Below are 113,862 nucleotides of genomic sequence, written 5' to 3' on the forward strand. Positions count from 1 at the left end.
GGCGGCGACCAGTACGGTCGCCGCCCCGCCGCCGTTCCCGCCCCCGCTCCGCCCTCGATCGACCCGGGTGCACCCGGACGCGGGTGGGCCGGGGGCGGCGGCTATCTTGATGGGTCACGGACATCGGGAGGGAGTGGGCGATGGGGATGGGGATGGCTGGTCGGAGGGTGGCTGCCGCAGTGGCGGCCGGGGCGTTGGTGGGAGTGCTGGCCGGGTGCTCGGCGGGTTCTGCGGGGAGTTCCGCCGCGGGCTCGGACGCGGCCAAGGGCGCGGCGGGGACGGCGAGTGCGGTGGCGAGCGCGTCGGGTCCGGCGGGCGGTGAGAGCGGTGCAGGGGCTTCGGTCCCGGCGTCGGCTTCGGCGCCGGCGTCCGCGCCCGCTGCCGCGACGGGGGCGGGTGCGGCCTCGGCGTCGGCGGCCGGAGGCGGTGGGGCCGGGGCGTCCGCTCCGCCGGCCGGTGCGGCGACGCCCGGGGCGGACCTGGACGCGGTGCTGCTGGACGACAAGCTCGTCGGGCAGGTGCTGCCGGACGCGAAGGCGATGGCGGGCTGGGAGGAGGAGAAGCGCAAGGTCGACACCATCGACCACGCCACCACCTGCACCGCGTCGGTGCCGTGCACCGGCAAGCCGCTCAGCGGCTCCGTCCGGTTCTCCTCGGGGGACGTGGTCGCCCGCTTCATCGTCGAGACGCTGCCGAACCGCGACGCCGCCAAGGGCAAGCTCAAGGAGTCCTACGCCTCCTACGGGGCCGGGCCGTTCCGCAAGGTCGACTCCCCGGTGCTGGGCAGCGAGAGCCAGGCCTTCCAGGGCCAGCTGGGCGAGAGCGAGGGCATCGGCATCGTGCTGCGCTCGGGCACCGTCGTCGCCAGCGTGACCACCGAGGGCGGGCCGGCCGACGTGGCTGCCGCCCGGCGGTTCGGGGCGATGCTGGTCAAGCGGATCGAGCAGGCCCAGGCGGGCAGGACCCCGGACGCCGGGCTCGGACTGGCCTGACGGCCGCCGCGTACGCGGAGCGAAGCGAAGCCCCGGGCCGAGGAGGCGCCGGGGCCGTTTGCGCTCGGCATCGGACCGGACGGTGCCGGATCGGACTGCGTCGGAGCGGACGGCGCCGCCGCCCTCGACGTGCCCGCACCCCGTTCGACGTGTCCTCACCTCAGCCTTCGGTACCGGCCGTCCGCCCCGGTCGGCGGGCCGTGGGGCGGTCCCCGCGCGTGCCGGACCGGGACCGCCCCTGGGCTGGGCAAACGGATGTCGGTCGGCCGTGATATCTACTCATCTGGGGTGGCCGTCGTGCGGCCATGCGAAAGATGCCGATGATGTTCGAGGGGGCCACACATGCCGCTGTTCCGACGCCGCTCCGGCGAGGAGGCCGCGCAGGGCGGGGCGGGCTGGCGCGGGAGGGTGCGACGGGCCGTCGGGTCCGCGCCCGTGGTGGCCGTTGCGGCGCCGCGGCTGGATCCGGCGCTCGGGGACGAGTCGCTGCGCCTGATGCTCGCCCAGGCCGCCGCCGGTGACTGGGTGGCCCTGGGCCCCGCGCTGGCCGCCGTCGGGGACGGCGCCGACCTGACCGGGCGGGTCGGTGCGATCGCCGACGTGCCCCGGGTCGAGGAGTGGACGGCCCGGGCCCTCGCCGACCGGCCCGAGGACACGATGGCGCTGCTGCTGTCCGGCGCCCGGCACGTCACCTGGGCCTGGGAGGCCCGCACCGGCGCCCGGGCGAAGCACGTGTCCGAGCAGCAGTGGAAGGTGTTCCACGAGCGGCTGGACGCCGCCGAGGAGCAACTGCTGGAGGTCGCCGAGCGCGAGCCGTCCTGGCTCGCCCCCTGGTACTTCCTGCAGATCAGCGCCCGCGGCGCCTCGCTCCCGGCGGAGGTCGCGACCTGCCGCTTCGAGGCCGCCGTGCGCCGTGCTCCCGGGCATCCGGCCTCGCACCGCCAGCGCCTCCAGCAGCTGTGCGCCAAGTGGGGCGGCTCGCACGAGGAGATGCACGCCTTCGCCCGCGCCTCGATGCTCGCGGCGCCGGAGGGCAGCCAGCTCGGCGAGCTGGTCGTGCTGGCGCACCTGGAGCGCTGGCTGGACCTCCCGGACGGCGAGGACCGCGCCTACCTGGCCAGTGCGGAGGTGGTGGCCGACTTGCAGGAGGCGGCCTTCCGTTCCGTGCTGCACCCGGACTTCACGCCGGTCCGCGGCTGGCAGGGTTCCTTCAACGCCTTCGCGATGGCCTTCTCGCTGGCCGGCCAGCGCAAGACCGCGCGCCTGCTGTTCGAGGCCCTGGACGGCGCCGTCACCGAGTCGCCCTGGCACTTCCTGTCCGGTGATCCGCTCAAGGCGTTCGCCTCCCACCGGGACCGCTGCGCGTACTGACGCCCCGGCCCGCCCAGAACCTCCGTCACCCGCCCCGCGATCGAAAGAGCCCCCGGTGTCCCCATCCGAGAACCCGACGCCCGACAACGCGGCGAGCGCGCACACCTTCCAGGTGGACCTGCGCGGCCTGGTGGACCTGCTCTCCCACCACCTCTACTCCAGCCCGCGGGTGTACCTGCGCGAGCTGCTGCAGAACGCGGTGGACGCGATCTCCGCCCGCCGCGCCCTCGACCCGCAGGCGCCGGCCCGGATCGTCGTGCGCGCCGACGACGAGCTGAGCGTCACCGACACCGGCGTCGGCCTGACCGAGGCGGACGTCCACACCTTCCTCGCCACCATCGGCCGCAGTTCGAAGCGCGACGCCGACGGCCGGCTGGACGGCGCCGGGCTGGCCCGGGCCCGCGGCGACTTCATCGGCCAGTTCGGCATCGGCCTGCTGGCCTGCTTCGTGGTCGCCGACGAGATCACCGTGGTGACCCGCTCCGCCGCCACCCCGGACGCGCCGGTGATCGAGTGGCGCGGCGGCTCCGACGGCCGTTACACGATCCGCACCCTGCCCGCCGCGGCCAAGCCGGAGCCGGGCACCACCGTGACGCTGGTCCCGCGCGCCGACGCCGCCGAGTGGACGCGGTCGGGCCGTGTCCTCGCGCTGGCCCGGGACTTCGGCAGCCTGCTGCGCCACGACGTCACGGTGGTGGACGCGAACGGCACCGAGCACCGGGTGAACCGCACCCCGCCGTGGGCCGAGCGGCACGGCTCGCCGCTGGCCCGCCGCGACGCGCTGACCGAGTACTGCCGCGCCGCCTTCGACTTCACCCCGCTCGACACCATCGATCTGGACCTGCCGCTGGTCGGCCTGCGCGGCGTCGCCTACGTGCTGCCGGACGCGGCCCCGCCGTCCCGCCGTTCGGGCCACCGGGTGCACCTCAAGGGCATGCTGCTGTCCGACCAGGCCGCCGAACTGCTGCCGGACTGGGCGTTCTTCGTCCGCTGCGTGGTGGACACCGACGGCCTGCGCCCGACCGCCTCCCGCGAGGGCCTGTACGCGGACGAGACGCTGGCCGCCGTCCGCGACGCGCTGGGCGTCCGGATCCGCGACTGGCTGACCGGCCTGTCCGCGAGCGATCCGGCGCTGCTGCACCGCTTCCTGTCCGTGCACCACCTGGCCGTCAAGGAACTCGCCCGTTACGACGACGAGTTGCTGCGGATGATGCTGCCGTGGCTGCCGTTCGAGACCACCGACGGCAACGTCACCCTGGACGAGTTCACCCGCAGCCACCCGGTGGTGCTGGTGACCCGCACCGTCGAGGAGTTCCGCCAGGTCGCCCCGATCGCCGGCGCCGCCGGCCTCGGCGTGGTCAACGGCGGCTACACCTACGACCGCGACCTGGTGCACCGGCTGCCCGAGATCCGCCCCGGCGTCTCGGTCTCCGACCTCGACCCGGGCACCGTCACCGCGCACCTGGACACCGTCGACCCGGCCGCCGAGCTCGCCGCGAACGCCTTCCTCGCCGTCGCCCGCGAGGTGGTCGGCCGCTTCGACTGCGACGTCGCCCTGCGCAGCTTCCACCCGACCAACGCGCCCGCCCTGCTGCTGGACAACCGGGAGGCCCGGCACGAGCGCAGCCGCGCCCAGCTCGCCGAGGAGGCCGACGGCCTGTGGGCGGACATCCTGGGCTCGCTGCGCGCCGAGGCGCCCCGCGCCCAGCTGGTGCTCAACCACCTCAACCCGCTGGTGCGCCGCGCCGCGACGGTCACCGACCGCGAGCTGGCCGTCACCGCCGTCGAGGCGCTGTACGGGCAGGCCGTGCTGATGACCCGCCGCCCGCTCAAGGCCAGCGAGAGCGCCCTGCTCAACCGCTCCTTCATCAGCCTGCTCGACCACGCCATGCTCGGCCACGAGTCGGCCGGCCCGGACCGCACCGACCCGAAGGAGGCCTGATGCTGGACACCCCCGATGCGGTGATGGCCGCGCTGCGCGAGAACGACGCCCGCCCGTACGGCCGCCAGCGGACCGTCGCGGCCGAGGAACTCGTCGACGCCGCCGAGCAGTTCGACGACACCGGGGCGCGCTCGATGGCCCTGCTGGAGCTGATGGAGGCGTACGAGTACGACGGCGAGCGCAGCAAGAGCCCGGTCGTCTTCGCCCGCCTCCTCAAGCTGTGGGACGCCGACCCGGACGGCTTCGGCGAGTGGGCCCGCCAGCAGGTGTTCTGGCGCTTCAAGTGGGTGGCCGGCGCGCTCCTGGGCAACCCGGACGTGCCGCTGCCGGCCCTGCGGCGCTGGCACACCGAACTGCGCGACCGCTACCGGGCGGCCGGCTTCGACCTCCAGCCCTACTACGCCCAGCGCTACCACCTGGCCGCGCAGACCGGCAGCGGCCGCCAGGACGCCTACGAGCTGTGGACGGCCCGCCCGCGCTCCGAACTGAGCGACTGCCACGCCTGCGAGACCCGGGCGCGCGCCGAGCACTTCGTGGACGCCGGCGACGACGCCCGGGCGCTGGACGTCCTGCAGCCGGTCCTCGACGGCCGGAGCAGCTGCGAGCAGGAGCCCGCCCTCAGCCAGGCCGCCGCCCTGCTCCCGCTGCTGCGCCGGGGCCGGCTGGACGAGGCCCGCTCCAGCCACCTGACCGGCTACCGCGCCGCGCGCGGCAAGGCCTCGATGGCGCACGCCGTCGGCCGGCACGTCGAGTTCTGCGCGCTGTCCGGCAACGAGCCGCGCGGCCTGGAACTGCTCGCCGAGAACCGCGACCTGTTCGCGGTGGCCGGCGAGCCGTCCGCGCTGCTGTCCTTCCTCACCGGCGTCGAGGTGCTGCTCGCCGTCCTGGCCCGGGGCGGCCACGGCGGGCTCGCCGTCAGCGGCCCGCCCGGCACCTCCTGGACGGCGGACACCCTGCTCGCCCACGTGCGCGCCGAGGCCGACGCGCTCGCCGCCCGCTTCGACGCCCGCAACGGCACCGACGCGGTCGGCGCCGACCGGCGCGCCCGGCTGGCCCGCGAGCCGCTGCTGGCCGAGCCGCTGGCCCTCGGCGTGCGCGCCGCCGCCGCGCCCGAGCTGGCCGCCGCCCCGGCCCTCGCGCCCGCACCGCGCCGGGCCGTCGAGCCGGAGCCGGAGGACTTCACCGCCCTGGTGGTCCGGGCCCGCGAGCTGGAGCTCGTCGGCCACCCGGACGCCGACCGGCTCTGGCGGCGGATCGCCGAACGCGCCGCCGCCGACGGCTTCGCCCACCCCGAGGGCACCGCGGTCGGCAGCCCCGAGCGGCTGCGCGCCGAACTCGCCGAGCAGCGGGCCCACCAGGCGCTGGAGCGGGACGAGCACGCCGCCGGCCGGGCCGGGCTGCTGGCCGCCGCCGAGCTATTCGAGCAGGCCGGGCTGCCCGGCCAGGCCCTGATGGTCCGGGCCCGTGCGTTGATCGTGGAACTCGGCGACGTCGAGGGCGCGGTGGCCGACTGGTCGGCGCTGGACGAGGCGCTGCGCCGGGCCGAGGAGCTGCGGGCCGCCGGCGCGATGGCCGACGACGACCACCTGATCGTGTGGCAGGTCCGGGCCTACGCCGCGCACCACGACCTGGTCGAGGCGTTGCCCGAGCCGCCCGCCGAGGCCGTCGAGCGCTTCGAGGCGGCGGCCGGCGGCTACCACCGCACCGCCGTGGAGCTGGGCTCCGCCCGCCGCGCCGCCACCTCCCGCCAGTACCTGGCCGACGCGGCCGCCCGGCAGGGCCGGCTGGCCGAGGCCGGCGCCGAACTGCGCGAGGTGCTCGGTGAGTTGGACGCGGCCGAACTGCCCTGGCACACCCCGCGGGTGCTCGGCCTGCTGGGCCAGGTGCTGCTGCAGGGCGGCGAGTCCGCCGAGGCCGTCGAGGTGTTCCACCGGGCGCTCGCCGAGGCCGCCCGCTGGGGCGACGACTCCTACCCGTACGCGCCCACCTACCTGATGCTCGGCCACGCGGCCATGGGGGCCGACGACCGCGGCGGCGCGGTCCGGGCGCTCACCGAGGCGGCCGCGCGCTTCGACCGCAAGGGCCGGGAGGGGGCCGAGGACGCCGCCCGGGCCCGCCTCCAGCTGGCCGACGTGCTGCGCGCCGCCGACCGTACGGCCGACGCCGTCGCGGTGCTGGAGTCGGTGCTGCTGGACGCCGCCGCGTCGGAGCTGGACGTACGGATGCTCGCGCAGGCCCGGCTGGACCTCGCCCGGGGCCTCACCGAACTGGACGAGCACCGGGACGCCGCCGAGGAGTACCTGCGGCTGGCCGACGTCGTCGCCGGCTGGGAGGAGCAGGACACCCACACCATGGTCGCCTGCGAGGCGGCGCTGGCGCTGGCCCGGGCGGACCGCTGGGAGGCCGCGAAGGCCGCCCTCGACCGCGCCCTCGCGGCCCATGCCCAGGCCCCCCAGGTCGACCAACTGGCCGCGACGCTGCGCGAGTTCGCCCGGCTGACGATGCACGCCGAGGGTCCGGAGGGGCTGGCGTCGGCGCTGGCCCGGCTGGCCGAGGCGGACGCCGTCGGGGAGCACGCCGGGCAGGCCGGTCAGGAGCACAACCCCTGGTACCTGCGCGGCGGTTCGCACTACGAGCGGGCGCGCTGCCTGGCCATGGCCGAGCGCCACGAGGAGGCGCTGGCCGAGGTCGAGCGGGCGATCGCGGTCTACGAGGGCGGCGACGAGCGGGCCGGGACGTCCCGGGCCGAGGCCGTCCGGCTGGCCGCGCTGATCGAGGGCGCCGACCTCGGCCGCACCGGGGCGGCCGTCGCCAGGCTGACCGCGGGCATCGCCCGCTGCGAGGCCGCCGGGCTCCCGGAGGCGGCGCAGGTGCTGGCCGACCTGCGGGAGCGGTTCACGGCCGCGAACTGACCACGGCCGCGAACTGACCTGCCAGGGGCCCGGGGTGCGCAGATCCCCGGGCCCCTGGCGTCGGCCCGTCGGCCCGTCAGCCTGTCGGCCCGTGTCAGCAGGGGCCGTCGTCGCCCCAGACGCCCCACTGGCCGCTGGCGCTCGGCACCTCGTTCAGCGTCCACCACTTGGCGTGGTACTTGTGGCCGCCGTACGAGACCTTGCTGCCGCTGGTGTACGTGGTGTTCGCGCTCCACGCCGGGTCGGTGCAGGCCCCGGGGGTGGTCGGGGGAGTCGTCGGCGGCGTGGTGGGCGGGGTCGTCGGAGGCGTGGTCGGCGGGGTGGTGGGCGGCGTGGTGGGGGGCGTCGCCCCGGCGAACTTCACGGTGTACTTGGTGAAGTCCCAGTCGTTCTGCGCCACGCTGGAGCAGGAGCCGGACAGCCCCGGGTCCACCGGGCCCGTGCACTGCCGGTCCCGGTTGACCGACCAGTAGGTGTACCGGGCCAGGTTGTGCGCGGTGGCGAAGTCCAGCACGGCCTGGAAGTCCGCCTGCCGGAAGTACTCGGCGGCATCGGTGCGGCCGTTCATCATCGACACGCCCTCGTGGGCGTAGGCCGTCGCCTCGGACCAGCCGAAGGTGGTCTGGAGGATCTGGTTGAACTTCACCAGCGCGTCGGTCTGCGCGGCCGCGCCGTTGAACCCGCCGTCGAACGGCATGATCGAGTAGTTGTTCGGCGTGAAGCCCTGCGACTTGGCCTCGTTCAGCATCTGCGTGCCGAACCAGCCCGTCCCCGCGTTGGTCCCGGCGGTGGTGATCGAGATGTAGAGGCCGGGGTTGTTCTGCTGGAGGATCCGGGCGGCGCCGATCTCGTTGTGGATCGCCGCGGTGTTCTCGTACTCCGGCTCCTCCAGGTCGAAGTCGATCGCCTTCAACTGGTACTTGGTGATCACCTTCTGGTACCCGGCGGCGGTCGCCTCCGGCGTGCCGCAGACCTGGCCGAGCTTGGTGCCGCCGTACCCGCCGACCGACACCGAGACGTCCCCGCCCTTGCCGCGGATCGTCTGGATGACGCCGGGCATGGTGGTGTCGGTGTCGATCGAGGAGGTGCCGCCCCAGGACGGCGTACAACTGCTGCCCTGGGCCAGGATGAACGCCAGCTGGAAGGCCTTCTGTCCGGTGGCGTCCATCACCGCCGCGGCGTCCGGCGGGCTGTTGTCCTCGGGCATCAGGTAGGGCGCCGAGGCGTACCAGTTGCTGCCGAGGCCGGTCGTGGTGTCGGCGGCGGCGGAGCCGGTGTTCGCGAGCGCGGCGACGCCGCCGGCGACCAGGCCGAGCACCCCGGCCACGGCGGCGGCGACCCGGCGCGGGCGGCGGCGCGAGGTCCGAGGGGCGGGGTGTGGGGGAAGAACGCGTTCCATCGAGGGCCTTTCCAGGCGGGACGGCAGTGGGGGAGGGGCTGCTCACGCCGGAGGTGGGGGTGGCGCGCAGACCGAACGGGCCTCCGGCAGGGGGTAGTTGCCGAAGGCTGTCACTGGTATAGACCTGTCGAGGAAGGGCGGTCAACCCCGAAATGGTCAAGCCGGGGCACGGCGCCGGCGGTGGACCGGGTGCCGAACGGACTTCCCGTCAGGCGCGCGCCGCCACGCGGACCCCGGCCCTCGTTCCCTGCCCGGCGTCACCGGCTCCCTGCGCGGCGCCCACCGCTCCGTGTGCGGCGCTACCGGCTCCCTGCGCGGCGCCCACCGCCGCCAGCAGCCCGCCGACCGCCGGCGACCACGGCCGGCTGGTCGGCCCGGTGAGCGTGAGCGTGCGGTGGACGGCCGGCCGGATCGGGACGAGCACGCAGTCGACCGGGAGCATGGTCAGCGCCAGCGCGGGCATCACCGAGACCCCGACGCCCGCGTGCACCATGCCGATGAGCGTGTTGAGGTCGCGGATGCGGTGCCGGGGGGAGAAGCGGGTGCCGGCCCGGCGGAAGGCCTCGCGGATGTGGCGTTCGCAGCCGCCCTCGGAGAGCAGGAAGTCGTCGTCCTCCAGGTCGGCGACGTGGATGGCCTCCTGCCCGGCGAGCGGGTGGTCGCGGCGCAGCAACGCGTGCATGGAGTCGGCCCCGAGCGCGACCGCCCCGGGCGGGAGCGGCCCGGGGTCGACCAGGACGGCGGCGTCGACGGTGCCCGCCTCCAGCCAGGTGGCGAGCTCGTCGTCCTCGCCCTCGAAGACCCGGACGGTGACCTGCGGGTAGGCGGCCTTCCAGTCCCGGAGCAGCCCGGGCAGCAGCGCCTGGCAGACGGTGGTGGGCGCGGCGAGCCGCACGGTCCCGACGGGGCCGCCGGAGTGCCGGGTGGCGATGGCGCGCACGGCGGCGGCGGAGGCGACGGCGGTGCGGGCGTGCGGGAGGATCTGCTCGCCCAGGGGGGTGGGCCGGGCCGGGGTGCCGCGCAGCAGGACGGGCGCGCCGAGGGTCCGCTCCAGCGCGGCGACGGCGTGCGAGACGGCGGACTGGCTGATGCCCAGCTCGTCGGCGGCCGCGCCGAACCCGCCGGTGTCGGCGACCGCGACCAGGGCCCTCAGCTGGGCCAGGTTGACCTCCGAGGCCATGAGACTTCCTCATCCATCCGGCACTGCCACTTGTTGGACTCATGCTCTGCCGCCGGGCCACCCTCTGTCCAGACGGGACCCGAGGCGGGACTCCGGGCGGGACTCCGGGCGGGACCCGAAGCGGGACCCGAGACTGGACCCTGGACGGAACCCGACACGGAACCAACAGGACCAACGGGACGAAGATGGAGGTGGTCCGGGTGCGGCGCTGGTTGCCGGGCTTCGTGGCGCTGTCGGCGATCTGGGGCGCGAGCTTCGCTCTGATCAAGGTGGCGGTGGAGGCGGGGGTGCCGCCGCTGTGGGTGGCGCTGTGGCGCTGCGCCCTCGGGGCGGTCACGCTGTGGGCGATCCTCGTGCTGCGCCGCGAGCGCGTCCCCCGCGACCGAGCGCTCTGGGGGCACTCCGCCGTGGTCGCGGTGCTCCTCAACACCGTGCCGTTCACGCTGTTCTCGTTCGGCGAGACCCGGGTCAGCTCCGTCCTCGCCGGGGTGATGAACGCGACCACCCCGCTGTTCACCCTGCTGTTCGCCGTCCTCGTCGTCGCCGAGGAGCGTCGCCCCGGCGCCCGCCGGCTCTCCGGACTCGCCCTCGGCTTCGTCGGCGTGCTCACCGTGCTCGGGGTCTGGCGCGGCATCGGCTCCGGCGAGGCCGCCGGCGGCCTCGCCTGCCTGGCCGCCGCCTGCTGCTACGGCGCGGGCTTCACCTACCTGCGCCGCTTCCTCTCCGGCCGGCCGGAGTCGGTGGTCACCCTCTCGGCCGTCCAGATCGCCTGCGCCACCGCCGAGCTGGCCGTCATCGCGCCGTTCGCCGCGGGCGCCCCGCACTGGCCGGGGGCGGGCGCGGCCGGCGCCCTGCTGGTGCTGGGCGCGGTCGGCACCGGCCTCGCGTACCTGCTCAACCTCGGGCTGGTCCGCACGGCCGGCACCGCGGTGGCCTCCGCCGTCACCTACGTCATGCCGCTGTGGTCCACGGCCCTCGGCGCGGCCTTCCTCGCCGAGCCCGTCGGCTGGAACGCCCTGGCCGGGGGCGTCCTGGTGATCGCCGCCGTCGCCCTGACCCGCCCCCGGCCCGCACCCCGCCCGGTCGGCTCCGCCGCCTCCGCGCCCGACGCCCCGAGGCCTGGTCAGAGGGTTCGTTAGAGTGATCGGGTGAACGAGGAGGAGCAGCAGCCGACGGCCGTCTGGGCCGCGCTGCGGGCCCACCCGCTGCGCTTCCCCGTCACCCCGTGGGTGCCGCGCTGCTGGGCCTACCTGCTCGGCGGCGCGCTGCTCGGCCCGCTGCTGCTGGCCGCCCTGACGGTGCTGCTGGTGCTCGGTCTGGGCCTGTCCGTGGTCGGGGTCGGACTGCTGGTCCTCCTCGCCCTGGCCCTCGCGGGCATCCCCGTCGCCGCCCTCGAACGCCGACGGCTGCGGCTGGTCGAGCCGGTACCGCTGCCCGACCCGCACCGCCCGCTGCCCGGCGCCGGCCGCCGTGCCCGGCTGCGGACCCGCCTGCGCGAGCGCGCCACCTGGCGCGAACTGGCCCACACCGCGCTCACCGCCACGGCCCTCGCCGCCGCCGCGCTCGGCTTCGGCGCCGCGCTGCTGTTCTCCGGCGCCCTGGTCGCCTCCCCGGTGATCGTCTGGGCGCTGGCTCCCGAGACCGTCATGATCATTCCCGGCCGGGCGGTGCCCGGGCCGCTCGCCGCCCTGCCGTTCAGCGCCGCCGGGCTCGCCGGACTCCTCCTCTGCGCCTACGCCGGGGCCCTGCTGACCGCCGCCCAGGTGGCCCTCGCCCGTCTCCTGCTCGGGCCCCGCGAGGAGGACACCGGCCGACAGGTCCTCGAACTCACCCGCTCCCGGGCCCGGCTCGCCGACGCCTTCGAAGCCGAACGCCGCCGCATCGAACGCGACCTGCACGACGGCGCCCAACAGCAGCTCGTCGCCCTCAGCATGACCCTCGGCCTCGCCGACCACGCGCTGCGCGACGGCAGCGCCGAGTCCGGCGACCGGGCCACCGCCCTGGTCGCCCGGGCCCGCGGCGAAGCCCGGCAGGCCCTGGAACAGCTGCGCGGCCTGGTCCGCGGCATCCACCCCCAGGTGCTCACCGACCACGGCCTCGCCGCCGCCGTCGCCGAGGTCGCGCTGCGCCACCCCATCCCGGTCCGGTCCGACTTCGACCTCCCCGGCCGGCTGCCCGCCCCCGTCGAGACCACCGCCTACTTCACCGTCACCGAAGCGCTCACCAACGCCGCCAAGCACAGCGGCGCCGCCGGCATCACCGTCAGCGGGCGCGTCGCCGACGGCCGGCTGGTGCTCCAGGTGACCGACGACGGCCGTGGCGGGGCGGACCCGGCCGCCGGGGCCGGACTGCGCGGACTCGCCGACCGGGTGGCACTCCTGAAAGGACGGCTCATGGTGACCAGCCCGACGGGCGGCCCGACCACGCTGCGGCTGGAGGTCCCGTGCTCCGGATCGTGATCGCCGAGGACGCCGTCCTGCTGCGCGCCGGACTCGTCGAACTCCTCACCCTCGGCGGCCACCGGGTGACCGCCGCCGTCGGCGACGCCCGTGCCCTCGCCGCCGCCGTCGACACCGAACGGCCCGACGCCGTCGTCACCGACGTCCGGATGCCGCCCGACTTCTCCGACGAGGGCCTGCGCGCCGCCCTCGACCTGCGCGAACGCCACCCGGGCCTGCCCGTCCTGGTGCTCTCCCAGTACGTCGCCACCCCGTACGCGACCCGTCTGCTCGCCGCCGCCGGCGCCCAACCCGCCGGCCTCGGCTACCTCCTGAAGGACCGCGTCGGCGACGTCGCCGACTTCCTCGACGCCCTGCGCCGGGTCGTCGCCGGCGAGACCGTCATCGACCCCGACGTGGTCCGCGTCCTGCTGCGCCAGCAGTCCGCCGACCGCCCCCTCGCCCGCCTGACCCCCCGCGAACGCGAAGTCCTCGCCCTCATGGCCGAGGGCCTCAACAACCAGGCCATCGCCACCCGGCTCACCATCACCGAGGCCTCGGTGGTCAAGCACTGCGGCAACATCTTCATGAAGCTCGACCTCGACCCCACCGAAGGCAACCGCCGCGTCCTCGCCGTCCTGGCCCACCTCCGGGAGGCGTAGGGCGCGCTCTGCACCGGGCGGGGAGTCAGCGCAGACCGAGACAGGGCAGCCAGGCCCGTGAGGCGCCGTGGCCCGCGGTGAGCAGGGCGCACAGCGGGCCGGCCGCGCCCCCGAGCAGGCCCATCCCCTCCGCGCCCAGGGCCTCCACCTCGGGCAGGCGGGCCCTCAGATGGGCGAGCAGACGGGCCTTCAGCGCGGCCGCGGCGGGCAGGCCGGCGTGGTGGGCGAAGGCGTCGGCCACGGCCAGCACGCCCGAGGCGCCGTGGCACAGGGCCAGCAGGTCGCTCGGGCGGTCGCCGAAGAGGTGGAACCGCTCGTCGTACCGTTCGGCGAGCGTGCCGAAGGCCGCTGCGGCCCAGGCGGCCGCCTCCCGGTCGCCCGTCGCGTCGGCCGCGTCCCACAGCGCCCAGGACACTCCGGGGGTGCCGTAGCACCAGGCCTGGCGGGCGCGCGCTCCGGCGGGCGGCGGGCCGTCGAGCCCGGCGCCGTCCCAGGTGCGGATGGAGCGGGCGTCGTCGAAGGACTGCCGCCTCAGCCACCCGGTCGCGCGGCGCAGGGCGGGGGTCAGGTCGGGGTGCGGTCCGAGGTGGCGTACGGCTGCGGTGAGTGCGACGACGACTCCCGCGGCGCCGTGGCCCGTGCCGGTGTTGATCCGGCCGTCGAGCCAGCCGAGGTACGGGTGGCCGGCGTACTGCCCCGTCCGCAGCCGGGGCAGCTCGTCGGCGTCGCACAACCGGGCCAGGTGCTCGGCGTACGGGCCGAGTTGGGCCGGTGTCGGGCGGGTGCCCGTGCTCAGGGCGAGCAGGGTGCCGGAGGGGCCGACGATGAGGTCGTAGTCCGGGAAGGCGACCTGCTCGCAGCGCCAGTCGAGGGCCGGCGCGGTGCGGACCAGGTGGTCGCGGAGCCGGTCGGCGGCCCGGTGCAGGTCCGGGTGGACCAGGGCCCCCAGCCGCAGGCCCGCCAGCGTTCCGGCCAGCCCGCCGTCGTACAGCCCGCAGTGGCCCGGCCCCTGGCCGGCGGTGCGGGCCCACACCGCCACGGCGCGGGCCGCGGACCGTTCGGCCTCCGGCCCTCCGGCGGCGTGCAGCAGGGCGGCCAGGACGGGGACGCCCGGATCGGAGGGGTGCTCGGCGACCGCCGGGCTCTCGCGCGGCCGGGCGGACCAGACGTCGAGGAGCCGGGCGGCGAGTCCGGTGACGGCGGTGCCGGCGGTGTCGGTGTTCTCGGCGTTCTCGGTGTGCTGCGGCACGGTGGCTCCTCGGGAACGACGGGTCGGCACTCCGCCCGGCCTGGAGGGGCCGGGCGGAGCGCCGGTGGTGGCGGCCGTCAGGGGCCGCTGTCCGGGTGGCCGTCCGAGGGCGTGCCCTCGGACGGCCTGACGGGAGATCAGCAGAACACGCCGCTACAGAGCAGCACCGTGTCGCAGATCAGGACGGTGCAGACGCCGCTGCAGCCGCCGCTGCTGGCCTCGGGGGTCGGCAGGGTGGTCTCGGTGATGCGCGCGTCCAGGTCGCCGATGAGGGCGTCGAGGTCGGTGAGCGCCGTGATGTCGGGCATGGTTGTCCTCCTTCAGGAGCGGTGATGGGTGGAGACCGCCCCGGTGGCCCGCCCGCGAGGGGCGGGCGCACCGGGGACGTCGGGTTCGCCGCGCAGTGCGGCGGCGGCGGGCTCCGCGAGTTCCTCGGCGCCCTGGTCGAACGGAAGTCTGAGCAGCAGTTGGGCGGCGACGGCGGCGCCGCTGTGCACGGGGTCGCGGAGCAGCAGGCCGCCCGGGTCGGGGAGCATCTCCTCGACCAGCAGGTCCGCACCGGGGTGGCGCGCGCAGATCCGCTCCAGCAGGGCGACGGCGGTCAGCGCCGCGAAGTCCACGGGCACCGGTTTCGGCTGGGGCACGGCCCGGACGAACGCGAAGCGCGGCAGTCCGGCGCTGCGCCCGAGGGCGGCGAGGGCGCGCACCTTGGTCAGGTCGCCGTCGCCGGGCCGCCACAGCTGGGCCTGCGGCACGCGCCAGACCGCGGGGCTGATGACCAGGGCGCCGCCGCCGACGGTCACCCGGGGCAGCCGGTCCGTGTCGGGGAAGGCCTCGGCCAGGCCGTCCAGGCGGATCAGGCGCGAGCCCGCCGGGTGGCCGGCGGCCAGCAGCAGCCGGACCAGGACGTCGTACGGGGGCAGGGGCGTACGGGTGGCGTGGTGGACGGGCAGCAGCCGGCACCCGTCGGCCTCGGCGATGATCCGCGGGCCGACCCGTCGCAGGGTGATGCGCTCCAGCGGCAGGTAGCGGGCCGTCAGGCCGTCCGCTCCCTGGTACGGCAGGGGATCGGGATCGCCCGTCCACCAGCCGGTGAGGACCGGCCGCCGTACGGCGTTGGCGGCGCGTCCGGCCAGCGGCGGCACCAGCAGTTCGACGAAGCGGGCCCCGGACAGCCGCTCGACGGAGGCGAGGAAGGCCCGGTAGCTCCGGAGGTTGTCGTAGCCGCCGTGCAGGGTGTGGAGCGCGTCGGCGAACCGGGCGTCCAGCACGCCCGCCGGTGAGGCGGTCTCCAGTACCGCGACCGGACCGGGGCCCGGCAGCGGACGCAGCAGGCAGTCCAGGGGCCAGGGCGGCAGCGCGGTCGTGGCCGGGGGCGCCCCGAGGGTGTCCAGCAGGTCGTCGTCCAGGTCCACCGGTCCGCTGCCGGCCCGGGCGGACAGGTGGGCCAGCAGCCCGGCGTAGCCGGAGCCGGGGGTCCCGGCGGGGTGCCAGCCGGTGTACCGGCGCGGGGGCGGAGGCGGCGGCGGGCAGCTGCCGTCGGGCAGGTGGCGCGCGAGGATCTCGCCGAGCGGGCACGGCCGTTCGGTGAGTTCCGCGAGCTCGGCCGGCAGCCGGTGCGGGTCCGGCCCCGCGAGCCGGTCGGCTTCCCGCAGCCAGGCCACGCGGGCGGCGGTGCCGAGGCCCTGCTGCACCTGGCGGGCGGCCGCTCCGGAGACGGCCGAGGCCGTGGCGCGGTAGGAGTCGGTGAACCACGGCCGGGAGTCGTCGGCGGGGGCGGCGGAGCCGGTGGTGCGGAGCGCCGACGCGGGTGCGGGTGCGGGTATGGGCGAGGGTATGGGCCCGGATATGGGTGCGGGTGCGGCGGAATCGGCGCTCGGTGCGGGTGCCGGAGGGGGCACCGGTTGCGGAAGGGTGCCGCGCGCGCGGACGTCCTCGGCGGCGAGCCAGCCCGTGGTGCGGCGGCGCGGGGCCGCGCAGGCCTGGAGCACGCCGAGTCCGAGCAGGTGCGCGAGGAAGCCGCGCAGCACCGCGGGAGCGGAAACCGCCGTCCCGGCCGCCGCTGCGCCGGTCGCCGCCGTGCCCAGCAGAGCCGCTTCGAGGTCGCCCAACGGGCGGGGGCCGCCGGCCAGTCGAGCCAGCACGTGATCGAGGGGGAGGGAGCGCCGCAGGTCGACCTGCCGCAACCGGCCCCGGTCGTGCGGGTCGGTCACCCAGCAGCGCAGGACACCGGTGCCCGGTGCGGCGCCCGCCGGCTGGGGGAAGTGCAGCGGAGCCAGGGCCAGCACCGTGGCCGGGTCCGCCGCCCGCAGGTCGAGGGCGCCGAGCCGGGCCCGCACCCCGTGGACGTTCTCCACGGCCTGGGCCGCCACCTCGCCGAGGACGGCGCCGGGCGGGACGAGCCGCAGCAGGGCGCCGTCGGCCGCGCCGCCGTGACCGTCACCGTTCGCGTCACCGTTCCCGCCGCCGTTCGCGTCCGCCGGGGTGACCGGCAGCAGGGTGACCTGGCCGACCCAGCCGCGCGGGGTGGTCTTCGCCGCGGCCCGACCGAGCGCCCGCCACACGTACGCCGCCCGTTTGCGCAGCCGCTTCCCGCTCCAGGACTCGCCCGCGGCCAGCCGGCCGGCCACGTCCGCGGCCGCTCCGGGTTCCACCTCGTCCAGGAAGGCCCGCATGACGGGCGACGCGCACACCAGGGACCAGCCCAGGGCGCCCACGCGTTCGCGCTCGGCCGCCACCGCGGCCTCCAGCCGCCGCAGGGCGACGGTCGCCGACTCGGCTTCGCCGGACAGCCGTGCGGCGTCCGCGGCGAGGCCGGCGGCGGCGGGCAGTCGCCCCAGCAGCCCGCAGTCGGCCGGGCCCGGTGCGGCGCCGGAGTGCAGCCGACGGCGCACGGCCAGTACGGCGCGGCGGTCGGCGGCGGTGAGGGCGGGGTGCGGCACGACCACGCTGCCCAACTGCTCGGCCAGTCGGCGGGCGTGCTCCGCCCGCCGTTCGTCCCGCCGGGCGTGGTCGGCGACCTGTGCGAACAGCTCCGGGTTGCCCGCCGCCGCCCACGCCGCCAACGGCATGCCGGCCACGCGGAGCAGTGCCGCGGCGCCCAGTTCCCGGTCCTCGTCCACGTCAGGACCTCCCGTCACCGGTGAGCGCGTGGGTCAGCAGGCTCTGCCGGGCCAGGGAGAACCGCCCCCGGTTCCAGTGGAAGACGACGTAGTGGGCGGCGGCGCGGCGCGGGCCGATCACCGCTTCACCGGACTCGAAGTAGCCGGTGCGCCAGCGCTCGGCGGCCCGGCGCACGGCGTCCCCGTGCACCTCGACCGCCGCCCGCCGTCGCGGCGGCAGCGGAGCGAGCAGGCTCCGTCCGCCGGCCCGCCAGGCCGCGAGGATGCCCGCGGCGGCGCGCCGGGTGTCCTCGTCGGGCTCGGTGCCCAGCCTGCGGCCGGCGTCGTCCTGGAGCACCTGCCAGACCCCGCGGTGCTCCCAGCCGACGATGCCGAGGCCGTCGAGGAGTTCGCCGAGGAGGTAGAGGGACAACCGCCAGTCCGCGACCGCCTCCGACCGGCCCGCTGCCGCGACGGTGTCGTGGTGATCGAGCCAGGCCAGGGAGTCCACCGTGAACAGGTCGTGGACGTGCCGCATCGATCGCGGGCCGCCGAAGAGGTAGGTCTCCGGCTCGTACCGCCCGCACAGCGGCGGTTGCGGCTGTCCGTCCACCGCGCGGAAGCGGCGCGTCAGTTCCTCGCGCAGTGCCCCGACCTCGGACCGGCCCGCCTCGAACCGGACCCGCAGCCCGGGCGGTTTGTGCATGAAGAAGAAGGAGCGCGCCGCGCCGGCGGAGATCAGGTCGCGGGCCGTGTCCGCGACGGCGCGGTACGTCCGGTGCCAAGTGGCCGGGCCCGGCGCGAGGTTGATCTGCACCCAGCCGTCCTCGGGCCTGTCGTCGCGCAGCGCGGACAGGCCGGCCGTCAGGAACGCGCGGCGCGCGGCCTCGTACTCGGGGCCCGCGGAATCGACCGGTACCGTTCCCCACGGAATGTCGCGAGCGTCCCGGAGGCAGTCGGCCAGCAATCGTTCGACCTCCACCATGGTGCCCACCTCCTCGTGATTTCGGCTCTACTCCTGGGTTTCCACCATTCGGTCGGATTGAAAAACGGAAGGCAAATATTCATATGATGAAAAAGGGTGCGCCCGCTGCGCGTAAGGGACTTCGCGCGCTGAAGGCGCATCCTGCGGGCGGATTCCGAAGCCTTCGCCCCCCCTGACTCGATGATCGCCCCTCTGCTGGTGAGTTGGTGTCACTTCTGCTCGAACTCCCATTGAGCAAAACGGCGTTGGCGAGCCCAAAAGTGTCAGGAGAGCTCGGCTGGAGCGCCGGTGACGGACCGGGCGGGGTCGAGCAGATGGGCGAGGCGGTGGGCGGAGGCGGTCCAGGACCAGTGGGTGGCGGCCCAGTCGCGGCCGGCGGCGCCCATCCGGGCGCGGTCCGCCGGCGGGGCGAGGAGGATGCGGGTGAGGGCGGCGGCCACGTCGGCCGGGTCGCGCCCGTCGACGACGGTGCCGGTGACGCCGTCGAGGACGGTGTCGGGGGCGCCGCCGGAGCGGCCGACGACGACGGGCAGGGCGGCGGCGGCCGCTTCGAGGTAGACGATGCCGAGGCCTTCGGCTTCGAGGCCGGCCCGGCGGGTGCGGCACGGCATGGCGAAGACGTCGGCCTCGGCGTAGTGGGCGGCGGTGGCCGCGTGGTCGAGCCCGCCGGCGAATTCGACGCTGCCGGGCTCGGTGCACCGGTGGGCGAGCGCGCGCAGGCGGTCCTCGTACGGGCCCTGGCCGACGAGGACGAGGACGGCGCCGGGGACGGCCCGGCGGATCGCCGGCAGGGCCCGGATCAGGACGTCCTGCCCCTTGCGCGGGACGAGCCGGGCGACGCAGAGGATCACCGGCCCGGTGCGGGCCCGCGGGGCGCCCTCGGCGCCGGGCCGGAAGCTGTCCGGGTCCACGCCGGGGACGAGGCGCGCCAGCCGGGCGTCCGGGCCGAGGGCGGGGGCGATCCGGGCGCGGGTGTACTCGCCGAGGTAGGTGACGACGTCGACGCTGCGGCCTATCCGGCGCAGCAGGCGGCGGGCGCCGGGGGTGCGGGCCCACCAGATCTCGTGGCCGTGGGTGGTGGCGACGGTGCGGCGGATGCCGTCGGCCTGGCGGAGCAGGCCGGGAGTCATCGCGGCGAGCGGGGCGGCGGCGCCGAACCAGACCCGGTCGCAGCCGTGGGCGCGGGCGATCTCGGCGGCGCGGCGGGTGGCCCGGGCGGTGGGCAGCAGGGTGCGGGCCCGGTCGCGGATCACCGGGAAGGGGAGAGCGGCGTCGTGCCGATCGGCGCCCGGTTCGGCGGAGGTGTAGACCACGACGTCGGAGTGGGGCAGCCGGGTGGCCAGGGCGTGGACGAAGGTTTCGATGCCGCCTTGGCGGGGCGGGAAGTCGTTGGTGACGATGAGTGTGCTGCCCATGGGCGGGTGGGACCTCGGTTCGGTGTCGGAGAAGGGGCCGGAGAGGCGGCCGGGGAAGGGATCGGAGAAGGGCTCGGAGCGGGGAAAGCGGCGGAGGCGGGGAGGGCCGTGGGCGGGAGCACCCGGGCGAGCAGGACGAGGAGGACCGGCAGCGCGAGGTAGCCGAACCGCCCGGCGGGAGCGAGCAGGAAGGCCAGGGCGAGTCCGAGGGCGAGTCGGTCGGAGGCGGCCGCCGGGTGCCGGGGCGGGTGGGTGAGCAGGGAGACCGCGAGGGCGGCTGCGGCGAGCAGCAGCAGGCCGACGGCCGCGTACCAGCCGGGCGGGCCGAGGTCGGCGAGCAGCCGTCCGGGCAGCGGGCTGGCGGCGGGGGTGGGCAGGTCGCCGCGGCCGGTGGGGAAGGCGAACACCTGGTGGAGCATCGGCCCGGGTGAGCGCAGGGCGCCGGGCAGGACGAGCAGGGCCGTGCCGCCCACCGCGACGGCGGCGGCGCGCAGGGCCGGGCGCCGTCCGGCGGTGGCGGCGAGCAGTGCGGTGACCACGGCGACGGCCGGCCACGCCGTCCACTTGAGCGAGCAGGCGGCGGCGAGGGCCAGTCCGGCGAGGGCGGGGCGCCGGCGGGCGGCGAGGGTGAGGGCGAGCCAGCAGAGGCCGGTCATCGGCAGGTCGACGCCGCTGACGCAGAGCGGCAGCGCGACGACGGGCGAGGCGGTCAGCGCGGCGAGGGCGGTCCGCGGGTCGAGGGGCGGGGTGGTGGGCGCGGCGAGGGCGGTCCGCCGCCCGGCGGGCGCGGAGCGCAGCAGGCAGGCGAGGAACGCGGCCGCGCACCAGAGCCGCGCGTCGCCCGCAACCCGGGCGAACGGCAGACCACCGAGTGACAGGCCGCCGAGCGGCAGCCCGTCGAGCAGGGCCCGGGGCAGCCCGAGGAGCGCCATCCCGGGCAGGTACGGGGTGTACTCGGCCACCGTCCGGGGCTCGGCGAGGTACGGCGTCCCGGTGTGCAGCAGCAGGGCCCCGGAGCGTTCGATCACTCCGACCTCGCTCTGCCCCCGGCCGGTCAGCACGAGGGCGAGCAGCGGTACGGCGACGGCCCCGGTGAGTGCGAGGGCGATGGACAGCGGCCGGCCCCGGCGCGTCGGCAGGAGGGTGGCGAGCGCCGCGAGCAGGTAGCCGACGGCGGCGCAGGTGCCCCAGGTGCGGTGCGGGCCGAGGCCGGAGAGCAGCGGGAAGGCCCCGGCCCATCCGGCCGCGAGGAGCCATCCGCCGCACCACGCGGCGGTGTGTCGCCGGTCTGGGGAGTCGTGCCGATTCATCACCCGTTCATTGCATCGCCGCAGGTCAGCCTGGTCATCACGGTCAGGTCGAGTCCTCTGGTCGGGTTTCCCCTACCATCCGTCGGAGCCGTCGCCCGGTGGGCTTCGCATCCGATCTGACGTTCGGTGTTCGTCGGATTACGGAAAGTGCCCGCGCTCCCGCTATCGTGTCGGCGTGGTGAGGTCGTGGGATGCGGCAGTGGAGCGGGCGCAGGACCGGCTGGCGGCGGGGCCGCGGCTGCGGGCGGTCGCCGAGGGGGACGAACGGCGTTTCGCCCTCTGGGACTTGGCGTCCCTGGTGGAGGGCGAGCTGGGGGAGCTGGTGGCCCCGGACGAGCTGACGCCGGAGGCCGAGCGCCGGTGGCGCGAGCGGCTGGGGGAGAGCGGCCGGGAGTGGCCCGGCGGCGAGCTGTACCGGCGCCGCTACTGGGTGCTGGACGAGGACGGCGCCGCGGCCGGCACGGTGGCGGTGGACAACTGGACCAAGGGGCCCGGCCAACTCGCCGTCTCCTCCCTCTACTTGATTCCGAAGGCGCGCGGCCGTGGGCTGGCCGCCGGGGCGCTGGACGAGGTGTACGCGGCGGCCGCCGCGGAGGGCCTGCCCGGCTTCCGGCTGGAGGCGCACTGGACCTGGCAGCACGCCGTCCGCTACTACCTGCGCCGCGGCCTCTGGGTGGTCGGCTGGAAGCGTTCGCTGGCCCTGGCCCGGATGCCGCAGCTCCCGCCGTACCGGGTGTGCGAGGAGGGCGACTGGCTGCACCTGCTGGTCGCGGACCGGGGGTGGGGCTGGGTGCCGATGCTCGCCGCCGGCTGCGAGGGCCGCTGGCTGCGGCTGGACGAGACGCCCGACTACCGGGCGGCCGACGGCTGGGTGCACGAGTACGCGCGCTCGACCCTGGCGCTGCACCTGGCGCTCGCGGGCCGGCCGCTGGTGCGCGGCCCGCAGTGGTGGGCGGAGGCGTGGCGGTGGTCGGACGCCGGGGAGCCGGAGGGCCTGGCCTACAAGATCGAGCACTTCGAGCAGCTGGCCCTGGCGGCGGGCCGCCAGGTGGTCAGCCCGTACCACCCGGCGGTGGCGACCTCTGAAACCCCGACCCCGCCCCCGGCGCCGAGGGCGGAGGCCCCGGTGGCGGCGGCGCCGGGGCTGGCAGACTCGGGGGATGGCTGAGATCGAGATCGACGGCGCGCCGGCCGACCCGGCGCGGCTGGCCGCACTGGGGCTGCTGAACTACGGGCACTTCACCACCCTGCGCGCCGAGGCGGGCCGGGTCCGGGGCCTGGCGCTGCACCTGGACCGGCTGGTCCGGGACTGCCGGGTGCTGTTCGCCGCCGAGTTGGACCGGGCGGCGGTGCGGGAGCGGATCCGCGCGGTGCTGCCCGCCGACGGCGCGCCGGTGATCGTCCGGGTGACGGTGTACGACCCGGAGCTCGGCCTGGAGCGCCCCGGCGCCCCGGCGGTGCCCCGGCTGCTGCTGACCACCCGCCCGGCGGCGGTGGCGGCGCCGGGCCCGCTGCGGGTGCGCACGGTCGGGTACCGGCGGGAGCTGCCGGAGGTGAAGCACGTCGGCCTGTTCGGCCTGGTCCACCACCGCAGGCGGGCCCAACTCGACGGCTACGACGACGTGTTGCTGGTGGATCCGGACGGCGGCGGGGTGGTCGAGGGCGCCACCTGGAACGTCGGTTTCCTCGACGGCCGCCGACTGGTCTGGCCGGACGGCCCGAGCCTGCCCGGGGTGACCGCCGCGCTGCTGGCCGACGCGTACGGCGGGCCGCAGTCGCGCGAGCGGGTGGACGCCTCCGGGCTGGGCCGCTTCACGGCGGCGTTCGCGGTGAACGCGGGCGTCGGCGTCCGGCCGCTGGCCGCGGTCGACGGTACGGCCTTCGACCCGGCGCACCCCGTGCTCGCCGAACTCGCCGCCGCCTACGGGGAGATCGCCGCCGACGCGGTGTGAGCCCGCCCGGCGCCGGCCCGCAGCCCCCCGGAGGGGGGTGGGGATATCCCCACCCCCGGTCCGCCAGCGGCCTCCATGGTTCGCCGGCCTGGCCTTTTCTAACGTGGAACCCGTCGACGACCACCGACGATCCCCGAGGGAAGGCCCACCCATGGCACGCCGCCACGACCGCCCATCGACCGAGCCGTACGCCGCCGGCCCGTACGCGACGGGGGCGCACGGCAGCGGCCCGTACCCCGAGCAGGGCGCCCGCCCGGCGATCGAGCTGCGCGGGGTGCGCCGCACCTACGGCCGCGGCAGCGAGACCGTGTACGCGCTGCGCGGGATCGACCTGGCGCTGGCCCGGGGCAGCTTCACCGCCGTGATGGGCCCGTCCGGCTCCGGCAAGTCGACCTTCCTGCAGTGCGCGGCGGGCCTGGACAAGCCCGACCAGGGGGAGATCCGCCTCGGCGGCGAGGACATCACCCGGCTGAGCGAGGACCGGCTCACCAAGCTGCGCCGCAGCCGGATCGGCTTCATCTTCCAGTCCTTCAACCTGCTGCCCTCGCTGACGGTGGAGCAGAACGTGCTGCTCCCGCAGCGGCTGGCGGGCGAGCGCCAGGACCGCGCCCGGGCCCGGGAGCTGCTGGCCCAGGTCGGCCTCGGCGAGCACGCCAAGCGGCGGCCCGGCCAGCTCTCCGGCGGCCAGCAGCAGCGGGTGGCGATCGCCCGCGCGCTGATCACCGACCCGGACGTGGTGTTCGCCGACGAGCCGACCGGCGCGCTGGACACCCGTACCGCGCACGAGGTGCTGGGCCTGCTGCGGCGCGCCGTGGACGACCTGGGCGCGACGGTGGTCATGGTGACCCACGACCCGGTGGCGGCCTCGTTCGCCGACCGGGCGCTGTTCCTGGCCGGCGGCGCGCTCGTCGACGAGCTGTACCACCCGCAGGCGCAGGCCGTCGCCGACCGGATGGTCTCGCTCACCGCCCGCCCGGTGGGGGTCGCGGCGTGAACGGGTGGCGTGGACCGATCGACGAGTGGAACGGGGCAGGGGCATGAGCAACGGACTGGCACGCGCCTCGGTGCGCTTTCGACCCGCCTCCTTCGTGGGCACCCTGGTCGCCCTGCTGCTGGGCGCCGCCGTGGTGGTGGCCTGCGGCGTGCTGCTGCAGACCGGTGTGACCGCGAGCGTCGCACCGCAGCGGTACGCGGGCGCCCCGGTGGTGGTCGCGGCCGATCCGGTGGTGCGGATCACCGCCAAGGTCGGCCGCGACACCGAGACCAGGGAGCAGACCACCCCCGAGCGGGCCCGGACGGACGCCGCCCTGGTGGGCCGGGTCGCCGCACTGCCCGGGGTCGCCGCCGCCCGACCGGACAGCGCCTTCCCGCTGCCGGCCGGCGCCGGCACCCCCGCCCTGACCGGCCGGGGCTTCGCCGCGCTCGGCATCGCCGGCCCCGCCGACCAGCTGGTCGAGGGCCGTGCGCCCGGCGCCGACGAGGTGGTGCTGGACGCCGACACGGCGCGCGCCGCCCACCTCGTGCCCGGCGCGAAGCTCACCCTGACCGCCCCCGGCGGCACCGGCGACTACCGGGTCTCCGGCCTGGCCGCCGCCCAGTCGGCCGGCCCCACCGCCTGGTTCGCCGACGCCACCGCCGACCGCCTCTCCGGCCACCCCGGCCGGATCGACGCGATCGCCGTCCAGCCGCGCGAGGGCGTGGACCGCGCCGCGCTGGTCGCGCAGGTCCGCCAGGCCCTCGACGCCCAGGCCCCCGCCACCAAGGCCGCAGGCACCCAGGCGGCGGACGCCAAGGCCATCGGCACCCCGGCCATCGGCCTTGAGACCAAGGCCGAGAGCGGCGGCGCCAAGGTCTTCACCGGCGACGGCCGCGGCACCGTCGAACAGCCCGCCATCGGCGAGGCCCGCACCCTGCTGATCGGGCTGGGCGGCAGCTTCGGCGGCTACGCCACCATGACCGCGATCTTCGTCGTGATGAGCACCGTCGCCCTGGCCACCGGCCAGCGCGCCCGCGAGTTCGCCCTGCTGCGCGCCATCGGCGCCACCCCGCGGCAGATCCGCCGCACCATCGCCACCGAGGCGATGCTGGTCGCGCCGGTCGCCGGGGCGCTCGGCATCCTGCCCGGACTGGCCCTGGCCCGCTGGTGGTTCGACGAACTGACCGTGCGCGGCGCCGTGCCGCAGGGCGTGCAACTGGACGTCGGCCCGCTGCCGATGCTCGCCGCCGTCCTCATCTGCACCCTCGCCGCGCTGACCGCCGGCTTCCTGGCCGCCCGCCGCCCCGCCAAGCTGCGCCCCGGTCAGGCGCTCGGCGCGGCCGCCGTCGAACCGGGCCACCCCGGCGTGGTGCGGACCGTCTTCGGGCTGCTCTTCGCCGTCGGCGGCGTGGTGGCCGCCGCCTTCGCGGCCGCCCTGGACGGCATCAACGCCGCCAACACCGCGCTCGGCGTGGTCATGTGCTTCATGGTGGCCGTCGCACTGCTCGGCCCCTGGGTGGCACGGGTCGCCGCCACGGTGTTCGGCGCCCCGCTGCGGGCCGGCGGCGCCCCCGGCTCGCTGGCCGCCGACAACACCCGCGCCAACGCCCGCCGGCTGGCCTCCGCGATCACCCCGATCGTGCTGGTCACCGCCTTCTGCGGCACCCTGCTGTTCCTCCAGAGCACCATCAGCCACACCACCGGCGCGAACGTGCGGGACGGCATCGTCGCCGACCACGTGATCGGCTCCACCGGCCCCGGCCTGCCCGCGGGCACCGCCGACCGGGCCGCCAAGGTGCCCGGTGTGGACGCCGCGGTCGGCGTGCTGCGCACCGGCGTCGTGTACACCCACGACATGCAGCTCGGCTCCGCGACGGCGCTCGGCGTCAGCGGCGACCCGGCCCGGCTGTCCCGGGTGCTCGACCTGGGCGTGCGCAGCGGTTCGCTCGCCGACCTGGGCCGCGCCGCCGACACCGTCGCCCTGGACGCCACACTGGCCGACGCCCTGGACGTCAAGGTCGGCGACCGGGTGCCGCTGCGGCTCGGCGACGGCACCCCGGTGCAGCCCGCCGTGGTCGCCGTCTACGGCCGCGGGCTCGGCTTCGGCCAGGTGCTGCTGCCCCGTACGGTCGTCGCCGGGCACGTCACCGCCGGGTACGACAGCCAGGTGCTGGTCGCCGACGCGCCGGGCGCCGACCGCACGGCGGTGGCGGCCGCGCTGGCGGGCCTCGCGGGCCCCGGCGGGGCGACCGTGACCGACCGGGCCGGATTCGTCGCCCAGTCCGACAAGATGATGGAGCTGAACGCCTGGGCCAACACCGTGATGGCCGGTGTGCTCGGCGGGTTCGCCGCCGTCACCGCCGTCAACACCCTGGTGATGACCGTCCTCGACCGGCGCCGCGAGGTCGCCCTGCTCCGACTGGCCGGCACCACCCGGCGCCAGGTGCGCGGCATGATGCGCTGGGAGGCGCTGCTGGTCGCCGCGACCGGCCTGGTGATCGGCGGGGGGATCGCCTGGACCGCCCTCGTCCCGATCGCCCGGGGCGTCGCCAACTCCTCCCCGTACATCCCGCCGGCGCTCGCCCTGCCGCTGGCCGCCGGAGCCGTCCTGCTCTGCCTCGGCGCGACCGGGCTGCCCGCCCGGGCCCTGCTGCGCACCCGCCCGGTGGCGCTGGGCGCCGCCCGGCAGTAGCCCAGGCCCGTGAAAGCCCGAAGGGCCCCGTCCGGTACCGCCGGACGGGGCCCTTCGGGCATCCGCGGCACCTGCTCGAGGATCGCTGGACGGGCACACCAGAGCCTCGCTCGTACGGGTGACAAAAGCCGGGCCGAGTAGGCGCAATGGGGTAGCCGGGAAAGTCCGAACCCCTTTGTCGGAGCTGATCGTGATGTCGGATCAGCTACGCTCTCGCCCGCCCCGACCGACCCGCCGAAGCAGAGAGTAGCCCGACATGAGCAGTCCTCCCGCGGCCGCCGCGCCCCGCTGGCCGCTGATCCTGCTGCGCACCACCGCGACCAGCCTGGCGGTCCTGGCCCTGCTCCAGGTCATGCTGGCCGGCAGCTTCCTCAACGGCACCTACGAGTCCCTCAAGGACCACGAGGGCAACGCGATGACGCTGGCCACCGTGGTCCTCTGCCAACTGGTGGTGGCCGCGCTGGTGCGCCGGCCCGGCCGCGGCCCGCTCTGGCCGCTGTGGTCCACCGGCGTGCTGACCGTCGCCGTCGTCGGCCAGATCGCGGCCGGCTACGCGCGGTCGATCAGCGTGCACGTCACCCTCGGGGTGCTGCTGGTCAGCGGGGTCCTGTTCGGGCTGGTCGGTGCCTGGCGGCTGCCGCTGCCCGCCCGCGCGGACCAGCTGCCCGAGTCGGACGGCAGCGGACGCCTGCCGCGCCCCGGCGGGCCGTTGGAGGTGTCCAAGTGAAACGTCGCCGGTTCCTGGGCGTCGGCGCCTCCGTCCTCGGTGCGGGCGCGCTGGCCGCCGTCGCCGGCCCCGCCGCCGCCCGGCTGTTCGCCGAGGGCCACCCCGGCCGGCTGCTCAGCAGCGGCCTCGACCTGCCCGAGCCGTTCCAGGTCCCGCTGCCGGTGCCCACGGTGCTCCAGCCGGTGCGCACCGACGCGACGACCGACTACTACGAGATCACCCAGCGGGTCGCCGGGCTGGAGATCCTGCCCGGCGTCAGGACCGAGGCCTGGACGTACGGCGGCACCTTCCCCGGGCCGACGGTGGTCACCCGGTCCGGCCGGGCGGCGGTGGTCAAGCACCGCAACGAACTGCCGGTGCCGTCCGTGGTCCACCTGCACGGCGGCCACACCCCGGCCGACAGCGACGGCTACCCCGTCGACCTGCTGCTGCCGGTCGGCTACTCCGGCGCGGGCCGGGGGGCGCCGGGCATGCAAGGGATGTCCGACATGCCCGGCATGGAGGGGATGGGCCACGAGGCGGGGCGCACCGCCGAGGGCGAGCGCACCCACACCTACCCGGGCAAGCAGCGCGCCGCCACCCTCTGGTACCACGACCACCGGATGGGCTTCACCGGCCCCGGCGTCTGGCGCGGCCTGGCCGGCTTCCACCTCGTCCACGACGACGAGGAGAACGCCCTGCCGCTGCCGCGCGGCGACCGCGACCTCCCGCTGATGCTCGCCGACCGCTCCTTCGCCGGGGACGGCTCCTTCCGCTACCCCGCCGTCGACGAGGACCTCGCCTCGCCCGGCGTCACCGACGCCTACATGAACGGCGTCCTCGGCGACGTCATCCTCGTCAACGGCGCCCCCTGGCCCCGCCTCGACGTCGACCGCGCCCGCTACCGGCTGCGTCTGCTCAACGCCTCCAACGCCCGCCCCTACCGGCTCCGGCTCGACCCGCAGCCCTCCGGCGGCGACGCCCTCGTCCAGATCGGCTCCGACGGCGGCCTGCTCGCCGCCCCGGTCGCCCACGACGTGCTGGAGATCGCCCCGGCCGAGCGCTTCGACATCGTCGTCGACTTCTCCCGCTACGCCCCGGGCACCTCGGTGCGGCTGCTCAACCTCTTCGGCAGCGGGCGCACGGCGGAGGTGATGCGCTTCGACGTCTCCGGCAGGAAGGTCGGCGACGACTCGACCGTGCCCGACAAGCTGTCCACGATCGAGGACCTGGACGCCTCCGCCGTCGACGTCACCCGCAAGTTCGTCTTCCGGCGCAGCGGCAGCTACGGCTGGACCGTCAACGGCGACCTGTACCGGCCCGGCCGCGACCTCGCCCGGCCCGCCCTCGGCAGCACCGAGCGGTGGCGCTTCACCTCCGACCTGCACCACCCCGTCCACGTCCACCTCAACCAGTTCCAGGTGCTCAGCCGCAACGGTCGCGACCCGGGCCCGTACGACGGCGGCTGGAAGGACACCGTCGACCTGCGCCCGGCCGAGGCGGTCGAGGTCCTGGTGCGCTTCACCGACTACCGGGGGACGTACATGATGCACTGCCACAACCTGGAGCACGAGGACATGGCGATGATGGCGGACTTCACCGTGCGGTGAGCGGGGAGCCGGGGGTTTCGTCCGGCCGGCTTCATCCGGTCGGCCGAGTGCCGGAGGGCGCGCGGTGCGCGTTCCGGCCACTCGTGGCCTAGCGTCGCGGGGAGACGCACCCCGCACCCCGCACCCCGCCCGCCGTTTCGCCCTCCCGCCGTCCCTGCCGTCCCGCCGACCGAGGAGCCGCGTATGACCACCCCCGCCGAACGCCGCCGGCACGGCCGGGCCGCCCGCGACCGCGTCTCCCGCTCCGCCCACGGGCGGTGGATCCCCGCCGCCGACCGGCCCGACCCGGTCGAGGTGCTGGTGCGCCAGGGCGAGGACCGGGTCGCCCGGCTGCTGCCGATCCGCTACGGGCGGATGGCCGACACCCCCTTCGCCTACCTGCGCGGCGCCGCCGCCGTCATGGCCGCCGACCTCGGCGCCGTCCCCGACACCGGCCTCACCGTCCAACTCTGCGGCGACGCGCACCTGGTGAACTTCGGTCTGTTCGCCTCGCCGGAACGCGCCCTGCTCTTCGACGTCAACGACTTCGACGAGACCCACCCCGGCCCCTTCGAGTGGGACGTCAAACGGCTGGCCGCCAGCATCGCCGTCGCCGCCCGCGACCACGGACAGGACGAGGACCGCGCCCACCGCGCCGCCCGCACCGCCGTCCAGGGCTACGCCGCCGCCATGCGCCGCCTCGCCGGGCTCGGCGAACTCGACGTCTGGTACTCCCGGATCGACACCGGCGACCTGCTGGCGCTGTTCCGCAAACCCCGGCAGCGCAAGGGTGTCGAGGCCGACCTCGCCCAGGCCCGCCGCCGCACCAGCCTGCACGCCTTCGGCAAGCTCACCGAGGAACGCGACGGGCAGCGGCGCATGATCAGCGCGCCACCGCTCGTCGAACCGCTGAAGAAGAACGAACTGCGCGACATCGGCAAGGTGTTCAGTGACTACCGGGCCACCCTCGCCGAGGACCGTCGTGTCCTCGTCGACCGCTACCGCTTCGTCGACGCGGCGATGAAGGTCGTCGGTGTCGGCAGCGTCGGCACCCGCTGCTACATCGTCCTGCTGGAGGGCCGGGACACCCGCGACCCGCTGTTCCTCCAGCTCAAGGAGGCCGGACGGTCCGTCCTGGAGGACCACCTGCCGGCCACCCGGGTCGACGCCGAGGTCTCCGTCCACCACGGCGGGCGCCGCGTCGTCACCGGCCAGCACCTCATGCAGGCAGCCAGCGACATCTTCCTCGGCTGGACCACCGGCCCGGCCGGGCGCCACTTCTACGGCCGCCAACTGCGCGACATGAAGGGCTCGGTCGAGGTCGCCGACCTCACCCCGTCCGGCCTGCGCGCCTACGCCGACCTGTGCGGCCGCACCCTCGCCCGCGCCCACGCGCGCACCGGCGACCGCCTCGCCATCGCCGGCTACCTGGGCGGCGCGGACGCCTTCGCCGAGGCGATCGCCGACTTCTCCGTCCGGTACGCCGACCAGACGGCGCTCGACCACGCCGAACTGGTCGCCGCGATCGCCGCCGGCCGGATCACCGCGACCCCGGGCGTCTGAGCACGGCGCGCCCCCCGGGGTGCAGGGGTACGGGGAGACGGAAAACGGGTTGCCCCGGCGGGCGCGGTCGGCGTTGGCTGGCCCGCATGACCGAACTGCGTACCGACCGCCTGCTCCTGCGCCCCTGGCGGGACACCGACCTCGCACCCTGGGCCGCGATGAACGCCGACCCCGAAGTCCGCGAGCACCTCGGTGACGTCCTCACCCGCGAGCAGTGCGACGCCTCGGTGGCGCGCTTCGAGGCCGAGCGCGCGGCCCGCGGATACGGCTGGCTGGCCGTCGAGGTGCGCGCCACCGGCGAGTTCGTCGGCCTGGCCGGCCTCGACGAGGTCGACGAGGGCCTGCCCTTCACCGGCGTCGAGATCGGCTGGCGCCTCGCCCGCGCCGCCTGGGGCCACGGCTACGCCACCGAGGCGGCCCGCGCCGTCCTCGCCCACGGCTTCGACAGCCTCGGCCTCCCCGAGATCCTCGCCGTCACCACCGCGACCAACCACCGCTCCCAGGCCGTCATGCGCCGCCTCGGCATGACGTCCGACCCCGCCGACGACTTCGAGGACCCGACCGCCCCCGAGGGCCCGCTGCGGCCCAACGTGCTGTTCCGCCTCCGCCGCGAGCAGCGGGCGGCCTGACGGCGGCTGACGGCGGCCTGACGGCGGGCCGGGAGCGGGCTGGCGGCGGGCGCGTCCCGCCGCTCGGCGCCGTTGTCAGTGGCGTGTGGTTGGGTGATCCACATGCTGGCGATCGGGGTGCAGGAGAACGACGGGACGCGCCACCTCCGGGTGGAGGCGGCCGAGTTGGCGCGGCTGGTGCGGCGGATCGGCGCGAAGGGGGACCGCTTCCTGGTCGCCCAGCGGATACCGGACCTGCCGGACGTCTTCATCCAGGTGTGGCACGCCGCAGGCGGCGAGTACACGCTCGAACACCGCGACGGCTCCGCCGCCCGGCACTTCGAGGTGCGTACCGACGGGCCCGAGGCGGTCATCGCGGCGATGACGGGCTGGGCGCGGCACGAGCCGGGCTGGGGCGACGGCCTGGACTGGCAGCCGCTCGACCTGGGCCCGCAGCCCGAGCCCGCCCCGCCGCTCGACCTGCCCGCCGACGACCTGCGGCAGCTGCACGACCGGCTGCGCCTCACCCTGGCCGGCGGCTACACCACCCGTGCCGAGCTCGCCGAACTCGCCGAGGAGCACCTGGTCTCCGGCGACCACCGCCCGCTCTCCCGCGACCAGGCCGAGCAACTGGCCGACCGGCTCTGGCTGGAGCGCGTCGGCGAGCAGACCGGCTGGATCGGCGAGACCGACCCGGAGCGCCTCACCCGGGCCTTCGCCGCCCTGGAGGAGGCCGGCATCACCGCCCGGGAACACTTCAGCTGCTGCGGTTCCTGCGGCGACGCCGAGATCGCCGCCGCCGGGGCGCCGGACGCCCGCGGCTACGTCTACTTCCACACCCAGTCCACCGACTCCGCCGCCGCCGGCCACGGCCTCACCCTCCGCTACGGCGGCTTCGACGCCTCCCCGCTGACCACCACCGCCATCGGCCACGAGGTGGCCGCCGCCCTCACCGACGTAGGCCTGCCCGTCAGCTGGAACGCCGACCCGTCCCGCGCGATGGAGATCCGCCCCCTCCTCTGGCGCCGCCGCCTGGCCGGGTGAGGCCCGTGGCTCCGACGGGGAGGCGGGTGGGTCACGGCACCAGGAGGTGGAGGGCGCCGGGCGCGGCGCTCACGTCGACGGGGAGGGCCGCGATGAACTCGCCGTCGGCGTAGGCGGTGATGGCGGGGGAGTCGATCCGCAGGGATGCGGTGCGGTGGGTGGTGACTTCGGGGTGGGCGGTGTGGGTGCCCTTGAAGAGGGTGGGGAAGAAGCGGGCGATGTGCAGACGGGGCATGGCGGCGACGAGGGTGAGGTCGAGGAGGCCGTCGTCGGGGAGGGCGTCGGGGCAGATGAGCATGCCGCCGCCGTAGCTGCGGGTGTTGCCGACGGCGGCCAGGGTGAGGTCGCGTTCGATGACGGTGCCGTCGGCGAGGGTGATGCGGAAGGGCAGCGGGCGCAGGTTGGCGAACTCGGCGAGGATGGCCAGGTTGTAGCGCATCCGGCCGCGGGGCCAGCGCAGGCGGTTGGCGCGGTCGCTGACCAGCGAGTCGAAGCCGGTGGCGAGGACGGAGCCGTACCAGCGGGTGGTGCCGTCGGCGGCGGTGACCAGGCCGAGGTCGACGGTCCTGGTGCGTCCGGCGGCGACGACGTCGGCGGCGGCTTCGGGGCCGGCGAGCGGGAGGCCGTACGCGCGGGCGTGGTCGTTGCCGGTGCCGGCGGGTATCACGCCGAGCGGGACGGCGGTGCCGGCGACGGCCTGGAGCGCGAGGTTGACCATGCCGTCGCCGCCGACGGCCACCACGGCGTCGACGCCGTCCGCCACGGCCCGGCGGGCGAGGCGGACGGCGTCCTCGGGGTCGCGGCCGGCGTGCCGGTCGACCTGGAGGCCGAGCGCGTGCAGCCGGGCGACGGCCCGGTGGGCGGCGGGTTCGGCGTGGCCGGCGCCCGCCGCCGGGTTGCTGAGGACGGCCACTCGCCTGATGGCTCGCGGACCGCCGGTCACGGGATCAGCTTGCCGGGGTTGAGGATGCCCGCCGGGTCCAGTTCGGCCTTGACGGCGCGCAGGATGCGCACGCCGAGCTCGCCGATCTCGTCGCTCATCCAGGGCCGGTGGTCGGCGCCGACGGCGTGGTGGTGGGTGATGGTGCCGCCGGCGGTGACGATGGCGTCGCCGGCGGCGCGCTTGGCGGCGGCCCACCGGGCGAGCGGGTCCTCGCCGAGGGCGGCGACGACGGTGAAGTAGAGCGAGGCGCCGGTCGGGTAGACGTGCGAGACGTGGCAGAGGACGAGGGCGCCGGGCAGGGCGGTGGTGAGGGCCTCGGTGACGGCGGTCCGCAGCTGCGGGAGGCGGCTCCAACTGGCCGCGGTCTCCAGGGTTTCGCAGAGGGCGCCGGCGCTGAGCAGGGAGTCCCGCAGGTAGGGGGCGTTGAAGCGGCCGTGTTCCCAGGCCCGGGCCGGGGCTTCGCCGAGGGAGGTGGCGCCGGCGGCGAGCAGGGTGTCGCGGGTGAGCCGGTGGCGGGTGGCGACCTGCTCGGCGGTGCCTTCGAAGACGGTGACGGCGAGGCAGCCGGTGACGGCGGGGGCGCCGCCGATCTGCTCGGTCATGGCGAGGTTGACCATCGTCTCGGCCTCGTCGGAGAGCCGGATGACGGTGGGGCCGGTGCCGCCCTGCTCGACGGCGCGCAGGGCGGCGCTGCCGGTGGCGAAGTCGGGCAGGCTCCAGGCCTCGTAGGCCTTGACGGCGGGCAGCGGGTGGACGCGGAGCCGGACGGCGGTGATGACGCCGAGGGTGCCTTCGGAGCCGAGGAAGAGCTCGCGCAGGTCGGGGCCGGCGGCGGAGGCGGGGGCGCGGCCGAGGTCGAGCACGCCGGCGGGGGTGACGACGCGCAGGCCGCGGACCATCTCGTCGAAGCGCCCGTGGCCGGCCGAGTCCTGGCCGGAGGAGCGGGTGGCGGCGAAGCCGCCGAGGGTGGCGTAGCGGAAGCTCTGCGGGTAGTGGCCGAGTTCGTAGCCGCGCTCGGCGAGCAGGGCCTCGGCGGCCGGGCCGGTGAGGCCGGCGCCGAGGACGGCCTCGCCGGAGGTCTCGTCGAGGTCGTGGAGCCGGTCGAGGCGGCGCAGGTCGAGCGAGACGACGGCGGTGAGGCCGCCGCGCTCGGGGTCGAGGCCGCCGACGACGCTGGTGCCGCCGCCGAACGGGACGACGGCGATGCGGCGTTCGGCGCAGAGCGCGAGGACGGCGGCGATCTCCTGCTCGTCGCCGGGCAGCACGACGGCGTCGGGCGCGTCCTGGGGGGCGCGGCTGCGGCGGCGCAGCAGGTCGGGGGTGGACTTGCCGCCGGCGCGGGGGAGCCGGTCGGCGTCGGCGGCGCTGACGTTGGTCTCGCCGACGGCGGCGGCGAGGGCCTTGAGGTCGTCGGCGGCGATCCGCGAGGGGTGCAGGAGGACCTCGTCGGCGGACGGTCCGGGGGTGGCGTCGCCGGTGACGCCGAGGGCGGCGGCGAGCAGCCCCTTGATGTCCGCGGACAGCTCCTTGGCGAGGGCCGGGTCGCCCCAGGCGTCCCACTTCATCGGGGGGAGCGGCAGCGCGGCGCCGGCCGGTCCCGCTTGCGTCTCAGGTGCCATGCGTTACAGTTTCACACATCATGTCAAGTAGTAACGCCGAGCCCCCCGGCAGTCCCGCGCGCAGCACCGACGACGCGATCCTGGACGCCGCCGCCGACCTGATCGTCCATCTCGGCGTGCGCCGAACGCAGTTGGCGGAGATCGCCCGCCGCGCCGGGGTCAGCCGGCCGACCGTCTACCGGCGCTGGCCGGACGTCCGGGCGGTGATCGGCGCCCTGCTCACCCGGGAGATCCGGGCCACCCGGGAGGGCGTCGCCCTGACCCTCGGGGGCGACGGCGCCCCGATCGGCCGGGAGGCCTTCGTCGACGGGGTCGTCGAGGTGGCCGTCCGGCTGCGGGACCACCCGGTGCTCGGCGCGCTGCTGCGCTCCTCCGACTCCGACCTGCTGCTGGAGTACGTCGTCGAGCGGCTCGGCACCAGCCAGCGCGGCCTGCTGGAGGCGCTGCGGGCCGGCATCGAGCAGGGGCAGGCGCACGGCTCGATCCGGGCCGGGGAGCCGGTCGAACTGGCCGCCATGGTCCTGCTGATCGCCCAGTCCACCGTCCAGTCGCACCGCATGGTCGCCTCCCTGCTGCCGGAGGCCGCCTGGCGGCGCGAACTGACCAGAGCACTGAACGGATACCTCGCGCCATGACCTCGACGCCCGCCGGATCCTCCGCCGCTCACTCCGCCGCTCCCTTCGCCGGCTCCAGCCGACTCGACGCCGGCCGGCGCCGGGCGGAACTCGAAGCGCTGGGGGACAACCCGCGGGTCGACCTGCTGGTGATCGGCGGCGGCGTCACCGGCGCCGGGGCGGCCCTGGACGCCGCCTCGCGCGGGCTGCGCACGGTGCTGGTCGAGTCCCGCGACCTGGCGTTCGGCACCAGCCGCTGGAGCTCCAAGCTGGTGCACGGCGGCCTGCGCTACCTCGCCTCCGGGCGGATCGGGGTGGCCCGGGAGAGCGCGATCGAGCGCGGCGTGCTGATGACCCGCACCGCCCCGCACCTGATCCGCGCGCTGCCCCAACTGGTGCCGCTGCTCCCGGGGTTGCTGCGCCCCGGGCAGGCCTCGCTGATCCGGGTGGGCTTCCACGCCGGGGACGCGCTGCGGCTGAGCGCCGGGACGCCGGGCGCGCTGCTGCCCCGGGTGCGCCGGATCGGCGCCGCGCGGACCCGGCAGCTGGTGCCGGGCGTGCGGACCGCCGGACTGTCCGGCGCGCTGGTCGCGCACGACGGCCAACTCGTCGACGACGCCCGGCTGGTGGTGGCGCTGGCGCGGACCGCGGCGCAGTACGGCGCCACCGTGCTGACCAGGGTGCGGGCGGAGTCCGTGACCGGCACGTGCGCCCGGCTCACCGACGCCGTCACCGGGCAGTCGCTGACCGTCGAGGCCGGCGCGGTGGTCAACGCGACCGGCGTCTGGGCGGGTGAGGTGGACCCGTCGATCAGGCTGCGTCCCAGCCGGGGCACCCACCTCCTGGTGGACGCCGCCGCGCTCGGCCACCCGACCGCGGCGCTCACCGTGCCGGTGCCCGGTTCGACCAGCCGCTTCGTCTTCGCGCTGCCCCAGCAGCTCGGCCGGGTGGCGATCGGGCTGACCGACGAGGACGCGCCCGGTCCGATCCCGGACGAGCCGCAGCCCGCCGAGGGGGAGCTCGCCTTCCTGCTCGACACCGTCAACGCCGCCCTGAGCACCGCGCTGACCAGGGCGGACGTGCGCGGCGCGTACGCCGGGCTGCGACCGCTGATCGACACCGGGGGCGGCAGCACCGCCGACATCTCCCGGGAGCACGCGGTGCTGGAGTCGCCGTCCGGGCTGGTCACGGTGGTCGGCGGCAAACTCACCACCTACCGGCGGATGGCCGAGGACGCGGTGGACGCCGCCGTCCGGCTGCGCGGCCTGCCGGCCCGGGCCTGCTGGACGGCCCGCCTGCCGCTGGTCGGCGCCCCGGCCCACCGGGACAGCCGCCCGCTCCCGGCGGGCGCCGTGCCCGGCTCGCTGCTCGCCCGCCACGGCGGATCGTCCCAGGAGGTGATGGCCGCCGGGGAGTTGACGCCGATCGCGGAAGGCCTGGACGTGACGCGCGCCGAGGTCGCCTACGCCGTCACGCACGAGGGCGCGTTGGACGTCGCCGACGTGCTCGACCGCCGGACCAGGATCGGCCTGGTCGCCGAGGACGCCGAGCGCGCCCGGAAGGCGGTCGAGGAGATCGTGGCGCAGCGCCTGTAGCGGGCAGGTCACCCGGGAGACGGCGCTCAGCGCTCAGCGCGCGGCGCGCTCCGGCATCGGGTGCTCGGCTCCCGCGACCTCCAGGACACAGGAGTACGGGTGCTCGGCCGCGCCCGTGCGGTCCAGCCGCACCGAGAGCGGCAGCGGCGGCTCCTCGGCGAGCTGGGCGGCGAGCGTCAGCGGGTAGACGCCGTGCCCGTGGACGCGGTGGAAGGCGCACTCCTTGCCGTCCACCAGCAGCTCGGTCTCGGTGATCCAGCCGGAGCGGACGTTGACGGTGACCGAGTGCCCGGCCTGGTCGAAGTGGAAGCTGTACCGCTGGCGCATGGGGAACCTCCCGCGCGGGGGCCGCCGGTCGGGGCGGACCAGGGGATCCACCGCCAGTCTAGGGCGGCCACCCCGCCCCGGCGCCCCGGCGGGTACGGTGGTCGGCGTGCGAAGCGGGACGCGTGGGGTGAGGGAGTACTGGCAGGGCGACGAACTGTCGGACGACGAGTACGTCCTGGTGCTGTACCGGGTGGCGGTCAAGGCGCGCACCGGCCGGACGGCCGGCCCGGCGCCGCGGCCGGGGCCGCTGGAGTCGTACGCGGACGACGGCGCGCTGGACGCGGCCGTCCGGCGCCTGGGCCCGCGGGCCCTGCCGGTCCTGGCGCGCTTCGACCCGGACACCGAGGATGGTTCGGTGGTCAGGGGGCCGTCGACGGCGGCGATGGTCCGCGAGATCGAGCAGGTCGACCTCGAGCGCCTGCCCGAGCCCGAGCGCGCGGTGCTGCGGCTGCTGCTGGACTGGGGGCGCCGGGCGTCGGCCGCCGCCGGCGCGCTGCGGATCGGTATCAGCGGGCCGGGATGACGGGTGGTTCCCGGTGGAGCCCCTGAGAAATCCCCGGGGTGGGGCCCGACCGCAGGTGGATTCCCGTGATCTCTACAGTGTTGTAGATTCGTCCGCAGGGAGAGATCGAGGAGGGCATTGTGGGAGTTTCACTGGCCAAGGGCGGCAACGTCTCGCTGAGCAAGGAGGCGCCCGGTCTGAGCGCCGTGATCGTGGGTCTCGGCTGGGACGTGCGCACCACCACCGGCGCCGATTACGACCTGGACGCCAGTGCGCTGCTCTGCAACGCGCTCGGCAAGGTGGTCTCGGACCAGCACTTCGTCTTCTTCAACAACCTGCGCAGCCCCGACGGTTCGGTCGAGCACAGCGGCGACAACCTGACCGGTGGCGGCGACGGCGACGACGAGCAGATCAAGGTCGACCTGGCGCGGGTGCCGGCCGACGTGGCGAAGGTCGTCTTCCCGGTGTCGATCTACGACGCCGACGCCCGGCTGCAGAACTTCGGGCAGGTCCGCAACGCGTTCATCCGGGTGCTGAACCAGGCCAACGGCCAGGAGATCGCCCGTTACGACCTCAGCGAGGACGCGTCCACCGAGACCGCGATGGTCTTCGGTGAGCTGTACCGCAACGGCGCGGAGTGGAAGTTCCGCGCGATAGGGCAGGGTTACGCCTCCGGTCTGCGCGGCATCGCGACCGACTACGGCGTCAACGTCTGATCGCCGCAGGCGAATCGCAGCAGGTGATCTGACGGGGTTTCGGCGGCCGCCGGCCTGTGCGGCCCACGCTCACTCGGGACGCCCGAGGGCGTGGCCGCCGAAACCCCCACTGCCGGTGATCTGACGGCGCCACCAGGCGTCCATCCCCGGTTCGTCCATGGCCGACCAGTCCGGTGCGGCGGCGACCTGCTCCCGGCCGAGCCGTCGGCCCAGTTCCACCAGCTCCCGCCCGACCACGCCCCGCTCCTGGTCGTACGCGGCCAGCAGGGCCGGCCAGGACCCGCCGTCCGCGGCGGCGGCCCGCCCGGCCCGCTCGAAGGCGTGCGCGTCCTGCAGGGCCTTCACCGCGCCGCTGGTGTTGTGCGGGCGGACGACGGTGGCCGCGTCCCCTCCGAGGAGCAGCCGGCCGGCCGTGCGGCGCGGGGTCTCCAGGTCGTAGACGGGCTGGAGGAAGGTCCGCTCGCGCGGGGTGAGGGTGACCAGGGCGGACCAGTACGGCGGCAGGTGCCGTTCGGCGAGCAGGCGCAGGTCGTCCAGCTGCCCGTCGGTGAGGGTGCCCGCCGGGATGCTGGTCGGGCCGTCGAGGCCTAGCCAGGCGGGGGTGGGCGCGTAGAAGACCCAGTTCACCTGGGTGGTGCCGGGGGTGAGCCCGGGGATGCGGTAGATCACGACCTGGCCGCCGGGGTAGCAGACGGTGGCGCACTCGTCCTCCGGCCAGGCCGCGGCCCCGCCGGGCAGCTCCGCCAGCAGCGCGGCGTCGTAGCTGCCGCGCCAGCACACGTACCCGGCGTACGCGGGCCGGGCCTGCGGGCAGACCGCCGCGCGGACCACCGAGCGGTAGCCGTCGGCGCCGATCACCAGGTCGTACGGTTCGCGGGTGCCGTCGGGGCCGGCCGTCCAGGCGCCGTCCTGGTCGGTGCCGGCCGCGGTGACGGTGTGGCCTTGCCGGAACTCGACCCGGTCGGGGGTGCGTTCGCGCAGGGCCTGCCAGAGGACGGCCCAGTGGTGGGAGTGGAAGGCGAACGACTGGTTCCAGAGCACCCGCCCGCGCCCGTCCGGTCCGTCGTCGGTGCGGTTCCCGGCCGTCTCCCGGGTGACCCAGCGGCGGGCGGTGAGGCGGTGGCGGCGGATGCCGTCGTGGAGGTGGCCGGCGCGGACCAGTTCGTCGAAGCGGTCGTCGTTGATGCAGATCCCGACGCCGCGGTCCTCCAGCTGGCCCTCGCTGCGTTCCAGGACGACGATCCGGTCCGCTCCCAGCCGGGCGGCGGCCCCGGCGAAGGCGCTTCCGGCGATGCTGCCGCCGATCACGGCTATCGAGCTATCCCGCATGGCGGTCCTCTCCCGGCTGCCCACACTACCGATCTGACGATACGCGGATGATGTCCGCGAGTTGACGGGAACCGGTAGAGCGCGGGGGCCCGGCCCGCGACCCCATTATGCAACTAGTTGCACATCGAGCCGCCGTCCCCTACTCTGCGGTAACACCGACCCCCGCCGCCCCCAGGAGACGTCGATGAGCGCGTCGATGAGCACCACCCCCGGCAGCAGCCGCTACCCGCACCTGCTCAGCCCGCTCGACCTCGGCTTCACCACCCTGCCCAACCGCGTCGTCATGGGCTCCATGCACGTCGGCCTGGAGGAGGCCCCCGACGGCTACCGGCGGATGGCCGAGTTCTACGCCGAGCGGGCCCGCGGCGGCGTCGGCCTCATCGTCACCGGCGGCATCGCCCCCAACGAGGCCGGGCGCCCCTGGGAGGGCGGCGCGATGCTCACCACCGGGGCCGAAGCCGACCGCCACCGCGTCGTCACCGACGCCGTGCACGCCGTCGGCGGGAAGATCGCCCTGCAGATCCTGCACTTCGGCCGCTACGCCTACCACCGCGACCTGGTCGCCCCCAGCGCCCTCCAGGCCCCGATCAGCCCCTTCGTCCCGCACGAGCTCACCGCCGCACAGGTCGAGCAGACCATCGAGGACTTCGTCCGCTGCGCCGAACTCGCCCGCCGCGCCGGGTACGACGGCGTCGAGATCATGGGCTCCGAGGGCTACCTGATCAACGAGTTCGTCGTCGCCGCCACCAACCGGCGCGAGGACGAGTGGGGCGGCCCGTACGAGCGCCGGATGCGCTTCCCGGTGGAGATCGTCCGCCGGGTCCGCGAGCGGGTCGGCGAGGACTTCATCATCGTCTACCGCCTCTCCATGCTCGACCTGGTGCCCGGCGGCTCCACCCTCGACGAGGTCGTCCGCCTCGCCCAGGCCGTCGAGGCCGCCGGGGCGACCATCATCAACACCGGCATCGGCTGGCACGAGGCCCGCATCCCCACCATCGCCACCTCCGTGCCGCGCGGCGCCTTCGCCTGGGCGACCAGGAAGGTGATGGGCACCGTCGGCATCCCGCTGGTCACCACCAACCGCATCAACACCCCTGAGATCGCCGAGCAGTTGCTCGCCGACGGCTGCGCCGACCTGGTCTCGCTGGCCCGCCCGCTGCTCGCCGACGCCGACTTCGTCGCCAAGGCGGAGGACGGCCGCACCGACGCCATCAACACCTGCATCGGCTGCAACCAGGCCTGCCTCGACCACACCTTCAGCGGCCTGATCACCTCCTGCCTGGTCAACCCGCGCGCCTGCCACGAGACCGAACTCGTGCTCGCGCCCACCAGGCTGCGCAAGCGCATCGGCGTCGTCGGAGCAGGCCCCGCCGGGCTCGCGTTCGCCGTCTCCGCCGCCGAACGCGGCCACGACGTCACCCTGTTCGACGCCGCCGCGGCGATCGGCGGGCAGCTGAACACCGCCCGGCTCGTGCCCGGCAAGGAGGAGTTCGACGAGACGCTGCGCTACTACCGCACCCGGCTCGCCGAGTTGGCCGTCACCCAGCGCCTCGGCACCACCGCCACCGCCGACCGGCTCGCCGCCGAGGACTTCGACGAACTCGTCCTCGCCACCGGCGTCACCCCGCGAACCCCCGCCGACCTGCCGGGAGTCGACCACCCCAGCGTCGTCGGCTACCTCGACGTCCTGCGCGACGGCGCCCCCGTCGGCGAGCGGGTCGCCATCCTCGGCGCGGGCGGCATCGGCTTCGACGTCGCAGGCTTCCTCACCGACCCGGGCGACGCGGCCAGCCTCGACCCGGCCGTGTTCCAGGCCAAGTGGGGCATCGACCCGGAGTACCGCGAGCGCGGCGGACTGCGCCGCCCCGAGCGGCCCGCACCGCCGCGCGCCGTCCACCTGCTCCAGCGCAAGACCAGCAAGGTCGGTGCCGGGCTCGGCAGGACCACCGGCTGGATCCACCGCACCGAACTCCGGCACCGCGGCGTCACCATGGTCGCCGGCGCGACGTACGACCTGATCGACGACGCAGGCCTGCACTTCACCGTCGACGGCGAGCGCCAACTGCTGCCCGTGGACACCGTGGTGCTCTGCACCGGCCAGGAGCCGCGCCGCGACCTCTACGAGGCGCTGCGCGAGCGCGGCCTGGAGGCCCACCTGATCGGCGGCGCCGACGTCGCCGCCGAACTCGACGCCAAGCGGGCCATCAAGCAGGGCACCGAACTGGCCGCCGCGATCTGACCCTTCCGTGCGCGCGCCAGACGTGTCCTGGGTGCTTACTCGGCACGCCCTAGGATCGACGGCATGTCGCTGCCGCACGCCATCCTCACCGCCCTGCTGGAGAAACCGTCCTCGGGCCTGGAGCTGACACGGCGCTTCGACAAGTCGATCGGCTTCTTCTGGCCCGCCACCCACCAGCAGATCTACCGCGAGTTGGGCCGGCTGGAGGCCTCCGGACAGATCCGGGCCCTCCCGCCGTCCGGCCCCGTCCGCGGGCAGAAGAAGGAGTACGAGGTCCTGCCCGAGGGCCGCGCCGAACTCGCCCGCTGGACGGCCGAGGGCGCCGAGCCGCGCGCCGTCCGCGAACCGCTGCTGCTACGGCTGCGCGCCGCCGCGGTGGTCGGCACGGACGGCCTGGCGGACGAGGTACGGCGGCACCTGGCGCTGCACCGTGCGCAGTTGGACGACTACCGGGAGATCGAGCGGCACGACTTCCCCGCCGAGGCGACGGCAGGGGCGACAGCCGGGGAGACGGCCGGGGTGACGGCCGGGGCGACAGCCGGGGAGAACCGCCTCCAGCACGCCGTGCTGCGGGCGGGCATCGGGCTGGAGGCCTTCTGGGTGCAGTGGCTCGCCGAAACCCTTGAAACCCTTGAAACCCTCGAAGCGCTCGAAGCGTGCGAAACCCTCGAAGCGCCCCCGGCGGACCAGCCGGACCAGCCGGACCAGGGGGTCTGACCTGCGGCGATCCGCGCCCGCGAGCCCCCTGTCAGGCCCGGTGGGACACTGGTGCCTGTCCCTGCCCGCACCCTCGACCGGGGGGCCCGCATGTCCCACCCGAAGCCGCTGCACGCCCTCGCCGCCGCCGCCCTCGCCGCGGCGGTCGTCTTGGGCCCGGCCCACCTCGCCGCGGCCGCGACGCCCGGCCAGCCCGCCCCGGGCCTGCCCACCTCCGACCAACTCACCGCGGCCCTGCTCACCGTCGACGACGTCGGCCCAGGCTTCACCCAGGTCCCCGGCACGGCCAGCCCCAGCCCCAGCGCCGGCCCCAGCACGATGCCGTCCCCGGCCAACGGCTGCGACGCCCTCAGCGACCTGATCAACATGCACACCGGCATTCCCGGCCCCGAGACCCCGCACGCCGAGGCCGAACTGGACGGCCCGGGCGGCAACCCGATGCTGACCGAGTCCCTCACCGCCGAGGACGCGGGAAAGCTCACCACCGACCTCGACGCCGCCACCACGGCCCTCAAGAGCTGCCACACCATCACCTTCAAGGCCGGCGCCAACGACTCGGTGACCTTCACCGTCACCCCGGTCACCCTCGGCGACCGCCAGGACGCGCCCGCCGTCCGCCTCGACGGCACCCTGGCCGGCGTCCAGCTGAACGCCTTCGTCGGCGTCGAGCGCTTCGGCACCGTCGGCATGGCCTTCGGCTTCTTCCAGCGCGGCGGCGACTCCCCCCAACTGGCCTCCTTCCAGTACCGCGCCGCCGTCGCCAAGGTCCAGCGCGCCCTCGGCGCCACCGCCGGCAGCACCACCCCGCCCACCGCCACGGCCCCCGCCACCCAGGGCACCTCGGTCTGAGCCGCGCATCGCGACGGCCCCGCCGAGCATGGAGCTCGACGGGGCCGCGGCGTGCCGTTCGCCCCGTTCGCCCCGTTCGTCCGGCAGTAGGTCGGTTCGATCGCTGCCCCGTCGACTGCTGGGCGGGTTCCGGGGGTCGTCGCACCACGTGGCCGGTTGACGAGGCCGCGAGCAGTTCACGCAGGCGCCCGGCCGGGGTTTCCCGGCCGGGCGTCTTGCGTGGGCGGGCGGCCGTCTCGCGGCATGAGCTCCAGGTGGACGTGTCGTTCTCGGTCGGTGGCCCGGGTTGGTGGCTCAGGCCGTGCCGAAGGGGTTGTCGAGGAGGTAGCGCCAGTGGCCGTCGGGGCCGCGGCGGGCGACGTCGGTGGCGGTGCCGGCGAGGTCGACGGGGGTGCCGTCGGCGGCGGTGCCGGTGATGGTCCAGTCGACGATGAGGAGGGCGATGTCGCCCGCGACGTAGGTGTGGCGGGTCCGGACGGTGATGGGGAGGCCGAGGGCGAGGAACTCGGCGTTGGCGCGCAGGAGGTCGGGACCGGTGGCGGTGCTGCCGGGGGCGGGGACGAAGACGGCGCCGGGTTCGTAGGCCTGGGCGAGGACGGCGGGGTCGCCGGTGTTGAAGGCGGCGGCGAAGACGGCCGGGTGTTGTGCGGGGTCGGTGGTGAGGGGGAGGCTGGCGGGGTGAGTCATGCGAGCAGTGAAATCGGCCCCGGCGTGGGTCACCAAACGGGAAGTGACGCGGGCGGCGGCCGACTCGGCTGGGACGTCGAGCTGGTGCCGGACGAGCGCGGGCGGACGGCGCGGCCGGAGGCCGACTGCCCGGTGGAGGTGGCGCTGGCGGCGCTGTCGGGGCGCTGGACGACGCTGGTGCTGCGCGAGTTGATGCACGGCGCGGCCTCGTACGGACGCTTGCGGGAGCGGCTGCCGGAGATCAGTCCGAAGGTGCTCGCGGAACGCCTGCGGGCCCTGGAGGATCGGGAGTTGGTGCTGCGTGAGCGGCTGGTGGGGTTCCCGGTGCGGACGTCGTACCGGTTGACGACGGCCGGGGAGGCGCTGCGGCCGCTGCTGGTGGAGCTGTACCGGACGGGTGCGGAGCTGGCGGCGCTGACCGCTCCTGAGGTCCGCGCCTGAGGCTCGGGCATCGGGCCGGTCAGGCGCCGATGCGCTGCCGGTCCCGCACGGGGGCGGGGGGCGGTGCCTGGGCCGGGGGCTGGGTGCGGCCGGCGAGGCGGCAGCCGAGGCAGTGGGGGTGGCCTCCGCGGCCGGCGGGGTCGGGGGTGCGCCAGTGCCGGTGGGCGGGCGGGCGCGGGCCGGTGGGTTTGCCCCAGCCGGCGAGGTGGAGCAGCCAGCTGGCGAGCGCGCCGAGGGCGGTGAGGGTCCCACCGGCCCAGAGCCCGGCGGCCGAGCCGAGGACGAGGGCCGCGCCCGCGACGGTGAAGCCGAGGATCGCGATGACGGAGCCGGTCCAGCCGGCGATGGTGTGCCCCATGTCGTGGTCGCCGTGTGCGCTCATTGCTCCTCGTTTGGTGTGATGGGCGGGTCGGGATGGACGGGTCGGACCGTTTATCTCACGAGCTAAGTAACTTAGATGCTAAGGAGATATCGAGTGAAGGGCAAGCCGCGCCCCCGGGCGACGCCCGAGCAGGCGCTCTACGCGATGGACCGGATGATCGCGCTGGCGCAGTTCGGCCAGCAGGACATCGCCGCCCGGCTCGGCCTCAACGTCACCGACCTGACCTGCCTGGGCTTCGTCATCGAGGCCGCGATGGCCGGGGAGCCGCTGGCCGCCGGCGACCTCGCCGAGCGCGCGCAGCTGACCACCGGCGCCGTGACCGGCGTGCTCAACCGGCTGGAGAGGACCGGCTACGCCCGCCGCGAGGCCGACCCGGCCGACCGCCGGCGCGTCCGCGTGGTGATGGCGGAGGACGCGCAGCAGCGCATCCTCCAGGTCTACGGCCCGTTCTACGAGCGGATCGGCGCGCTGTTCGCCGACTACACGCCGGACGAGATCGCGGTGATCGCCGACTGGTTCACCCGGGCCAAGGGGGTGCTGGGGGAGTCGCTGGACGAGATCCGGGCCGAAACGCCATAGCGGCCGGCCCCGGGGAGGGGCCGGCCGCCAGGGCCGCGGCGCAGCGTCTCAGGTCGACGTCTCAGGGCAGGTACGTCACCTCGGGGAAGGCCGTGGACGGCCCGTCGAGGAGGCGGCCGGCGCGGTGCCGCAGGTGCAGGTCGAAGAAGGCCACCGGGTACGCCTGCTGGATCTTCACCGCGCGGGCCGGGTCGAGGGTGCCGATCATGCCCCGGACCTGCTCGTCGGTCAGGCCGAGGAGCTTGGCGGCCTGCGGGATCAGCACCTGGTTGTCGCCGTACGAGACGTGCACGGCGCCCTGGGCCTGGACGTCGAGCCGCCAGCCGCGCAGGTGCGGCCAGAACTCGGCGACGGCCGGCTGGCCGGCCCGGGTGAACTCGGCGGTCATCATCATGAACGGCCGGTCCAGGTCGGTGGTGATGGTCGGCTGCATCGGGCCGTCCAGGCTCAGCCCGGCGCGGACGCGCCGGTCGGTGAGCATGGTGTAGACGGTGGCCGTACCGCCCTTGGACCAGCCGAACATGCCGATCCGGTCCGGGTCGAGGGCGTGCAGCAGGCCGTCGGGCAGCGGCCTGCCGTCGGCGTCGGGGTTGCGCCCGGCGGCGAGGGCCTCGACCTGGTCGAGGAGGAAGCGGATGTCCGCGGCGAAGTCCTTCGGCCCCATCGGGACGCTCCGGTCCGGGGTGAGGACCAGGCCGTCGGGGAACTCGGTGATCGCGTCGCGGGTGTGGTCGACGGTGACCACCACGTAGCCGTGGCTGGCGAGTTCCTGGACCATCACGGTGTGGTCGGCGCGATGGCTGTGCGCGCCGTGCGAGTAGACGACGACGGGCAGGCGGCGGCCCGCGCGGTGGACCGGGGCGCCCACGCGGCCGGAGGTGAGCGGGGCGAGGGCGGGGTCGATGGCGAAGCCCGTGTCCGCGAGGAACGCCCGCAGTGCGCCGTCGGCCATCCAGGGCGCGAGCGGGTACGCCCCGGCCTCGCGGGCGGGGTACCAGACGCTCGCCATCAGCTCGCGGAACCGGCCCGGGCCGGCCAGCGGGTCCGGGCGGGAGGCGTCGAGCAGGTGCAGCGGGACGGTGCCCACGGGATGCGGCCCGGTGGGCTCGGGCAGGGTGAGCCGCGCCGGGCCGCCGGTGGCGGTGGGCGTGGTGGCCCCGGGGGTGGTGGCCCCGCCCGCCGCCCATGCGGGGCGGGCGAGGGCGAGCGGTGCGGCGGCCCCGGCGGCCCCGGCAGCCAGTGCGGCCCCCAGCAGACGGCGGCGCGTCATGGCGTGTCGGCTCGTGAACGGCGTGGTGGTCATGGGCCCTCCCTGGGTGTGCTGGACAGAACCGGGCCGAGGCGCGCGGTCTTCGCAGGTGCGGCCGTCGTTCGACACCGGACCACGGGGGAGTCACCCCTGACGGACCGTCCGATGGATCTCCGTGCACCTGATCGGAAGGCTGTCATCGCGGCGCACCCGGCCACATCCGACCACCGGATGACGGTGCGGCCGTGCGCATTGGCCCGGGGGTTTACATCCGTGGGCTGATGCGACGGCGCGCCGGGGCGGGGCGGCGCATAGCGTTCACGCTCAATCCAATGCAACGAGTGGCGCGACTGACGTTGCGTTAAATCTGTGACTGTTGCAACGATAATGTGGCTCTGGCCTGCAATGATGCTGATTGTGCGCAACATAGCTGTTGCCATGCATCGTGAAGGCAACGTAGCGTTTCCGGTGTCAGAAACAATGAGCCACAGGAGAGCATCATGCAGAAGTTCGCCACCCCCGCCCCGGTCTCCGCCGTCCTCGACATCCCCGCCGGACGCATCCGGTTCATCGCCGCCGACCGGGCCGACACCACGGTCGAGGTCCTGCCCGCCGACGCCTCGAAGAGCCGCGACGTGAAGGCGGCGGAGCGGACCACCGTCGAATACGCCGACGGCGTCCTGCGGATCGAGGCGGCGGCGGCCGAGAGCCGGATCCTCGGCCAGTCCGGCACCGTCGAGGTGACCGTCCAACTGCCCGCCGGCTCCCGCATCCAGGCGAAGACGGCCAGCGCCGAACTCCGGGGCGTCGGCCGCCTCGGCGACGTCACCTTCGAAGGCGCGCAGGCCTCGGTCAAGCTCGACGAGACCGCCGGCGCCCGCCTCGCCGTCCTCGCCGGCGACATCTCCGTCGGCCGCCTCAACGGCCCCGCCGAGATCACCACCGCCAAGGGCGACATCCACATCACCGAAGCCGTACACGGCACGGTCACGCTGCGCACCGAGGCCGGCGACGTGTCCGTCGGCGCCGCCCGCGGCGTCTCCGCCTCCCTGGACGCCGGCACCACCTACGGCCGGATCCACAACGCGCTCAAGAACACCGACGGTGCCGCTGGCCTGAGCATCCACGCGACCACCGCCTACGGCGACATCACCGCCCGCAGCCTCTGAAGCCCCAGCCCCAGCCCGCACCCGCACACTCCGATCGCGAGACAAGGAACAACCATGAGTGAATCCCGCTACGCCACCGAGATCGCCGCCAAGGACGTCGTCGAGGACACCGCCGGGCAGGACCGCCCGGAGCTCCAGCAAGCCATCCAGGAGTTCGTCGACGCCGGTTTCGCCGGGATACAACTGCGCGTGCACGACGAACACGGCGAGTGGGTCGGCAGCGCCGGGGTGCGCAAGCTGGGCGAGGCCGCAAAGCCGCCGGTGGACGGGAAGTTCTGGGTGGGCAGCACCACCAAGACCTTCGTCGCGACCCTGGTGCTGCACCTGGTGGCCGACGGCGCGATCGGGCTGGACACCCCGGTGGCCGACCACCTGCCGCAGTTCGGGCTGGACCGGCGGATCACCGTACGGATGCTGCTCCAGCACACCAGCGGATTGGCCAGCTACACCGGCGACCTCGAACCCGACGGAACGTTCGTACCGGGGATCCCCGCGATGGGCAAGGAGTGGGTGGACAACCGGTTCCACAGCTACCGGCCCGAGGAGCTCGTGCAGTTCGCCCTCTCCGAGCCGGCACGGTTCGAGCCGGGCACCGACCAGAGCTACTCCAACGCCAACTACACGCTGGCCGCGCTCCTGATCGAGCAGGCCGGCGGCCGCCCGTACCCCGAGGAGATGCGGCGGCGGATCCTGCGGCCGCTCGGACTGCGGGACACCGTGGTGCCGGGCGACTCGCCGGAGCTCCCCGGGCCGCACGCCCACGGCTACTACCGCTACCAGGACGGCGACCAGTGGAAGGTGGTCGACGTCGCGCGCCAGAACCTCTCCCTCCTGGTCGGCGCCGGCGACCTGATCTCCACCACCCGGGACCTCCGCACGTTCTTCGCCGCACTCCTGGGCGGCAAGCTCCTGCCCGCCCCGCTGCTGGACGAGATGCGCACGCCGCACGGGGCGCTCGGCTACGGCCTGGGCCTGTTCGTCCAGGACCTCGGCCCGGACGGCGGCACCATCGTCCACCACAACGGCGGCGCCCCCGGCGGCTACGGGGCACTGATGATCGGCACCCCCGACGGCAGCAAGACCCTGACCGCCGGGCTCACCACCGGCGACTCCCCGTCCGACCCGGCACAGGAGTTCCCGAAGGCGCTGGACCGGCTCATCAAGGCGGTGTTCGGCGGCGGCGACGGCGGCGTGCGGGCCGAGGGCTGACGGCGTGCAGTTTCGGTGCGTTGAGTGGGAAGTCGGCGGGGCCGACTTCCCACTCCGTTCGTTGAAGGGGTGGTGCCCCGGCGCGCGGTGGTGGTGAGGCGGGGGTGAAGCGCGAAGCCGCGCTCCGGAAGGTGGTTGGCGTCGTCGCGTTGGCGGCGTGCCCCGCGATGGTGAACCGGCGTGGCGCAATCCGATTCCTTGTTAGGTAAGTTCCTTCTCTGAAACGGGAGTTGGTACCGGCCTACGTGTCGGAAGATTGTTGCGCCCTGGGGGTGGTGGAGCGGGTCGTCGAGGGGGAACTCGAATTGCGAGGGAAAACCTGCAGCGCCCTGGACGTACGCTGACCGTGGATTCAACGAGCACTGAGAGTGCTTGATTGGATGCGGAGGGTTGACTCTTTGGTCGGCCCGGATCAATCGGTCGAAAGGGTGGGTGGTTGCCGTGGGCGGCGTCGAGCGCACGGTCTTCGATGACGGCGAGGTGGTGGAGAACTCCGATGGAGTTGCGGAGTTTTACGCTGCGGTGGGCAAGCTGATCAGGCACTTCCGGGAGCGGGCCGGGCTGACGCAGCGTGAGCTGGCCGACAGGCTCGGGTACAGCGAGGACCAGCTGGGAGCGGTCGAGCGCGGCAAGCGGACGCCCAGAGTCGAGATCCTCACGAAGGCGGACGAAGTACTGGGCGCGGGCGGCGCGTTGCTGGTCGTCGCGGACGACGTGATGAAGGCGAAGATCCGGATCAGCGAGCGGCACCCGGCTTCCTCAAGGGCCTTCACGTCCGAGGAAGGTCGGGCCGTTGAGATCCACGAGTACAGCACGATGGTCATCCCGGGGCTTCTCCAGACTGAGGCCTACATTCGGGCGCTGTACGAGATGCGGCGGCCGCTGCTCTCTCCCGAGCAGATCGATGAGTGGGTAGCGGCGCGGTTGGCTCGGCAGGAGATCTTGACCCGATGGCCCCTGCCGGTGGTGACGTGGGTGGTGGACGAAAGCGTGCTGCGTCGACCCCTGGGTGGGTGGGACGTTCACGCGGAGCAGCTCCGGCATCTTCTCAAGGTGGGGCAGGTGCGGGGGCCCGAGCTTCAGGTGATGCCGCTGGACCGGATGAACCATGCTGGCATGGGCGGCTCCTTCACGATCCTCACCCCTCCCGGTCGGCCGCAGGTCGCCTATGCGGCTGCGCAGCACGTGAACCGGTTGATCACGGATCCGGTGGAAGTCCGTAATATGGCCGCACGGTACAGCAGCATCAGGGCACAGGCCCTGGGCATGAGGGAGTCCCTGGCCCTGATCGAGATGATCCTGGGAGAGCGGTGAGCATGTCCGAGTTGGCGTGGTTCAAGAGCAGCTACAGCACGAACGAGGAGGCTCAGTGCGTCGAGGTCGCCGAGACGCCGGGCATCGTCCACGTGCGTGACTCCAAGGACAAGAGCGGCCCGCAGTTGGCCTTCGAGCCGGCCTCGTGGCAGGCGTTCGTGGCGTTCGCCGCGACCGCCGAGGTCTGATTCAGCCTTCTCCTGACGGCCCGTCGCTTCCGGGCGGCGGGCCGTCGGCGTTCCACCGTGCAGTGACGGCCAATCGGCGGACGGGTGGGCGGGGTGCGGGTGTCGTCGGGCCAGTGCCGGGTGGGGGCTGCTACCAACGGTCCCATGTCCCATCACCTCAGCGGCCCCAACCTCCGCTCGCCCCGAGGCGACTCGCGGCTCGACCTGACCGACGTGTTCGCCTTCCCGGCCGCCGATGCGCTCGGCCGGACCGTCCTGATCATGAACGCGAACCCCTACGCCCCCACCCAGGCGGCCGAGTTCCACCCCGATGCCGTCTACCGCATCAACATCGACAACGACGGCGACCACCGCGCCGACGTCGCCTACTCCTTCACCTTCTCCGCCCCCACCCACACCGGCGCCCAGACCGTCACCGTCCACCGCGCGACCGGCGCCGCCGCGCAGAAGCACGAGCCCACCGGGGACGTCCTGTTCTCCGAAGCCCCGGTCGCCTTCGGGGACGCGCCCGACGTCATCGAGGCGAACGGCCGCAAGCTCTCCGTCGGCCTGCGCAGCGATCCCTTCTTCGCAGACCTCGAAGGGATCGTCAACAACTTCACCTGGACCGGCAAGGACGCCATGGCCGACGCCAACGTCTTCGGCATCGCCCTCGAAGTCCCCGACGCCGACCTCGGCCCCGACCCGACGATCGGCGTCTGGGCCCGGGTCAGCCTCCGCCAGGACGGTCAGCTCGTCTCCGTCGACCGTGGCGCGCACCCCTCCCTCACCGCCTACTTCAACCAGGAGGAGGTGAAGGACGCGTACAACGCTGGCGAGCCGGCCGACGACTGGGACACCTACCGCGAGGCCTGGACGGCCGTTCTCCAGCACACCGGGGACTACACCACCGCGGCCGCCACCGAGACCCTCAAGCTCGTCCTCCCGGACATCCTCCGCTACGACCGCTCCCGCCCCGCCGCCTACCCGAACGGCCGCACCCTCGTCGACGACGTGACCTCGGCCCGCCTCACCATGGTCTCCGGCGGCAAGATCACCAGCGACCACATCCCCCCGCACACCGACGTCCTCCCGGTCTTCCCCCACCTCGGCCACCCGCACCCCGTCAAGTAGCGAGTCAAGTGGCCGGACGACAAAGCGGCGGTCAAGAATCCTTGACCGCCGCTTCGCACTTCCCGCTCTGATCATGTGCCAGGCTGTGCGCCCCCACCCGCGTATGAGGAGGTTCGGTGAACCACGCGCGCCCCCTGATCGAGGACTTCCCCGCCCACCCGGACGGCGACCCGGCCGGCGCCCTCGCCCGCGCCGTCCGCGAGCGCCGCACCGCCCTCGGCCTCTCCGTCGCGGACCTCGCCAAGCGCGCCGACCTCACCGACGCCCAGATCCGCGCCATCGAAGCCGGCCACGCCGCCCCCACCCTCCCCCTCCTCACCGCCCTCTCCCGGGCGCTGGAGGTTTCACCGAGGCCGTGAGCGCTGAGGCCCGTGCCCTCTCCAGCTCGGCCACGAGGTCTTCGACCCGTCGGTTCGCCTTCGTCCCCCACCCGTAGCCGGCCAGCAGCGGCAGTTGGTCCGACTTGCCGTCGGCCAGGACCAGTTCCGGGAGGCCGGAGGAGAAGAGCGTTCCGGGAACCGTGGCCGACCGCACCTCCCGCACCTCGGACCAGGCGTAGGAACGGGCCCGCAGCAACCCGCAGTACTTCACGCCGTCCGCGCCGAAGGACACCCCGTAGACCGGGGAGCGGAGCGTCAGGACCAGGCCCGGAACCCCGGCGAGGACGATCGGTATGAGGTCGTCGACCCTGGTGGAGAACGCCGCCGACGACGCCGCGATCAGTGCGCACACGAGCCCGATCAGGAAGTACGCGAGAGCCCAGGGACTGCGTCTCTTCTGCATGATTTCCCCCAGTTGTGTTGTGAGATCCTCCGCCGGGTACCCCGGGGGCAATCCTCCCCGTCCCATCCAACCCGCCTCTCATCCCAGGCTATCGACCCGCTGTGTGTTCGGTAGCCGGACCGGTTGCGTCTCGGTCGACTCCCGGAAGGGGCCGCCGGACCACGCAGAGTGGCCCGCCGAAAGGACGGCGGGCCACTCGAACGCTAGCTAGACATCTTCTTTTCTACTTGCCGATGATCTGCTCCCAAAGCGGCGTCTCGTGAGACAGCGGCCGGAACGCCCGCCACTGCTCTCCGTCGATATCGAACTCCAGGACCCGTTCCCGGAAGATCCATTTCCCGGTGGTCCTGACGCTGGCATCCCCCAGTGCGATCGACAGCACTGCGGAGACCGCCGACTCGGCTGGCATTTCCTCTAACGAGAATCCGTCGCAGAAGAATCCGTAACGGGACCAGTCCCCTACGGGGCGCAGGTCGATGTCCAAGGCGCCGCCAAGGTGCACGGTGACCATCGGATCATCCTGATCGATGTCGACCGAGATCGGCAGGAAGCCGGGAATCACTTCCCGGGACGATCCGGCGGCCGAGATCCTCTCGGCCATCTCCTCGATTTCCAATGCGGCCCCTCGTCGATATGCCTGACTCTGTCGTTCCTTGCGGTTACCAGTGATGCTTGAACGCGTGCTTCCCGATGCGGGGGCCCCAGAGGGCGTCGATCTTCCGCAGCTTGGGGATGGGCGTCTTGATCCTGAAGACGGCTCGATAGACCTTGTCGCCATCACGCTTGTGGACCGACCAGCCGGCGGCCCACCTGGTGTCCTTGTTTCCACTATTGTACCGACCGGCCTTGCCGGGTTCCCTGAGGCCGAGCTTCTGCTCACCCTTCTTGAAGGCAGTCATACTCACGTTGCCGAATCTCTCCGACCTTCCTCCGAAGGTCTTGCTGAGAAACAGCTTCTCGGTGTATTTGACCTTCGCCTTGGTGGCCGCCCAGGCAGCAGCCTTGGCCACCTTGCGCGTTGCGGAAACGGCCTTGACGGCTGCGAATGCAGCCCCCGCTGCGGCACCTGCTCCGACGACCTGCGCCACTGCCACGACCGCCATCTCGGCAGCCTTGGCCGTGTTCCCGGTAGCCGCGTAGGAGACCGAGGAGACCACGGCCGCTATGGTGCCGATCGGGCCGGGGATGTAGGCGGCCACTTCGGCGACCTTGGCGACGACCTCGACCGTCTTCTTCAGGAAGCTCTTGATGCCCCAGTTGCCGTCGAGGTCGGTGCAGTTGATCGGGTCGCCGGTGCAGTAGTCGTACGGGCTGGCGTTGCCGCCGGGCACCGGGTCGATCTGCAGGAAGCGGCCGAGGGTCGGGCTGTAGAGGCGGGCACCCATGAGGATGTCGCCGTCCTGGGCCTCGGCGGAGCGCTGCTTGCCGCCGAGCCAGCCGTAGCGGGCGTTCGCCTGTCCGTCCTGCGGGATGCCGAACTCGTCGAAGTCGAGCACCACCGGCTTGGTGAGCGCGGTATCGGTGGTGACGACCACCGAGCCGAACAGGTTGGTCAGTTGCAGCTGGACATCACCGGTCTTGCTGGTGGTGGCCGTCAGATCGGCGTCCGGGCCCGAGACGTTGCGGGTCAGGGTGCCCTGGGCGGTGTCCTCGACGGTCCAGCGGACCTCGTCCGAGTCGTCGCTGTAGTGGTTCAGCTTCGACGTGGCGGTGGCCCAGGTTCCGTCGGCCTGCTTCTTGCTGGTGGTGAACCCGGTGAGGCGGTGGGCGGCGTCGACGGCCCACTCCTGCTTGGTGTCCCCCTTCTCCTGGGCGGCGACGCGGTCGTTCGCCCAGTAGGTGTTGGTCGCGCCGGTGGCCGTCTTCACGGTGCGCCCGAAGGCGTCGTAGACGAAGCCGGCGTCGGTGAGCCGGTCGGCGCTGTCGTAGGTGTGGTTCTCCGCCGTGGCACCGTCCGTGCTGCACTTGCCGTCCGCCCCGCGCGGGGAGGTCTGCTTGGACAGGCGGTTGGAGTGGGCGTCGAAGGCGTACTGGCGGGTGACGCAGCCGGTGGCGACCGTGGTCTGCTCGGCCTTCACCAGCCGGCCGAGCCGGTCGTACTGGTAGGAGCGGGTGGCGGTGGAGCTGGTGTCCTTGGCGACCTGGCCCTGGGTGGAGATGTCCGAGGTCTGGGCCCAGACCACGGTGTTGTCGGAACTGCGGGTGTAAGTACGGCCGGTGGCCACACCCATGGCGTTGAAGGTGTCCTTGCGGACGATGCCGCCGGGGTAGGTCTGCTCGACGAGCTGACCGCTCGTGCCGTACTTGGCGGTGAACTCGCCCGCCACGCTGTCCGTGACGGAGGTGAGGAATCCGCGCGGCTCCTTCGCGCGGTCGTAGGTGTAGCTGGTGGACCCGGTCGGGTCGCTCAGCTTCACCGGCTTGCCGAACTTGTCGAACTCCGAGGTGGTGGTGGCGCCGTCGGCGTCCGTGTAGGAGATCAGCCGGCCCAGCTGGTCCATGACGCGGGTCAGGGACTTGCCGCCGGAGGTGGTCTTCACCGCGTCGCCGGTGGCCGGGTCGTACTCGACGGTGACCTTCGGCAGCGGCTTGCCCTCGTCCGAGGTGATCTCGGTCGAGACGACGCGGTCCAGGCCGTCGTGGACGGTGACGGTCTTGCGGGTCTTGCCCGCGTTGGTCTCGGTGGTCTCCTCGGGCTCATTGAACGCCGAGTAGCGGGTGACCCGCTTCACCGGCAGGGTGGTCGGCATGCGCGACGCGTCGGCATCGGGAACAGCGCCGCCCGGCATCGTGACGCAGGGCAGGCCCGCCCACTCGGGACGGTTGGCGCACGCGGGGTCGTCCGGGTTGGCTCCGGCGGTGTAGAACACCGACTTCACCGTTCCGGCGTCGGTACCGTTCGAGCCCGGCTTGCGGGACTCCAGTGCGCGTCCGGAGGCGTTGTACTTCACCGTCGAGGTGAGCTTGGCGCCGAGGGCGTCGGTGGTGACTGCGGTGGGCAGCTTGAGCGTCCAGCCGGAGGTGCCGCCGATCGGCGTGTCGTAGCCGGTCTTGGTGACGCGCAGCTCCACGTCGTCGGCGTAACCGTCGATGCGGGCACCGTCGGTGGCGGTGGTGACCAGGTGGTAGGCCTGGCCGTCGGGCTTCCCTTCGTCGTAGGTGTTGGTGTTGTGATCGCGGGCGACGACCGAAGTCCCGGCGGTCATGGTCGGGTTGACGGTCGCCTTGGTGAGGGTGACGGTGTCGATGCCGGTGTGGAACCGTTCGCCGCCGCTGGCCGCGTTGGTGTCGACCACGGTGAGCTTCAGCTCGTGGTCGCCGCGCGTCAGCTTCACGGGTGCGCCGATGGTGTACGGGGCCACCGCGGCGTTGGCGCTGTAGGTGTCGATCCGCTGGCCGACGTCCTTGCCGTCGATCGCCCACTGGATGACGCCGTGGTCGCTGTTCTTCGTCAGCTGGCCGGAGAGGACGTACTCGCCCTCCTCGGGAACGGTGACGCGCATGGCGTCGAACGCGCCAGCCGCCGCGCCGCGGATGCCCAGCTGGGCACCGCCGGACCAGGTGACACCGCAACAGTCGTTGTCGATCTGGACCTTGGCGTTGGTCCCGAGCTGCGGCAGCTTCTCGGCCTCGGCCGTGACGACTGCCGGGTTGGTCTGCCCGTTGACCTGCTCCGCCAACGAGGCGCGGTAGACCGGCCCGAGGGTCTCCGCCACGTCCAGGCCGTCGGCCGTGAAGACGGTGCGGGAGTCCAGCAGGCGGGCCCGTGTAGCAGGGTCCTTCGGCAGGTTCAGCTCGGCGGCGAACTTGTCGGCGTCGGGGTGCTTGTCGAGCGCGATCGAGCGGTTGGTCGCCGAGAGGGAGCGCACGACATGGCCGTAGCGGTCGTACTCGGAGGTGCTGATGTCACCCTCGGCGGTGACGGACGGGACTGCGGTGTTGACCTCGTTGCCGGAGGCGTTGAGGTAGTGGACAGTGGCTTGCTTGTAGCCGTCGGGGCCGGGCTTGGCAGCCGTGGCGGTGTTGACGGCGGGGACGTCCTCCGGTCCGAACACCGCGGTGGCGTCCGTCGGCGCGTCGGTCTGCGCCCACTTGAGCGCTTCGTCGCCCGAGAGGTTGTACGGTCCGCCTTCGGCAGGGGTCAGCGGCACCTCGTACACGACGTTGGTCGCGATCTCGCCGTTGACCTGGTCCTTGGTGCCCGGTGCGAGCGTGCCGCGGCGGACCTTGAGGAGACGGCCCGGGTCCTGGTCGGCCGCGGCCTTGCCGTAGTCGAAGTTCCACGGCAGCTCACCGGCAGCGCCGATCCGGGTGACCCGGCCGGCGTCGTCGTAGCTGTACGAGGTCTTCAGCGGGGTGGCCAGACGCGGGTCCCACACCTGAGCCAGGCGGCCGCGGTCGTCGTACACGTAGTGCACGACCTCGACGGCCTCCTGCTTGGAGGTTGCGGGGTTCCACGACCAGACCTTCACGCCCCGCACCCGGTCCAGGTAGTCACCCGGGGCCGAGGAAGTGGCGGTGGTGGCCTTGGCGTAGTCGTACTCCATCACCTCGCAGCCGCGCGGCAGCGGGTCGACGGTGCAGCCGTTGACGTCGTCGACGCCCGGCTCGACGGCCGGGATGACGCGCTTGACCAGCGAGCGGCCGTCAGAGGTGTCGTACTGGTAGCGGGTGGTCGACGCGGCCTCCGCCCCCGTCTCGCTGACCACCTGGTAGATGTTCGAACCGGCCTGGCGGGCGAAGACGGTCTTCGAGCCGTCCAGCTCGCTCAGCTCGTAGGTGGTGCCGGAGGTCTGGACGTCCCAGACCTGGTTCGGCCCGGCCCAGCAGACCCAGATCGAGGCGCCCTTGTCGGCGTCCAGGCACTGGCCCGAGTGGCGGTTCATGACCGTGCCGTTGGTGCGCACCTCCCACTGCTGGTTGTCACCGCCGTTGCAGCCCCACAGGGTGAGCGGCGTGGCGTTCCCGGTCTGGCCCCAGGGGTTGTCCAGGCAGTAGCCGAGCAGGCGCAGGGTCAGGTCGTCCCCGCGGGTCCACTGCTGGTTCGACGCGCCCGTGCAGGGGGCCGGCTGGAGCCTGGCGCCGTTGCCGGCCGAGCCGTTCGGCACCTCCAGGCACTGTCCGGACGAGGACAGCACCACCGAGCCCGACTTCGCGGGTACGGCCTTGAGGGTCATCGACTCGGCGCCGGGCTCGGGGAAGAAGGTCCCGTCGGTGCCCTTGGCGAAGGTCAGCGAGCTGTCGTCGTTGCCCTTGATCTCGACCAGGTCGGACTGCGGGAACGACAGCGCCCGGTAGTCCGAGCCGGTGCCCGCGTTCGGGCCGCCGGACCACTGCGGGCCGAACGGGGCGACGATCTCCTTCAGCGACAGGTCGTCGAAGAAGACCTCCTTGCCGCTGCCGGCGGTGTTGCCGTTGTAGAGGCGGAACCAGGCCTCGGTGGCGTCCTTGGGCACCGTCAGGTCCAGCGTCAGCTGCTGCCAGCCGTCGGTGAACGACGCCTTCGGAGAGGCGGTCTCGCCGTAGCCGGCCGGGGTGCGGTAGACGCCGACCATCCGCAGGCCGCGGTTGGCCAGCGGGTTGTCCAGGCCGGTCGCGCCGGGGACGTAGATCCAGCCGGTGAGCCGGTAGGTCTTGCCGGGCTGCATGCCCTGGCCGAGCGTGTACTCGGGGCCGAGCGCGGCGAAGGAGTCCCACCCGGAGCCGGCCGGGACGACCAGGAGCGAGTCGGGCGAGTTGTCGTGGCCGCGGGCCGTGGAGCGGGACAGCGTCGCCTGCCCGGCGGTGAAGCCGGTCAGGTCGGTGCCGACCTGGCGCTGGTTCAGCGTCAGGCGCTCGCCCTGGGGCTGCCAGCCACGGCCGGTGTCCCGGGAGGAGGTGGTGCGGGCCGCCGACAGGGCGAACTCGTTGGCGTCGGTGACGTCGGTCGAGTAGTCACCGGTCAGCAGGTTGACCGAGCCGGGGCCGATGTCCGTGCCGGCCGCGCCGTCGGCGTTGCGGTCGACCGTGATGGTGTTCCAGACGGTGGCGTAGCCGTTGCCGGAGCCGTCCTCGGGGAAGAGGAGGGCGCGGACCTGGACGACGCCGCCGACCTGGCCGAGCGTGTCGAGGACGCTCCAGTTGGCGTGCGGGCCGAGGTCCGCGAGCCGCGGCTTGTCCTCGGTGACCGCGGTGTTGTCCGCCTTGGTCAGGTTGGTGCGCGGGACGTTGTACTCCGCGGCGCCGGGGCCGCGGCGGTACTGGTAGACGACGCGCTGGAACTGCGCCTGCGCGTCGACCGCGAGCTTGACGCGCTTCGCGGACTGGGTGCCGTTGACCGGCGAGCTCATGCCCGCCTGGCCGACCTGGAAGGTGTACGTCGCGGGCGGGGACAGGTTGCCCGCGCGGTCCTTGGACTGCACGCTGAGCACGCGCCGGCCCTCGGTGGTCGGCGTGATCGACGTGGTCAGCGCGCCGGTGGCGGCGACCGTCACCGGGGTGCCGCCGTCCAGGGTGTAGACGTAGGCCGCGGTGTCGTCGGTGCCGGGGGCGGGGGAGAAGGTGAACGACCCGGCCTGGTTGGCGGTGCCGTGCCACAGCCCGTCCGCCGGGTAGTCCGCCGAACTCACGAACGGCGTACCGGGCTTGACGGTGTCGGCGATGACGTTGGTGCCGACCCAGCCGGAGCGGGACTTGCCGTCGTCGAGCATGGCCCAGATCGTGTACTGCACGCCCTCGTCGAGCTTGGCGATGCCGTAGTCGGAGGGGCGGACGGTCGCGATCGCGCCGTTCGGGGTGTCCCGGACGATGCTGCCGATGAACGTGCCGCCGCGCCACAGGTCCAGGTAGACCTTCAGCGGGTCACCGTCGGGGTCGGCCGCCTGCACCTGGAAGCGCGGGTTCGCGTCCGAGGTGTAGCGCGGGTTGCCCTGCTGCGACGGCTGCACCTCCACCGTCGCCGGGGTGGCCGGGACGGTGTTGTAGGTGATCGAGAGGAACGGAGGCCAGTAGCCCTCCGCGGAGCTGAACTTCTTCCAGGACAGGTTGCTCGACTCGTCGGCCGCCTTGAGGGCGAAACCGTACTCGTTGTGGCCGAACTGGGCGAAGTACCGGATCATCTCGGTGACGTCGGCCTTGGCCCAGAACGTGCCGTCGGAGGCGTAGCAGTCGTGGGTGTCACCGTCGTTCGCCACGTCGTACGTGTCGTTCGAGGTGGCCCACTTGCGCTCCATCGCGGGCTGGTTGCCCCAGCGGGTCCACCAGGCCGCGCCGGGCGCGTTCCAGACCTCCCACTGCTTCGGGATGCAGGACGAGGAGTGGTGGTTGGCGAGGTTGAGCGTGGCGCCCAGGATCTGCTTGCCGTTGAACGACCCGCCCGGGACGGTCAGGAACGACCGGGCCACGACCTTGCCGTCGTAGCTGCCCAGCTTGAGGTCCGTCGACGAGGAGGCGTCGATGTTCTCGTTGGTCTGGACGTAGGTGTCGAAGGTCGTGCCGACGTCCACCACCGGGTCGACGGTGACCGGGAACCGGGTCTTCGGGTCGGCGAGGAAGGCGGCGTCCGGGGTGAACACCAGCTCGGTGTCCGCGCCCTGGCCGCGCACCTCCATCGTCACCGCGCCGCGGTTCAGGTGCTCCTGCGAGGCCGGGTCGACCGCGGCGTCCCACATGACGGGGGCCGGGATCTTGACCGTCGCCTTGCCGGTCGCCTTGTCGAGCAGCTGGATCGAACCGTCCTGCTGCGGCGAGACGGTGAGCCCGGTGGTGTCCAGCGGGAGCGTCACCGTGCCGGTCTGGGCGACGGCGGAGCGGTCCTTGACGATCAGGAACTGCTCGAAGCCGGTCCGGGTGGCTTCGAGGACCAGGTCGACGCCGGGGCGGGCGTTGACGTAGGTCGCCTTGTTGCCCTCCAGCTTGGGCTTGGGCAGCTTGCCCAGCCAGCCGAACTTGACCTGCTGCTCACCGGAGCCGATCTTGACCAGCTCGCGCTCGGCGGGGACCGGGGCCGGGGCGGCGGACTGCGGGTCGGCGGCCTGGGCGGCGGCGCGGGCGCCGCTGCGGGAGGCCCGGCTCGCGTCGGCCGAAGCCGAAGCCGAAGCCGAAGCAGAGGCGGAAGCGGAAGCCGACGCGGAGGCAGAAGCCGAAGCCGAAGCGGAGGCCGACGGAGACGACGACGGGGACGCGGAAGCGGAAGCCGTCGGTATCGCACTGGGCGACGCCGCAGGTGCCGTGGCCAGCGCGGTGGTGGCCGCTGCGCTCGGAGTCGTGGCCGGTGCCGTGGTCGGTGCGGTCGTGGGTATCGCGGCGCCCGGCAGGCTGTCGCCGACCGTCACCCCGGCGTCGCCGCCCTCGAAGACGACCCCGCCCGGGTGCGCCTTCGGCGCCACCTTGCCGTCCGGGGTCTGCACCAGCGTGGTGTCGACGGGCACCCAGGCCTCGCCGACCTTCATCCGGATCGGCCCGGTGGAGCGGTCGGAGGTCAGCGTGCCGTCCGGGTTCGCCCACAGCGTGGTGAACTCCGTGCGGGCGTTGGTGACCTCGATCCGCCGCTTCTGCAACCGGGCCGAGAGCAGCGCCGAAGCCTCGTCAGGCGCCTCGGTGGCCGGAGTGGCGGGCGGAGTGGCGGGTGTGGGCGCGGCGGAGGCCGGAGCGGCCGTCACCGCGTCCACCACCACACCGGCCTGCACCAGCAGGCCGAGCGTCAGGAGCGCCGATACGGGGCGCATCCGACGCGTAGAGAAGGCCCCGCCCGCGAATGCGGACGAGGCCCGGGACCGTCGTGTCATTAAAGACTCTCTCAAGGAATGTGCATTGTTCAGAATGGCTTGTCTAAAGCCGAAGGACAATCTCTCACTCCCAGCTGACTCCCAGTGACCAATCAGGATGACGATTCCGTAACAGATCATTTGTGTAGGGGCGTTGCGAAAACCTGGACCGCCTCGCTGGCGTCATCCCTGGTGAGAGGTGCCTGAGGGTATGGAGGAGGCCTCGCCCGCGGATGCGGGCGAGGCCTGAGGTTGTTCTGGTTGAAATTGACTTTCTGTCAATTTCCGTGAGGAATTTCCGTTTTCGCCTTCACCTGGAGAGGTGTGCAGGTGCCGTCAGGCGGTGCCGCGGCCCGCCCGGCGGCGGCGCAGCAGCGCCGTGCCGAGTCCGAGGGCGGCGAGGAGGGTGCCCGCCCCGGTGAGCAGGGCGGTGGTCGGGGTGGAGTCGCCGGCCGGTGCCGCGACGGGGGCCGTTCCCCGGTCGAAGCCGCCGAGCAGGTGCGCCTTGGCGTAGTCGGTGCCGGGCAGCTTGTCGGCGTACCGGTCGTGGACCACCTGCTGGTACTGGGCGAGGGTGATGCCCGCGTCGCCCACGGACCGGACCGCGTCCGGGTTGAGCGGCCGCACCTGGCCGTCGACCAGGGCGTACCAGGCCCGGATCTGCGGTTCCTCGAAGGCGACGGCGCCCCGGCCCAGTGCTGCCGCGGCGGCGGCGTGGTCGGTCTCGTCGCTGCCGGAGGCTATGTTGATCTCGGCCCAGGACCCGCTGTTGCGCGGGTCGGGGGCCGTCCACACCGAGGCCTTGCGGCCGTCGGCCGCGTCGGCCTCGGTCGCCATGAACGCGAACTTCGCGACCGGCGCCCCGACGGAGGCCGCCGCGACGAAGTCCGGGTTGAGGTAGTACACGGGGACGGTGTCGCCGACCACCCGGGCCGGGGCGGCGGCCTGCGCCTGGCGGGCGTCGGAGGAGCCCTGGCCGGAGCCGTGGGCGAAGAACCCGCCGAGGGTCTGCACGACGGGGGCGGCTTTCGCCGCCGCGGTGGCCGCGGTGACGTCGGCCGCGGACGGGGCGGACGGGACGCCGGCTGCCGTGGCCGGGGTGGCGGCGAGGGCGGGGGCGGCGGCGAGCAGTCCGCTGCCGGCGAGGGCGATGGCGGCGAGGGCGCGCGGGGCGCGGAAGTGCGTCATCGTGTCACGCCCCGATCCGGTACAGCGAGTCGTTCCAGTTGAACTGGCCGTTGTAGCCGGCGTAGTAGCTGTACGACGCCAGGTTGTAGCGGTTGCTGCTGGGCCACGGGTCGCCCCAGTAGATGGACTTGTTGCTCTGGTCGTAGCCGTAGATGACCTGGGCGTGCCCGCCGCCGGCCAGCCAGGAGATGCCGGTCTCGATCGGCCGGCCCGCGTTGATCTCGCTGACGATGGTGTTGAAGGACAGGGCGCCGGTCTCCTGACCGGGGGACACCCCGAGGGCGGAGAGCGCGTTCTGCACCCAGGAGAGCTGGCCGGGCTGGTTGGGGCACTGGTACGAGGTGTCCTGGCCGTAGGCGAGGTCGCAGAACGAGTTCTGGTCGGTGCCGTGGCCGAGGAAGGTGGCGATGGTGTCGCCGGAGGCGGCCCAGCACCACTGGTCCTGCTCCTGCGTCTGCATGGAGATGTTGAGCCGGGAACTGGCGGCGAAGGTCTGGGAATTGCCGGCGGCGGCCTGGGGGGAGGCCGAGGCGGTGCCGGCGCCGGTGGTCACGACGGCGGCCAGCATGCACAGCGCGGCCAGTGCGGCGCGCAGGGACGACCCACGGATGGGTCCGCTCATGGGGGAACTCCTTCGTGCGGGGGCACGGGCGGCTCCGTGTGCACCCGGCGCCGCCCTGGGGTGTGCCTTGTGTGGGGGTGTGCTGTGTGGGGGTGTGCCGCGCGGCCGACGCGGCGGGCCCGGACCGGGGTTGCTAGGAAGCGTAGGCAGCCGGCCGGGCCGCTCCCAGACCCCCCGGAGGGGAGCGGGCGGTGCTGTGAACGGGGCTGTGAAGAGGGGCGGTGCGGCGGAGGTGCTGCGCCGCAGACGGGTGGCCGGGAGGGGGGCTCCCGGATATGGACGCGGCCGGGGTAAGCCGGTAATTTCACAGCGCGCCGCGTCCCCCCGCACTGCGTCCCCCCGTACCGCGTCCCCCCGCCCCTGCACCGCCGTCCCCCGCACCGCCGCCGTGTCCCCTCGGCCCCGCCGCCGCGTGCCGGCCGGGCCAGTAGCCCCGGGAGTCCCGATGGCCAGTCGTCAGGAACCGCCGCCCGGTGTTGCCCCGGAGAGCGCCGCCGTGCTGGCCGCGCTGCGGAGCGGGCCCTTCGGTCTCGCGCTGCGCACCGCGATCGAGGCCCGCGGGCTGCCGCTGGAGCGGCTGCGCAGCCGGCTGGCCGAGCGCGGACTGCGGATCGCCGTCACGACCCTGAGCTACTGGCAGCGCGGGCTGCGCCGACCGGAACGCCCGGAGTCGTTACGGGTGGTGGCCGCGCTGGAGGAGATCCTCGGGCTGCCGACGCACGCGCTCACCGCCCTGCTGGGTGCGCCGCGGCCGCGCGGCGGGGCGGACCGCGACGGCGGCGGGCCGCGTCCGTATCCGCAGATGGTGCGCACCCCCGGTGATCTGGGCGGACTGCTCGCGGATCTGGACAGCCCGGCGGCCGGGAAGCTCCAGGTGGTCACCGAGTGCGCGACGGTGACGGTCGGGCCGCATCGTGAACTGGCGGCGCTCAGTTCGATGGTGGCGGTCCGGGCCCGTCAGGACGGGGTCGACCGGGCGCTGCTGATCTACGACTGCGACGAGGGGGTGGACGAGGGGGCCGTCGAGATCGTGGCGGGGGACAGCTGTCGGCTGGGGCGGGTGCGCCGGGATCCGGTGGCCCGGGTGGTGCTCGCGGAGCTGCTGTTCGACCGCTCGCTGCACTGCTCCGAGACCCAGGTGTTCTCCTTCGAGGTGCGCCCGCACAGCGCGGCCGAGTGCTGCCGCTACCGTGCGGCCTTCCGCTTTCCGGCGGACCACTACGTCCTGCGGGTGCGCTTCGATCCGGGCGAACTCCCGGTGCAGTGCCAGTGGTTCACGGCGAGTGACTCGGAGGGCCCGGACGACAGCCTGGCCGATCTCACCCTGGACAGCCACCACCTGGCGCACGTGGTGGCGACCGCGCTGGGGCCCGGGGTCGCGGGCATCCGCTGGGCGTGGACCTGAGGTGTGGACCTGAAGACACGGACCTGATGCGCCGGACCTGATGCGCGGACCTGCGACCAGGGGTCAGGCCGGTTCGCGCGCGGTGCTGCCGCCGGCGAGGGCGCGGGCCTGCGGGGCCGTCATGGGGTGGGCGAAGAGGTAGCCCTGGCCGAGCGGGCAGCCCATGGCGGCGAGGAGGTCGCGCTGTTCGGGGTGTTCGATGCCTTCGGCGATGACCCGGACGCCGAGGGTGTCGGCGATGCGGGTGATGCCTTCGACGAGGGCGTACTGCTGCGGGGAGAGGCCGAGGCCGTCGATGAAGGACTTGTCGATCTTGAGGATGGAGATCGGGAACTCGCGCAGGTAGGAGAGCGAGGAGTAGCCGGTGCCGAAGTCGTCGATGGCGATGCCGACGCCGAGGTCGCCGAGGGCGGCCATGTCGGCGTGGACGCGGTCGTCGCGGCGCATCAGGACGGATTCGGTGAGTTCGAGGACGAGGGTGTGCGGGTCGATGCCGGAGCTGCGCAGGGCGCCGCGGACGACGTCGACGAAGCCGGCGTCGCGGAACTGGCGGGCGGAGACGTTGACGTTGACCCGCAGCGGGGGGAGGCCGGCGGCGGCGCGGTCGGCGGAGCTGGCGGCGTGCCAGGCGGCGGCCTCCTGGGCGGCGCGTTCCAGGACCCAGGCGCCGAGGGGGACGATCTGGCCGCTCTCCTCGGCGAGGGCGATGAACTCGTCGGGCAGCACCATGCCGCGCCGCTGGTGCGGCCAGCGGACGAGTGCCTCGAAGGCGACCAGGCCGCCGGTGCGCAGGTCGACGATCGGCTGGTAGTACAGCTGGAAGGAGGATTCGGCGATCGCCGCGTCCAGGTTCTCGTTCAGCTCGTGCCGCTCCACCAGCCCGGTCTGGAGGGCGGGTTGGTAGTGGCGCCACTGGCGGCGGCCGGCCGACTTGGCGGAGTAGAGCGCGAGGTCGGCGTGGGTGAGCAGTTCGGCCGGGTCGACGCTGTCCTCGGTGGTGGCGACGCCGATGCTGGCCGTCACCCGGACGGCCCCCGCGCTCAGCTTGAACGGTTCTGCGAACACGGCCAGTACGGTGTCCGCGATGGCGTCCACGTCGGCCGGGCGCAGCGCGTCCTCGACCAGGACGGCGAACTCGTCGCCGCCGAGCCGGGCGGCGGTGTCCGAGCTGCGCAGCGCGGTGGAGACCCGCAGCGAGACGGCGATCAGCAGTTCGTCGCCGACCGCGTGCCCCTGGGTGTCGTTGACCACCTTGAAGTCGTCGAGGTCGAGGAAGAGCACCCCGGTGACGGCGCCGCTGCGCTCGCCGCGGGACAGCGCGTGGCCGACCCGGTCCAGGAACAGCACCCGGTTGGCGAGGCCGGTGAGGGAGTCGTGGAAGGCCCGGTGGGTGAGTTCGCGCTCCATCTGGCGCTGCTCGGTCACGTCGCGCAGGGTGAGCACCAGGCCGCCGACCGTCGGGTCGGCGCGCAGGTCGTTGAAGCGGACCTCGGCCTCGATCGGGGTCCGGTCCTGCCGCAGCAGCCGCCAGTGCTCACGGGGCTGCTCGCGCAGCGGTTCGCGTGCCGGCGAGTGCGGCGAGTGCGGCGGATCGTGCGGCGGCGAGTGCTCCGGCGCGTGCGCCGGGGCGGCGTCCACCGGGCCGCGCATCCGGGCCAGCGCCCGGCCGACGGCCCGGCTGTCCTCGGGCGGGACGAGCTCGGTGAGCAGGGTGCCGTCCAGGCTGGGGTAGCCGAGGACCCGTTCGGCGGAGGAGGAGGCGTAGCGGACGCCGTCGTCGGCGTCCAGGATCAGGATGACGTCGCTGGCGTTCTGCACCAGGGTGCGGAAGTACAGCTCGCTGTTGCGGCGGTTGACCTCCTGGCTCAGCATGACCCGTTCGACGGCCAGTGCGGCCTGCGCGGCCAGGATCTCCAGCGAGCTCCACAGGCTGGTGAGCTCCTGCGCGGTGCCGGTGACGATGAGCGCGCCGATCAGCGGGTCGCCGGAGGGGCGCTCGTCGAGGGTGAGCGGGCACAGCAGGGCGGAGGGCATGCCGTCGAGGCGGGCGGCGAGGTCGCTGCCGATGTCCTCGACGGGCAGCAGCCGGGTCTCCCGGTAGGCGGCGAGGGCGAGCGCCTCGTCGGAGTCGGTGACGGGGCCCAGGTGGTGCTGGGCGGCGCCGCGTTCGGCGTGCCGCACGTGCAGGACGCCGGCCTCGGTGACGGCGAGCAGGGCGACGTGCCCGGGCTCGGTGGGCATCAGGGTGGAGGCGGTGGCCTGGACGGCGTCCGCGACCTCCTCGACGGTGACGGCCGCGGTGAGTCTGGCGCCGGCCTCGCGCAGGGCCCGCTCGCGGGCGATCGCCTGCCGGCGGGCGACCACGACGACCGCCAGCCGGGCCAGCACCAGCAGGTACAGGAGGGCGGAGAAGGCGCCGATCACGCCCGCGTTGCTGGTGTTGCCGTTCAGCGACTCGATGATCAGGATCGCCGGGGCGATCAGCGAGGCCAGCGTGAGCAGGGCGAGGCGGCCGGCGCTCAGGTCGGGCTGCTGGGTGGGGACGGGTCTGGTCAGCTCGACCATGGACGGGTGCAGCGCGGCCGCGCCCCAGGCGGTGTAGAAGGCGGCCCAGCCGAAGTCGACCGGGGTGCCGATGTGCCAGTTGCCGTGCAACTGGATCAGCCCGTACAGGGTGTCCGCGACCAGCATGCCGACGGTGCCGACGGTGAGCAGTTGCAGTGCCCGGCTGGTGCCGCCGCGCGGGGTCAGCAGCCGCAGCAGCAGGGCGAGGACGACCACGTCGCCGAGCGGGTAGCCGATCGAGACGGCCTTCTGGAACCAGGAGAGGTCGGGGTTGCGGGCGTACGGGAGGATCAGGTAGATCCAGGCGAGCAGCGCCAGGCCCATGGTGAGGATCAGCGCGTCGAGCAGGCCGGCGCGGTCCTGACGGGCCGTGCGCCAGCGGATGAAGCCGAGCACGCCGGCCGCGTACAGCACGAACTCGGCCAGGTAGAAGCCGTCGGCGACGGACGGGAACGGGTTGTGCAGGTGCAGGAACTGGGTCTGGACGACCTGGACGACCTCGCCCGCGGTGAAGCTCAGGTTGGCGAGCGCCAGCACGTACCAGAACAGCGCGTGCGCGGGGCGGTTGAGGCGGATGCCGGCCACGATGGCCGCGCTGCTGCCGAGGCCGATGCCCGTCCACCAGATGATCCGCTGCGAGGGGTTGACGTAGTAGACGCCGGTGAACAGCACCATCCACAGCAGGTAACAGACCATCAGGCGTTATCGCCGACGTGTCAACGGGGCTACCTCCTCCGCGACGCCACCCGGCCGGTGGGACGGGGGAGTTCGGGCGAGGACGGGTCTTGGCGGTCGCAGGGTCGTCTCGTCCCGGGCTGACGGGCACACGGCAGCGTCGCGTCCGGTCGGGTTGCGATCGGACGTTCGTCCTGTGCCCTGAGTGCGTATAGTCGGAAATGTCGCACCTCCCAGGAAACTGCCGCCACAGCACGAGGTCAAGCCGGTGGACGACGCAGCAGACAGCGCACAGGGCGTACGAACGGATGTGAACTCCGGGCGTCACGCCGTGGTTCGAAACGACAGCGGTCAGTATGCGATCTGGCCCGGCGACTTGACCGTGCCGGGCGGCTGGCACCTGGTCCACGGGCCGGCCGGCCACGAGGACTGCCGGGCCCACGTGGCCCGCGAATGGCGCCCGCCCGGGCTCGGCTTCCCCGGGCTCGGCTCCCCCGGGGAGCGCGGCCGCGGGCGGGCCGAGGGCGACGGCGGCACCGTGCCCGGACTGCTGCGCTCCCGCGCCGCGCAGCACCCGGACGCGGTCGCCGTCGTCGCCGACGACACCACGCTGAGCTACCGCGAGCTGGACCGGCGCAGCGACCGCCTGGCCAGGGCGCTGCGGGCGCGCGGGGCCGGCCCCGAGCAGGTGGTGCCGGTCTGCCTCGAACGCGGCGCGGGCCTGGTCGTCGCCTGGCTCGGCGTGCTGAAGGCGGGCGCGGCGCTGCTGCCGCTGGACCCGGCGTACCCGGCGCGGCGCCTGGCCCGGCTGGTCGAGGACAGCGGGGCGCGGGTGGCGGTCACCGAGGGCGGGGCGCCGCCGGGCGTCGAGCCGGTGCCGGTGGACGCCGAGGACGGGCCGGACGGCGGCGGCGAGCCGGTCCTCACCGGCTTAGCCGGCGCAGGCGGGCCCGGCGGGCCCGGTGAGTTCGACGGGGCCGGGCCCGACGACCTCGCCTACCTGATCTACACCTCCGGCACCACCGGCACCCCCAAGGGCGTCCCCGTCACCCACCGCTCCCTGGTGTTCACCCTCGACCGGGTCGTCCACGCCTACGGCCTCGCCCCCGGCGACCGCGTCCTGCAACTCGCCGCACTCGGCTTCGACACCGCGCTGGAGCAGGTCTTCGCGACCCTGCTCGCCGGGGCCACCCTCGTCCTCGGCGGCGGCCGCACCTGGGCGCCCACCGAGCTCGTCCAGCGGATGCGCGGACCCGGCCTCGCCGTCGCCGACCTCACCCCCGCCTACTGGCACCACGTGCTCACGCTGCTCCCGCCCGGCGGGCCCGGCCCGGAGGGGCTGCGGCTGGTCGTCGTCGGCGGGGACGTCGTGCACGCCGACGACTGCCGCAGCTGCCTGGACCGGCTGCCCGGCGTCCGGCTGGTCAACGCCTACGGGGTCACCGAGGCCGCCGTCACCTCCACGCTCTGCGAGGTCACCCCCGCCCTGCTGGACGCCGCCGGCCCGGGCGGCCCGGCCGCGCCGGTGCCGATCGGCCGCCCCCTGCCCGGCGTGCGGGTGCACGTCCTGGACGCCCGGCTGTCCCCCGTGCGGCCCGGCGAGCGGGGCGAGATCCACCTCGGCGGGCCCGGCCTCGCCCGGGGCTACTGGCGCGCGCCCGTGGCGACCGCCGACGCCTTCGTCCCCGACCCGTACGCGCCGGTGCCCGGCGAGCGGATGTACCGCACCGGCGACGCCGGGCGCTGGCGGGCCGACGGGCAGCTGGAGATCCTCGGCCGCTTCGACGACCAGGTGAAGGTGCTCGGCCACCGCGTCGACCCCGCCGAGATCGAGGCCGCCCTCGCCGCCCACCCCGACGTCCGGCAGGCCCGGGTCGCCGCCGACGGCGGCGACCCCGACGGGGGCCGCGTGCTCACCGCCTACTACACGCTCGCCGACCACGCCGACGCCGGTGCGGAAGCCGGGGTCCGCCGCGACCGGCTCCGCGCCTTCCTGGCCGAACGGCTGCCGGAGTACATGCTCCCGGCGGCCTTCGTGGCGCTGGACCGCATGCCGCTCACCCCGGCCGGAAAGGTCGACCGCCGCCGGCTGCCGCACGCCGAGCCGCGCACCCCGGGCCGGGCCGGCGCGGGCGGCGCGGGCGGCACCGGGGCGGTGGGCGGCGGGGGAGCCGTCGAGGACGCCATCGGGCAGCTGTGGGCCGAACTGCTCGGCGTCGAGGAGGTCGGGCCCGCCGACGACTTCTTCGCCCTCGGCGGCAACTCCCTGCTGGCCATGGAGATGCTCGCCCGCGCCCGGATCATGCTCGGCCTCGACGTCACCCGCGTCCGCGCCCTCACCCGCGCCCTGCTGCGCGACGCCACCCTGCGTGCCTTCGCGACCGCCGTCCAGGCCGCCCGCGCCGACGGAGCCGGGCGCACCGCCCACGCCGACGGCCCCGGTTCCGGCGAGGCCGCCGTCGATTGGGCCGCCGAAGCCCGGCTCGCCCACCCCGTCCAGCAGTCCTGGAGCCCGGCACCCAGCCGGGCCGAACCCGCCGAGATCCTGCTCACCGGTGCCACCGGCTTCTGCGGCGCCCACCTGCTGCACGCCCTGCTCGCCACCACCGGGGCCCGGATCCACTGCCTGGTCCGCGCCCCCGACGAGGAGCACGCGCTGGAACGCCTGCGCGCCGCCCAACAGCGCTTCCTGCGCCACGACCTCACCGACACCCGGGTGGTGCCCCTGGTCGGCGACCTCGCCGCACCCCGACTGGGGCTGACGCAGCGTCAGTTCGACGGACTGGCCGGGAGCCTGGACGCCGTCCACCACCTCGGCGGGCAGGTCAACTTCCTCTACCCGTACCACCAGTTGCGCGCGCCCAACGTCGGCGGCACCCGCGAGATCATCCGTCTCGCCGGGCACAGCCGGGGCGTACCCGTGCACTACCTGTCCACCCTCGCCGTGCTGGCCGGCTTCGGCGCGGCCGGCGTCCGCGAGGTCACCGAACGGACCCCGCTCGCCCACCCCGACCGGCTCGGCGTCGGCTACGTCGAGAGCAAGTGGGTCGCCGAACAGCTGCTGCACGAGGCGGCCGCCGCCGGGCTCCCGGTCACCGTGCTGCGCACCAACGACGTCACCGGGGACCTCGCGACCGGCGTGATGAACACCGGCACCGAGATCTGCGCGCTCATCGCGTACCTGGCGGACAGCGGCACCTGCCCGGACGTGCTGCTGCCGCTCGACTTCGTCCCGGCCGACCGCTTCGCGCGCGCCGTCGCCCACATCGCCGCCCACGCCCCCGCCGACGGCGAGGTCTACCACCTCACCTCGCCGCGCCCGGCCGACCTCTCCGACCTCGCCGAACGGCTCCGGGCCCGGGGCCACCCGATCGCCGAACTCCCTTACCACGACTGGGTGCAGGGCCTGGTCCGGTTCGCCGCCGGGCACCCCGCCCACCCCATCACGCCGTTCGTCCCGCTGTTCGTCGACCGCGCCCCCGGGTCGCCGCTGTCGATCAGCGAGCTGTACTTCCGGCCCGTCTTCCCGCTGTTCGACCGCGCCAACACCGACGCCGCGCTCGCCGGCAGCGGCATCGACCTGCCCGCCGTCGACGCCGGGCTGCTCGACCACTACCTGGGGCGGCTGGCGGCGGAGGGCTTCCTCGGGCCGCCGGCATGAGCCCCTTCGACGGGCTGGACGTCCAACGCGGGCCCGGCGACGGGCCGGTGGCGTTCGGCGCCGGCCTCGGCGCGTCGGACCTGCTGGCGGCATACCGCCGCGGCCTGTTCCCGATGCCCGCGGCGGACGAGTACGCCGGCGCCTACAACGAGGCGCGCTACGAACAGGCCGTCGAGGCGGGCGAGGTGGCACTGCTGCCCGGCGGGGACGACCCGTACGCGCTGGCCTGGTGGTCGCCCGACCCCCGGCCCGTCCTGCCGCCCGACGGCGTCCGGCTCGGCAGCCGCCTCGCCCGGCGGCTGCGCCACCGGCCGCAGTGGTGGACCAGCGCCGACCGGGCCTTCGGCGAGGTGCTGGCCCGCTGCGCCGAGGGCCGCCAACCGGCCTGGCTGACGGGTGAGTTGCGGGCCGCACTGGAGCAGCTGCATGTGCTCGGGGCCGCCCACAGCGGCGAGGTGTGGGAGGGCGAGGAGCTGATCGGCGGGGTGTTCGGCGTCGCCGCCGGGCCCGTCCTCAGCCTCGACTCGATGTTCCACCGCCGCCCCGACGCCGCCCGTGTCGCCGTCGCCGACCTCGGGGTGCGCTTCGGCGCGGCCGGCGGGCGGCTGCTCGACGCCCAGTGGGACAGTCCGCACATCCGCAGCCTCGGCGCCGAGCCGGTACCCCGCTCCCGGTACCTGGCCCAGCTGGCGGCGGACGCCGCGGTGGGCCCGCTGCCGGGAGCTCCACTGCCCGTGGCCCGGCTGGTCTGACCTGCGCCTTTTACCCTGCTTGGCCTGTCTTCGACAAACTTATTCCCCGTCAGTAACATGACGCCGCGTGTTCAAAAGCTCCATGGGCAGGGCCGTCGGCCCCGCCCTCCTCACCCTCGCCCTCGCCGGGGTCGCCGCCTGCGGGCCGACCACCTCCGGCACTCCGCAGGCCGCCGCCGGCACCGCCGAAGCGGCCGTCACCACCGGCACGACCACGACCGCGTCCGCCGTCGGCGGCCAGGCACCGACAGCCCCGGCCGCCGGTACCCCCCGCGCCCGGGCCGCCGCCGCCCCGACCACCGCCGCCGCCACCGCACGGCCGACCGGTGCGGCCGCCCCGGCCGGTACGCCGGTCACCGCCGCCCCGGCCGGCGACCGGCAGGCCGCCGTGGCCGCCCCCGCCAAGGACGGCGGCGCGGCCACCCCCGCCGGGCAGAACCTCCAGCTCACCGCTTACGACCCGGCAGGCGGCACGGCCGTCCTCTCGGCGCCGCCGGCAGCCGGGCCCACCGCGACCGCCGGGCCCACCGCGACCGCCGGGCCCACCGCGACCGCCGGCGCGACGCCGACCCCCGCGCCCGCCCCCGCCGTTCAGCCCGGGCAGCTCATCGCCAGCCCGCCCACCGCCGCCGCGCCCCAGGGCGCGCTGGTCGCCGTCACCGGAGTCCGCCCCGGCGCGGGCGCCAGCCTCAACCTGACCACCCGCTCCGCCACCCTCGCCGAACTCCTCGGCGGCACCGAGGCCGACGGCCAGGTGCCCGTCGACCCGCACGGCATCACCGTCACCCCGCTGGTCAAGGACCTCAAGGCCGTCGTCGGTGCGGACGGCGGCGGTGTGAAGGCCGACGCCTCCGGCACCCTGGAGGTCGACGTCAAGGCCCCCGTCCCGCTGCCCGACGGCGCGAGCGTGGACGCCTCCGGCTCCCTCCAACTGCACCCCGCCGTCCACTTCGCCTACCACGGCGCCGCCGCCGGCAGCCCGCGCACGGCCTCCATCGGCTTCGACCTCGGCGCCCACGCCCAGTGGAAGGTCACCGGCGACATCGCGCGCAGCACCGGCGCCGCGCCCGTCCGGCTGCCCTTCGCCACGTTGCAGGCCAGCCCGGTGCTCACCGTCGCCGGACTGCCCGTCGTGGTCAACCTGAAGCTCACCTGCTACCTGGAGGTCGGCGCCGACGGCCAGGTCCACCTGGAGGCCGAACAGGAGGCCACCGGCACCTGGGCCGTCCGCGCCGACTACACCGGCGGCAAGGGCTGGACCCCGACCACCGATGCCGACACCAAGGTCTCCCCGGTCCGGGTGCGCCTCACCGGCAAGGCCGGGGTGCGGGCCGCGCTCGGCGCCGACGTCTCCGTCGGCCTCTACGACACCGTCGGCGTCCAGACCACCGTCGCCCCTTACCTGCGGGCCCGGGCCGAAGGCTCGCTGACCGTCGACTCCTCCGGCAACCCGCCGCAGGCCCAGGGCAGTTGGTCGCTGGTCGGCGGCGTCGACCTGACCGGCTCGCTGCTCGCCCACCTCAAGGTCTTCGGCACCCCGGTCATCGAGGGCGCGTACCCGCTGCCGCCGTTCCACCGCGAATGGCCCCTGGCGGCGGGCTCCGCGGCCCCGCCGTCCCCGCGCCCGAGCGGCTGACCCGGGAACGCCCCGGTCCCGGGGCTCGGGTACGCCCCGGTCCCGGGGCCCGGTTACTGCCCGGGCGGTACGCCGGGCAGCGGGGCTACTGCTCCTGACGTACCGACAGTTCGTGTCCCAGGGTGATGATCCGGTGCCGGGTGCGCTGGAAGGCTGGCGCGCAGGAAGTCGGCCCGACCGACTTCCTGCGCACCCGCACCCGTCATCGTCAGGAGACCGCATGACCACCCCCAAGGCCCTGCGCCGCGTCGCGGCCGCGGGCCTAGCCCTGACCGCCTGCCTCGCCACGGCGCCCGCCGCCACGGCCGCCGCCGCCGAGCGCGACGGCGGCCCCGCGAGCGCCGGAGCCGGACTCGACCGCTACCACCACCAGCGCCTCGACTGGCGCAGCTGCGTCCTGGGCCCCGACGACGAGGTGGGCCGCGGCCTGGAGAGCGCGGGCGCGCGCTGCGCGGACGTGACCGTGCCGCTCGACTACAGCGACCCCCGGGGGCGGACGATCACCGTCGCGATCTCCCGGCTCAAGGCCACCGACACCCGGCACCGGATCGGCTCCCTCCTGCTCAACTTCGGCGGCCCCGGCGGGCCGGGCCTCGCCAACTCCGTACTGGTGCGCGGGGCGATGAAGGAGACCGGCGCCCGCTACGACGTGATCGGCGTGGACCCGCGCTTCGTCGGCCGCAGCACCCCGCTGGACTGCGGCCTGTCCAACGGCCCCGTCCTGCCCTCGGCCCCCGACCGGGCGGGCTTCGACCGCCAGACGGCGTGGGCCAAGGACGTGGCCGACCGGTGCCGCGCCACCAACGGCTCGGTGCTGCCGCACATCACGACCCGCAACACGGCCCGCGACCTGGACGTCGTCCGGGCCGCGCTCGGCGAACGGAAGATCTCCTACCTGGGCTACTCGTACGGCACCTACCTGGGCACGGCCTACACCCAGATGTTCCCCGGCCGCTACGACCGGGTGGTCCTCGACGGCGGGATCGACCCGCGCGCCTACAACCCCCGGCTGATGCGGGGCACCGAGAACGAGCACGAGCGGGCGCTCGACGGCTGGGCCGACTGGGCGGCCGCGCACCACGCCGACTACGGCCTCGGCGAGACCCGCGCGCAGGTGCGCGCCACGCTCGACCGCGTCGTCGCGGCGGCCGAGCGGGAGCCGCTCACCGTCGGCACCGCCCCCGACGTCTTCCGGCTCGACGGCAGCCAGGTGCCCTCCGTGGTGTTCGCCGGGATCGCGAGCGACCTCGACCCGGCGCGGGTGGGCCTCGCCGAGGAGCTGTCCGTGCTGGCCGCGGCCGCCGACGGGCGGCCCACCCGGGTGTCGCCCGGCTTCGCCGCCTTCCTGCGGGGGGCGTTCACCAATGCGGGTTCGGTCACCGGCAGCGTGCAGACCGCCATCCTGTGCGGGGACGTGGCCGCCCCGCGCGACCCCGAGGAGTACTGGCGCGACATCGAGCGCGACCGGGCCGCCCACCCGCTGTTCAGCCCGATGACCGACAACATCACCCCGTGCGCGTTCTGGGACGCGCCGCGCGAGGAGCCGACGAAGGTCCGGCGCGACGCCGCGGCGCTGATCGTGGCCGCGAGCAACGACCCGCGCACCCCGTACCGGGGCGCCGTCGCGCTGCACGGCATGCTGCCCGGCTCCCGGCTGGTCACCCTCGAAGGCGCCTTCCAGCACACCAGCTTCGGCGTCTACGGCAACGCCTGCGTCGACGACTCGGTGAACTCCTACCTGGCCACCGGCCGCCTGCCGGGCAAGGACCGCACCTGCGCCAAGCAGTCCTGAGCAGTCCTGAGCAGTCCTGAGCAGCCCTCACCAGGGCCGAGCAGCCGTGGGCAGCCCTTCCTGACCAGCCGAAGGCTGCCCTAGGCTGCGGCCATGCTCTCTGTGGTGGTGGCCCCCTGGGCGGGCGAGGCGGAGCCGGTGTTCGTGCGGGCGCCGGACGAACTGCACGATGCCGCGAGCACGATGAAGGTCGCGGTGCTGGCGGCGCTCGCCCGTGGCGGGGTGGATCTCGATGCCGAGGTGCCGGTGGTGAACCGGTTCGAGTCCGTGGTGGGCGGGGAGTTCGGCAACGATCCCGACTGGGACAGCGATCCGCTGCCGTGGGAGCTGCTGGGCACGCACGTGCCGCTGCGGCTGCTCGCCGAACGGATGATCACGCACTCCTCCAACCTGGCCACCAACCTGTGCCTGGCCCGGGTCGACCGGGCGGCGGTGGCCGAGGCGTGGCGGCGGGCCGGGGCGACGCGCAGCGCGAGCCCGCGCGGGATCGAGGACTACGCGGCGCGCGACGCCGGGGTGCACAACCTGGTGAGCGCGCGGGACCTGGTGCGGCTGCTGCACTCCCTGGGCGGGGAGCCGGAGTTGCTGGCGCTGCTGGAGCGCAACGCGTTCCGGGTGGACCTGGCGGCGGGCCTGCCGCCGGACACCCGGATCGCCTTCAAGAACGGCTGGGTGCCCGGCGCCCGGCACAGCGTGGGCCTGGTCCACCCGCCGGACTGCCCGCCCTACCTGATCGCGGTCTGCTACACCGGCCCGCTGGCCTCGGGCGAGGACCGCACGGACCCGGCGGCCCGGCTGCTGGCCCGGGTCTCGGCGGCGGTGTGGCAGCGGCGGCACGAGCTCGCCGGCGCGTGAGTCGAGGCGTGAGCCGGTGCGTGACCCGGCGCGTGAGCCGGCGTGTGAGCCGGCGTGTGGACCGACGCGCGACCCGGCCCGCCGCCCGCCCGCCTGCTGCGCGGCTTCGCGCAGCAGGCGGGACAGCGGTCAGTACGGCTGGACGAGCACGTGAGCGGCGCCGGGGATGCCGACCTTGAGGAGTTCGTCCTCCTCCGGGGTGGTGGGCGTGCCGGTCTCCTGCTTGAGGACGGCCCGGGAGAGCGCCTGGACCCACATGGCGCGCGGGCGGCGCCTGGCCTCCCAGGCGGCGAGCGCGGCGGGGACGGTCTCGGCGGCGTCCAGGCTCTGGGCGAGGACGAGGGCGTCCTCGACGGCCATCGCGGCGCCCTGGGCGAGGTGCGGGGTGGAGGCGTGGGCGGCGTCGCCGGCGAGCACGATCCGGCCGACGTGCCAGGGCTCCTCGACGCTGACCTGGGAGATCCGCGAGTAGACCACGGCGGACGGGTCGGTGACCTGGGCGAGGGCCTCGGCGATCGGGCCGCCGAAGCCGGCCAGGCGCTCGGCGAGCTGCTCGTGGGCGTGCCCGGGGTCGGGCCGGAAGTCCTCGGCCTCGGCGAACACCGAGCCCAGGTACATGAGGTCGTCGGTGATCGGGGTGAGCAGCGCCTTGGCCTTGAGGTTGCCGGTGGACATCACCACGCCCTGGACCTCGGGCGAACGCGGCAGGGTGACGCGCCAGTTGGCGAAGCCGGTGTACTCGGGCGCGTACTTCTCCCCGTAGAGGCGCTTGCGCAGCGGGGAGCCGATGCCGTCGAAGCCGACGACGAGGTCGTAGCGGCCGCGGTGCCCGTCGGTGAGGGTGGCGTCGACGCCGTCGGCGTCCTCGGTGAGGTCGGCGATGGTGGTGCCGAAGCGCAGGGTGGCGCCGGCCCGGGTGGCGGCGGTGGCGAGCACCTGGGCGAGGGCGGGGCGGGGGATGCCGTTGTTGGAGGGGGCGTCGCCCATCCGGGGCTGCGGGATCTTGGCGAGGGTGGCGCCGGCCGGGTCGCAGATGGTCAGCACGTCCCACTCGAAGCCGGCGGCGAGGCAGTCGTCGAGGACGCCTATCTCGCGCATCACGTGGAGGGCGTTGGAGGGCTGGATGATGCCGACGCCGAGGGCTTCCAGCTGGTCGCGCAGTTCGGCGACGTCGACGTGGTGGCCGCGCTCGGCGAGGGCGGTGGCGAGGGTGAGCCCGCCGATGCCGCCGCCGTGGACGAGGACGCGCAGGGGTGAGGTCATGGGGTGGCTCCTGGGGAAGGGAGGTGGTTCAGCCGACCGACTTTCAGCCGGCCGACGTTCAGCCGACTTTCAGCCGACGGGGGCGGCGGAGAGGTCCATCAGGTGGTCGACCAGGGCGAGCAGCAGGTCGCGTCCGAAGGCGCGTTCGCGGACGTCGCCGAGGAGCATCGGCACCTGCGGGTCCAGGTCGAGGGCGGCGCGGATCTCGTCGGGGGTACGGGTGTTGTGGCTGTGGAAGCAGTTGATGGCGACGACGAAGGGGATGCCCCGGCTCTCGAAGAAGTCGATGGAGGCGAAGCTGGTGTCGAGCCTGCGGGTGTCGGCGATGACGATGCCGCCGAGGGCGCCGTTGACGAGGTCGTTCCACATGAACCAGAAGCGTTCCTGCCCGGGGGTGCCGAACAGGTAGACGACGAGGTCCGGGTTGACGGTGATCCGGCCGAAGTCGAGGGCGACGGTGGTGGTGTCCTTCTGGTCGACGCCGGACAGGTCGTCCACGCCGACGCTGGCCCGGGTCAGGTACTCCTCGGTGCGCAGCGGGGCGACCTCGCTGACGGAGCCGACGAGGGTGGTCTTGCCGACGCCGAAGCCGCCCGCGATGAGGATCTTGACGGCGGCCGGCGCGGTGGCGACGCCGGCGTCAGCGGCACTGCTGGGGTGGGGTGTTGCCATGGTTCAGAGTCTCCGGAGTCCTTCGCGAACGGCCGTGAGCAGGCCGAGGTCCACGCCTCCGGCGGCCCGGGCCACCGAGAGCGGCGCCCGGGCCCGCAGCAGGCCCTGGGCGACCAGGTCGCCCAGCAGGATCTTGGTGACCGAGACCGGGAGGTCCAGGCCGGCCGACACCTCGGCGACGGCGGCGGGCCGCCGGCAGTGGTCGAGGATCATCCGGTGCTCGGGCTGGAGGCCGCGGGCACCGGCGCGGCTGCCCCGCGCCAGGGCCCGGGCGGCCTCGTCCTCGACGGTGGTGAGCACGGTGATCAGGGTGAGGTCGTCGCGCTCGGGCGCGGTGCGGCCGCGGGTGATGGTGTACGGGCGCACCATGGCGCCCGACTCGTCCTCGGCGTCCTCGTCCGGCAGTTCGCTCCAGTGCGGGACCCCGCCGCGCTGCCCGCTCCCGCTCCCGTTTCCGTACGGGCCCACCGGTGTCAGCTCCGGTTCCGGGCGGCGAAGGCGTCGAAGCCGGCGGGGGAGGCGGCGCCGGCCTCGGCACGCACCGGGGTGGTCATCTTCTGGCCGACCTGCTGCACCAGGGTGTGCATGGCGACCGACATGACCTCGGCGTCGACCTCCTGGGAGGCGACGACGGCCAGGTGGGTGCCCTGGGCGGCGGCGATGATGAACAGCCAGCACTCGGCGAGTTCGACGATCACCTGGTGGACGGCCCCGCCGTCGAAGAGCTGGCCGACGCCGCGGGCCAGGCTCTGCTGGCCGGTGGCGACGGCGGCGAGGCGCTCGGCGTCGGCCCGTTCGATGGTGCGGGAGTGGCTGACGACCAGGCCGTCGTCGGAGAGCAGGACGGCGTTCCTGGTCCCGGGCACCGAGTCGACGAGTCCGTCCAGCAGCCAGTCCAGGTCCTGGTGGGTGGCGATCGTTCGGTTCATGACTGGTCATCCGTTCGTGTGGTTCGGGGGTCCGCGGCCGGCAGGGCCCAGGGGGAGGGGTCGGACGCGGGCGTCGGGGAGCCGGCGGGGGCGGTGGGGGGAGCCGGTGGGGTCACGGCCCCGGGCAGCGGGTGCTCGCCGCTGTCCTGGGCGCGGGCGGCACGGGACTGGCGCTGGAAGGCGCCGATCGTCGCACCGGAACGCTTCGCCGGGCGCTGGAAGGGGCCGCCGGCGGGCTCGGTGGCCGGGGCGGCGGATTCGGCGCGGGGCCCGGCGGCGGGCTCGGCCCACTGCGGGCGGGGCACCGGCGGGACACGCAGTTCGGCGGCCAGGCTGGCCTGCCGGACGCGCTGGGGCAGCGGGGGCTGCTCGGTCTCGGTGGGGCTGAGCGGCACCGCGGAGGCGTACTCGCGGCGCTGGCGCCGTTCGGCCAGCCGGTAGTGGTCGGCCGGGCGGTACTGCTCGTCGGCGTACGGGGCCTCGGCGTCGGTGACCCGGGCGTAGGCGATGTCCGGGTAGGCGGGCACGTCGTGCGAGGGCGGCTGGTCGACCGGGGCGTCGGGGGCCGGCGAGCTGTGCTCGATCGGCTGCTCGGCGTACGGGGCGGGGAACGGCGCGGGCTCGGCGGCGGGCGCGGCCTCGGGCCGGACGTACTCGACGTGCCCGAAGGCCTGGACGGGGGCGGTCAGCGGGTCGAACGGGAGCTGCTGGGTCTGCCCGAGCGGTTCCACGTACCCGGGCTGCTCCACGTGGCCGGGCCGGTCGACGTGCTGGACCTGCCCGAACACCTCCACCGGCTGGAAGGACTCGGCCGCGGCCGCGGCGAAGGCCTCCACCGGCGGGAGGGACGCCGCCGGCGGGAGGGACTCCGTCGGCGCGAAGGACTCTCCCGGCGGGAAGGAGTCCACGGGCGCGACCGGCGGCCCCGCCGGCGCCGACTCCGGGGCCTCGTCGGAGGCGGTGAGCAGCGCCTTGCGGGAGCGCCGCACGAGCGGGATCGGTTCGACGGGGGCGGCGTCGGGCAGCCCGGCGTCGCCGTCGATGACGAGCTCGTCGGGGACGAGCACGACGACCCGGGTGCCGCCGAAGGCCGACGGCCGGAACTCGATCTTGAGTCCGTTGTGCGCGGCCAGCCGGGCGACGACGTAGAAGCCGAGGCGGACGTCGTCCGCCCGGGCGAGCACGTCGGTGCGGGGCGGGCGGCTCATCAGTTCGTTGGCGGCGTCGTACTGCTCGGGGTCCATGCCGAGGCCGCGGTCCTCGATCTCGACGGCGAGTCCGCGGCCGACCATGGCGGCCCGGACCTCGACCGGGGTGGGCGGCTTGGAGAAGGTGGTGGCGTTCTCCATCAGCTCGGCGAGCACGTGCGCGACCGGGCCGACGGCCCGCTCGGACAGCCACGGGTGGCCCTCGACGTCGATCATGATCCGGCGGTAGTCCTGCACCTCGCCCTGCGCGGCGCGCAGCACGTCCAGCAGCGGGACGGGCTTGCGCCAGCGCCGCTGCGGCTGGCCGCCGGCCATGATGACGAGGTTCTCCTCGTAGCGGCGCAGGCGGGCGGTGAGGTGGTCGAGGTCGAACAGGCCCTCCAGGACCTCCGGGTCCTCGTGCTTGCGCTCCAGCTCGTCGAGCTTGCGCAGCTGGCGGCCGATCAGCAGCTGGGTGCGGCGGGCGATGCGCTGGAGCAGCCGCTCGAAGCCGCGGTGCTGTTCGGCCTGCTTGACGGCGGCCTCGACGGCGGAGGCGCGGGCCAGGTTGAGGGCCTGGCCGAGGCGGGCGAGCTCGTCGGTGCCGTTGCCGTGCGGGCCGGCGGTGATGGTGCGGGTGTCGGTCTCGACGTCGACCTGCTCGCCGCGGCCGAGGCGTTCGACGACCTCGGGGAGGGTGCGCTCCATCTCCTCGGCCTGGGTCTGGAGTTCCTTGATGCGGCGGCGCAGCGAGCGGCTGAGCCGCCAGGAGGCGATGATCACCGCGACGACGGTGATCAGGCCGACGACGGTGGTCAGGACGACCGTGGTGAGGAGGGAGAGGATGGTGCCCTTGCCGACGTCGACGATGCCGCTGGTGCGGGTCTCGATGGCCTTGACCAGCTGCGGGTTGAGCTGGTCGAGGGCCTGGCGCCACTGGTCCTGGGCGGCGGGCAGTTTGACGGTGCCGTTGGCCTCGGCGGCGGTGGGCTTGGTGAGCGACTGCTCGACGGCGGCCTTGGCCTGCCAGGCAGGGCTGTTCATCAGGTCGTGCCAGGCGGCGGCCTCGCCGTCCGGGATGTACGGGAGGACCTGGACGGTGAAGAGGTGCTCCTGCGCCCCGACGGACTGCTGGACCTGCTGGTAGTCGGTGACGGTGAGCCGCCCGGTGGGCCAGCCGCGGGCGAGGATGGCGTCCTCGCGGGCGAGCATCTCCTTGGCCCAGAAGGCGTTCACCAGGGTCTTGGAGATCCAGGTGACCTCGCCGGTGTCGACGTGGCTGAGTGCGGTGAACAGCCGCAGGTCGACGGCGATCAGGTCGGTGTAGTACGCGTACAGGGTCTGCTGGTCGATCGAGCCGTGGTCGACGGCGGCGCGCTGTTCGGCGAGCTTGCCCATCGCCTGGCGGGCCTCGGTGACGGCGGTGCGGACCTCTTCGGGGGCGCTGTCGGCGGTCTCGCCGGAGAGGACCTGGAACTGGCGGACCGCGTCGTCGGTCTGCTGGCGCTGGCGGCGCAGCTGGTCGGTGTTGCCGCCGGGCCGGGCGAGCGCCTCGGCGCTGAGCCGGCGCTCTTCCTGGAGGCTGTAGTAGACGATGTTGGACGGCTGGCCGGCCTTCTGGGCGAGCAGGCCCTGGGCGGCCTGGCGCTGGAAGTCGAAGACGGTCTCGCCGCTGGTGACCGCCCACAGGGCGGCCAGGGCGATGCTGGGGACGACGGCGAGGACGAGCAGCGCCGTCCGCAGTGACAGGCGCGGACGCCTGCGGGGGGCCTTCGGCGTCGGGGGCCGCCGATTCGCACGCGCGCGCAGAGCAGTCTCCTTGGGGATGGCGGCCGGCCTGAGCGGGGCGGCCGTCCGGGGCACGGGCTTGACGAGGCGATACTAGTCATACCGTGTGATTGGAGTGAAAGTGCGTTCGCCGCCTGGACCGTGGTCACACACGCTCCGGACACAATGTCATCTGACGGTTGATCGTGCGTGCTCGAAGCATCCCAGTTCGGAGCGGGTTGACGAGGCGTCGGCGATCGGAGCGGGCCGCCGGGTGGCCTCCGTGTGAAAACTGTGTGCCCGCGCTCCGGATATCGCCCCCGGCCGCTCCACCCGCCTCGCCCGCCCCGCTCAGTCGGCCAGCAGGCGCGACCGGGTGGCCTCCAGTTCGGCCGCCAGCACCCGCCCGGCCTCCTCGGCATCGCCCCGGTGCAGCGCCCCGACGAGGTCCGCGTGCGAGGCGTAGCCGTGGTTCGGGTCCCCGCTGCGCAGCCCCAGCACCCCCACCAGGTCCACCAGGTGCTCCCTCAGGACCGGCACGAACTGGGCGAACAGGTCGTCCAGCACCGGGTTGTGCGCGGCCGCCACCGCGGCGGTGTGCAGCGCGATGTCGGCGTCCACGAAGGCCGCGTCGTCCGCGCCGCCCGCCGCCAGCCGGGTGGCCAGCGCCGCGTCCACGGCGGCGAGGTCCGTCTCCGTGCGGCGCGCGGCCGCCAGTCGGGCCGCCTGCACCTCGACCATGGTGCGCACCTCGTAGACGTGCGCCAGCTCCGCCCGGCGCAGCCGGGTCGGCCAGTCCAGGGCGGGCCGGTCCGCCGTCACGAACACGCCCGACCCCTGCCGGCTCTGCACCATCCCGGCGCCGGCCAGCGCGCGCAGCGCCTCCCGGACGGTCGAGCGGCCGACGCCCAGCTCCTTCGCCAGGGCGACCTCGCCCGGCAGCTTCCCGCCCACCGGCCAGTGTCCGGCGGTGATCTGCTCCTCCAGGCGGCGGGTGGCCTGGTCGACCAGGGGGGAGCGGTGGAGGGGGCCGAGCGGGGGCATGCGCGTTCACCTGTCAGCTTGTCTGAGGACTTGGTTCGTGGTTAGTCTACCCGGCATGCAGCCGTGGAGTCTCCCTCTGGGTGGCCTTCTTCTTGGTGGCCGCAGCGGGGCGTGACCGGACCGGCACCCCGCTGCGGGGCGCCGTCCTGCCGGTCCACCGGTACCTCCGTAAGGACTCATCATGCGATTCCCGACCCTGCGTACCCCCGCCGGCCCCGTCCCGGTCACCGCCCCCGCCTGGAACCCGCAGCGCCCGGGTGCCATGCCCTCCCACCGCTACCGGCCCGCCCACGAGCGCGTGCACGTCCCCGCACTGATGCGGCGCTGGCCCGGCCGACGGATCAACCACGCCCCGCTGTGGGTCCCCGTCGACCTGCGCGACGGCAACCAGGCACTGGCCGAACCCATGGACCCGGCACGCAAACAGCGGATGTTCGACCTGCTCCTGGCCATGGGCTTCAAGGAGATCGAGGTCGGCTACCCCTCCGCCAGCCGCACCGACTTCGACTTCGTCCGGCAACTGGCCACCGTGCCCGGCGCGGTGCCCGAGGACGTCACCGTCGTCGTCTTCACGGCGGCGCGCGCCGACCTGATCGACCGCACCTTCGAGGCCGTCGAAGGCCTGCCCCGCGTCGTCGTCCACCTCTACACCGCCACCGCCCCGCTCTGGCGCGAGGTCGTCCTCGGGCGCGACCGGCACGAACTGCGGGCCCTGATCACCGAGGCCGCCACCCACCTGGCGCGGCGGGCCGACGGCCGGCCCGGGGTGCGCTTCCAGTTCTCGCCCGAGGTGTTCAACCTGACCGAACCGGACTACGTCCTGGAGGTCTGCAACGGCCTCACCGAACTGTGGGACGCCAGCCCCGACCGGCCCGTCGTCCACAACCTGCCCGCCACCGTCGAGATCGCCACCCCCAACGTCTACGCCGACCAGATCGAGTACCTGCACCGGCACCTGGAGCGCCGCGAGTCGGTGATCCTCTCCGTCCACCCGCACAACGACCGGGGGACGGGCGTCGCCTGCGCCGAACTGGCCGTGCTGGCCGGCGCCCAGCGGGTGGAGGGGTGCCTGTTCGGCAACGGCGAGCGGACGGGCAACGTCGACCTGGTGACGCTGGCGCTCAACCTGCACACCCAGGGCGTCGACCCGATGCTCGACTTCTCCGACCTCGACGAGATCCGCCGCACCGTCGAGCACTGCAACCGGCTGCCCGTGCACGAGCGCCACCCCTACGCGGGGGACCTGGTGCACACCGCCTTCTCCGGCACCCACCAGGACGCCATCAAGAAGGGCTTCGCCCACCACGCCAAGGTGGCGGCCGAGTCCGGCGTCCCGGCGCGCGAGGCGCCCTGGTCGGTGCCGTACCTGCCGATCGACCCGGCCGACCTCGGCCGCGACTACGAGGCGGTCATCCGGGTCAACAGCCAGTCCGGCAAGGGCGGCATCGCCTACCTGCTCCAGACCGGGCACGGGCTGGAACTGCCGAGGCGGCTCCAGATCGAGTTCTCCCGGGTCGTGCAGGAGGCCACCGACGACAGCGGGCGGGAGGTGACGGCGGAGGAACTGTACGGGCTCTTCCGCGCGGAGTACCTGGACGCGGCGCCGGACTGGCCGTGGCGGGCCGGCGACGACTGGGCGGAGGTGGACGGCCGGCGCGGCGAGGGCGCCGGCCCGCTCGACGCGGTGGCCGACGCGCTGCGGGTCGACATCCTGCACTTCAGCGAACACGCCGTCGGGGCTGGCGCGGGCGCTGGTGCGGGTGCCGGCTCCGGTACCGACGCCGTCGCCTACGTCGAGGCCCGGGTCGGCGGGGTCGGCGGACAGGTGGTGTGGGGCGCCGGGCGGGACGGCTCGGTGCTCACGGCGGGCGTACGGGCGGTGCTCAGCGCCGTCGGCCGCGCGCAGCGGGGGTGACCCGTACCGACGGGAGTTGGACGGAGCCGGCCCACCGCGACACCGTGCGCGGTGGGCCGCGCCGCCTACATCGGCTTCGGTGCGATCATCGCGAACGGCGCGCCCTGCGGGTCGGCCACCACCGACATCCGGCCCGCCACCATGTCGAACGGCGGGGCGAGGACGGTGCCGCCGTGCTTGACCAGGGCGTCCACGGTGGAGTCGACGTCGTCCACCGCGAAGTACGTCAGCCAGTGTGCGGGCGTGCCGGGCGGGTCGTTGGCGAGCAGCGAGACCCCGCCGACGGCCCGGCCGCCGACCCGCAGCTCCCAGTACTGCTCGGCGCCCTGCGCCGGCTGGATCTCGATGCCGAACGCCTCACCGTAGAAGGCGGTGGCGCCGGGCAGGTCACTGGTGTGCAGCTCGTTCCAGATCAGCGCGCCGCTCTCGTTGACGACCCGGGCGCCGGAGAACTCGCCCGGCTGCCAGACGCCGAACACCGCGCCCTGCGGGTCGGCGGCGATCAGCATCCGGCCGAGCTCGCCGACGTCCATTGCCGGGACGAGCAGGGTGCCGCCCGCGCCGACGATCGCGTCCTGGGTGGCCTGCGCGTCGGTGGTGGACAGGTAGCTGGTCCACACGGTCGGCGGGGTGGGCATCCCCTCCGGCGCCATCGCCGGTCCGATCCCGGCCGCCGCCTTGCCGTTCAGCTCGCAGACCGCGTACCCGCCGAACTCGGCCGGGCCGACCTGCCCCTGCCAGCCCAACAGGTCGCGGTAGAAGTCCAGTGCCGCCTGCTGGTCCTGCGCCATCAGATCGACCCAGCACGGAGTGCCGGTCGGGTACGGAGTGGTGACTTCGGGCATTCTCGCTCCTTCAGGTGAGGTCCTGCGTCGGTCACCCTCTCGTCGCGGACCGTGCGCCGCCACTCGACACGCTGTCACGCCCCGCCGGGCGACACCGCTCACCGCCGCTCACCGCCGCTCACCGCCGTCGAAGCGGACAGGGTGGGGGCGTTTCGGAGGTGGGGCCGAACGTTCGGGGGCACACCACGGCGGCGACCGACCGGAGCTGCTGGCCGGGTGTCCAGTACGTCCACACCACGTCGTGCGGGAACGTGTCGAGGAACGCCAGGGCGTGATCCAGCCGGGTGGCCGAGGGGAGGTCGCCCTCCGCAGCGGGGGAGTCGGCGAGCTGCTTGCCCAGCCAGTCGAGCACCTCGGCCGGGTCGTCGGTAGTGAGCCTGATCTGCGCCGCCGACTTGGCGAGCCAGTGCATGACCTCCAACGGCGGTACGGGGCTGCCCCATTCGGGCCGCAAGCCGTTCTGCGGTCCGGGCGGCCGCCGCTCGGCGTCGTCGGGCCGCTTGCCGCCCGCCCACGCGTAGCAGTGCCAGTGGAGGCCGGGCCTGTTCCAGTGATCCATGAGCGCCCTACCCTGGGTGTGAGGCGGGCCCCGCTCCCAGCTGCGTTGGGAGCGGGGCCCGCTGGTGCGAGGTGGTGCGTCAGGCGGAGGTGGTGAAGCGGTCCGGGTCGATGCCGGCGGAGCTCAACTCCACCGTGGTGAAGCGCAGTTCACGCCCAGGAGCCTTGGTGTCACCCATCACCCACAACCCGCCGGCCACCTCGGGCACCTCCCGCAGGGTCACGCACGACTCCCCGTCGTCACCCCCACCCTGGTTCCCGCCACACGCCTTGTAGGCGGCGAATCCGGCCGGGATCTCGATCTCGTACAGGTCGCTCACTGCACTGCCTTCCTGTTCGATGCTGAAGAGAGACGGCCCCATCCCGCGCTGGCTGATGAGGTGTCGTCAGATCGACGGTAGGAAGCCGTGAGTGCCACGGTCCACGAAGTTGCACTCGGTTGCACCGGTTCACCCGAGGGAGTTGACGGCCCTGGTGATGCACGCGCGTGCTGCCGGACCCCGATCGGCGAGTTTCGCCAGCTCGGCGAACGCCCTGTGGTAGGTGCCGATTTCGCTCGGCGTCGAGATGTTGATTTCCGCCGTCAAGGTTTCCACGGCGACCAGGTCTTCATCGAAGGCGTAGAACGCTTCAAGCGGCCAAACCGAACGACGCACGCCGAAGGGAATGATTCCGAAGGATACGTTCGGCTGTGCCATCACGGACAGGAGGTGCCCGAGCTGGCCGGCCATCGCGGCATCGTCGGCCACTCGGTAATACAGCACCGATTCCTCGACCAGAATCGCGAACCGCTGCCCTGGGTTGCGGATGACACTTGATCGCTCGATCCTCGCCTGGACGGCTTGGTCGACGTCGTCAGGCGTCCCCTGGAAGTCCGTGATGGAGCGCAGGAGGCCGGATGCGTATTCGGCAGTTTGCAGCATCCCCGGTACGACATTGGACGCGTAGACGCGGAAGTGCCGGGTTCGCTGATACAGCGGAACCGTTTTTTCGTGGATCTTCCGCATGCCGTCACGGTGAATCTGCTGCCACTGTATGTACATGGAATCAGCGGAACGCGAGGCGGCGATGAGGTCTGCCGCCTGGTCGTCGACGTCACAGGCGGCACACCATGCGCGGATGTCGGCGTCCGACGGTGGAGTTACGCCTCGCGAGATCCGAGAGGACTTTGACTTGTGCCATCCGCAACGAGCGGCCAGCTCGTCCCCTGTGAGCCCGGCGTCCTTCTTCATCGCGTCCAGGCGCGCGGCTATCGCCGCACGCGCGGACTTCGCGCTGGAGAGCGGGTTGGAGGACATGGACTGGCCGATCGGGTTCCTGGGCGGAGAGCTAGACGGTGAACTTCTCGTGCGGGGTCCCGGACTCCCAGACCGCTTCGAAAGCCGAAGCGCACAGTGACACCACCGCGGCGTCTTCCGTCTGATCCGTCTGAACCCATCGGCCGGCGCCATCGAAAATGTTGAACTGAACGAGTCGACCGTCAAAGATCCAGCAGTCATTGCCGGGAAGAGCGATTCCGGACGCGCTGCGTCGGGGGAGCCAGCGGATTTCTTCACCGGCGGCAATGTTGGTGAAAGTGCCGGAGTGCTCGAAGCGGATGTACTCGCTCACCGGTTCCGAGACCACGCGGGCGCGGCGAATCGCGATGCCGTGGCCGGTGACTTCCTGCACCAGATCGAGCCAAGGCCGCCACCAGGACTCGCGGTTGTCGGGATCGAGTCTCTTCCCGCGGCGCCACGCGGCGAACCCCTCGGTCTCGTTCTCCACCGAGTACCAGTCCCGCATCTCGAGGTGCAGCGCGGAATGACGTGCGGATTTGATCAGATCGGCGAAGCTAGAGAGCGTCTGTGCCACCAATGGCCTCCCTGAGAAGTGGAATCATGCGCCGGGGCAGCCGGATGACGGTCTCGTGCTCGGGAATCGGCCCGGCCTTCAGGCACTCGACTTCCGTTGCCTCGTCCGCTTTCCAGCCTTGGATCACCAGCTCTGCCCGTTCCTCGTCCACCCACACGGAGGGACACCCGTGGTCCCCGGACTCGGGGTCCTTGCCGACGAACCGTAGCTTCATGACCGCCTCCGCCATCGAGTCAGTTGCGCCCAGTTGCAACGACCCTGGGCCCCGCGCGGGTGTGGAGTCAAGGGCGCATCGGGGCGCAGTGGAGGCGGACGCAGCTCAGACCTCGCTCCAACCACCCGCCAGGGTGCGGAAGAAGGTCCGGATGTCGGCCACCAGCAGGTCGGGCTGTTCCAGGGCGGCGAGGTGGCCGCCGTGGCGGGGCGGCCGCTAGCCCAGTTCGTAGTGGACGAGCTCGTCGGTCACGGTGGTCACGACGAAGCCGGTCTTCGTCAGGACCCTTCCCGAGGCGGGGTTGCCGACGCGGTGCTCGGCGGTGACCCGTGGGGTGCGGTGGTGGGCGAGGAAGCGGCGCACCGCTGTGGTGGCGTAGCCGTGGCCCCAGGTGTCCTCGCGCAGGATGTAGCTGAGGCTGCCCGTGTGGCCGGTGATCCGGAGTCGGACGATGCCGATCAGGTCGTCGTGGACGTCGATGCCGAGGACGCGTGCGGTGCGCGGCCGCTGCGCCTCGGCCTCCCGGGCTTCGCGTACGTAGTCGTGGGCCTGGGTGGCGGTCATCCGGCCGAACCACAGGTCGGCGACCGACCTGCCGCTGTAGATGCGGCGGACGGCGGGGGCGTCGGCCGACCGGAGCTCGCGCAGGTGCACCCTTCCTCCAAGTCGTGGCGTCGGTCCGGGACTTCACCCTGTCGGGCGGGAAGCCGACGGGAAGCCCCGGACCCTGGGCGGCTCAGGCGAAGATGAGGCGGAAGATCTGGTTGTAGACGAAGAAGCCGCCGGGCTGGCCGGGGATCGGCTGCAGGTTGAACGTCTCGGTGAACTGCATGGGCTTGTCGAAGGCGTTGTCGATGGCGAGGCCGCCCGTGACGGTGACCAGTACGCCGTTGCCCGGCGCGGGCTGCGCGTCGTTGGTGGACACCGCGTGCTTGACGGTGGCGAGTTCGGGCGTCGTCAGCTTCGCGAGGATGTTCTGCTGCCCCTGGGCCTGGGTCTTCTCCCAGGTGAGCATCGACTCGGGCCGGTAGAGGCTGCTGAGGTTGTTGCGCCCCGCGATGCCGGAGTCGAAGGTGTTGTAGTAGTGGCACACGAACGAGTTGGCAATGGCGTTGAAGTCCATGCGCGGAACGTACCGGTCCACTCACAACGGGTGTGTGCCGTTTGGGGGAACTGCCACCGGGGCGGCTGGATCCCCTTATCCTGGTGGGCCCCTGACGGGCTCCTGGCGGGCTCCTGGCGGGCTCCTGGCGGGCCCGGCGCCCGTACCCGTCTTGACTCTCCCACCGTGGGAGAGCCGACAGTGGGGCGCATGCACGTCGATGAGGTCGATGAAGCGGTGCTGTTGAGCATCGGAGAGGTCGCGCGCAGGACCGGGCTGTCGGTGAAGCTCATCCGGCACTGGTCCGACACCGGGGTGGTGCCGCCGGCCCGGCGGACCGCTGCTGGGTACCGCCGCTACGACCCCGCGTCCCTGGGCCGTCTGGAACTGGCCCGGACCCTGCGGGAGCTCGGGCTGGACCTGGCGGCGATCCGTGCCGTCCTCGACCGCGAGCACACCCTGACGGGCGTGGCGGCGGCACACGTCGACGCGCTGGAGGTGCGCATCCGCCTGCTGCGCACGCAGCAGGCGGTGTTGCGCTCCGTCGCCCGCCGGACCACCACTGCCGAAGGACTCGCCTTCATGACCCGAACCGCCCGCATGTCCGCCGCCGAACGCCGCTCGCTGATCCACGACTTCGTGGCCGGGACGCTCGCGGAGCTGGACGTGCCGACCTACCGCCGGGAGCAGCTGGCCGCCGTCGCCGACCTGCCCGAGGACCCCACGGACGAGCAGGTCGACGCCTGGATCGAACTGAGTGAGCTGGTGGCCGGCCCGGAGCTGCGTGCGGGGATGCGCCGGCTGGCCGAGTACTCCTCCCGGCACGCGCCCGGCGAGCACGACGAGAGCGCGCTGCGCGCGCTGCGGCAGCTGGCCGAGGACTGGAACCGTCGGGTGGCCGCCGCGATGCGGGAGGGGATCGCCCCGGATTCGCCGGCGGCCGACTCCGTGGTCGCCGCCGTCGTCGCGGCCTGGATCCCCAGCCCTGCGAACACCGGCGGTGCCGCGGACGCCGCCGCGGACGCCGCCGAGGCGACGGACAGTGACGGCGCGCCCGCCCGGCGGAGGTTGCTGGAACAGCTCACCGCGGCGTCCGAGCCCAGTGTCGAGCGGTACTGGCAGCTCCTGTGCGTCCTCAACGGCCAGCCCGTGGCACCCGGCGTGGCGGACACCGGGGCCTGGCTGAAGACCGCGCTCCGCGCCAACCCCGCTCCGGGCGCGCGGGACGGCGAACTCGCCGCCCTGTACGGGGCCGACGCCGACGCCTGGCGGCCCGGTGGCGTGCTCGACGCCTGCGAGCGGGTCCAGAACGCCGTGGCGGAGCTGCTGCGCGACGTCCACCCGGACCAGCTCAACCTGCCGACTCCGTGCGACGGCTGGGACGTGCGCGCCCTGATCGACCACATCGTCTGGGAGAACCTGTTGTGGGGTGGCCTGGCCCGGGGCTTCCCCCGCACCGACGTCGGCGCCGACCATCTCGGAGACGACCACGTCGGGGCGTTCCTCGCCGCCGCGCGCGACGCGCTCACCGCGTTCCGCCGCCCGGGAATGCTCGACCGGCGATTCGGCCCGGCGCCCGGCCGCCGGCTCGTCGAGCAACTCGTCATCGAACTGCTGCTCCACGGCTGGGACTTGGCCGCCGCACTCGGGCGGCCGCGCGACTTCCTCCCGGACCTCGCCGAACTCGCCCTGCCGGTGGTGCGGGAGATCTACGACTCCCTGCCGAGGACCCCGGGAGGCTCCTTCGCCCCGCCCCGGCCCGTCCCCCCTGCCGCACCCGTGCTCGACCACCTGGCGGGCTACCTCGGCCGCACCGTCACCTGACCCCGCCCGCCGATCCATGAGCCCTCAGGGCCGAGTGCGCCCTGGTGCCGGCGGCCGGTGTTCCGGCGCACCGCCGGTGTCGGTGGGTGCGGGTAGCGTGGGCGCACGTGGCCAGTTGGGCCGACACCCGGGGGAACCGATGGAGAACGCGCGGGACCACGGCCGGACCGTGCGGAACGGTTCGCTCGCCATGATCGGCCTGGGGGTCCTGCTGTTCGTCCTCAGCCTGGTCTACCTGATACCGCACGACATGGGGGTGACGTCGGCTCTCCGCAGTCGCGGCGTCCACGTGTCGGCGGTCGTCACCGACTGCGCCGCAGTGAGCGGGCCGCAGGACAATCCGGCGGGCAACTCCCACTGCCGGGTGCGGTTCACGACGTCAGAGGGGGCGTCCGTCGAGACCCGACTCGCCTACGTCACCGACACCGTCAAGGCCCGCGACACCGTGACGGTGGTGTACGACCCCCGGCACACGGACGTCGCCGCCCTTGCTTCGAGCATCGGATTCTGGAACGCACTGGGCCGGAACGCGCTCGATGTGGTCGCACTGGTGGCGTCCGTCCTCATGACCCTGCTGGGCCTCGCGGTCCATCTCGCGTACCGCCGGCTCACCCGGGCGCGCAGACGGCCCACCGCTCCTCAGGCGGTGGGCGGTTGAGAGTGGCTGCTTTTCAACCGGACGAGTTCGCTGCGCCCGGCCAGTGCCTCCTGCTCGACTCCGCCGAGGCTTGCCGCCGGGCGATGTAACTATTACAGTTACGACATGGAGAGGGGTGATGGACGGCATGAGCGCGAACAGTAGGTTGACCGTCGCCGCGCACGCCCTGACCTGGATCGGGCTGTACCAGCGCCGTGGCCACGAGGTCGCCACCTCCGAGCAGATCGCCGCGAGCGTCAACACCAACCCCGTGGTGATCCGCCGCCTGCTGGCCCAGCTGCGCAAGGCGGGCCTGGTCGACTCGCGAAGGGGTGCCGGGGCCGGCTGGACGCTGTCGCGGGACCTGTCGGCGATCACCCTGCTCGACGTCTACCAGGCGGTGGAGCCGGGGCCGATCTTCGCCCTGCACCCCGCCACGCCCGACCCCGAGTGCGTGGTGGGCCACGGCATCGCTCCGGTGATGGCCGCCGTCTACGACGGGATCGAGGCCACCCTCCGCCGGGAGCTGGCGGGGACCACGCTGGAGGATGTGCTGCGCGACGTGCTGAAGGCCGCCTAGCCTCGGCCGTGGCAGTGCTTCCCGTGCCGGTTTTTGCGCCCAAAAATGTAACAAGAATAGTTACGTCAAGATTCGGAGAATCTCATGGGACAGCTGGACAACAAGACCGCCCTCGTCACCGGCGCCTCCACCGGCATCGGCCTGGCCATCGCCCGCCGCTTCGCCGCCGAGGGGGCGACCGTCTACCTCACCGGCCGCCGTGAAGCCGAGCTGGCGGCCGCCGTCGAGCAGGTCGGCAGTCGGGGCATCGGCGTCCGGGGCGACGTGTCGAAGCTCGACGACCTCGACCGGCTCTTCGCCGAGATCACCGAGCGCAGCGGACGGCTCGACATCGTCGTGGCCAACGCCGGCCTCGGGGACTTCGGCCCGCTCGGCGAGATCACCGAGGAGGAGTACGACCACACCACCTCCGTGAACCTCAAGGGCACGGTCTTCACCGTGCAGAAGGCGCTCCCGCTGCTGTCGGCCGGCGCCTCGGTGATCCTGCTCTCGTCGAGCGCGGCCCTGCGCGGCGTCCCGGGTCTGGGCGTCTACGCCGCGACCAAGGCCGCGATCCGCAGCCTCGCCCGCACCTGGGCCACCGAGCTCGCCGGTCGCGGCATCCGGGTCAACGCCCTCACCCCGGGCCCGGTCACGACCCCCGGCGCCGACGAGCTGCGGGCCGCGTCCCCCCAGGTCGATCAGGCCGTCGCCACGACCCCGCTCGGCCGTGTCGGCCGACCCGAGGAGGTCGCCGCCACCGCCCTCTACCTGGCCGGGGACCAGAGCTCTTTCACCACCGGCGCGGAACTGCTCGTCGACGGCGGCCTCACGCAGCTCTAGGGATGTTCCGTCTCGGCGCGGAACCTGGGCGGAGTGGAAAGCCGGAGCGGAAAAGCGGAGCGGAAAAGCGGGGCAGAAAAGCGGGGCAGAAAAGCGGGGCGGCAAAGCGGCGTGGGAAGTCGGCCCCGCCGACTTCCCACTCCCTCACCGGACTTCGGTCAGCGGCACAGGGCCGTGTCGACGACGTTCTCGACGTGCTCCGAGCCGGTGGCGTCCGACGGGATGGTGGTCACCGCGATGTTGACGGCGCGGCCGTCGTCCGTCGCCCCGCCCCGGGTCTCGTAGCCGGGGATGTCGCCGCCGTGGCCCCAGTAGACGCCGCCGCAGGACAGCGGTCGGCTGATGAGTCCCAGGCCGTAGGCGGCGCCGCTGTCGCCGATGGGGACGGTGGTGCGCATCTGGGCGAGCTGGGCCGGTTGGAGGAGGCGGCCGCCGAGGAGGGCGGTGAAGAACTGGTTGACGTCGAAGTTGGTGGAGACCATCTGGCCCGCCGCCCCGCCCGCGGAGGGGTCCAGCTCGGTGAAGTCGACCAGGTGCCCGTCGGCCGCGTCCTTGAGGTAGCCGTGGGGGTGGGCCTCGCGGATGGTCCGGTCGCCCTGGGCGGGGTAGTAGGTGTGCCGCAGGCCGAGGGGCTTGATGATGCGCTGGTCGATCTGTTCGGCGATGGGGCGGCCGGTGACCTTCTGGACGACCAGGCCGGCAAGTATGTAGTTGGTGCTGCTGTACTTGAAGCTCGCCCCCGGGGCGAAGTCGGCCTTGTGCTGGAAGGCGATGTCCAGCAGGTCGCGCGGCTCGAAGTACCGGTGCTGGATGGCGTGTTCGTCGATGTAGCCCTCGTAGTCCGGGAGTCCGCTGGTGTGCTGTAGGAGCTGGCGGACGGTGATGTGGCGCCCGTCGATGCCGTCACCGCGGACCAGGCCGGGGAGGTAGGACTCGACGGGCTCGTCGAGCCCGATCTTCCCCTCGCCGACCAACTGCAGCACGACCACCGCGGTGAACGTCTTGGTGTTGCTGCCGATCCGCACCTGGCCGTCGATCGGCACCTTCGCGCGGGTGGTGACGTCGCCGACCCCCGCGGTGTAGGTGCGGGTGCGGCCGTCACGGCCCTGGACACTTGCCAGCGCGGCGGGCAGGCCGTCGTCACGGACCAGCGCGTTCAGCCCCTGCTGGACGGCGTCCGGGCGGGGGGCGGCGGCTGCCGTGGACGGTGCCAGGGCGGTGCCTGCGGTCATGACGCCGACGGCCACCGCGGCGGCCGCCGCCACGACGACCCCGCGCCGACCGGCCTGCGGGCGCCGGGAGGAGGGCCGGGACGAACGCCAGGAGGAAGGTCGGGAGGAAAGGGGCTGCCACATCTGCTCGCGCACGAGTCAACTCCGGTGCAATCAGGGGGGCCGGGAAGTCCTCCCCGGGTGTGATCGCCAGTCTGCTCGGGCGGCTCGTCGACGACCTCCCCCGACCGGGGGAGCGCTTTCTCCCACGTTTCCGCGATACGCGCCGAGCGCCCCGTACACCGAGTGCCTCGCACGCCGACCGCCCCGCACGCCGACGCGGGGCCGGCCCGACGGGGGTTGCGGGCCGGCCCCGCGGGCCTGGTCGGGCGGTCGTGGCCGGCCGTTCGTGTTCAGTTGGCCGCGTCCGGTCGGCCGCGTTCAGCCGGTCGCGCCGACCGCTACTCGGTCAGCATCTTCTCGCCGGCGTTCGGCAGCTCGGCGCCCTTCTTGTCGAAGAACTGCCACGACGTCACCTTCTTGCCCGGCTGCTCGGCGACCACCAGCCGTTGGTACGGGGAATCCCCGACGGCCTTCAGCCACGGCTCCATGACCGAGCCGTCCGACCAGGTCACCAGGACCTTGCCGACGTCCGGGCCGAGGGCCATCACGGCGAGCTTGATCGGGAGCGGGCCCGGGGTGCCGGCCTTGTCCCGGGCGCCGACCAGGGCGCCGCTGAACGTGTCGGCCATCCCCTCGGGGACGTGCCCGGGCGCCGGGTAGCTGTTCTGGATGTCGGACGGCTGGCGCACCCCGTCCAGGGTGACGTAGTCGTTCACGACGTCCTCGTTGGGCTGCCAGTAGTGCTGGACGTACTCCTCCGTCGGCTGGTCGAGCGAGGAGTCGACGGCGTGACGCTCCTTCCAGACGGCCACCGCCTGCTCGTACGCCTTGTCCTTCGGGGCGACCGGCCAGAGCGCCGTGAAGAGCTGCCACTTCTTGCCGTCGGGGGTCTCGCCCTGGGCGATCGGCACCCGGACCGGGGTGAGCGGGTCCCGCTCGGCCGTCGCCGAGCCGGACGGCTGGGCGGCCGGACCGCCCCCGGTGCCGCCGCCAGGGCCGCCGTTGGCCGGGACGAGCGACTGGCTGCCGCTGCTCGCGGGGGAGCTGTGCAGACCCGCCATCGTCCCGCCGCCCAGCACCACCACCGAGGCCAGCGCGAGCGCGCCGACCACCGACCGGCGACGGCGCCGGATCCGGCGGCCGCCCGCCATGATGTCCGCCATCGGCGCCGGGCCGACCCTGGCCCCGGACGCCACCTCCGCCAGGCCGAGTCCGACCCACACGTCGCCGTCGTCGCCCGCCGCGCCCATACCGACCGTCCCGCCGTTGCCGCCCGCGCTCATACCGCACCTCCGATGCTCGTCATGCCCTTGATTTCCTTCAGCGCCGCGGCCCCCCGCAGCCTCGCGATCCCCTTGGCCGCGTGGCTGCGCACGGCTCCGGCCGAGCAGCCCATCGCCTCGGCGGCCTGACTGTCGCTCAGGTCCTCCCAGTACCGCAGCACCACGGCCTCGCGCTGGCGGGCCGGCAGGGCGGCCAGTGCCGTCATCAGCGCGCCGCGCTGGTCGGCGCGGGCGTAGCAGTCCTCTGCTCCGGCCTCGTCCGGCACCGCGTACACCAGCAGCTCCGGCGCGCGGCGGCGCCAGCGGCGGGCGTGTTCGTTCACCAGGATCCGCCGCACGTAGCTGTGCGGATCGCCGGCCCGTCGCACCTTCGCCCAGGCCGCGCAGGCCTTCTCGGCCGCGGACTGCACCAGGTCCTCGGCCGCGTACTGCTCCCCGGCCAACAGGTACGCCGTCCGCAGCAGCCGTGGCCAGGCCCCGACGATGAACGCCTGGAACTCCTCGTCCCGGTCGGTCTTCGTGCCTCCCATGAGCACCTCCTCACCCACCTAGAGCCCGGAAGCGGCCCAAAGCGCTTACTCCCGCCGATCACCAAACCGGTTGGCGTCCCCCAGGGGCGTCGATACGATCCGCAGATGATCCTCTCCCATGACGTATCTCATGACGTGCCGGGGAGCCGCCCGACCCTGGTGCTGCTGCACTCGTCCGTGTGCGATCGGAGGATGTGGGACCCGCAGTGGCAGGGGCTGGTCGACGCGGGCTACCGGGTGATCCGGGCCGACTTCCGGGGCTTCGGCGACACGCCTCCGGCCGACGCCCCGTACAGCGACGCGCAGGACGTGCTGGCGCTCCTCGACCACCTGGGCGTCGAGAGCACCGCGTTGATCGGTGCCTCGTACGGGGGGAAGATCGCCCTGGACGTGGCGGCGCTGCGCCCCGGGGCCGTCACCGCGCTGGCCCTGCTCTGCTCCGGGGTGTCCGGGCACGTCGCCGGTGACGCCCTGATGGCCTTCGCCGCGCGGGAGCGGGAACTCCTCGCGACCGGGGACGTCGAGGGCGCCGTCGAGCTCAACGTCGAGAGCTGGTTGGGCCCGGAGGCGGGCGACGAGGCCCGTGAACTCGTCCGCCGGATGCAGCGGCGCGCCTTCGAGGTGCAGGCGGACGCCGAGGTCGGCCCCACCGGCGACGAGGCGGACATCTCCCGGATCACGGCGCCCTGCCTGGTGGTGACCGGCGGCCACGACCTGGACGACTTCCGGCGGATCGCCGACTCCGTGGCGAGCCGGATCCCCGGCGCCCGCCGGCTCGAACTGCCCTGGGCCGGCCACTTCCCCGGCCTGGAACGGCCCGAGGAGACCTTCGAGCTGCTCACCGGATTCCTCCGCGAGACGGCGTAGGCGCCTGCCCCGCTTCGCCCCGCTCCGCCCCGAGGAGCGCTGCCTCAGTCGGCGGGGCCGCGCCGGCCGGGGCGGGTCGGGTCCGGGCAGGCCGGGTCGGAGGAGGACGGATCGGGACAGGCCTGGCTGGGGCAGGCCGCGTCGGGATCGTCCAGCAGCAGTTCCAACAGCGGTACGGCCGCCTCCAGTTGGCGGCACTGCTGCGGGGTGAGCCGCGTGCTGCGGCGGGCCAGCAGGGCGGAGCGCTCCCGGCGGATCCGGGTGATCGCCGCCAGACCGGCCGGGGTGAGTTCGAGCAACTGGGAGCGGCCGTCCAGCGGGTCGGGGGTCTTGGCGATCAGGCCGTCGGCGATCAGCGGGGCGATCGTCCGGAGCACCGACGGGACGGCCACCCCCTCCAGCGCGGCGAGTTCGCCGAGCCGCAGCGGGCCGTGCACCTCCACCCGGGCCAGGGCGGAGAGTTGGGCGACGGTGAGGTCCTGGCCGCCGGAGGCGCGGGCCATCTGCCGGTTGAGCCGGCCGATCGCCAGCCGCAGTCGGACGAGGGCCTCGGCGGAGAGACCGGCCCCGGCTGCGCCGTGGCTCCCGACCTCGGCGTCGGCATCGGGGTCGGTCACGGCGTCGGGGTCGGTCACGGCGTCGGGGTCGGTCATGGCGCCGGCGTCGGTCACGGCATCGCGCCCGGTCATGGCCTGCGGGCCTTCCCGTGCGCGGCGGGCCGACCCGCGCGGGGCCGTTCGGCGGCCTCGCCCGCGCCCGTCCGGGTGCGGCGGGGGCGGCGCGGCCCGGTCCGCTCGCGCACCAGCGAGGCCGCCGCGGCGACCAGCGACATGGCGATCGCCAGCCAGAACACCACGACCAGGCCGTCGTGGAAGGGGCCCGAGATCAGTTGCGGGAAGAACTCCCGGCCGGTCAGCGTCCGGGCGTTGGCCGCCGGGAGCACGCCGAGCACGTGCGGGCCCAGCAACTGCTGGATCGGGTTGTACCCGAGGAACGCGGCGAAGAGCGTGCCGACCGGTGGCAGCGAGGCGATGGCGTGCGCGTCGGCGGCGGGCACGCCCTGCGCCGTCAGTCCGGCGGTGAGGGTGTGCGGCAGCGAGCCGGCCAGGCCGGCCACCATCAGCGAGAAGAAGACGCCGATCGAGAGCACCATGCCGGCGTTCTGGAAGGTGGCCCGCATGCCGGAGGCGGCGCCGCGGGCCTCGGCGGGCACGCTCGACATGATCAGCGAGGTGTTGGGGGCCGCGAACAGACCGCCGCCCAGGCCGTTGAGGAACACCAGGACGGCGAACCACGGGTAGCCGAAGTCGGTGGGCAGGAGCAGCAGTCCGGCGAAGGACAGGGCCATCACCACCAGCCCGCCGGAGGCGAACAGCCGGGCCCCGGCCCGGTCGGAGAGGTAGCCCGAGACCGGCCCGGCGGCCAGGAAGCCGACGGTCAGCGGGACGAGGTAGATGCCCGCCCACAGCGGGGTGTCGGCGTAGTCGTAGCCGTGCAGGGGCAGCCAGATGCCCTGGAGCCAGATGATCAGCATGAACTGGAGCCCGCCGCGGGCGATCGAGCCCAGCAGGGTGGCCGCGTTGCCGCCGGCGAAGACCGGGTCGCGGAACAGCGCCAGGGGGAACATCGGCTCGGCGACCCTGGACTCGACCAGGCAGAAGGCGATCAGCAGCGCCACGCCGCCGAACAGCCCGCCCAGCACCCAGGGGCTGGTCCAGCCCATGGTGTGGCCGCCGTAGGGCTGGATGCCGTAGGTGATCGCGGCGAGCAGGGCGGTCAGGCCGACGCCGAAGGTGACGTTGCCCCACCAGTCGATCCGGGCGGGCCGCCGTACGCCGGTCTCGCGCAGCGACCGGTAGGCCCAGACCGTGCCGAGGATGCCGATCGGCACGTTGACCCAGAAGATCGACCGCCAGTTCCACTCGGCCAGCAGCCCGCCCAGCACCAGGCCGATGAAGGAGCCGGCGATGCCCGCGACGATGTTCACCCCCAGCGCCATGCCGCGCCGGTGGGCGGGGAACGCGTCGGTGATGATCGCGGCCGAGTTGGCCATCAGCATCGAGCCGCCGATCGCCTGCACCACCCGCCAGCCGATCAGCCACAGCGCGCCCGGCCCGCCGTGCAGCGGGTCGAGGGAGAGGGCCACCGAGGTGAGGGTGAAGATCAGGAAGCCGGCGTTGTAGATCCGCACCCGGCCGTGGATGTCGCCCAGTCTGCCGAGGGTGACCACCAGGACGGCGGTGACCAGCATGTAGCCCATCAGCATCCACAACAGGTAGCTGACGTTGCCGGGTTGGAGCGGGTCCAGGCCGATGCCGTTGAAGATCGCGGGGAGGGAGATCAGGACGATCGAGGCGTTGATGGTGGCGATCAGGGTGCCGAGCGTGGTGTTGGAGAGTGCGACCCACTTGTACCGCGGATGGTCCGCCGCCACGGCCCCGTGGACCGTGCGGACGCGCCTGCCCCTGCCGTTGTTCGGGATCTTCGTCGCCACCGCTGCCCCCAGGTGAGTGGCAGCCCGGGGGCCGCCAGTCGGAGAGTACTTCGATAGCTTTCGCTAACTAACGATAGTCCGACCATCCTGCCGCTGATAGCCCGCAGGCATTCGGGGGACCGCGATCGGCCACGCGCCACGCGCCATGGGCCACGGGCCACCGGCCGCCGGCGGCCCGCTCCCGCTCGGCCGGGGCCCGACGGCCGGCTCGTACGCACAGGCCCGCCGCGTCCGGCAGCCCCTGCTTTCCGACGCGGCGCATGCACATTTCCACCACATTCCCGCGGTGCCGTGCGGCCTTTTCGCGGCGCCGGATGTCCGAATTGCCTGACCGGGGCGGCTTCGTGTCGAATTCCTTGACATGACCACCTTCTCATTTTCGTCTGCCGCAAGTAAAACTTCGCAAAGAATGGCTCTCCGCAGGGGGGCGGTTGACCTGCGCAATCAACATATTGTTGCAGCTCAGAGGCCTGATGATCACCCTTCGCCATACGGGTGTAACCGGTCGTGTCCGCGCCGATCGGCATTCCGCAGGAGTACGGTTCCGGAGGAATCGCCGGGCGTGCTCGCGAGTAAAGTCGAGCAGCCTTGCGGGACTATTCGCCATGCCGTGAAAAGACGTACCGGGAATTGGTGCGAAGTATGGGTCAGAAAAAGGGTGAGCCGGGGGCCTCGAAGGCCGCCCGCCCGATATCCCTCAAGTTAGCCGTCGAAGTCCTGCGCGGCGTCGCGCAGGTGGACTTCATGCCCTCCGCCGTCTGCGGCCTGTTCTTCGTGGCCGCACTCTTCGCGGCCGGCTGGCGCTACGGCGTCTACGGCCTGCTCGGCAGCGCCGTCGGCACCGCCGTCGCGTACGGCCTGCGGCTGGCGCGCGACGCCGTCGAGGCCGGGCTGCACGGTTACAACGGCTGCCTGGTGGCGCTGGGGTGCGCGGTGTTCCTCGGCCCCGACCACCCCGCCACCGTCGCGGCGGCCGTCCTCGGCGCCGTCGTCGCCGTGGTGGTCACCGCGGGCCTCGGCGCGGTGCTCGACACCTGGAAACTGCCCGCGCTCACCGCGCCGTTCTGCCTGGTCGCCACCGCGACGACGGCCGCGGCGCCCGGCTTCCGCCACCTGTGGCACGGCAGCGGCGCCCCGACCGCCCTGGCCGGGCCGGCCGCCGGCCCGACCGGTCTGACCTGGGACCAGCTGTGGCACGGGTTCTTCGCCAACATCGGCCAGATCTTCTTCATGCCCCAGTGGTACGTCGGCCTGCTGTTCCTGGCCGGCATCTTCGCGGCCAGCCGCCCGGCCGGCCTGCTGGCCTGCGCGGGCAGCGCGACCGGGCTGCTCACCGCCTGGGCGCTCGGCGCGCCCGCCGACGCCGTCGGCCAGGGGCTGCTCGGGTACAGCGGGGTGCTCGTCGCGATGGCGCTGTGCGGCGTGTTCGTCGCCCCCGGGGGGTGGAGCGCGGCCTACGCCGTCCTCGGCGCGGCCGCCGCGACCGTCCTGACCCCGGCGCTGGCCGCCGCCACCGCGCCGTTCGGCGGCCACGCCTTCACCTGGCCGTTCGTCCTGACCACCATGCTGTTCCTGGCGGCGGTCCCGGCCATTCCCCGGCTGCGCAGAGTCTGACCGGGTTTCGGTAGCCCGAATTCCCGCTCGTGACAGGCGTGTTCATTCGGAGTTCCTGCGGAGTTCCCTCGGAAAGGAAGAGTGATTCCCGTGAATCTCGCCCCGCGTGAGATGGACAAGCTGTACATCTACGTCGTGGCCGATCTGGCCCGCAAGCGCCGCGACCGCGGTGTGAAACTGAACTACAGCGAGGCCTGCGCGCTGATCAGCGAGGCGATCATGGAGGGCGCCCGGGACGGGCGCACCGTCGCCGAGTGCATGGAGATCGGCAAGCAGGTCGTCAGCGGCGAGGACGTCATGCCCGGCGTCCGCGAGATGCTGCCGCTGCTCCAGGTCGAGGCCGCGTTCCTGGACGGCACCAAGCTGGTCTCCTGCCACGACCCGGTGGGTGCCTGAGTCATGACCGTACGTCAGGCGGAAACGGCGACCGGTCCGACGCCGGCGCCGACCTCGGCCCCGGCACCCGCCGCCACGGTGGTGCTGGCCGGCGGGCACGAGAGCGACGGCGGCCGGGACCTGGCCGCCCTGGTGGAGCGCGAGCCCGCCGTCCACGCCGCGGCCGCCGCCGGTCGGGCGCTCGGCGAGGCCGTCCGCTCGGCGCTGGCCGCCACCGACGGCCCGGTGTGCGTCGTCCCGATGACGCTGGGCCGCGACCCGAAGCTGGTGGCCGACACCGCCCGGGCGCTGCGCTGGCTGGCGGCGGGGGAGGGGCGCGGACGACTCGCCCTGACCGGGGCGTTCGGCGGCAAGGACCACCTCGTCGGCTGGCTGCGGGCCGCGGCCTCCGCCGCCCCCGGGCCCGACGGCGCCGTGCTGGTCACCGCCCCGGCGGCCGGACCGTTCGAGGACGCGGACCTGTTCCGGATCGCCCGGCTGGTCCGCCAGTACGGCCACCACCGCTGGGTCGAGGTGGCCTTCGCGGGCGGCGACCCCGACCTCGCCGAGGGCGCCGAACGCTGCCGGCTGCTCGGCGCCCGCGAAGTGACGGCCGTACCGGCCTCGTTCGGGCCGGCGCTGCGCACCGAACTGCCCGGGGTGCGGGACGGCGGGCCGCTGCTGCGGCCGTCCGCGATCGCCGGCGTCGTCGCGGCCCGCACCGCGGCGGCCCTGCACCTGCTCGGCCACGGCGAGGACGGCATCCTGGCCGGCCTCGACGCCGAGCACGGGCACGGCTACGCCCACAGCCACGGCCCCGGCGGGGACCACTCGCACGGCCACGGCCATGGGCACGACCACGGCCACGGGCACGGCCACGGTGCCACCGACGGACCCACCCACGGCCACGCACACCACTGAACCGAAAGAACTGAACCGACAGAGAGGAAGGGCCCGCCATGTCTGGTGGCGCCACGTACCTGTACGGCGACGACCCGGTGGAGATCAACGCCGGTCGCGCCCAGGTCACCATCACGGTCAGCAACACCGGCGACCGGGCGATCCAGGTCGGCTCGCACTACCACTTCTTCGAGGTCAACCGCGCCCTCGACTTCGACCGCAACGCCGCCTACGGCAAGCACCTGGACATCCCGGCCGGCACCGCCGTCCGCTTCGAGCCGGGCGACACCAAGGACGTCACGCTCGCCGAGTTCGGCGGCCACGGCCGCCTGATCGGCTTCAGCAACCTCGTCGACGGCGGCATCAGGTCGGCCGACACCCGCGCCCGGGCGATCGACCGGGCGATCGCCCTCGGGTTCAAGGGCACCAACCTCGACCACAAGGAAGGCGACCGCTGATGGCCACGCTGTCCCGCAAGCAGTACACCGATCTCTTCGGGCCCACCGTCGGCGACCGCTTCCACCTCGCCGACACCAACCTCGTCGTCGAGATCGAGAAGGACTTCAACCAGGGCCACTACGGCGACGAGGCCGTCTACGGCGGCGGCAAGGGCATCCGCGACGGCATGGCCCAGGACCCGGCCGCCACCTCCGCCCAGGGCGCGCTGGACCTGGTGATCACCAACGTCGTCGTGATGGACGCCGTCCTCGGCGTGGTCAAGGGCGACATCGGCGTCAAGGACGGCTTCATCACCGCCGTCGGCAAGGCCGGCAACCCGCACACCCAGAGCGGCGTGCACCCCCGGCTGGTCATCGGCCCCGGCACCGAGGTGATCTCCGGCGAGCACCTGATCGCCACCGCCGGCGGCATCGACACCCACATCCACTTCATCGCCCCGCAGCAGGTGCAGGAGGCGCTGAGCAACGGCATCACCACCCTCATCGGCGGCGGCACCGGCCCCTCCGACGGCACCAACGGCACCACCTGCACCCCCGGCCCGTGGAACATCCACCGGATGTACCAGGCGGTCGAGGACCTCCCGGTCAACGTCGGCCTCCTCGGCAAGGGCAACGGCTCGCTGCCCGGCGCCCTGCGCGAGCAGGTCGAGGCCGGCGTCTGCGGCCTCAAGGTGCACGAGGACTGGGGCAGCACCCCCGCCGCCATCGACAGCGCGCTCGGCGTCGCCGACGAGTACGACGTCCAGGTGGCCATCCACACGGACACCCTCAACGAGGGCGGCTTCTTCGAGGACACCCTCTCCGCCATCGACGGCCGCACCATCCACACCTTCCACACCGAGGGCGCGGGCGGCGGCCACGCCCCCGACATCATGCGGATCGCCGGCGAGCCCAACGTCCTGCCGTCCTCCACCAACCCCACGCTGCCCTACACCGTCAACTCGGTCGACGAGCTGCTGGACATGGTGATGGTCTGCCACCACCTCAGCCACGACATCCCCGAGGACGTCTCCTTCGCCGACTCCCGGGTCCGCGCCGAGACGATCGCCGCCGAGACCGTCCTGCACGACGAGGGCGTCATCTCGATCTTCTCCTCGGACTCGCAGGCGATGGGCCGGATCGGGGAGTCCTTCACCCGCGCCTTCCAGACCGCCCACCACTGCAAGGACCAGCGCGGCAAGCTCGACGGCGACACCGAGCGCAACGACAACTTCCGCGTCCTGCGCTACCTCGCCAAGCTCACCATCAACCCGGCCATCGCCTCCGGCACCGCCGACCACATCGGCTCGCTGGAGAGCGGCAAGCTCGCCGACATCGTGCTCTGGCCGATCAACTCCTTCGGTGCCAAGCCCAAGATGGTCATCAAGGGCGGCGTCATCAACTGGGCGCTGATGGGCGACCCGAACGCCTCGCTGCCCACCCCGCAGCCGGTCTACTACCGCCCGATGTACGGCGCGCTCGGCCGGGCGAAGCAGGCCACCCGGGTCTCCTTCATGTCGCAGGCCGCCATCGACCTCGGCGTCCCGGCCCGACTCGGGCTGGACAGCAGGGTCCTGCCCGTGCGGCGCTGCCGCTCGGTCGGCAAGCAGCACATGGTCCGCAACGACGCGCTGCCGAAGATCGCCGTCGACCCGGAGACCTACAAGGTCACCCTGGACGGCGAGCCGGCCACCATCGAGCCCGCCCGCGAACTCCCGCTCAACCACCTGTTCTACCTCGCGTGAACAGCGCTTCGGGGGCCGGCGCAGGACCCGCGGGAGGCCTGGACGCCCTGCTGGTCAGCCTCCAGCTGACCGACTCCGCCTTCCCCAGCGGCTTCTACACCCTCTCGCACGGCCTGGAGGGCTACGCGCAGGCCAAGGCCGTCACCCCGGACACCATGCCCGACCTGCTCACCGACCTGCTGCGCCACTCGGTCGGCCCCGGCGACGCCACCGCGCTCGCCCTCGCCCACGGCGCCGCCCGGGCCGGCGACTGGGGCCTGCTGGTCGAGGTGGACCAGCGGCTGCACGCCACCAAGCTCAACCGTGAGCTGCGCCTGGCCTCCACCCGGACCGGGCGCCAACTCCTCGACATCGCCCGGGAGTCGATCGGCGGCGAACCGCTGGACCGGTACGCCGAACTGGTCGCCGCCAAGCAGGCCCCCGGCTCCCAGCCGGTGGCCGCCGGAGTCGCCTACGCCTCCGCCGCCGTGCCCGTCGACCAGGCCGTCGCCAGCGACCTGTTCGCCTTCTGCACCAGCTTCGTCGGCGCCGCCCTTCGGCTGCGGCTGACCGACCACCGCAAGGCGCAGGTGGTGCTGCGGGCGGTGGCGCCGGTGATCGAGGAGACCGTAGGGGCCGCCCTCGCCCGGGAGTTGGACGACCTGGGCGGGTGCGTGCCGGTCGCGGACGCGATGTCCGGGCGGCACGAACGGGCCGAGGCCCGGCTGTTCGCCAGCTGAACCGCGTCCGGGAGGTGCGGGCGGGCGCGGGATCGCCGCAGCTCCCGTCCCTCCCGGACGCAAGAACCAACGTCACACCGCATCAGAAGGAGACAGCAATGACCGAGAACGTGCTCCGCGTGGGCATCGGCGGGCCGGTCGGCTCCGGCAAGACGGCGCTCATCGAGGCCCTCGTCCCGGTGCTGATCGCCAACGGCCACCGCCCGGCGGTCATCACCAACGACATCTACACCCAGGAGGACGCGCAGCACGTGCGTCGCACCCTGGCCGGCGTCCTCGACCCCGAGCGGGTCGTCGGCGTCGAGACCGGCGCCTGCCCGCACACCGCCGTCCGGGACGACCCGACGATGAACCTCGCGGCCGGCGCCGAGATGCTGGAGCGCTTCCCCGACGTCGACACCCTGCTGTTCGAGTCCGGCGGCGACAACCTCACGCTGACCTTCAGCCCCGTCCTGGTGGACCTCTTCCTCTTCGTCCTGGACACCGCCGAGGGCGAGAAGATGCCCCGCAAGCGCGGCCCGGGCATCACCGAGTCCGACCTGCTGGTCATCAACAAGATCGACATCGCCCAGTACGTCCGCGCGGACCTCGGCATCATGGAGTCCGACGCCCACCGGGTCCGCGAGGGCGGGCCGGTCGTGCTCACCAACTGCCTCACCGGGCACGGGCTGGACGAGATCGCCACCTTCCTGGAGACCTTCCGCAAGGTCCCGGCATGACCGTCACGGTGGCCGCGGGGGAAGCGGCCGCGGGGGAGGCCGCCGTGCCCCGGCTCGATCCGCGGCACTACGAGCCGGCCCGCGTCCCGTACGCCGTCCGCCGGTACGCCGGGACGCCCGACACCCTGGGTGTCGGGCGCCCCGGCAAGGTCGGCCTGCTGGAGCTGGCCTTCGAACGGATCGGCGAACGCACCGAACTCACCGGCCACTACCAGAAGTCGCCGCTGCAGATCATGCGCCCGCTCTACTTCGACCCGGCCCGCCCGGACCTCGCCGTCACCTTCCTGATGTCCACCGGCGGCGGCATCCTCCAGGCCGACCGGCTGCGCACCGACCTGCGCTGCGGCGCCGACACCGCGACCCACCTCACCACCCAGGCGGCCACCAAGGTCTACCGGATGGAGTTCGACTACGCGACGCAGCTGGTCAACCTGGACGCCGGCCCCCGCGCCTACGTCGAGTACCTGCCCGAGCCCGTCATCCCCTTCGTCGACTCCCGGCTCTACCAGCGCACCGTCCTCACCGTCGACCCCACCGCCACGGTGCTGGCCGGCGAGACCGTCCTCGCCGGCCGCCTCGCCCGGGGCGAGCGCAACGCCTACCAGGTGTTCGCCTCCGACCTCGAAGTGCGGCGCCCCGACGGCCAGTTGATCGCCCTCGACACCGTCCGACTGGAGCCCCCGGAGGCCGGTGTGACCGGCCCGGCGGTCCTGGCCGGCCACGACGTCATGGCCAGCCTCTACGTCGTCACGCCGCTCGCCCCCGCCGCGCAGGTCGCGGACACCCTGCACGAGGCCCTGGCCGGCAGCGGCCTGCTCCACGGCGTCAGCGTCCTCCCGCACGACAGCGGCGCCTGGCTCCGCCTGCTCGGCTCCGACACCCGCGCCTGCGCCGCCGCCCAGCGCACCGCCTGGGACGCCGTCCGCCGGCTCCTCATCGGAGCCCCGGCTCCGGCCCTGCGCAAGACCTGACCCCGCTCCGCACCTCTGGTTACCTTCCCGGACCTCCCCGTACCTCCCCGAAGCGCCCCGGCGCCTCGGGGAGGGGGCGCGAGGGGGGCGGGGGCGGCTCCGGATGCAGTCGGACCGGCCTGGTCGCAGCATGGAACCGGAGGTTCTCATGCGCCGACCCACGTTCGGACCTTCCCCGCCCGACCCCGCGTCCGGTGCCCCCGCGCCCGGCGGCCCGGCATCCGGCCCGGCAGCCGATCCCGCCCCCGGCCCGGGGTCGGAGCACCGGGGCCGGGGCGGTCTGCGGTCCGGCTCGGTCTTCCTCTCGTTCGTGCCGTGGATCGTGTTCGACGTCATCGCCGGGCCGAGCACCTGGTAGCCGGCGGCCCTGACGGCGCTGATCACCGCGCTCCTGGGGCCGGCGGCCCTGCACGTCGGCTCGGCGAAGGACTGGCTGACCTGGGTCATCCCGGTGATCCTGCTGGTGCCGGCGTTCCGGATCACCCGCTGGTACCCCGAGCACGTGCGCGAACAGGCCCGGCGCGGCCGGTGAGCAGCACACCCGGGGGGCGTCCGGGCGCCGCGACGGCGGGATTCACCCGGTCGGGTGGATCCGATGGGACCTCTCCCGGGCGGGCGAGGAGCGGCTGGATAGTGAGGAGGCAGTCGCATTCCTCGCTGTTCGCGGTCTCAACTCGCTTCAAGGGGAGGACACATGGTCGGTACGGCGCACCGGAGCACCGGTGTGGAGGGGGTGGGGGGCGGTGTCGGTCTGACGGCCCTCCTGGTCGCCGCGGCGCGCGCGATCGAGACCCACCGGCACGACACCCTGGCGCAGGACGTCTACGCGGAGCACTTCGTGCTCGCCGCGCCGGCGTCCGCGGGCTGGCCGGTCCGGATGCACCAGGTGCCGGACGGGGACGCGAACCCGCTGTGGGGGCGGTTCGCGCGCTACTTCGGTCTGCGCACGAGGGTCCTCGACGACTTCCTGCTCCGGTCGGTGCACGCGGGCGCCCGCCAGGTGGTCCTGCTCGGAGCCGGGTTGGACACGCGGGCGTTCCGGCTCGACTGGCCTCCCGGCTGCACGGTCTTCGAGGTCGACCGGGAGGGCGTACTGGCCTTCAAGGACGGGGTGCTCGGTGGGCTGTCGGCCTCCCCGAAGGCGGCACGCGTACCGGTCGTCGCCGACCTGTGCGACGACTGGGCCGCAGCGCTGACCGGGGCCGGCTTCGACGCGGCCGTACCGAGCGTCTGGCTGGCGGAGGGGTTGCTCTTCTACCTGCCCAACGGTGTCGAGACGCAACTCATCGACACGGTCGACCGGTTGAGCGCGGGCGGCAGTGCCATGGCGTACGAGGTCAAGCTGGAGAAGAACCTGCTGGAGTACCGCGAGAGCCCGCTCTACACCTCGACGAAGCACCAGATCGGCATCGACCTGCTCGATCTGTTCGACGGAGAGCCGCGGCCCGACTCCGCGGGCGCCCTGGCCGGCAAGGGCTGGATCACCTCGGTCCACACCCCCTTCGACTTCACCCACCAGCACGGTCGCGGCCCCCTGCCCGAGCCGAACGACGCGCTGGAGGGCAACCGCTGGGTGTTCGCGCACAAGCCCCGGGTGTAGGTCCTGTCCGGCCGGATCCGGGCACAGGGAGGGCGGAGCGCCTCGCTCAGCGGGCGCTCCGCTCCGGGACCAGGACGGGTTTGACCACCCGGCCCGCGTCGCAGTCGCGTTCGGCCTCGTTGATGGCGGCGAGCGGGTACCGGCGGATCAGCTGGTCGAAGGGGAACCGCCCGGCCTGCCACAGCCGGGTCAGCCGGGGGATCAGCAGCGCCGGCACCGCGTCCCCCTCGCAGATGTGCGAGATCCGCCGGCCCCGGTCCAGTGTCCCCGGATCGAGCGACAGCGCGGTGCGGAGCCGGGCCACCAGCCCGAGGTGGCCGGTCGGGCGCAGGGCCCGGAGCGCCTCGTTGATCAGCGGGGCGGAGGCGGTGGTGTCCAGCGCGTACCGGGCGCCGCCGTCGGTCAGCCGCTGGATCCGCTCGGCCAGGCCGGGCCGGGGGACGAGGCCGGAGCTGGAGGCCGGGTCGGCCCCGCGGGCCTGGTCGGCCGGTCCGGCGCGCAGCGGGATCGCGCCGAACCGCTCGGCGAGGTCCAGCCGTTCGGGGTACCGGTCGACGGCCACGGTCACCGCCCCGGCGGCCGTGGCGGCCATCACCGCGGCCAGGCCCACCGCCCCCGCGCCGAGGACCACGACGGTGTCGCCGGGGCCGGCGCCGAAGGAGTTGAACACCGCCCCGGCCCCGGTCAGGAAGCCGCAGCCGAGGGGCCCGAGCAGCTCGACGGGCAGTGAGCGGTCGACCCGGACGGCGTTGCGCGCCGGGACCATCGCGTACTCGGCGAACGAGGACTGGCCGAACCACCGGGGAGCCAGCTCGCCCCCGGCCGCGTCGGTGAACCGTGCCGCGTCCTCCTTGCGCCCGCCGAAGAGGTTGAGCGCGGCGAAGGAGTCGCAGTAGGCGGGGGCCGCGCCCAGGCAGTTGCGGCAGTGTCCGCACGAGTCGAAGCTCAGCACGACGTGGTCGCCGACGCTCAGCCCGGTGTGCGGGCCGCCGGTCTCCACCACGACCCCGGCCCCCTCGTGCCCGAGCACCGCCGGCAGCGGCGAGCGGCCCGCCGAACGCCGGACCGCGAGGTCGGTGCGGCACATCCCGCAGCCCGCGATCCGCACCAGGACCTCGCCGTCGGCCGGCCCCCCGTTCAGGACCACCTCCTCGAGGGCGAACCCGCCCTCGTACGAGCGCAGTACCGCCGCGTCGAACCTCATCGTCACGCCTCCTCCGGATCGTCAGGCCTCCTCGGGCCGGTGCACGACGAACGGCCTGAGGTTCCCGTAGAGCCCCCACGGCCCGCCCGCGACGCCGACACCGCTGTCCTTGATGCCCGCGAAGGGCTGGGCGAGGGACAGTTCGGCGTGGTGGTTGATCCACGCCGTCCCGCACTCCAGCCGGTCGGCCACCGCCTCGGCCCGGTCGAGGTCCGTCCCCCACACCGAGCCGCCCAGCCCGAACCCGGTGTCGTTGGCCGCCTCGACGGCCTCGTCGACGCTCCGGTACGGCAGCACCGGCAGGACCGGGCCGAACTGCTCCTCCGTCACCACCGGACTGTCGCAGGGGACGTCGGCCAGGACCGTCGGGGCGAAGAAGTAGCCCGGCCGGTCCAGCCGGTGGCCACCGGCCGCGGCCCGGGCGCCGCCTGCCAGGGCCCGGGCCGTGTAGCGCTCGACCCTGGCCAGCTGGGGGGCGTTGTTGACCGGCCCCAGCTGGGTGAGCGGGTCGAGTCCGGCGCCGACGACCACGCTCCTGGCCCGCTCCGCGAGGGCCTCGACCACGCGGGAGTGGAGCCGGGCCGGGGCGTAGACGCGCTTGACCGCCATGCAGACCTGCCCGCAGTTGCGGAACGCCGCCCAGAACAGCCGGTCCGCGATCCGGTCCACGTCCACGTCGTCCAGCAGGACGGCGGCGTCGTTGCCGCCCAGCTCCAGGGTGACCCGGGCGAGCGAGGCGGCCGCGCCCGCCGCGACGGCCCGCCCGGTGGGGACCGAACCGGTGAAGGTCACGTGGCGGATCCCCGGGTGGGAGGCGAGCCGGGCGCCGAGGGGTTCGCGGCCGGTGACGATCGTCAGGACGCCCTCGGGGAGGGCGGCGGCGAGGACGGACCCCAGCAGCCGGGTGGCGAGGGGGGTGAACGGGGAGGGCTTGAGCACCATCGTGTTGCCCGCGGCGAGCGCGGGCGCGAACTTCGCCGCCGCGAGCTGGAGCGGGAAGTTCCACGGGACGATCGCGGCGACCGGCCCCAGCGGCCGCCAGCGGATCTCGCTGCGCAGCGGACGGCCGTCCGCGATCGGCTGGGGCGCGGGGGCCAGGTCGGCGAAGTAGCGCAGGCGGGCCGCCGTCCGGGCGACCTCGGCGGCCGACTCGGCCAGGGGTTTGCCCTGTTCCCGGGTGAGCAGTGGGGCGAGGTCGGCTCCGGCCGCCTCCACGGCGTCGGCTGCCGCGCGCAACGCGGCGGCGCGGGCGGCGGGGTCGGCCCGCCAGCCGCGCCAGGCCTCGTGGGCCCGGCCGACGACGGCGTCCAGCACGTCCGGCTGCTGGTCGGGGGATTCGGCGAAGGCCTCGCCCGTCGCCGGGTCGACGACGGCGAAGCGCCCGCCGTCGGGCACGGGCGGGCGGTCGGGCCGGCTCGTCGGCATGCCGGCGGTCAACTCGCGGCGGTGACGGCAGCGTGTTCCCGGGCGTGCCGGTCCATCTCCGCCCGGAAGTCGGCCACCAGCTGCGGCCGGATCCTTCCGGCGGTGCGGTCGCCGCCCTCGCAGACGGCCCCGCGCACCCCCACGATGTCCGTGCCGATGCGGGTCAGCGTGCCGAGGTCCGCCGCCCTGACGCTGCCCGCGAGCGCGGCGAGCAGGTCGGCTTCGTGGGCCAGCCGGACGAACTCCGCGCAGACCTCGGGCGGAACGTGGTCGAACAGCCTGGTCCCGTCCTTGATCGCGGTGTCGAGCATGGCCGCGTCGGAGCCGGAGCGACGGGCGATGTCGGGCAGCGCGAGCGGGTTGACGCAGCCGATCCGGTGGGCGTCGGCGTAGCCGGAGGCGACGACGAACGCGTCCGGCCGGTAGTCCTTCACGGCCCGGACGACCCCTCGCATGACGTCGACGGCCTGTTCGGGCGTCGTGCACCCGTACAGGCCGACCTTGATGTACGTGGCGCCGGAGACGGCCGCACCGAGCGCGGCCTGGGCCACCGTGCCGGGCTTGTACGGGACGTCCCCCACGGTGGCGGACAACGGCTTGTCCGCCGGGACGGCGTCACGGATCTCCCTGATCACCCACGGGAAGTTCGCGCCGAGCGAGCCCTCGTCCGGCTTCTTGACGTCGACGATGTCGAGGTGCTCCGCCGCCTTCGCACAGTCGAGGGCCTCCTCGACGCTGTCCGGGGAGATGAGCAGCAACAACGTGGGCTCCTTCCACCGCAGGTCCACCGGCCGGGGGCAGGTGTGCGGAGTCGTCTGGATCACGTGCGGTCTGTTCATCATTCCTTCGGCCCGTGGCCCCCGGTAGGGCGCGCGGAGCCCGAACGGATCACTGCCGTGGCGCGATCACCACCCGACGCGCCGGACACGCCAGTTCGAACCCGTCGCACGCGAGTGCGGTCGGGGCCCGGGGGTGGGATGCCGGCTCCCGGCCGCCCGGGGCGGCCACTCGGGCCTCAGGCCCACCGCTCCACGAAGCGGCGCTGCCAGGGCGTCTCCACCGCGTGCCGGTCGTAGTGCTCCCGGACGTACGCGACGGCCTCGGCGGCCGGGACGCCGTCCAGGATCGCGACGCAGGCGAGGGCGGTGCCGGTGCGGCCGTGGCCGCCGGCGCAGGCGAGTTCGACGTGTTCGGTCGCCGACCGCCGCCAGACCTCGCGGAAGGCGTCGGCCGCGTCCGCCCGGTCGGCGGGGAGCCGGAAGTCGGGCCAGTGCACCCAACGGCCCTCCCACGGGAACGGCTTGGGCGGGCGGCCCAGCAGGTAGAGCCCGAAGGAGGGGTGCGGGCCGGGCGGCAGCGGGCGGCTGAGGCCGCGCCCGCGCAGCAGCCGGCCGGAGGGCAGGCGCAGCACGCCGGGGGCGGCCGGGTCCCAGGGCGCGTTCGGCCCGTTCGGCCCGGTCGGCCCGGGGGTCTCGGCGGTCTCGGTGGTCTCGGGGGTCTCGGTCATCTCGCGGTTCTCCTCAGGACGCCACGTGCAGGGCAGGGGTACCCGGCATCCCGGCCCGGTGGGCCAGGGCCGCCGCCTCGCCGCGCGAGGAGACGCCGAGCTTGGCCAGGATGTTGGCGACGTGGAACTTCACCGTCGACTCGCTGATGTGCAGCGCCGCGGCGATGTCCCGGTTGCGCCGGCCCTGGGCCAGCTGGTCGAGCACTTCCAGCTCGCGCGGCTGGAGGCCGTCCAACGGGTCGGTGGCGAGCGGTTGTTCGGGCAGGCCGAGCGGCAGGTCGACGCTCACCGTGGTGCCCCAGCCGGGGACGGCCTCGATGGCGCAGCGCCCGCCGAGGGCGGCGATCCGGTCGGCGGTGCGGTGGACGGCCAGCGCGTCG

At 73.9% G+C, this 113,862-nt stretch carries 97 protein-coding genes (1 of these 97 only partly in view); 52 read left to right on the forward strand and 45 right to left on the reverse strand.

Annotated features, from left to right (window positions below; genetic code table 11):
- Positions 1 to 488: 488 nt before the first annotated feature.
- From ACFVTF_RS15090 to ACFVTF_RS15105, 4 genes are all read left to right on the forward strand, one after another.
- A complete protein-coding gene (locus ACFVTF_RS15090; RefSeq protein WP_387813721.1) occupies positions 489 to 992 on the forward strand; it encodes a hypothetical protein in 504 nt (167 codons plus the stop codon).
- Between the two features lie 342 nt (positions 993 to 1,334).
- Positions 1,335 to 2,363 (forward strand): hypothetical protein, encoded by a 1,029-nt coding sequence (locus ACFVTF_RS15095; protein ID WP_387813723.1) that lies wholly within the window; start codon positions 1,335 to 1,337, stop codon positions 2,361 to 2,363.
- A gap of 55 nt (positions 2,364 to 2,418) precedes the next feature.
- Positions 2,419 to 4,305, forward strand: a complete 1,887-nt coding sequence (locus tag ACFVTF_RS15100) for an HSP90 family protein (RefSeq protein ID WP_387813725.1) — start codon at positions 2,419 to 2,421, stop codon at positions 4,303 to 4,305.
- On the forward strand, positions 4,305 to 7,217 hold the full coding sequence (locus ACFVTF_RS15105) for a hypothetical protein (protein WP_387813727.1): 2,913 nt from the start codon (positions 4,305 to 4,307) through the stop codon (positions 7,215 to 7,217). The genes ACFVTF_RS15100 and ACFVTF_RS15105 overlap by 1 nt, the downstream gene beginning before the upstream one ends.
- A gap of 94 nt (positions 7,218 to 7,311) precedes the next feature.
- Here the strand turns inward: ACFVTF_RS15105 and ACFVTF_RS15110 are convergent, their stop codons facing one another.
- Positions 7,312 to 8,616 (reverse strand): carbohydrate-binding protein, encoded by a 1,305-nt coding sequence (locus ACFVTF_RS15110; RefSeq protein ID WP_387813729.1) that lies wholly within the window; start codon positions 8,614 to 8,616, stop codon positions 7,312 to 7,314.
- 208 nt (positions 8,617 to 8,824) lie between these two features.
- Positions 8,825 to 9,796, reverse strand: coding sequence for a LysR family transcriptional regulator (locus ACFVTF_RS15115; RefSeq protein WP_387813731.1), 972 nt, complete (start codon positions 9,794 to 9,796; stop codon positions 8,825 to 8,827).
- Between the two features lie 200 nt (positions 9,797 to 9,996).
- Between ACFVTF_RS15115 and ACFVTF_RS15120 the strand changes: the two genes are divergently transcribed.
- The 3 genes from ACFVTF_RS15120 to ACFVTF_RS15130 are packed head-to-tail and all read left to right on the forward strand — an operon-like array spanning position 9,997 to position 12,896.
- On the forward strand, positions 9,997 to 10,935 hold the full coding sequence (locus ACFVTF_RS15120) for a DMT family transporter (RefSeq protein WP_387813733.1): 939 nt from the start codon (positions 9,997 to 9,999) through the stop codon (positions 10,933 to 10,935).
- Between the two features lie 9 nt (positions 10,936 to 10,944).
- On the forward strand, positions 10,945 to 12,255 hold the full coding sequence (locus ACFVTF_RS15125) for a sensor domain-containing protein (RefSeq protein ID WP_387813735.1): 1,311 nt from the start codon (positions 10,945 to 10,947) through the stop codon (positions 12,253 to 12,255).
- Positions 12,240 to 12,896 (forward strand): LuxR C-terminal-related transcriptional regulator, encoded by a 657-nt coding sequence (locus ACFVTF_RS15130; RefSeq protein ID WP_371519959.1) that lies wholly within the window; start codon positions 12,240 to 12,242, stop codon positions 12,894 to 12,896. Before ACFVTF_RS15125 ends, ACFVTF_RS15130 begins: the two co-directional genes overlap by 16 nt.
- A 25-nt stretch (positions 12,897 to 12,921) precedes the next feature.
- On the opposite strand, the gene ACFVTF_RS15135 is transcribed toward ACFVTF_RS15130, so the two are convergent.
- From ACFVTF_RS15135 to ACFVTF_RS15160, 6 genes are all read right to left on the reverse strand, one after another.
- Positions 12,922 to 14,145, reverse strand: a complete 1,224-nt coding sequence (locus tag ACFVTF_RS15135; RefSeq protein ID WP_387813738.1) for a lanthionine synthetase LanC family protein — start codon at positions 14,143 to 14,145, stop codon at positions 12,922 to 12,924.
- A gap of 137 nt (positions 14,146 to 14,282) precedes the next feature.
- Entirely contained in the window at positions 14,283 to 14,453 is a 171-nt protein-coding gene (locus tag ACFVTF_RS15140) for a hypothetical protein (protein ID WP_363588297.1), read from the reverse strand.
- A 12-nt stretch (positions 14,454 to 14,465) separates the two neighbouring features.
- A complete protein-coding gene (locus tag ACFVTF_RS15145; protein ID WP_387813740.1) occupies positions 14,466 to 17,267 on the reverse strand; it encodes a lantibiotic dehydratase in 2,802 nt (933 codons plus the stop codon).
- A gap of 1 nt (position 17,268) precedes the next feature.
- Positions 17,269 to 18,231, reverse strand: a complete 963-nt coding sequence (locus tag ACFVTF_RS15150; RefSeq protein WP_387813743.1) for a thiopeptide-type bacteriocin biosynthesis protein — start codon at positions 18,229 to 18,231, stop codon at positions 17,269 to 17,271.
- Positions 18,232 to 18,494: 263 nt separating this feature from the next.
- The gene (locus tag ACFVTF_RS15155; protein ID WP_387814116.1) at positions 18,495 to 19,595 is read right to left on the reverse strand and encodes a glycosyltransferase family 4 protein; all 1,101 of its coding nucleotides are present in this window, start codon (positions 19,593 to 19,595) and stop codon (positions 18,495 to 18,497) included.
- Positions 19,481 to 20,956 carry a glycosyltransferase 87 family protein gene (locus ACFVTF_RS15160; RefSeq protein WP_387813745.1) on the reverse strand — a complete coding sequence of 492 codons (1,476 nt, stop codon included), beginning with the start codon at positions 20,954 to 20,956 and terminating at the stop codon, positions 19,481 to 19,483. Before ACFVTF_RS15160 ends, ACFVTF_RS15155 begins: the two co-directional genes overlap by 115 nt.
- Positions 20,957 to 21,131: 175 nt before the next feature.
- On the opposite strand from ACFVTF_RS15160, the gene ACFVTF_RS15165 reads away from it, so the two are divergent.
- From ACFVTF_RS15165 to ACFVTF_RS15205, 9 genes are all read left to right on the forward strand, one after another.
- On the forward strand, positions 21,132 to 22,124 hold the full coding sequence (locus tag ACFVTF_RS15165) for a GNAT family N-acetyltransferase (protein WP_387813747.1): 993 nt from the start codon (positions 21,132 to 21,134) through the stop codon (positions 22,122 to 22,124).
- Entirely contained in the window at positions 22,117 to 22,908 is a 792-nt protein-coding gene (locus tag ACFVTF_RS15170) for an aminotransferase class IV (protein ID WP_387813749.1), read from the forward strand. The genes ACFVTF_RS15165 and ACFVTF_RS15170 overlap by 8 nt, the downstream gene beginning before the upstream one ends.
- 151 nt (positions 22,909 to 23,059) lie before the next feature.
- Positions 23,060 to 23,902, forward strand: coding sequence for an ABC transporter ATP-binding protein (locus ACFVTF_RS15175; RefSeq protein WP_387813752.1), 843 nt, complete (start codon positions 23,060 to 23,062; stop codon positions 23,900 to 23,902).
- A 43-nt stretch (positions 23,903 to 23,945) separates the two neighbouring features.
- Positions 23,946 to 26,576 (forward strand): FtsX-like permease family protein, encoded by a 2,631-nt coding sequence (locus ACFVTF_RS15180; RefSeq protein WP_387813754.1) that lies wholly within the window; start codon positions 23,946 to 23,948, stop codon positions 26,574 to 26,576.
- A 256-nt stretch (positions 26,577 to 26,832) separates the two neighbouring features.
- Positions 26,833 to 27,303: a hypothetical protein gene (locus tag ACFVTF_RS15185; protein WP_387813756.1), complete on the forward strand. Its 471-nt coding sequence runs from the start codon at positions 26,833 to 26,835 to the stop codon at positions 27,301 to 27,303.
- On the forward strand, positions 27,300 to 28,892 hold the full coding sequence (locus ACFVTF_RS15190) for a multicopper oxidase family protein (RefSeq protein ID WP_387813758.1): 1,593 nt from the start codon (positions 27,300 to 27,302) through the stop codon (positions 28,890 to 28,892). Before ACFVTF_RS15185 ends, ACFVTF_RS15190 begins: the two co-directional genes overlap by 4 nt.
- A gap of 183 nt (positions 28,893 to 29,075) precedes the next feature.
- On the forward strand, positions 29,076 to 30,434 hold the full coding sequence (locus tag ACFVTF_RS15195) for a DUF2252 domain-containing protein (RefSeq protein WP_387813760.1): 1,359 nt from the start codon (positions 29,076 to 29,078) through the stop codon (positions 30,432 to 30,434).
- Between the two features lie 86 nt (positions 30,435 to 30,520).
- Complete coding sequence (locus tag ACFVTF_RS15200) at positions 30,521 to 31,063, forward strand: GNAT family N-acetyltransferase (RefSeq protein ID WP_387813762.1); 543 nt, start codon at positions 30,521 to 30,523, stop codon at positions 31,061 to 31,063.
- A gap of 102 nt (positions 31,064 to 31,165) precedes the next feature.
- Positions 31,166 to 32,086, forward strand: coding sequence for a DUF6891 domain-containing protein (locus ACFVTF_RS15205; RefSeq protein ID WP_371519996.1), 921 nt, complete (start codon positions 31,166 to 31,168; stop codon positions 32,084 to 32,086).
- 31 nt (positions 32,087 to 32,117) lie between these two features.
- Here the strand turns inward: ACFVTF_RS15205 and ACFVTF_RS15210 are convergent, their stop codons facing one another.
- Together ACFVTF_RS15210 and ACFVTF_RS15215 are read right to left on the reverse strand one after the other, a co-directional pair.
- Positions 32,118 to 32,999 (reverse strand): diacylglycerol kinase, encoded by an 882-nt coding sequence (locus tag ACFVTF_RS15210; protein WP_387813764.1) that lies wholly within the window; start codon positions 32,997 to 32,999, stop codon positions 32,118 to 32,120.
- A gap of 26 nt (positions 33,000 to 33,025) precedes the next feature.
- The gene (locus tag ACFVTF_RS15215) at positions 33,026 to 34,648 is read right to left on the reverse strand and encodes an FAD-binding oxidoreductase (protein ID WP_387813766.1); all 1,623 of its coding nucleotides are present in this window, start codon (positions 34,646 to 34,648) and stop codon (positions 33,026 to 33,028) included.
- A gap of 20 nt (positions 34,649 to 34,668) precedes the next feature.
- Between ACFVTF_RS15215 and ACFVTF_RS15220 the strand changes: the two genes are divergently transcribed.
- Positions 34,669 to 35,283, forward strand: coding sequence for a TetR/AcrR family transcriptional regulator (locus ACFVTF_RS15220; RefSeq protein ID WP_371520004.1), 615 nt, complete (start codon positions 34,669 to 34,671; stop codon positions 35,281 to 35,283).
- On the forward strand, positions 35,280 to 36,857 hold the full coding sequence (locus ACFVTF_RS15225; RefSeq protein WP_387813768.1) for a glycerol-3-phosphate dehydrogenase/oxidase: 1,578 nt from the start codon (positions 35,280 to 35,282) through the stop codon (positions 36,855 to 36,857). The genes ACFVTF_RS15220 and ACFVTF_RS15225 overlap by 4 nt, the downstream gene beginning before the upstream one ends.
- Positions 36,858 to 36,890: 33 nt before the next feature.
- Here the strand turns inward: ACFVTF_RS15225 and ACFVTF_RS15230 are convergent, their stop codons facing one another.
- Complete coding sequence (locus ACFVTF_RS15230; protein WP_063349769.1) at positions 36,891 to 37,184, reverse strand: hypothetical protein; 294 nt, start codon at positions 37,182 to 37,184, stop codon at positions 36,891 to 36,893.
- Positions 37,185 to 37,290: 106 nt separating this feature from the next.
- On the opposite strand from ACFVTF_RS15230, the gene ACFVTF_RS15235 reads away from it, so the two are divergent.
- On the forward strand, positions 37,291 to 37,707 hold the full coding sequence (locus tag ACFVTF_RS15235; protein ID WP_387813770.1) for a hypothetical protein: 417 nt from the start codon (positions 37,291 to 37,293) through the stop codon (positions 37,705 to 37,707).
- Positions 37,708 to 37,826: 119 nt separating this feature from the next.
- Positions 37,827 to 38,402 (forward strand): TerD family protein, encoded by a 576-nt coding sequence (locus ACFVTF_RS15240; protein WP_350883073.1) that lies wholly within the window; start codon positions 37,827 to 37,829, stop codon positions 38,400 to 38,402.
- Positions 38,403 to 38,471: 69 nt separating this feature from the next.
- Here the strand turns inward: ACFVTF_RS15240 and ACFVTF_RS15245 are convergent, their stop codons facing one another.
- Positions 38,472 to 39,731, reverse strand: a complete 1,260-nt coding sequence (locus ACFVTF_RS15245; protein WP_387813772.1) for an FAD-dependent monooxygenase — start codon at positions 39,729 to 39,731, stop codon at positions 38,472 to 38,474.
- Between the two features lie 184 nt (positions 39,732 to 39,915).
- On the opposite strand from ACFVTF_RS15245, the gene ACFVTF_RS15250 reads away from it, so the two are divergent.
- The 3 genes from ACFVTF_RS15250 (at position 39,916) to ACFVTF_RS15260 (ending at position 43,536) form a co-directional block, all read left to right on the forward strand.
- Positions 39,916 to 41,970 carry an FAD-dependent oxidoreductase gene (locus tag ACFVTF_RS15250; protein ID WP_387813774.1) on the forward strand — a complete coding sequence of 685 codons (2,055 nt, stop codon included), beginning with the start codon at positions 39,916 to 39,918 and terminating at the stop codon, positions 41,968 to 41,970.
- A gap of 63 nt (positions 41,971 to 42,033) precedes the next feature.
- Positions 42,034 to 42,687, forward strand: coding sequence for a PadR family transcriptional regulator (locus tag ACFVTF_RS15255; RefSeq protein WP_387813776.1), 654 nt, complete (start codon positions 42,034 to 42,036; stop codon positions 42,685 to 42,687).
- A 90-nt stretch (positions 42,688 to 42,777) separates the two neighbouring features.
- The gene (locus tag ACFVTF_RS15260) at positions 42,778 to 43,536 is read left to right on the forward strand and encodes a hypothetical protein (protein WP_387813778.1); all 759 of its coding nucleotides are present in this window, start codon (positions 42,778 to 42,780) and stop codon (positions 43,534 to 43,536) included.
- A 294-nt stretch (positions 43,537 to 43,830) separates the two neighbouring features.
- On the opposite strand, the gene ACFVTF_RS15265 is transcribed toward ACFVTF_RS15260, so the two are convergent.
- Entirely contained in the window at positions 43,831 to 44,223 is a 393-nt protein-coding gene (locus ACFVTF_RS15265) for a YybH family protein (protein ID WP_387813780.1), read from the reverse strand.
- A gap of 24 nt (positions 44,224 to 44,247) precedes the next feature.
- Here ACFVTF_RS15265 and ACFVTF_RS15270 point away from each other — a divergent pair, with 24 nt between their 5' ends.
- Complete coding sequence (locus ACFVTF_RS15270; RefSeq protein ID WP_387813782.1) at positions 44,248 to 44,664, forward strand: winged helix-turn-helix transcriptional regulator; 417 nt, start codon at positions 44,248 to 44,250, stop codon at positions 44,662 to 44,664.
- Positions 44,665 to 44,683: 19 nt separating this feature from the next.
- On the opposite strand, the gene ACFVTF_RS15275 is transcribed toward ACFVTF_RS15270, so the two are convergent.
- Positions 44,684 to 45,046, reverse strand: coding sequence for an HGxxPAAW family protein (locus ACFVTF_RS15275; RefSeq protein WP_387813784.1), 363 nt, complete (start codon positions 45,044 to 45,046; stop codon positions 44,684 to 44,686).
- Positions 45,047 to 45,139: 93 nt separating this feature from the next.
- Here ACFVTF_RS15275 and ACFVTF_RS15280 point away from each other — a divergent pair, with 93 nt between their 5' ends.
- Entirely contained in the window at positions 45,140 to 45,625 is a 486-nt protein-coding gene (locus ACFVTF_RS15280) for a MarR family transcriptional regulator (protein WP_387813786.1), read from the forward strand.
- Between the two features lie 61 nt (positions 45,626 to 45,686).
- Here ACFVTF_RS15280 and ACFVTF_RS15285 read toward each other — a convergent pair whose 3' ends face one another.
- Entirely contained in the window at positions 45,687 to 46,928 is a 1,242-nt protein-coding gene (locus ACFVTF_RS15285; RefSeq protein WP_387813788.1) for an alpha/beta hydrolase family protein, read from the reverse strand.
- 446 nt (positions 46,929 to 47,374) lie between these two features.
- Here ACFVTF_RS15285 and ACFVTF_RS15290 point away from each other — a divergent pair, with 446 nt between their 5' ends.
- From ACFVTF_RS15290 to ACFVTF_RS15315, 6 genes are all read left to right on the forward strand, one after another.
- A complete protein-coding gene (locus ACFVTF_RS15290; RefSeq protein WP_387813790.1) occupies positions 47,375 to 48,043 on the forward strand; it encodes a DUF4097 family beta strand repeat-containing protein in 669 nt (222 codons plus the stop codon).
- A 54-nt stretch (positions 48,044 to 48,097) separates the two neighbouring features.
- Positions 48,098 to 49,252 (forward strand): serine hydrolase domain-containing protein, encoded by a 1,155-nt coding sequence (locus tag ACFVTF_RS15295; protein WP_387813792.1) that lies wholly within the window; start codon positions 48,098 to 48,100, stop codon positions 49,250 to 49,252.
- A gap of 441 nt (positions 49,253 to 49,693) precedes the next feature.
- Complete coding sequence (locus tag ACFVTF_RS15300; RefSeq protein ID WP_387813794.1) at positions 49,694 to 50,566, forward strand: Scr1 family TA system antitoxin-like transcriptional regulator; 873 nt, start codon at positions 49,694 to 49,696, stop codon at positions 50,564 to 50,566.
- A 2-nt stretch (positions 50,567 to 50,568) separates the two neighbouring features.
- On the forward strand, positions 50,569 to 50,754 hold the full coding sequence (locus ACFVTF_RS15305) for a DUF397 domain-containing protein (protein WP_387813796.1): 186 nt from the start codon (positions 50,569 to 50,571) through the stop codon (positions 50,752 to 50,754).
- Between the two features lie 144 nt (positions 50,755 to 50,898).
- Complete coding sequence (locus ACFVTF_RS15310; protein WP_387813798.1) at positions 50,899 to 51,867, forward strand: DUF4331 family protein; 969 nt, start codon at positions 50,899 to 50,901, stop codon at positions 51,865 to 51,867.
- 116 nt (positions 51,868 to 51,983) lie between these two features.
- Positions 51,984 to 52,226, forward strand: a complete 243-nt coding sequence (locus ACFVTF_RS15315; protein WP_387813800.1) for a helix-turn-helix transcriptional regulator — start codon at positions 51,984 to 51,986, stop codon at positions 52,224 to 52,226.
- Here ACFVTF_RS15315 and ACFVTF_RS15320 read toward each other — a convergent pair.
- From ACFVTF_RS15320 to ACFVTF_RS15340, 5 genes are all read right to left on the reverse strand, one after another.
- Positions 52,183 to 52,650, reverse strand: a complete 468-nt coding sequence (locus ACFVTF_RS15320) for a hypothetical protein (protein WP_387813802.1) — start codon at positions 52,648 to 52,650, stop codon at positions 52,183 to 52,185. The two genes, ACFVTF_RS15315 and ACFVTF_RS15320, sit on opposite strands and share 44 nt — an antisense overlap.
- A 223-nt stretch (positions 52,651 to 52,873) precedes the next feature.
- A complete protein-coding gene (locus tag ACFVTF_RS15325; RefSeq protein WP_387813804.1) occupies positions 52,874 to 53,266 on the reverse strand; it encodes a hypothetical protein in 393 nt (130 codons plus the stop codon).
- Between the two features lie 43 nt (positions 53,267 to 53,309).
- A complete protein-coding gene (locus tag ACFVTF_RS15330) occupies positions 53,310 to 61,355 on the reverse strand; it encodes a ricin-type beta-trefoil lectin domain protein (protein ID WP_387813806.1) in 8,046 nt (2,681 codons plus the stop codon).
- Positions 61,356 to 61,730: 375 nt separating this feature from the next.
- Complete coding sequence (locus ACFVTF_RS15335; protein ID WP_387813808.1) at positions 61,731 to 62,582, reverse strand: hypothetical protein; 852 nt, start codon at positions 62,580 to 62,582, stop codon at positions 61,731 to 61,733.
- A 4-nt stretch (positions 62,583 to 62,586) separates the two neighbouring features.
- Complete coding sequence (locus tag ACFVTF_RS15340) at positions 62,587 to 63,204, reverse strand: papain-like cysteine protease family protein (protein WP_387813810.1); 618 nt, start codon at positions 63,202 to 63,204, stop codon at positions 62,587 to 62,589.
- 445 nt (positions 63,205 to 63,649) lie between these two features.
- Between ACFVTF_RS15340 and ACFVTF_RS15345 the strand changes: the two genes are divergently transcribed.
- Positions 63,650 to 64,609 carry a helix-turn-helix transcriptional regulator gene (locus ACFVTF_RS15345; protein ID WP_363624420.1) on the forward strand — a complete coding sequence of 320 codons (960 nt, stop codon included), beginning with the start codon at positions 63,650 to 63,652 and terminating at the stop codon, positions 64,607 to 64,609.
- 63 nt (positions 64,610 to 64,672) lie between these two features.
- Here ACFVTF_RS15345 and ACFVTF_RS15350 read toward each other — a convergent pair whose 3' ends face one another.
- On the reverse strand, positions 64,673 to 67,870 hold the full coding sequence (locus ACFVTF_RS15350; RefSeq protein WP_387813812.1) for a putative bifunctional diguanylate cyclase/phosphodiesterase: 3,198 nt from the start codon (positions 67,868 to 67,870) through the stop codon (positions 64,673 to 64,675).
- Positions 67,871 to 68,159: 289 nt separating this feature from the next.
- On the opposite strand from ACFVTF_RS15350, the gene ACFVTF_RS15355 reads away from it, so the two are divergent.
- The 5 genes from ACFVTF_RS15355 (at position 68,160) to ACFVTF_RS15375 (ending at position 76,545) form a co-directional block, all read left to right on the forward strand.
- On the forward strand, positions 68,160 to 71,510 hold the full coding sequence (locus ACFVTF_RS15355; protein WP_387814118.1) for an amino acid adenylation domain-containing protein: 3,351 nt from the start codon (positions 68,160 to 68,162) through the stop codon (positions 71,508 to 71,510).
- On the forward strand, positions 71,507 to 72,262 hold the full coding sequence (locus ACFVTF_RS15360) for a leucyl/phenylalanyl-tRNA--protein transferase (RefSeq protein WP_387813814.1): 756 nt from the start codon (positions 71,507 to 71,509) through the stop codon (positions 72,260 to 72,262). The genes ACFVTF_RS15355 and ACFVTF_RS15360 overlap by 4 nt, the downstream gene beginning before the upstream one ends.
- A gap of 67 nt (positions 72,263 to 72,329) precedes the next feature.
- Positions 72,330 to 73,898, forward strand: a complete 1,569-nt coding sequence (locus ACFVTF_RS15365; RefSeq protein ID WP_387813816.1) for a hypothetical protein — start codon at positions 72,330 to 72,332, stop codon at positions 73,896 to 73,898.
- Between the two features lie 220 nt (positions 73,899 to 74,118).
- Entirely contained in the window at positions 74,119 to 75,690 is a 1,572-nt protein-coding gene (locus ACFVTF_RS15370) for an alpha/beta hydrolase (protein ID WP_387813818.1), read from the forward strand.
- Between the two features lie 93 nt (positions 75,691 to 75,783).
- Positions 75,784 to 76,545: a serine hydrolase gene (locus ACFVTF_RS15375; protein ID WP_371520080.1), complete on the forward strand. Its 762-nt coding sequence runs from the start codon at positions 75,784 to 75,786 to the stop codon at positions 76,543 to 76,545.
- A gap of 129 nt (positions 76,546 to 76,674) precedes the next feature.
- Here the strand turns inward: ACFVTF_RS15375 and ACFVTF_RS15380 are convergent, their stop codons facing one another.
- From ACFVTF_RS15380 to ACFVTF_RS15405, 6 genes are all read right to left on the reverse strand, one after another.
- Entirely contained in the window at positions 76,675 to 77,808 is a 1,134-nt protein-coding gene (locus ACFVTF_RS15380) for an FAD-dependent monooxygenase (protein WP_387813821.1), read from the reverse strand.
- Positions 77,809 to 77,877: 69 nt separating this feature from the next.
- Positions 77,878 to 78,480, reverse strand: coding sequence for an ATP/GTP-binding protein (locus tag ACFVTF_RS15385; RefSeq protein WP_363579619.1), 603 nt, complete (start codon positions 78,478 to 78,480; stop codon positions 77,878 to 77,880).
- Between the two features lie 3 nt (positions 78,481 to 78,483).
- Entirely contained in the window at positions 78,484 to 78,948 is a 465-nt protein-coding gene (locus ACFVTF_RS15390) for a DUF742 domain-containing protein (protein ID WP_371520086.1), read from the reverse strand.
- 5 nt (positions 78,949 to 78,953) lie between these two features.
- Positions 78,954 to 79,409, reverse strand: coding sequence for a roadblock/LC7 domain-containing protein (locus tag ACFVTF_RS15395; RefSeq protein WP_063349794.1), 456 nt, complete (start codon positions 79,407 to 79,409; stop codon positions 78,954 to 78,956).
- The gene (locus tag ACFVTF_RS15400; RefSeq protein WP_387813824.1) at positions 79,406 to 82,459 is read right to left on the reverse strand and encodes a nitrate- and nitrite sensing domain-containing protein; all 3,054 of its coding nucleotides are present in this window, start codon (positions 82,457 to 82,459) and stop codon (positions 79,406 to 79,408) included. Before ACFVTF_RS15400 ends, ACFVTF_RS15395 begins: the two co-directional genes overlap by 4 nt.
- Before the next feature lie 255 nt (positions 82,460 to 82,714).
- The gene (locus tag ACFVTF_RS15405) at positions 82,715 to 83,407 is read right to left on the reverse strand and encodes a FadR/GntR family transcriptional regulator (RefSeq protein ID WP_387813826.1); all 693 of its coding nucleotides are present in this window, start codon (positions 83,405 to 83,407) and stop codon (positions 82,715 to 82,717) included.
- Positions 83,408 to 83,588: 181 nt separating this feature from the next.
- On the opposite strand from ACFVTF_RS15405, the gene ACFVTF_RS15410 reads away from it, so the two are divergent.
- Positions 83,589 to 85,322: a 2-isopropylmalate synthase gene (locus ACFVTF_RS15410; protein WP_387813828.1), complete on the forward strand. Its 1,734-nt coding sequence runs from the start codon at positions 83,589 to 83,591 to the stop codon at positions 85,320 to 85,322.
- Positions 85,323 to 85,387: 65 nt separating this feature from the next.
- On the opposite strand, the gene ACFVTF_RS15415 is transcribed toward ACFVTF_RS15410, so the two are convergent.
- The 8 genes from ACFVTF_RS15415 to ACFVTF_RS15450 form a co-directional block, all read right to left on the reverse strand.
- Positions 85,388 to 86,167, reverse strand: coding sequence for a VOC family protein (locus tag ACFVTF_RS15415; protein ID WP_387813830.1), 780 nt, complete (start codon positions 86,165 to 86,167; stop codon positions 85,388 to 85,390).
- A gap of 118 nt (positions 86,168 to 86,285) precedes the next feature.
- Positions 86,286 to 86,726 carry a hypothetical protein gene (locus tag ACFVTF_RS15420; RefSeq protein ID WP_387813832.1) on the reverse strand — a complete coding sequence of 147 codons (441 nt, stop codon included), beginning with the start codon at positions 86,724 to 86,726 and terminating at the stop codon, positions 86,286 to 86,288.
- Between the two features lie 79 nt (positions 86,727 to 86,805).
- Positions 86,806 to 87,045: a DUF397 domain-containing protein gene (locus ACFVTF_RS15425; protein WP_387813834.1), complete on the reverse strand. Its 240-nt coding sequence runs from the start codon at positions 87,043 to 87,045 to the stop codon at positions 86,806 to 86,808.
- 129 nt (positions 87,046 to 87,174) lie between these two features.
- Positions 87,175 to 88,023, reverse strand: a complete 849-nt coding sequence (locus tag ACFVTF_RS15430; protein WP_387813836.1) for a helix-turn-helix domain-containing protein — start codon at positions 88,021 to 88,023, stop codon at positions 87,175 to 87,177.
- 31 nt (positions 88,024 to 88,054) lie between these two features.
- A complete protein-coding gene (locus ACFVTF_RS15435) occupies positions 88,055 to 88,579 on the reverse strand; it encodes a DUF6879 family protein (RefSeq protein ID WP_387813838.1) in 525 nt (174 codons plus the stop codon).
- A complete protein-coding gene (locus ACFVTF_RS15440; RefSeq protein ID WP_350883004.1) occupies positions 88,560 to 88,793 on the reverse strand; it encodes a hypothetical protein in 234 nt (77 codons plus the stop codon). The genes ACFVTF_RS15435 and ACFVTF_RS15440 overlap by 20 nt, the downstream gene beginning before the upstream one ends.
- A gap of 216 nt (positions 88,794 to 89,009) precedes the next feature.
- Positions 89,010 to 89,447, reverse strand: coding sequence for a GNAT family N-acetyltransferase (locus ACFVTF_RS15445; protein WP_387813840.1), 438 nt, complete (start codon positions 89,445 to 89,447; stop codon positions 89,010 to 89,012).
- Positions 89,448 to 89,529: 82 nt separating this feature from the next.
- Positions 89,530 to 89,916, reverse strand: a complete 387-nt coding sequence (locus ACFVTF_RS15450) for a nuclear transport factor 2 family protein (RefSeq protein ID WP_387813842.1) — start codon at positions 89,914 to 89,916, stop codon at positions 89,530 to 89,532.
- Positions 89,917 to 90,105: 189 nt separating this feature from the next.
- Here ACFVTF_RS15450 and ACFVTF_RS15455 point away from each other — a divergent pair, with 189 nt between their 5' ends.
- From ACFVTF_RS15455 to ACFVTF_RS15470, 4 genes are all read left to right on the forward strand, one after another.
- Complete coding sequence (locus ACFVTF_RS15455) at positions 90,106 to 91,719, forward strand: TIGR03086 family metal-binding protein (RefSeq protein WP_387813844.1); 1,614 nt, start codon at positions 90,106 to 90,108, stop codon at positions 91,717 to 91,719.
- 139 nt (positions 91,720 to 91,858) lie between these two features.
- Positions 91,859 to 92,377 carry a DUF3592 domain-containing protein gene (locus ACFVTF_RS15460; RefSeq protein ID WP_387813846.1) on the forward strand — a complete coding sequence of 173 codons (519 nt, stop codon included), beginning with the start codon at positions 91,859 to 91,861 and terminating at the stop codon, positions 92,375 to 92,377.
- A 127-nt stretch (positions 92,378 to 92,504) separates the two neighbouring features.
- Entirely contained in the window at positions 92,505 to 92,936 is a 432-nt protein-coding gene (locus ACFVTF_RS15465) for an Rrf2 family transcriptional regulator (protein WP_387813848.1), read from the forward strand.
- 84 nt (positions 92,937 to 93,020) lie between these two features.
- A complete protein-coding gene (locus tag ACFVTF_RS15470) occupies positions 93,021 to 93,758 on the forward strand; it encodes an SDR family oxidoreductase (RefSeq protein ID WP_363579601.1) in 738 nt (245 codons plus the stop codon).
- Positions 93,759 to 93,916: 158 nt separating this feature from the next.
- On the opposite strand, the gene ACFVTF_RS15475 is transcribed toward ACFVTF_RS15470, so the two are convergent.
- From ACFVTF_RS15475 to ACFVTF_RS15485, 3 genes are all read right to left on the reverse strand, one after another.
- Positions 93,917 to 94,990 (reverse strand): serine hydrolase domain-containing protein, encoded by a 1,074-nt coding sequence (locus ACFVTF_RS15475; RefSeq protein WP_387813850.1) that lies wholly within the window; start codon positions 94,988 to 94,990, stop codon positions 93,917 to 93,919.
- A gap of 440 nt (positions 94,991 to 95,430) precedes the next feature.
- Positions 95,431 to 96,375 (reverse strand): hypothetical protein, encoded by a 945-nt coding sequence (locus tag ACFVTF_RS15480; protein WP_371520125.1) that lies wholly within the window; start codon positions 96,373 to 96,375, stop codon positions 95,431 to 95,433.
- Positions 96,372 to 96,905: a SigE family RNA polymerase sigma factor gene (locus ACFVTF_RS15485; RefSeq protein WP_387813852.1), complete on the reverse strand. Its 534-nt coding sequence runs from the start codon at positions 96,903 to 96,905 to the stop codon at positions 96,372 to 96,374. Before ACFVTF_RS15485 ends, ACFVTF_RS15480 begins: the two co-directional genes overlap by 4 nt.
- Before the next feature lie 105 nt (positions 96,906 to 97,010).
- Between ACFVTF_RS15485 and ACFVTF_RS15490 the strand changes: the two genes are divergently transcribed.
- On the forward strand, positions 97,011 to 97,772 hold the full coding sequence (locus ACFVTF_RS15490) for an alpha/beta fold hydrolase (RefSeq protein ID WP_387813854.1): 762 nt from the start codon (positions 97,011 to 97,013) through the stop codon (positions 97,770 to 97,772).
- A 44-nt stretch (positions 97,773 to 97,816) separates the two neighbouring features.
- Here the strand turns inward: ACFVTF_RS15490 and ACFVTF_RS15495 are convergent, their stop codons facing one another.
- Together ACFVTF_RS15495 and ACFVTF_RS15500 are read right to left on the reverse strand one after the other, a co-directional pair.
- Positions 97,817 to 98,461, reverse strand: a complete 645-nt coding sequence (locus ACFVTF_RS15495) for a MarR family winged helix-turn-helix transcriptional regulator (protein WP_387813856.1) — start codon at positions 98,459 to 98,461, stop codon at positions 97,817 to 97,819.
- Entirely contained in the window at positions 98,458 to 100,206 is a 1,749-nt protein-coding gene (locus tag ACFVTF_RS15500) for an MFS transporter (protein ID WP_387813858.1), read from the reverse strand. Before ACFVTF_RS15500 ends, ACFVTF_RS15495 begins: the two co-directional genes overlap by 4 nt.
- 702 nt (positions 100,207 to 100,908) lie before the next feature.
- Between ACFVTF_RS15500 and ACFVTF_RS15505 the strand changes: the two genes are divergently transcribed.
- The 9 genes from ACFVTF_RS15505 (at position 100,909) to ACFVTF_RS15545 (ending at position 109,346) form a co-directional block, all read left to right on the forward strand.
- Complete coding sequence (locus ACFVTF_RS15505; protein ID WP_387813860.1) at positions 100,909 to 101,880, forward strand: urea transporter; 972 nt, start codon at positions 100,909 to 100,911, stop codon at positions 101,878 to 101,880.
- Between the two features lie 90 nt (positions 101,881 to 101,970).
- The gene (locus ACFVTF_RS15510; RefSeq protein WP_063349823.1) at positions 101,971 to 102,276 is read left to right on the forward strand and encodes an urease subunit gamma; all 306 of its coding nucleotides are present in this window, start codon (positions 101,971 to 101,973) and stop codon (positions 102,274 to 102,276) included.
- A gap of 3 nt (positions 102,277 to 102,279) precedes the next feature.
- Complete coding sequence (locus tag ACFVTF_RS15515; protein WP_387813862.1) at positions 102,280 to 103,176, forward strand: sirohydrochlorin chelatase; 897 nt, start codon at positions 102,280 to 102,282, stop codon at positions 103,174 to 103,176.
- 38 nt (positions 103,177 to 103,214) lie between these two features.
- Positions 103,215 to 103,613 (forward strand): urease subunit beta, encoded by a 399-nt coding sequence (locus ACFVTF_RS15520; RefSeq protein ID WP_350887002.1) that lies wholly within the window; start codon positions 103,215 to 103,217, stop codon positions 103,611 to 103,613.
- The gene (gene ureC / locus ACFVTF_RS15525; protein WP_387813864.1) at positions 103,613 to 105,337 is read left to right on the forward strand and encodes an urease subunit alpha; all 1,725 of its coding nucleotides are present in this window, start codon (positions 103,613 to 103,615) and stop codon (positions 105,335 to 105,337) included. The genes ACFVTF_RS15520 and ureC overlap by 1 nt, the downstream gene beginning before the upstream one ends.
- Positions 105,334 to 106,056 (forward strand): urease accessory protein UreF, encoded by a 723-nt coding sequence (locus ACFVTF_RS15530; RefSeq protein WP_387813866.1) that lies wholly within the window; start codon positions 105,334 to 105,336, stop codon positions 106,054 to 106,056. Before ureC ends, ACFVTF_RS15530 begins: the two co-directional genes overlap by 4 nt.
- A 98-nt stretch (positions 106,057 to 106,154) precedes the next feature.
- Positions 106,155 to 106,775 carry an urease accessory protein UreG gene (gene ureG / locus ACFVTF_RS15535; protein ID WP_063349828.1) on the forward strand — a complete coding sequence of 207 codons (621 nt, stop codon included), beginning with the start codon at positions 106,155 to 106,157 and terminating at the stop codon, positions 106,773 to 106,775.
- Entirely contained in the window at positions 106,772 to 107,746 is a 975-nt protein-coding gene (locus ACFVTF_RS15540; protein WP_363616436.1) for an urease accessory protein UreD, read from the forward strand. Before ureG ends, ACFVTF_RS15540 begins: the two co-directional genes overlap by 4 nt.
- 694 nt (positions 107,747 to 108,440) lie before the next feature.
- Positions 108,441 to 109,346: a class I SAM-dependent methyltransferase gene (locus ACFVTF_RS15545; protein ID WP_371520151.1), complete on the forward strand. Its 906-nt coding sequence runs from the start codon at positions 108,441 to 108,443 to the stop codon at positions 109,344 to 109,346.
- Between the two features lie 46 nt (positions 109,347 to 109,392).
- Here ACFVTF_RS15545 and ACFVTF_RS15550 read toward each other — a convergent pair whose 3' ends face one another.
- The 5 genes from ACFVTF_RS15550 to ACFVTF_RS15570 form a co-directional block, all read right to left on the reverse strand.
- Positions 109,393 to 110,550: an NAD(P)-dependent alcohol dehydrogenase gene (locus tag ACFVTF_RS15550; protein ID WP_387813869.1), complete on the reverse strand. Its 1,158-nt coding sequence runs from the start codon at positions 110,548 to 110,550 to the stop codon at positions 109,393 to 109,395.
- A gap of 21 nt (positions 110,551 to 110,571) precedes the next feature.
- The gene (locus ACFVTF_RS15555; RefSeq protein ID WP_387813871.1) at positions 110,572 to 111,975 is read right to left on the reverse strand and encodes an aldehyde dehydrogenase family protein; all 1,404 of its coding nucleotides are present in this window, start codon (positions 111,973 to 111,975) and stop codon (positions 110,572 to 110,574) included.
- Between the two features lie 8 nt (positions 111,976 to 111,983).
- Positions 111,984 to 112,736, reverse strand: coding sequence for a (5-formylfuran-3-yl)methyl phosphate synthase (locus tag ACFVTF_RS15560; RefSeq protein ID WP_371522903.1), 753 nt, complete (start codon positions 112,734 to 112,736; stop codon positions 111,984 to 111,986).
- A 254-nt stretch (positions 112,737 to 112,990) separates the two neighbouring features.
- Complete coding sequence (locus tag ACFVTF_RS15565) at positions 112,991 to 113,482, reverse strand: protein phosphatase (protein WP_387813873.1); 492 nt, start codon at positions 113,480 to 113,482, stop codon at positions 112,991 to 112,993.
- Between the two features lie 13 nt (positions 113,483 to 113,495).
- Positions 113,496 to 113,862, reverse strand: the end of a protein-coding gene (locus tag ACFVTF_RS15570; RefSeq protein ID WP_387813875.1) for a LuxR C-terminal-related transcriptional regulator. It continues 1,079 nt past the right edge of the window; only the last 367 of its 1,446 coding nucleotides appear in the window; the start codon falls outside the window, past its right edge; its stop codon occupies positions 113,496 to 113,498.

Origin of the sequence: Kitasatospora sp. NPDC057940, from assembly GCF_042887425.1 — a bacterium.
Lineage (GTDB): Bacteria > Actinomycetota > Actinomycetes > Streptomycetales > Streptomycetaceae > Kitasatospora.

Excerpts from the sequence above, each read along its gene's own strand:
- ACFVTF_RS15095 (WP_387813723.1), top strand. The coding sequence starts at position 1,335 with ATGCCGCTGTTCCGACGCCGCTCCGGCGAGGAGGCCGCGCAGGGCGGG.
- ACFVTF_RS15105 (WP_387813727.1), top strand. The coding sequence starts at position 4,305 with ATGCTGGACACCCCCGATGCGGTGATGGCCGCGCTGCGCGAGAACGAC.
- ACFVTF_RS15110 (WP_387813729.1), bottom strand. The coding sequence starts at position 8,616 with ATGGAACGCGTTCTTCCCCCACACCCCGCCCCTCGGACCTCGCGCCGC.
- ACFVTF_RS15115 (WP_387813731.1), bottom strand. The coding sequence starts at position 9,796 with ATGGCCTCGGAGGTCAACCTGGCCCAGCTGAGGGCCCTGGTCGCGGTC.
- ACFVTF_RS15140 (WP_363588297.1), bottom strand. The coding sequence starts at position 14,453 with ATGCCCGACATCACGGCGCTCACCGACCTCGACGCCCTCATCGGCGAC.
- ACFVTF_RS15150 (WP_387813743.1), bottom strand. The coding sequence starts at position 18,231 with ATGGTGGAGGTCGAACGATTGCTGGCCGACTGCCTCCGGGACGCTCGC.
- ACFVTF_RS15160 (WP_387813745.1), bottom strand. The coding sequence starts at position 20,956 with ATGAATCGGCACGACTCCCCAGACCGGCGACACACCGCCGCGTGGTGC.
- ACFVTF_RS15170 (WP_387813749.1), top strand. The coding sequence starts at position 22,117 with ATGGCTGAGATCGAGATCGACGGCGCGCCGGCCGACCCGGCGCGGCTG.
- ACFVTF_RS15175 (WP_387813752.1), top strand. The coding sequence starts at position 23,060 with ATGGCACGCCGCCACGACCGCCCATCGACCGAGCCGTACGCCGCCGGC.
- ACFVTF_RS15180 (WP_387813754.1), top strand. The coding sequence starts at position 23,946 with ATGAGCAACGGACTGGCACGCGCCTCGGTGCGCTTTCGACCCGCCTCC.
- ACFVTF_RS15185 (WP_387813756.1), top strand. The coding sequence starts at position 26,833 with ATGAGCAGTCCTCCCGCGGCCGCCGCGCCCCGCTGGCCGCTGATCCTG.
- ACFVTF_RS15195 (WP_387813760.1), top strand. The coding sequence starts at position 29,076 with ATGACCACCCCCGCCGAACGCCGCCGGCACGGCCGGGCCGCCCGCGAC.
- ACFVTF_RS15200 (WP_387813762.1), top strand. The coding sequence starts at position 30,521 with ATGACCGAACTGCGTACCGACCGCCTGCTCCTGCGCCCCTGGCGGGAC.
- ACFVTF_RS15205 (WP_371519996.1), top strand. The coding sequence starts at position 31,166 with ATGCTGGCGATCGGGGTGCAGGAGAACGACGGGACGCGCCACCTCCGG.
- ACFVTF_RS15215 (WP_387813766.1), bottom strand. The coding sequence starts at position 34,648 with ATGGCACCTGAGACGCAAGCGGGACCGGCCGGCGCCGCGCTGCCGCTC.
- ACFVTF_RS15220 (WP_371520004.1), top strand. The coding sequence starts at position 34,669 with ATGTCAAGTAGTAACGCCGAGCCCCCCGGCAGTCCCGCGCGCAGCACC.
- ACFVTF_RS15225 (WP_387813768.1), top strand. The coding sequence starts at position 35,280 with ATGACCTCGACGCCCGCCGGATCCTCCGCCGCTCACTCCGCCGCTCCC.
- ACFVTF_RS15230 (WP_063349769.1), bottom strand. The coding sequence starts at position 37,184 with ATGCGCCAGCGGTACAGCTTCCACTTCGACCAGGCCGGGCACTCGGTC.
- ACFVTF_RS15245 (WP_387813772.1), bottom strand. The coding sequence starts at position 39,731 with ATGCGGGATAGCTCGATAGCCGTGATCGGCGGCAGCATCGCCGGAAGC.
- ACFVTF_RS15250 (WP_387813774.1), top strand. The coding sequence starts at position 39,916 with ATGAGCGCGTCGATGAGCACCACCCCCGGCAGCAGCCGCTACCCGCAC.
- ACFVTF_RS15255 (WP_387813776.1), top strand. The coding sequence starts at position 42,034 with ATGTCGCTGCCGCACGCCATCCTCACCGCCCTGCTGGAGAAACCGTCC.
- ACFVTF_RS15260 (WP_387813778.1), top strand. The coding sequence starts at position 42,778 with ATGTCCCACCCGAAGCCGCTGCACGCCCTCGCCGCCGCCGCCCTCGCC.
- ACFVTF_RS15265 (WP_387813780.1), bottom strand. The coding sequence starts at position 44,223 with ATGACTCACCCCGCCAGCCTCCCCCTCACCACCGACCCCGCACAACAC.
- ACFVTF_RS15275 (WP_387813784.1), bottom strand. The coding sequence starts at position 45,046 with ATGAGCGCACACGGCGACCACGACATGGGGCACACCATCGCCGGCTGG.
- ACFVTF_RS15285 (WP_387813788.1), bottom strand. The coding sequence starts at position 46,928 with ATGACCACCACGCCGTTCACGAGCCGACACGCCATGACGCGCCGCCGT.
- ACFVTF_RS15290 (WP_387813790.1), top strand. The coding sequence starts at position 47,375 with ATGCAGAAGTTCGCCACCCCCGCCCCGGTCTCCGCCGTCCTCGACATC.
- ACFVTF_RS15295 (WP_387813792.1), top strand. The coding sequence starts at position 48,098 with ATGAGTGAATCCCGCTACGCCACCGAGATCGCCGCCAAGGACGTCGTC.
- ACFVTF_RS15305 (WP_387813796.1), top strand. The coding sequence starts at position 50,569 with ATGTCCGAGTTGGCGTGGTTCAAGAGCAGCTACAGCACGAACGAGGAG.
- ACFVTF_RS15310 (WP_387813798.1), top strand. The coding sequence starts at position 50,899 with ATGTCCCATCACCTCAGCGGCCCCAACCTCCGCTCGCCCCGAGGCGAC.
- ACFVTF_RS15320 (WP_387813802.1), bottom strand. The coding sequence starts at position 52,650 with ATGCAGAAGAGACGCAGTCCCTGGGCTCTCGCGTACTTCCTGATCGGG.
- ACFVTF_RS15330 (WP_387813806.1), bottom strand. The coding sequence starts at position 61,355 with ATGCGCCCCGTATCGGCGCTCCTGACGCTCGGCCTGCTGGTGCAGGCC.
- ACFVTF_RS15335 (WP_387813808.1), bottom strand. The coding sequence starts at position 62,582 with ATGACGCACTTCCGCGCCCCGCGCGCCCTCGCCGCCATCGCCCTCGCC.
- ACFVTF_RS15340 (WP_387813810.1), bottom strand. The coding sequence starts at position 63,204 with ATGAGCGGACCCATCCGTGGGTCGTCCCTGCGCGCCGCACTGGCCGCG.
- ACFVTF_RS15345 (WP_363624420.1), top strand. The coding sequence starts at position 63,650 with ATGGCCAGTCGTCAGGAACCGCCGCCCGGTGTTGCCCCGGAGAGCGCC.
- ACFVTF_RS15350 (WP_387813812.1), bottom strand. The coding sequence starts at position 67,870 with ATGGTCTGTTACCTGCTGTGGATGGTGCTGTTCACCGGCGTCTACTAC.
- ACFVTF_RS15360 (WP_387813814.1), top strand. The coding sequence starts at position 71,507 with ATGAGCCCCTTCGACGGGCTGGACGTCCAACGCGGGCCCGGCGACGGG.
- ACFVTF_RS15370 (WP_387813818.1), top strand. The coding sequence starts at position 74,119 with ATGACCACCCCCAAGGCCCTGCGCCGCGTCGCGGCCGCGGGCCTAGCC.
- ACFVTF_RS15375 (WP_371520080.1), top strand. The coding sequence starts at position 75,784 with ATGCTCTCTGTGGTGGTGGCCCCCTGGGCGGGCGAGGCGGAGCCGGTG.
- ACFVTF_RS15380 (WP_387813821.1), bottom strand. The coding sequence starts at position 77,808 with ATGACCTCACCCCTGCGCGTCCTCGTCCACGGCGGCGGCATCGGCGGG.
- ACFVTF_RS15385 (WP_363579619.1), bottom strand. The coding sequence starts at position 78,480 with ATGGCAACACCCCACCCCAGCAGTGCCGCTGACGCCGGCGTCGCCACC.
- ACFVTF_RS15395 (WP_063349794.1), bottom strand. The coding sequence starts at position 79,409 with ATGAACCGAACGATCGCCACCCACCAGGACCTGGACTGGCTGCTGGAC.
- ACFVTF_RS15405 (WP_387813826.1), bottom strand. The coding sequence starts at position 83,407 with ATGCCCCCGCTCGGCCCCCTCCACCGCTCCCCCCTGGTCGACCAGGCC.
- ACFVTF_RS15410 (WP_387813828.1), top strand. The coding sequence starts at position 83,589 with ATGCGATTCCCGACCCTGCGTACCCCCGCCGGCCCCGTCCCGGTCACC.
- ACFVTF_RS15415 (WP_387813830.1), bottom strand. The coding sequence starts at position 86,167 with ATGCCCGAAGTCACCACTCCGTACCCGACCGGCACTCCGTGCTGGGTC.
- ACFVTF_RS15420 (WP_387813832.1), bottom strand. The coding sequence starts at position 86,726 with ATGGATCACTGGAACAGGCCCGGCCTCCACTGGCACTGCTACGCGTGG.
- ACFVTF_RS15430 (WP_387813836.1), bottom strand. The coding sequence starts at position 88,023 with ATGTCCTCCAACCCGCTCTCCAGCGCGAAGTCCGCGCGTGCGGCGATA.
- ACFVTF_RS15440 (WP_350883004.1), bottom strand. The coding sequence starts at position 88,793 with ATGAAGCTACGGTTCGTCGGCAAGGACCCCGAGTCCGGGGACCACGGG.
- ACFVTF_RS15450 (WP_387813842.1), bottom strand. The coding sequence starts at position 89,916 with ATGGACTTCAACGCCATTGCCAACTCGTTCGTGTGCCACTACTACAAC.
- ACFVTF_RS15455 (WP_387813844.1), top strand. The coding sequence starts at position 90,106 with ATGCACGTCGATGAGGTCGATGAAGCGGTGCTGTTGAGCATCGGAGAG.
- ACFVTF_RS15460 (WP_387813846.1), top strand. The coding sequence starts at position 91,859 with ATGGAGAACGCGCGGGACCACGGCCGGACCGTGCGGAACGGTTCGCTC.
- ACFVTF_RS15465 (WP_387813848.1), top strand. The coding sequence starts at position 92,505 with ATGAGCGCGAACAGTAGGTTGACCGTCGCCGCGCACGCCCTGACCTGG.
- ACFVTF_RS15470 (WP_363579601.1), top strand. The coding sequence starts at position 93,021 with ATGGGACAGCTGGACAACAAGACCGCCCTCGTCACCGGCGCCTCCACC.
- ACFVTF_RS15475 (WP_387813850.1), bottom strand. The coding sequence starts at position 94,990 with ATGACCGCAGGCACCGCCCTGGCACCGTCCACGGCAGCCGCCGCCCCC.
- ACFVTF_RS15480 (WP_371520125.1), bottom strand. The coding sequence starts at position 96,375 with ATGAGCGCGGGCGGCAACGGCGGGACGGTCGGTATGGGCGCGGCGGGC.
- ACFVTF_RS15485 (WP_387813852.1), bottom strand. The coding sequence starts at position 96,905 with ATGGGAGGCACGAAGACCGACCGGGACGAGGAGTTCCAGGCGTTCATC.
- ACFVTF_RS15490 (WP_387813854.1), top strand. The coding sequence starts at position 97,011 with ATGATCCTCTCCCATGACGTATCTCATGACGTGCCGGGGAGCCGCCCG.
- ACFVTF_RS15495 (WP_387813856.1), bottom strand. The coding sequence starts at position 98,461 with ATGACCGGGCGCGATGCCGTGACCGACGCCGGCGCCATGACCGACCCC.
- ACFVTF_RS15505 (WP_387813860.1), top strand. The coding sequence starts at position 100,909 with ATGGGTCAGAAAAAGGGTGAGCCGGGGGCCTCGAAGGCCGCCCGCCCG.
- ACFVTF_RS15515 (WP_387813862.1), top strand. The coding sequence starts at position 102,280 with ATGACCGTACGTCAGGCGGAAACGGCGACCGGTCCGACGCCGGCGCCG.
- ACFVTF_RS15520 (WP_350887002.1), top strand. The coding sequence starts at position 103,215 with ATGTCTGGTGGCGCCACGTACCTGTACGGCGACGACCCGGTGGAGATC.
- ureC (WP_387813864.1), top strand. The coding sequence starts at position 103,613 with ATGGCCACGCTGTCCCGCAAGCAGTACACCGATCTCTTCGGGCCCACC.
- ureG (WP_063349828.1), top strand. The coding sequence starts at position 106,155 with ATGACCGAGAACGTGCTCCGCGTGGGCATCGGCGGGCCGGTCGGCTCC.
- ACFVTF_RS15540 (WP_363616436.1), top strand. The coding sequence starts at position 106,772 with ATGACCGTCACGGTGGCCGCGGGGGAAGCGGCCGCGGGGGAGGCCGCC.
- ACFVTF_RS15545 (WP_371520151.1), top strand. The coding sequence starts at position 108,441 with ATGGTCGGTACGGCGCACCGGAGCACCGGTGTGGAGGGGGTGGGGGGC.
- ACFVTF_RS15550 (WP_387813869.1), bottom strand. The coding sequence starts at position 110,550 with ATGAGGTTCGACGCGGCGGTACTGCGCTCGTACGAGGGCGGGTTCGCC.
- ACFVTF_RS15555 (WP_387813871.1), bottom strand. The coding sequence starts at position 111,975 with ATGCCGACGAGCCGGCCCGACCGCCCGCCCGTGCCCGACGGCGGGCGC.
- ACFVTF_RS15565 (WP_387813873.1), bottom strand. The coding sequence starts at position 113,482 with ATGACCGAGACCCCCGAGACCACCGAGACCGCCGAGACCCCCGGGCCG.